At 52.4% G+C, this 115,343-nt stretch carries 109 protein-coding genes and 4 tRNA genes (2 of these 113 running past the window's edge); 85 read left to right on the top strand and 28 right to left on the bottom strand.

Going from position 1 to position 115,343, the window contains the following annotated elements:
- From ACYVHX_RS09055 to rpsG, 30 genes are all read left to right on the top strand, one after another.
- Window positions 1–49, top strand: partial view of a cytochrome c oxidase subunit II gene (locus ACYVHX_RS09055; protein WP_460671298.1) — the final stretch only. 1,082 nt of this gene lie to the left of the window's left edge; 49 of the gene's 1,131 nt are visible here — the last part of the coding sequence; its start codon lies beyond the left edge, outside the window; the stop codon is at window positions 47–49.
- Window positions 50–81: 32 nt separating this feature from the next.
- Entirely contained in the window at window positions 82–1,962 is a 1,881-nt protein-coding gene (locus ACYVHX_RS09050) for a cytochrome c oxidase subunit I (RefSeq protein ID WP_460671297.1), read from the top strand.
- Window positions 1,937–2,959, top strand: coding sequence for a COX15/CtaA family protein (locus ACYVHX_RS09045; RefSeq protein ID WP_460671296.1), 1,023 nt, complete (start codon window positions 1,937–1,939; stop codon window positions 2,957–2,959). Before ACYVHX_RS09050 ends, ACYVHX_RS09045 begins: the two co-directional genes overlap by 26 nt.
- Window position 2,960: 1 nt before the next feature.
- Window positions 2,961–3,848, top strand: coding sequence for a heme o synthase (gene cyoE / locus ACYVHX_RS09040; RefSeq protein WP_460671295.1), 888 nt, complete (start codon window positions 2,961–2,963; stop codon window positions 3,846–3,848).
- Window positions 3,849–3,854: 6 nt separating this feature from the next.
- Window positions 3,855–4,445 carry a cytochrome c oxidase subunit 3 gene (locus tag ACYVHX_RS09035; RefSeq protein ID WP_460671294.1) on the top strand — a complete coding sequence of 197 codons (591 nt, stop codon included), beginning with the start codon at window positions 3,855–3,857 and terminating at the stop codon, window positions 4,443–4,445.
- Between the two features lie 17 nt (window positions 4,446–4,462).
- On the top strand, window positions 4,463–5,239 hold the full coding sequence (locus ACYVHX_RS09030; RefSeq protein WP_460671293.1) for a cytochrome c oxidase subunit 3: 777 nt from the start codon (window positions 4,463–4,465) through the stop codon (window positions 5,237–5,239).
- 18 nt (window positions 5,240–5,257) lie between these two features.
- Window positions 5,258–5,587, top strand: coding sequence for a cytochrome C oxidase subunit IV family protein (locus ACYVHX_RS09025; RefSeq protein WP_460671292.1), 330 nt, complete (start codon window positions 5,258–5,260; stop codon window positions 5,585–5,587).
- 1 nt (window position 5,588) lies between these two features.
- Complete coding sequence (locus ACYVHX_RS09020; RefSeq protein ID WP_460671291.1) at window positions 5,589–6,275, top strand: SCO family protein; 687 nt, start codon at window positions 5,589–5,591, stop codon at window positions 6,273–6,275.
- Window positions 6,276–6,288: 13 nt separating this feature from the next.
- Window positions 6,289–6,831 (top strand): DUF420 domain-containing protein, encoded by a 543-nt coding sequence (locus tag ACYVHX_RS09015; protein ID WP_460671290.1) that lies wholly within the window; start codon window positions 6,289–6,291, stop codon window positions 6,829–6,831.
- Window positions 6,832–6,843: 12 nt separating this feature from the next.
- Window positions 6,844–7,128, top strand: a complete 285-nt coding sequence (locus ACYVHX_RS09010; RefSeq protein ID WP_460671289.1) for a hypothetical protein — start codon at window positions 6,844–6,846, stop codon at window positions 7,126–7,128.
- A 52-nt stretch (window positions 7,129–7,180) separates the two neighbouring features.
- Window positions 7,181–7,462, top strand: coding sequence for a DUF983 domain-containing protein (locus ACYVHX_RS09005; protein ID WP_460671288.1), 282 nt, complete (start codon window positions 7,181–7,183; stop codon window positions 7,460–7,462).
- A 115-nt stretch (window positions 7,463–7,577) separates the two neighbouring features.
- Window positions 7,578–8,165, top strand: coding sequence for an RNA polymerase sigma factor (locus tag ACYVHX_RS09000; RefSeq protein ID WP_460671287.1), 588 nt, complete (start codon window positions 7,578–7,580; stop codon window positions 8,163–8,165).
- Window positions 8,146–8,997 carry a hypothetical protein gene (locus ACYVHX_RS08995; protein ID WP_460671286.1) on the top strand — a complete coding sequence of 284 codons (852 nt, stop codon included), beginning with the start codon at window positions 8,146–8,148 and terminating at the stop codon, window positions 8,995–8,997. Before ACYVHX_RS09000 ends, ACYVHX_RS08995 begins: the two co-directional genes overlap by 20 nt.
- A gap of 4 nt (window positions 8,998–9,001) precedes the next feature.
- Window positions 9,002–10,024, top strand: coding sequence for an outer membrane beta-barrel protein (locus ACYVHX_RS08990; RefSeq protein WP_460671285.1), 1,023 nt, complete (start codon window positions 9,002–9,004; stop codon window positions 10,022–10,024).
- A 187-nt stretch (window positions 10,025–10,211) separates the two neighbouring features.
- Window positions 10,212–10,297, top strand: a tRNA-Tyr gene (locus tag ACYVHX_RS08985).
- Between the two features lie 77 nt (window positions 10,298–10,374).
- Window positions 10,375–10,450, top strand: a tRNA-Gly gene (locus ACYVHX_RS08980).
- Between the two features lie 83 nt (window positions 10,451–10,533).
- A tRNA-Thr gene (locus ACYVHX_RS08975) sits at window positions 10,534–10,605 on the top strand.
- Window positions 10,606–10,664: 59 nt separating this feature from the next.
- Window positions 10,665–11,852: an elongation factor Tu gene (gene tuf / locus ACYVHX_RS08970; protein ID WP_124909848.1), complete on the top strand. Its 1,188-nt coding sequence runs from the start codon at window positions 10,665–10,667 to the stop codon at window positions 11,850–11,852.
- 191 nt (window positions 11,853–12,043) lie between these two features.
- Window positions 12,044–12,117 (top strand) — tRNA-Trp (locus ACYVHX_RS08965).
- A 12-nt stretch (window positions 12,118–12,129) separates the two neighbouring features.
- On the top strand, window positions 12,130–12,321 hold the full coding sequence (secE, locus tag ACYVHX_RS08960; protein ID WP_038119864.1) for a preprotein translocase subunit SecE: 192 nt from the start codon (window positions 12,130–12,132) through the stop codon (window positions 12,319–12,321).
- 72 nt (window positions 12,322–12,393) lie between these two features.
- Window positions 12,394–12,951 carry a transcription termination/antitermination protein NusG gene (gene nusG, locus ACYVHX_RS08955; protein ID WP_460671284.1) on the top strand — a complete coding sequence of 186 codons (558 nt, stop codon included), beginning with the start codon at window positions 12,394–12,396 and terminating at the stop codon, window positions 12,949–12,951.
- Window positions 12,952–13,037: 86 nt separating this feature from the next.
- Window positions 13,038–13,481, top strand: coding sequence for a 50S ribosomal protein L11 (gene rplK, locus ACYVHX_RS08950; protein ID WP_460671283.1), 444 nt, complete (start codon window positions 13,038–13,040; stop codon window positions 13,479–13,481).
- Window positions 13,482–13,508: 27 nt separating this feature from the next.
- Window positions 13,509–14,207, top strand: a complete 699-nt coding sequence (rplA, locus tag ACYVHX_RS08945; protein ID WP_460671282.1) for a 50S ribosomal protein L1 — start codon at window positions 13,509–13,511, stop codon at window positions 14,205–14,207.
- A 1-nt stretch (window position 14,208) separates the two neighbouring features.
- Window positions 14,209–14,745: a 50S ribosomal protein L10 gene (rplJ, locus tag ACYVHX_RS08940; RefSeq protein WP_460671281.1), complete on the top strand. Its 537-nt coding sequence runs from the start codon at window positions 14,209–14,211 to the stop codon at window positions 14,743–14,745.
- Between the two features lie 69 nt (window positions 14,746–14,814).
- Complete coding sequence (gene rplL, locus ACYVHX_RS08935) at window positions 14,815–15,198, top strand: 50S ribosomal protein L7/L12 (RefSeq protein ID WP_154174740.1); 384 nt, start codon at window positions 14,815–14,817, stop codon at window positions 15,196–15,198.
- A gap of 211 nt (window positions 15,199–15,409) precedes the next feature.
- Window positions 15,410–19,273, top strand: coding sequence for a DNA-directed RNA polymerase subunit beta (gene rpoB / locus ACYVHX_RS08930; RefSeq protein ID WP_460671280.1), 3,864 nt, complete (start codon window positions 15,410–15,412; stop codon window positions 19,271–19,273).
- A gap of 87 nt (window positions 19,274–19,360) precedes the next feature.
- Window positions 19,361–23,689: a DNA-directed RNA polymerase subunit beta' gene (gene rpoC, locus ACYVHX_RS08925; RefSeq protein WP_460671279.1), complete on the top strand. Its 4,329-nt coding sequence runs from the start codon at window positions 19,361–19,363 to the stop codon at window positions 23,687–23,689.
- Between the two features lie 132 nt (window positions 23,690–23,821).
- Window positions 23,822–24,142 (top strand): DUF3467 domain-containing protein, encoded by a 321-nt coding sequence (locus ACYVHX_RS08920; protein WP_460671278.1) that lies wholly within the window; start codon window positions 23,822–23,824, stop codon window positions 24,140–24,142.
- A gap of 122 nt (window positions 24,143–24,264) precedes the next feature.
- Complete coding sequence (gene rpsL, locus ACYVHX_RS08915) at window positions 24,265–24,687, top strand: 30S ribosomal protein S12 (RefSeq protein ID WP_379846295.1); 423 nt, start codon at window positions 24,265–24,267, stop codon at window positions 24,685–24,687.
- Between the two features lie 72 nt (window positions 24,688–24,759).
- Window positions 24,760–25,227, top strand: coding sequence for a 30S ribosomal protein S7 (rpsG, locus tag ACYVHX_RS08910; protein ID WP_460671277.1), 468 nt, complete (start codon window positions 24,760–24,762; stop codon window positions 25,225–25,227).
- A gap of 52 nt (window positions 25,228–25,279) precedes the next feature.
- On the opposite strand, the gene ACYVHX_RS08905 is transcribed toward rpsG, so the two are convergent.
- Window positions 25,280–28,000, bottom strand: coding sequence for a triple tyrosine motif-containing protein (locus tag ACYVHX_RS08905; RefSeq protein ID WP_460671276.1), 2,721 nt, complete (start codon window positions 27,998–28,000; stop codon window positions 25,280–25,282).
- Between the two features lie 384 nt (window positions 28,001–28,384).
- Here ACYVHX_RS08905 and ACYVHX_RS08900 point away from each other — a divergent pair, with 384 nt between their 5' ends.
- Together ACYVHX_RS08900 and ACYVHX_RS08895 are read left to right on the top strand one after the other, a co-directional pair.
- On the top strand, window positions 28,385–30,064 hold the full coding sequence (locus ACYVHX_RS08900; RefSeq protein WP_460671275.1) for a glucoamylase family protein: 1,680 nt from the start codon (window positions 28,385–28,387) through the stop codon (window positions 30,062–30,064).
- A 32-nt stretch (window positions 30,065–30,096) separates the two neighbouring features.
- Entirely contained in the window at window positions 30,097–31,689 is a 1,593-nt protein-coding gene (locus ACYVHX_RS08895) for a glucoamylase family protein (RefSeq protein WP_460671274.1), read from the top strand.
- Window positions 31,690–31,787: 98 nt separating this feature from the next.
- Here ACYVHX_RS08895 and ACYVHX_RS08890 read toward each other — a convergent pair whose 3' ends face one another.
- The 9 genes from ACYVHX_RS08890 to ACYVHX_RS08850 form a co-directional block, all read right to left on the bottom strand.
- On the bottom strand, window positions 31,788–31,937 hold the full coding sequence (locus ACYVHX_RS08890; RefSeq protein WP_460671273.1) for a DUF5989 family protein: 150 nt from the start codon (window positions 31,935–31,937) through the stop codon (window positions 31,788–31,790).
- The gene (locus ACYVHX_RS08885; RefSeq protein ID WP_460671272.1) at window positions 31,937–33,844 is read right to left on the bottom strand and encodes an SGNH/GDSL hydrolase family protein; all 1,908 of its coding nucleotides are present in this window, start codon (window positions 33,842–33,844) and stop codon (window positions 31,937–31,939) included. Before ACYVHX_RS08885 ends, ACYVHX_RS08890 begins: the two co-directional genes overlap by 1 nt.
- Before the next feature lie 73 nt (window positions 33,845–33,917).
- The gene (locus tag ACYVHX_RS08880; RefSeq protein ID WP_460671271.1) at window positions 33,918–35,294 is read right to left on the bottom strand and encodes an enolase C-terminal domain-like protein; all 1,377 of its coding nucleotides are present in this window, start codon (window positions 35,292–35,294) and stop codon (window positions 33,918–33,920) included.
- Window positions 35,295–35,371: 77 nt separating this feature from the next.
- Window positions 35,372–37,576: an outer membrane protein assembly factor BamB family protein gene (locus tag ACYVHX_RS08875; protein WP_460671270.1), complete on the bottom strand. Its 2,205-nt coding sequence runs from the start codon at window positions 37,574–37,576 to the stop codon at window positions 35,372–35,374.
- A gap of 23 nt (window positions 37,577–37,599) precedes the next feature.
- The gene (locus ACYVHX_RS08870) at window positions 37,600–38,586 is read right to left on the bottom strand and encodes a hypothetical protein (RefSeq protein ID WP_460671269.1); all 987 of its coding nucleotides are present in this window, start codon (window positions 38,584–38,586) and stop codon (window positions 37,600–37,602) included.
- A 145-nt stretch (window positions 38,587–38,731) separates the two neighbouring features.
- Entirely contained in the window at window positions 38,732–40,465 is a 1,734-nt protein-coding gene (locus ACYVHX_RS08865) for a RagB/SusD family nutrient uptake outer membrane protein (protein ID WP_460671268.1), read from the bottom strand.
- 35 nt (window positions 40,466–40,500) lie between these two features.
- Complete coding sequence (locus ACYVHX_RS08860) at window positions 40,501–43,953, bottom strand: TonB-dependent receptor (protein WP_460671267.1); 3,453 nt, start codon at window positions 43,951–43,953, stop codon at window positions 40,501–40,503.
- A 223-nt stretch (window positions 43,954–44,176) separates the two neighbouring features.
- Window positions 44,177–45,295 (bottom strand): FecR domain-containing protein, encoded by a 1,119-nt coding sequence (locus ACYVHX_RS08855; protein ID WP_460671266.1) that lies wholly within the window; start codon window positions 45,293–45,295, stop codon window positions 44,177–44,179.
- A gap of 94 nt (window positions 45,296–45,389) precedes the next feature.
- On the bottom strand, window positions 45,390–46,001 hold the full coding sequence (locus ACYVHX_RS08850) for an RNA polymerase sigma factor (RefSeq protein WP_460671265.1): 612 nt from the start codon (window positions 45,999–46,001) through the stop codon (window positions 45,390–45,392).
- Between the two features lie 239 nt (window positions 46,002–46,240).
- Here ACYVHX_RS08850 and ACYVHX_RS08845 point away from each other — a divergent pair, with 239 nt between their 5' ends.
- The 36 genes from ACYVHX_RS08845 to ACYVHX_RS08670 all read left to right on the top strand — a co-directional run bounded on the left by ACYVHX_RS08845 (window position 46,241) and on the right by ACYVHX_RS08670 (window position 74,917).
- Window positions 46,241–46,366, top strand: coding sequence for a hypothetical protein (locus ACYVHX_RS08845; protein WP_460671264.1), 126 nt, complete (start codon window positions 46,241–46,243; stop codon window positions 46,364–46,366).
- A 214-nt stretch (window positions 46,367–46,580) separates the two neighbouring features.
- Window positions 46,581–51,590 (top strand): translocation/assembly module TamB domain-containing protein, encoded by a 5,010-nt coding sequence (locus ACYVHX_RS08840; RefSeq protein ID WP_460671263.1) that lies wholly within the window; start codon window positions 46,581–46,583, stop codon window positions 51,588–51,590.
- Complete coding sequence (gene tamL / locus ACYVHX_RS08835) at window positions 51,587–53,917, top strand: translocation and assembly module lipoprotein TamL (protein WP_460671262.1); 2,331 nt, start codon at window positions 51,587–51,589, stop codon at window positions 53,915–53,917. Before ACYVHX_RS08840 ends, tamL begins: the two co-directional genes overlap by 4 nt.
- 182 nt (window positions 53,918–54,099) lie before the next feature.
- The gene (gene fusA / locus ACYVHX_RS08830) at window positions 54,100–56,202 is read left to right on the top strand and encodes an elongation factor G (RefSeq protein WP_460671261.1); all 2,103 of its coding nucleotides are present in this window, start codon (window positions 54,100–54,102) and stop codon (window positions 56,200–56,202) included.
- A gap of 172 nt (window positions 56,203–56,374) precedes the next feature.
- Window positions 56,375–56,680, top strand: a complete 306-nt coding sequence (gene rpsJ, locus ACYVHX_RS08825; protein ID WP_111626176.1) for a 30S ribosomal protein S10 — start codon at window positions 56,375–56,377, stop codon at window positions 56,678–56,680.
- Window positions 56,681–57,019: 339 nt separating this feature from the next.
- The gene (gene rplC, locus ACYVHX_RS08820) at window positions 57,020–57,640 is read left to right on the top strand and encodes a 50S ribosomal protein L3 (protein ID WP_460671260.1); all 621 of its coding nucleotides are present in this window, start codon (window positions 57,020–57,022) and stop codon (window positions 57,638–57,640) included.
- Window positions 57,641–57,643: 3 nt separating this feature from the next.
- Window positions 57,644–58,270: a 50S ribosomal protein L4 gene (rplD, locus tag ACYVHX_RS08815; RefSeq protein ID WP_460671259.1), complete on the top strand. Its 627-nt coding sequence runs from the start codon at window positions 57,644–57,646 to the stop codon at window positions 58,268–58,270.
- 5 nt (window positions 58,271–58,275) lie between these two features.
- Window positions 58,276–58,569, top strand: a complete 294-nt coding sequence (gene rplW / locus ACYVHX_RS08810; RefSeq protein WP_460671258.1) for a 50S ribosomal protein L23 — start codon at window positions 58,276–58,278, stop codon at window positions 58,567–58,569.
- 38 nt (window positions 58,570–58,607) lie between these two features.
- Window positions 58,608–59,432 carry a 50S ribosomal protein L2 gene (rplB, locus tag ACYVHX_RS08805; protein WP_460671257.1) on the top strand — a complete coding sequence of 275 codons (825 nt, stop codon included), beginning with the start codon at window positions 58,608–58,610 and terminating at the stop codon, window positions 59,430–59,432.
- A gap of 7 nt (window positions 59,433–59,439) precedes the next feature.
- Window positions 59,440–59,718, top strand: a complete 279-nt coding sequence (gene rpsS, locus ACYVHX_RS08800) for a 30S ribosomal protein S19 (RefSeq protein ID WP_124878978.1) — start codon at window positions 59,440–59,442, stop codon at window positions 59,716–59,718.
- Between the two features lie 73 nt (window positions 59,719–59,791).
- Complete coding sequence (rplV, locus tag ACYVHX_RS08795; protein ID WP_460671256.1) at window positions 59,792–60,181, top strand: 50S ribosomal protein L22; 390 nt, start codon at window positions 59,792–59,794, stop codon at window positions 60,179–60,181.
- A 12-nt stretch (window positions 60,182–60,193) separates the two neighbouring features.
- The gene (gene rpsC / locus ACYVHX_RS08790) at window positions 60,194–61,087 is read left to right on the top strand and encodes a 30S ribosomal protein S3 (protein ID WP_460671255.1); all 894 of its coding nucleotides are present in this window, start codon (window positions 60,194–60,196) and stop codon (window positions 61,085–61,087) included.
- 43 nt (window positions 61,088–61,130) lie between these two features.
- Window positions 61,131–61,559, top strand: coding sequence for a 50S ribosomal protein L16 (gene rplP / locus ACYVHX_RS08785; protein WP_134032193.1), 429 nt, complete (start codon window positions 61,131–61,133; stop codon window positions 61,557–61,559).
- A gap of 66 nt (window positions 61,560–61,625) precedes the next feature.
- Entirely contained in the window at window positions 61,626–61,820 is a 195-nt protein-coding gene (gene rpmC / locus ACYVHX_RS08780; protein WP_154174769.1) for a 50S ribosomal protein L29, read from the top strand.
- Window positions 61,821–61,837: 17 nt separating this feature from the next.
- The gene (gene rpsQ / locus ACYVHX_RS08775) at window positions 61,838–62,101 is read left to right on the top strand and encodes a 30S ribosomal protein S17 (RefSeq protein WP_038119974.1); all 264 of its coding nucleotides are present in this window, start codon (window positions 61,838–61,840) and stop codon (window positions 62,099–62,101) included.
- Window positions 62,102–62,103: 2 nt separating this feature from the next.
- Window positions 62,104–62,472 (top strand): 50S ribosomal protein L14, encoded by a 369-nt coding sequence (rplN, locus tag ACYVHX_RS08770; protein WP_111626186.1) that lies wholly within the window; start codon window positions 62,104–62,106, stop codon window positions 62,470–62,472.
- Between the two features lie 2 nt (window positions 62,473–62,474).
- The gene (gene rplX / locus ACYVHX_RS08765; protein WP_460671254.1) at window positions 62,475–62,813 is read left to right on the top strand and encodes a 50S ribosomal protein L24; all 339 of its coding nucleotides are present in this window, start codon (window positions 62,475–62,477) and stop codon (window positions 62,811–62,813) included.
- 36 nt (window positions 62,814–62,849) lie between these two features.
- A complete protein-coding gene (gene rplE, locus ACYVHX_RS08760) occupies window positions 62,850–63,404 on the top strand; it encodes a 50S ribosomal protein L5 (RefSeq protein ID WP_460671253.1) in 555 nt (184 codons plus the stop codon).
- A 20-nt stretch (window positions 63,405–63,424) separates the two neighbouring features.
- On the top strand, window positions 63,425–63,694 hold the full coding sequence (gene rpsN, locus ACYVHX_RS08755) for a 30S ribosomal protein S14 (RefSeq protein ID WP_460637821.1): 270 nt from the start codon (window positions 63,425–63,427) through the stop codon (window positions 63,692–63,694).
- Window positions 63,695–63,782: 88 nt separating this feature from the next.
- Window positions 63,783–64,181, top strand: coding sequence for a 30S ribosomal protein S8 (gene rpsH, locus ACYVHX_RS08750; RefSeq protein WP_460671252.1), 399 nt, complete (start codon window positions 63,783–63,785; stop codon window positions 64,179–64,181).
- Window positions 64,182–64,190: 9 nt separating this feature from the next.
- The gene (rplF, locus tag ACYVHX_RS08745; protein WP_460671251.1) at window positions 64,191–64,748 is read left to right on the top strand and encodes a 50S ribosomal protein L6; all 558 of its coding nucleotides are present in this window, start codon (window positions 64,191–64,193) and stop codon (window positions 64,746–64,748) included.
- A gap of 31 nt (window positions 64,749–64,779) precedes the next feature.
- Window positions 64,780–65,136 carry a 50S ribosomal protein L18 gene (gene rplR, locus ACYVHX_RS08740; protein ID WP_460671250.1) on the top strand — a complete coding sequence of 119 codons (357 nt, stop codon included), beginning with the start codon at window positions 64,780–64,782 and terminating at the stop codon, window positions 65,134–65,136.
- A gap of 8 nt (window positions 65,137–65,144) precedes the next feature.
- A complete protein-coding gene (rpsE, locus tag ACYVHX_RS08735) occupies window positions 65,145–65,660 on the top strand; it encodes a 30S ribosomal protein S5 (protein ID WP_038119948.1) in 516 nt (171 codons plus the stop codon).
- Window positions 65,661–65,685: 25 nt separating this feature from the next.
- The gene (gene rpmD / locus ACYVHX_RS08730; RefSeq protein ID WP_134032167.1) at window positions 65,686–65,865 is read left to right on the top strand and encodes a 50S ribosomal protein L30; all 180 of its coding nucleotides are present in this window, start codon (window positions 65,686–65,688) and stop codon (window positions 65,863–65,865) included.
- A 2-nt stretch (window positions 65,866–65,867) separates the two neighbouring features.
- Window positions 65,868–66,314 carry a 50S ribosomal protein L15 gene (gene rplO / locus ACYVHX_RS08725; protein WP_460671249.1) on the top strand — a complete coding sequence of 149 codons (447 nt, stop codon included), beginning with the start codon at window positions 65,868–65,870 and terminating at the stop codon, window positions 66,312–66,314.
- Between the two features lie 85 nt (window positions 66,315–66,399).
- Window positions 66,400–67,713, top strand: a complete 1,314-nt coding sequence (secY, locus tag ACYVHX_RS08720) for a preprotein translocase subunit SecY (RefSeq protein WP_460671248.1) — start codon at window positions 66,400–66,402, stop codon at window positions 67,711–67,713.
- Window positions 67,714–67,718: 5 nt separating this feature from the next.
- Entirely contained in the window at window positions 67,719–68,531 is an 813-nt protein-coding gene (gene map / locus ACYVHX_RS08715) for a type I methionyl aminopeptidase (protein WP_460671247.1), read from the top strand.
- Between the two features lie 3 nt (window positions 68,532–68,534).
- Window positions 68,535–68,753 (top strand): translation initiation factor IF-1, encoded by a 219-nt coding sequence (gene infA / locus ACYVHX_RS08710; protein ID WP_038119936.1) that lies wholly within the window; start codon window positions 68,535–68,537, stop codon window positions 68,751–68,753.
- A gap of 104 nt (window positions 68,754–68,857) precedes the next feature.
- Window positions 68,858–68,974 (top strand): 50S ribosomal protein L36, encoded by a 117-nt coding sequence (gene rpmJ / locus ACYVHX_RS08705; RefSeq protein WP_038119933.1) that lies wholly within the window; start codon window positions 68,858–68,860, stop codon window positions 68,972–68,974.
- A 9-nt stretch (window positions 68,975–68,983) separates the two neighbouring features.
- Entirely contained in the window at window positions 68,984–69,361 is a 378-nt protein-coding gene (gene rpsM, locus ACYVHX_RS08700; RefSeq protein ID WP_460671246.1) for a 30S ribosomal protein S13, read from the top strand.
- Window positions 69,362–69,451: 90 nt separating this feature from the next.
- Window positions 69,452–69,847, top strand: coding sequence for a 30S ribosomal protein S11 (gene rpsK, locus ACYVHX_RS08695; protein ID WP_460671245.1), 396 nt, complete (start codon window positions 69,452–69,454; stop codon window positions 69,845–69,847).
- Window positions 69,848–69,956: 109 nt separating this feature from the next.
- Window positions 69,957–70,562: a 30S ribosomal protein S4 gene (rpsD, locus tag ACYVHX_RS08690; protein WP_460671244.1), complete on the top strand. Its 606-nt coding sequence runs from the start codon at window positions 69,957–69,959 to the stop codon at window positions 70,560–70,562.
- A 105-nt stretch (window positions 70,563–70,667) separates the two neighbouring features.
- Window positions 70,668–71,657 carry a DNA-directed RNA polymerase subunit alpha gene (locus tag ACYVHX_RS08685; protein WP_150877043.1) on the top strand — a complete coding sequence of 330 codons (990 nt, stop codon included), beginning with the start codon at window positions 70,668–70,670 and terminating at the stop codon, window positions 71,655–71,657.
- A 9-nt stretch (window positions 71,658–71,666) separates the two neighbouring features.
- Window positions 71,667–72,287: a 50S ribosomal protein L17 gene (rplQ, locus tag ACYVHX_RS08680; protein ID WP_460671243.1), complete on the top strand. Its 621-nt coding sequence runs from the start codon at window positions 71,667–71,669 to the stop codon at window positions 72,285–72,287.
- Window positions 72,288–72,507: 220 nt separating this feature from the next.
- A complete protein-coding gene (gene carA / locus ACYVHX_RS08675) occupies window positions 72,508–73,623 on the top strand; it encodes a glutamine-hydrolyzing carbamoyl-phosphate synthase small subunit (RefSeq protein ID WP_460671242.1) in 1,116 nt (371 codons plus the stop codon).
- A 97-nt stretch (window positions 73,624–73,720) separates the two neighbouring features.
- Window positions 73,721–74,917, top strand: coding sequence for a DUF1624 domain-containing protein (locus tag ACYVHX_RS08670; RefSeq protein WP_460671241.1), 1,197 nt, complete (start codon window positions 73,721–73,723; stop codon window positions 74,915–74,917).
- Here the strand turns inward: ACYVHX_RS08670 and ACYVHX_RS08665 are convergent.
- Entirely contained in the window at window positions 74,914–75,114 is a 201-nt protein-coding gene (locus ACYVHX_RS08665; protein WP_460671240.1) for a hypothetical protein, read from the bottom strand. The two genes, ACYVHX_RS08670 and ACYVHX_RS08665, sit on opposite strands and share 4 nt — an antisense overlap.
- A 127-nt stretch (window positions 75,115–75,241) precedes the next feature.
- Window positions 75,242–78,166 (bottom strand): ATP-binding protein, encoded by a 2,925-nt coding sequence (locus tag ACYVHX_RS08660; RefSeq protein WP_460671239.1) that lies wholly within the window; start codon window positions 78,164–78,166, stop codon window positions 75,242–75,244.
- A 255-nt stretch (window positions 78,167–78,421) separates the two neighbouring features.
- Between ACYVHX_RS08660 and eno the strand changes: the two genes are divergently transcribed.
- From eno to ACYVHX_RS08625, 7 genes are all read left to right on the top strand, one after another.
- Window positions 78,422–79,699, top strand: coding sequence for a phosphopyruvate hydratase (eno, locus tag ACYVHX_RS08655; protein ID WP_460671238.1), 1,278 nt, complete (start codon window positions 78,422–78,424; stop codon window positions 79,697–79,699).
- A 59-nt stretch (window positions 79,700–79,758) separates the two neighbouring features.
- Window positions 79,759–80,070 (top strand): FtsB family cell division protein, encoded by a 312-nt coding sequence (locus tag ACYVHX_RS08650; RefSeq protein WP_460671237.1) that lies wholly within the window; start codon window positions 79,759–79,761, stop codon window positions 80,068–80,070.
- A 74-nt stretch (window positions 80,071–80,144) separates the two neighbouring features.
- Window positions 80,145–80,672: a low molecular weight protein-tyrosine-phosphatase gene (locus tag ACYVHX_RS08645; protein ID WP_460671236.1), complete on the top strand. Its 528-nt coding sequence runs from the start codon at window positions 80,145–80,147 to the stop codon at window positions 80,670–80,672.
- A 175-nt stretch (window positions 80,673–80,847) separates the two neighbouring features.
- Window positions 80,848–81,798, top strand: coding sequence for a UTP--glucose-1-phosphate uridylyltransferase (locus ACYVHX_RS08640; RefSeq protein WP_460671235.1), 951 nt, complete (start codon window positions 80,848–80,850; stop codon window positions 81,796–81,798).
- Window positions 81,799–81,801: 3 nt separating this feature from the next.
- A complete protein-coding gene (locus ACYVHX_RS08635; protein WP_460671234.1) occupies window positions 81,802–85,137 on the top strand; it encodes a UTP--glucose-1-phosphate uridylyltransferase in 3,336 nt (1,111 codons plus the stop codon).
- A 163-nt stretch (window positions 85,138–85,300) separates the two neighbouring features.
- Window positions 85,301–86,836: a 2,3-bisphosphoglycerate-independent phosphoglycerate mutase gene (gpmI, locus tag ACYVHX_RS08630; protein WP_460671233.1), complete on the top strand. Its 1,536-nt coding sequence runs from the start codon at window positions 85,301–85,303 to the stop codon at window positions 86,834–86,836.
- A 174-nt stretch (window positions 86,837–87,010) separates the two neighbouring features.
- The gene (locus ACYVHX_RS08625) at window positions 87,011–87,562 is read left to right on the top strand and encodes a hypothetical protein (protein WP_460671232.1); all 552 of its coding nucleotides are present in this window, start codon (window positions 87,011–87,013) and stop codon (window positions 87,560–87,562) included.
- A 48-nt stretch (window positions 87,563–87,610) separates the two neighbouring features.
- Here the strand turns inward: ACYVHX_RS08625 and ACYVHX_RS08620 are convergent, their stop codons facing one another.
- From ACYVHX_RS08620 to ACYVHX_RS08610, 3 genes are all read right to left on the bottom strand, one after another.
- Window positions 87,611–88,417: a TPM domain-containing protein gene (locus ACYVHX_RS08620; protein ID WP_460671231.1), complete on the bottom strand. Its 807-nt coding sequence runs from the start codon at window positions 88,415–88,417 to the stop codon at window positions 87,611–87,613.
- Window positions 88,418–88,852 (bottom strand): TPM domain-containing protein, encoded by a 435-nt coding sequence (locus ACYVHX_RS08615; RefSeq protein WP_460671230.1) that lies wholly within the window; start codon window positions 88,850–88,852, stop codon window positions 88,418–88,420. It lies immediately after the preceding gene.
- Between the two features lie 85 nt (window positions 88,853–88,937).
- Window positions 88,938–89,519: a LemA family protein gene (locus tag ACYVHX_RS08610; protein ID WP_460671229.1), complete on the bottom strand. Its 582-nt coding sequence runs from the start codon at window positions 89,517–89,519 to the stop codon at window positions 88,938–88,940.
- Window positions 89,520–89,750: 231 nt separating this feature from the next.
- On the opposite strand from ACYVHX_RS08610, the gene ACYVHX_RS08605 reads away from it, so the two are divergent.
- Window positions 89,751–90,539, top strand: coding sequence for an SDR family oxidoreductase (locus tag ACYVHX_RS08605; RefSeq protein ID WP_460671228.1), 789 nt, complete (start codon window positions 89,751–89,753; stop codon window positions 90,537–90,539).
- 9 nt (window positions 90,540–90,548) lie between these two features.
- Here ACYVHX_RS08605 and ACYVHX_RS08600 read toward each other — a convergent pair whose 3' ends face one another.
- The 3 genes from ACYVHX_RS08600 to ACYVHX_RS08590 all read right to left on the bottom strand — a co-directional run bounded on the left by ACYVHX_RS08600 (window position 90,549) and on the right by ACYVHX_RS08590 (window position 93,186).
- Entirely contained in the window at window positions 90,549–91,298 is a 750-nt protein-coding gene (locus ACYVHX_RS08600; RefSeq protein WP_460671227.1) for a DUF4129 domain-containing protein, read from the bottom strand.
- Window positions 91,282–92,166, bottom strand: a complete 885-nt coding sequence (locus tag ACYVHX_RS08595) for a hypothetical protein (protein WP_460671226.1) — start codon at window positions 92,164–92,166, stop codon at window positions 91,282–91,284. The genes ACYVHX_RS08600 and ACYVHX_RS08595 overlap by 17 nt, the downstream gene beginning before the upstream one ends.
- Before the next feature lie 63 nt (window positions 92,167–92,229).
- Window positions 92,230–93,186, bottom strand: coding sequence for a stage II sporulation protein M (locus tag ACYVHX_RS08590; RefSeq protein ID WP_460671225.1), 957 nt, complete (start codon window positions 93,184–93,186; stop codon window positions 92,230–92,232).
- Window positions 93,187–93,360: 174 nt separating this feature from the next.
- On the opposite strand from ACYVHX_RS08590, the gene ACYVHX_RS08585 reads away from it, so the two are divergent.
- The 6 genes from ACYVHX_RS08585 (at window position 93,361) to ACYVHX_RS08560 (ending at window position 98,704) form a co-directional block, all read left to right on the top strand.
- Complete coding sequence (locus tag ACYVHX_RS08585) at window positions 93,361–94,461, top strand: glycosyltransferase family 4 protein (protein ID WP_460671224.1); 1,101 nt, start codon at window positions 93,361–93,363, stop codon at window positions 94,459–94,461.
- Complete coding sequence (locus tag ACYVHX_RS08580; RefSeq protein WP_460671223.1) at window positions 94,462–95,646, top strand: glycosyltransferase; 1,185 nt, start codon at window positions 94,462–94,464, stop codon at window positions 95,644–95,646. It abuts the gene before it with no gap.
- A 6-nt stretch (window positions 95,647–95,652) separates the two neighbouring features.
- Window positions 95,653–96,351: an RDD family protein gene (locus ACYVHX_RS08575; protein ID WP_460671222.1), complete on the top strand. Its 699-nt coding sequence runs from the start codon at window positions 95,653–95,655 to the stop codon at window positions 96,349–96,351.
- 36 nt (window positions 96,352–96,387) lie between these two features.
- Window positions 96,388–97,587, top strand: a complete 1,200-nt coding sequence (locus tag ACYVHX_RS08570; protein ID WP_460671221.1) for a M20 metallopeptidase family protein — start codon at window positions 96,388–96,390, stop codon at window positions 97,585–97,587.
- A gap of 49 nt (window positions 97,588–97,636) precedes the next feature.
- Window positions 97,637–98,146: a SixA phosphatase family protein gene (locus tag ACYVHX_RS08565; RefSeq protein ID WP_460671220.1), complete on the top strand. Its 510-nt coding sequence runs from the start codon at window positions 97,637–97,639 to the stop codon at window positions 98,144–98,146.
- A 138-nt stretch (window positions 98,147–98,284) separates the two neighbouring features.
- Window positions 98,285–98,704 (top strand): hypothetical protein, encoded by a 420-nt coding sequence (locus tag ACYVHX_RS08560; RefSeq protein ID WP_460671219.1) that lies wholly within the window; start codon window positions 98,285–98,287, stop codon window positions 98,702–98,704.
- A gap of 71 nt (window positions 98,705–98,775) precedes the next feature.
- Here the strand turns inward: ACYVHX_RS08560 and ACYVHX_RS08555 are convergent, their stop codons facing one another.
- From ACYVHX_RS08555 to ACYVHX_RS08545, 3 genes are read right to left on the bottom strand one after another with little or no spacing between them, the layout of a single operon-like run.
- Window positions 98,776–99,921 (bottom strand): TonB family protein, encoded by a 1,146-nt coding sequence (locus tag ACYVHX_RS08555; RefSeq protein WP_460671218.1) that lies wholly within the window; start codon window positions 99,919–99,921, stop codon window positions 98,776–98,778.
- Window positions 99,922–99,928: 7 nt separating this feature from the next.
- Window positions 99,929–101,902 carry a M56 family metallopeptidase gene (locus ACYVHX_RS08550; protein WP_460671217.1) on the bottom strand — a complete coding sequence of 658 codons (1,974 nt, stop codon included), beginning with the start codon at window positions 101,900–101,902 and terminating at the stop codon, window positions 99,929–99,931.
- A complete protein-coding gene (locus tag ACYVHX_RS08545) occupies window positions 101,899–102,270 on the bottom strand; it encodes a BlaI/MecI/CopY family transcriptional regulator (protein ID WP_460671216.1) in 372 nt (123 codons plus the stop codon). Before ACYVHX_RS08545 ends, ACYVHX_RS08550 begins: the two co-directional genes overlap by 4 nt.
- Before the next feature lie 107 nt (window positions 102,271–102,377).
- On the opposite strand from ACYVHX_RS08545, the gene ACYVHX_RS08540 reads away from it, so the two are divergent.
- Window positions 102,378–103,385, top strand: a complete 1,008-nt coding sequence (locus ACYVHX_RS08540) for an FAD:protein FMN transferase (protein ID WP_460671215.1) — start codon at window positions 102,378–102,380, stop codon at window positions 103,383–103,385.
- Window positions 103,386–103,389: 4 nt separating this feature from the next.
- On the opposite strand, the gene ACYVHX_RS08535 is transcribed toward ACYVHX_RS08540, so the two are convergent.
- A complete protein-coding gene (locus ACYVHX_RS08535; RefSeq protein WP_460671214.1) occupies window positions 103,390–104,490 on the bottom strand; it encodes an alpha/beta fold hydrolase in 1,101 nt (366 codons plus the stop codon).
- Between the two features lie 159 nt (window positions 104,491–104,649).
- Between ACYVHX_RS08535 and ACYVHX_RS08530 the strand changes: the two genes are divergently transcribed.
- Complete coding sequence (locus tag ACYVHX_RS08530; RefSeq protein WP_460671213.1) at window positions 104,650–105,660, top strand: LLM class flavin-dependent oxidoreductase; 1,011 nt, start codon at window positions 104,650–104,652, stop codon at window positions 105,658–105,660.
- A gap of 175 nt (window positions 105,661–105,835) precedes the next feature.
- On the opposite strand, the gene ACYVHX_RS08525 is transcribed toward ACYVHX_RS08530, so the two are convergent.
- On the bottom strand, window positions 105,836–107,110 hold the full coding sequence (locus ACYVHX_RS08525) for a PQQ-dependent sugar dehydrogenase (protein ID WP_460671212.1): 1,275 nt from the start codon (window positions 107,108–107,110) through the stop codon (window positions 105,836–105,838).
- 101 nt (window positions 107,111–107,211) lie between these two features.
- Between ACYVHX_RS08525 and ACYVHX_RS08520 the strand changes: the two genes are divergently transcribed.
- Window positions 107,212–108,813, top strand: a complete 1,602-nt coding sequence (locus tag ACYVHX_RS08520; RefSeq protein ID WP_460671211.1) for a serine hydrolase domain-containing protein — start codon at window positions 107,212–107,214, stop codon at window positions 108,811–108,813.
- 70 nt (window positions 108,814–108,883) lie between these two features.
- Here ACYVHX_RS08520 and ACYVHX_RS08515 read toward each other — a convergent pair whose 3' ends face one another.
- From ACYVHX_RS08515 to ACYVHX_RS08495, 5 genes are all read right to left on the bottom strand, one after another.
- Window positions 108,884–109,174 carry a hypothetical protein gene (locus tag ACYVHX_RS08515; protein ID WP_460671346.1) on the bottom strand — a complete coding sequence of 97 codons (291 nt, stop codon included), beginning with the start codon at window positions 109,172–109,174 and terminating at the stop codon, window positions 108,884–108,886.
- A 109-nt stretch (window positions 109,175–109,283) separates the two neighbouring features.
- Window positions 109,284–109,619 carry a hypothetical protein gene (locus ACYVHX_RS08510; RefSeq protein WP_460671210.1) on the bottom strand — a complete coding sequence of 112 codons (336 nt, stop codon included), beginning with the start codon at window positions 109,617–109,619 and terminating at the stop codon, window positions 109,284–109,286.
- Between the two features lie 25 nt (window positions 109,620–109,644).
- On the bottom strand, window positions 109,645–112,476 hold the full coding sequence (locus ACYVHX_RS08505; RefSeq protein WP_460671209.1) for a T9SS type A sorting domain-containing protein: 2,832 nt from the start codon (window positions 112,474–112,476) through the stop codon (window positions 109,645–109,647).
- A 112-nt stretch (window positions 112,477–112,588) separates the two neighbouring features.
- Window positions 112,589–114,049 carry a M20 family peptidase gene (locus tag ACYVHX_RS08500; protein ID WP_460671208.1) on the bottom strand — a complete coding sequence of 487 codons (1,461 nt, stop codon included), beginning with the start codon at window positions 114,047–114,049 and terminating at the stop codon, window positions 112,589–112,591.
- Window positions 114,050–114,052: 3 nt separating this feature from the next.
- On the bottom strand, window positions 114,053–115,343 hold the 3' portion of the coding sequence (locus ACYVHX_RS08495; RefSeq protein WP_460671207.1) for a DUF58 domain-containing protein. 50 nt of this gene lie beyond the right edge of the window; only the last 1,291 of its 1,341 coding nucleotides appear in the window; its start codon lies beyond the right edge, outside the window; the stop codon is at window positions 114,053–114,055.

Raw genomic sequence — 115,343 nt, 5'->3', positions numbered from 1 at the left:
TCCCGCTGAAGAAGGTGCTGGCGCAGCCCCCAGCGCATCATTGCGATAATTCATTAAGAGACATTAAAATATTATCATACTATGGCAACCCTTGAAACAAACGCAGCATCCGCGGCTCATGTTGAAGAGCATGATCACCACGAAGAGCTGAGTTTTATAAGGAAATATGTGTTTTCGGAAGACCATAAGGTCATTGCGAAACAATACATGTTTTCGGGTATTTTCTGGGCGATCATCGGAGCCTCGCTTTCCGTACTGTTCCGTCTGCAGTTAGGTTTCCCGAACATGAAACTGGAGTGGCTCCGGCCCTTGCTGGGCGAGTGGATTGACGAGTCCGGCAAACTGGATACTGAATTCTATCTGGCTCTGGTGACCATGCACGGAACCATCATGGTGTTTTTCGTATTGACGGCCGGGTTGAGCGGTACGTTTAGTAACTTCCTGATCCCGTTGCAGGTAGGTGCCCGCGATATGGCATCCGGTTTTTTGAACATGCTTTCGTACTGGTTCTTCTTTTTGTCCAGTGTGTTGATGTTCACATCGCTCTTCATCGAAACCGGCCCGGCCTCGGGTGGCTGGGTAATTTATCCGCCCCTGAGTGCGTTACCGCAAGCCATGTCAGGTTCCGGTTTAGGGATGACACTCTGGTTAATGAGTATGGCCATCTTCATTGTCTCGCAATTACTGGGTGGTATCAACTATATTACCACCGTTATTAACCTGCGGACGCGTGGGATGTCATTCAGCAAGATGCCGCTGACGATCTGGGCATTCCTGCTGACGGCTATTCTGGGTTTGATCTCATTCCCGGTTTTATTGTCAGCTGCGTTGTTGCTGATTTTCGACCGGAGCATGGGAACCAGCTTCTACCTGTCTGAAATCTACATTGGTGGGGAAGCACTGCCGAACGTAGGCGGTAGCCCGATTCTGTTCCAGCACTTATTCTGGTTCCTGGGTCACCCCGAGGTATACATCGTTCTTTTGCCGGCTTTGGGTATTACGTCCGAAATCATCGCTACAAACTCCCGCAAACCGATTTTCGGGTACCGGGCCATGATTGCTTCCATGATCGGGATTGCCTTCCTGGCTTTTATCGTGTGGGCGCACCATATGTTCGTTACGGGGATGAACCCATTCCTGGGCTCCATCTTTATGTTCCTGACGCTGATCATTGCTGTTCCGTCGGCCGTGAAAGCGTTCAACTACATCACTACCCTGTGGCGCGGTAACATTGTATTTACACCGGCTATGTTGTTCTCAATTGGTCTGGTGTCCTTCTTTATTTCCGGCGGTTTAACGGGGATCATCCTCGGTAACAGTGCACTGGACATTCAGTTACACGATACCTATTTTGTGGTAGCGCACTTTCACCTTGTGATGGGTGCCGCTTCAGCTTTTGGCTTCCTGGCCGGGGTATACCACTGGTTCCCGAAATTTTTCGGCAGGATGATGAACAAGAACCTGGGGTACATCCACTTCTGGTTCACCTTCATCGGTATCTACCTGGTATTTTTCCCGATGCACTACATTGGTATTGCCGGTTTTCCGCGTCGTTATTATTCATTCACTACGTACGAAGCGTTCCGCACGTTTGGGGATTTGAATATGTTCGTCAGCATAGCTGCCATCTTCACCTTTACGGCGCAGCTTATTTTCATCTGGAATTTCTTCTACAGCATTTTCCGCGGTAAAAAAGCACCGTTGAATCCCTGGCGCTCGAACACCTTGGAATGGACGACTCCATTGCATCCGGGACACGGCAACTGGCCGGGCGAAATTCCAGCCGTTTATCGCTGGGCCTATGATTACAGCAAACCGGGAGCAAACGATGATTTTATCCCGCAGAATGTTCCTTATTCTCAAACTCCGGAGTCGAATCTGCCGCATGAGAATGCCCTGATTGCGCTGGAGAAAGAGATTGAGGCACAGAACTACAATGATCAGTTCAAACAGCCTCACTAACAAGCGTGAACACCTGTTCCGGCGCCTGGCACTGCTGACAGTCATCACAATTTACCTCGTCGTTTTAGCGGGTGGGATTGTCAGAAGTACCGGTTCCGGAATGGGTTGTCCTGACTGGCCGAGGTGTTTTGGGCGTTGGGTGCCTCCTACAGAAGCTTCCCAACTTCCTCTTAATTATCAGCAGGTTTATGGAGCCAAGTTAAAAGGCGAGATTGAGTTCAACGCGGTCAAAACCTGGATCGAGTATGTCAACCGGCTTTTGGGTGCCTTCTCCGGTCTGTTGGTTTTTGGATTGCTGATCGTCGCCATTCCGTATTTACAGAAAGACAAACGTGTTTTCTACGGAAGCCTGCTATCTTTTATTTTGCTGGGGTTGAATGGCTGGCTGGGTTCCCGCGTTGTAGCAACCGAATTAGCACCTTATCTGGTGACCTTGCACATGCTTCTGGCGATTCTGGTCGTGTTTGCTCTGTTGTACGTCATGATGGTTTCCTATACCGGTCATCTTTCGGTGGAGATGGTGACGAAAAACAGGTCTACTATCAACCAGGTTTTACTCTGGACCGGCACATTTTCACTGATTCAGGTGTTGGTTGGAACGCAGGTTCGTGAAGCGGTGGATGAGGTAATTCAGCGGATTGGGTACGGCGAGAGGCATCGGTGGATTGATAGTTTGGACTACCGGTTTTATTTCCATCGCTCGTTTTCACTGCTAATTCTGGCTTCTCACCTGGCGGTTATTTACCTGCTACGGAAATACACCAAAAACCGGGGCGTGCTTTATCAATTGACAAAGGCCTTGATGGGTCTGGTGGTCGCTGAAATTATAACGGGTATCGTGTTGGCCTATTTTGGATTTCCGGCGTTAGCCCAACCGATTCATTTAACCCTGGCTATTATTATTTTAGGCTTGCAATTCACCGCGCTGCTGGTGCTCAATGCTGAGCGGTTATTAAGACATCAGGCAGTTCATCTGCCGCATTATTCAAATACGTAGAATGCAACAAACAAAAACCATTGGAATCAATACGTTTGCCTTAAAAAGTAAAGCGTACTTCGATTTACTAAAATTTCGTTTGTCGGCTTTTGTTGCTCTGTCGGGCATGTTTGGTTTCAGTCTGGCCGTCAGCCGAATCGACTGGCTAAAACTGGGCCTGTTATTTGTGGCCTCCCTGGCGATGACTGGTTCAGCCAACATTATAAACCAGATTATTGAAAAGGAGCACGATAAACTGATGAAACGGACGGCGGGTCGGCCTTTACCGACCGGCCGCCTAAATGTTCAGGAGGCTGCGATTTTTGCGTTTATTTTATTTATCGTAGCCTGTTATCTGTTCATCGTTTTTTTCAACCTGCGGGCCTGCGCCTTGTCGGTTCTTTCCCTGCTGCTATACGGATTTGTTTACACACCCCTGAAGCGGGTTGGCCCGATTGCGGTTTTTGTTGGTGCATTGCCCGGCGCATTCCCGCCGATGATTGGCTGGGTTGCGGCAACTAACCACTACGGTCTGGAACCTGGTATTTTATTCGCCATCCAGTTCTTCTGGCAATTTCCGCATTTCTGGGCGATTGCCTGGGTAGCCGATAAAGATTACACGAAAGCCGGTTTTAAATTACTGCCTTCAACCGGCGGGAAGGATGAAAAAACGGCTTTGCAGATTTTCCTGTATACGTTGTTTTTGTTGCCGGTAGGCTGGTTGCCGTATGAACTGGGCATGACGGGCATCAATTCGGCTCTGGTAGCCACGGTTTGTGGAATTCTATTTCTCGCTCAGACGTTCTATTTAATGAGAAAGCAGACGGATAAAGCGGCTTTACAGATTATGTTTGGATCCTTTCTGTACCTGCCTATTGTTCAGATCGCTTTCTTATTGGACAAATTGTAACAAACTATGAGCGAAACAGTTAAAATGATGCCGATGGTGGAGGAGCCGGAAGAAACCTTGTCGATGAACCCCAAAAAGTTCATTCTATGGCTCTTCGTGGTGAGTATAGTGATGTTGTTTGCGGCAATGACGAGCGCGTACCTGGTCCGCCGGGCGGAAGGAAACTGGCTGGAATTTGATATGCCGCCTATTTTCTGGTACAGCACCGTGGTTTTAGTCATCAGCAGTGCATCGATGCATTGGGCCTACCGAGCGGCAAAAAAAGATGATTTTGGGGTACTGAGAACTGCAATTTCTGTTACTTTTGCGTTCGGGTTGGCCTTTTTGGTTATGCAGTTTTTGGGCTGGAAAGACTTGGTTGCTCAAAACGTATTCTTTGTCGGGAACCCATCCGGCTCGTTTATGTACGTTTTCACCGGTCTTCACGCCTTTCACCTGGTCAGCGGTCTCCTTGTCATTCTGTTTGCCTTGAGAGCGGCTTTCCGGTTAAAAATTCACGCTAAGAACCTGACTCAGATTGAAATTTGTGCGACCTACTGGCATTTTTTAGATATCTTGTGGGTCTATCTATTTGGCTTTTTACTGTATTTTAATTGATTCAATTTCTGTAAAGCATGGCAGCTACTGCAACAACCGACGCGCCAGTATTCGATAAGAAAACCTGGATGGGTGGGGTAGAACCGATGAAAGTGAGCTACGGTAAGCTCATGATGTGGTTCTTCCTTATTTCGGATACTTTCACCTTTTCTGCCTTATTGGTAACGTACGGATTGATCCGTTTCAGTTTCCAGGCGTATGATCCGGCTGTTCACGGCGAATATCACTTCTCCAATCTGTACTGGCCGATTCCGGAAAAAGTATACGAAGCCGTTCCCTTTCTGCACGGTGTTGAACTGCCACTGGTATTTGTCGGTATCATGACGTTTATCCTGATCTTCTCATCAGTAACCATGGTATTGGCGGTTGAAGCGGGACACCGGATGGACCGGGCTGCGGTTGAAAAGTACATGCTTTGGACAATCCTGGGCGGTCTAACGTTCCTGGGTAGCCAGGCCTGGGAATGGACGCACTTTATCCACGGAACGGATGAAGGATCTGTCATTCGGGAAATTGTAGACGGCAAATGGGTGGAACGGACTATTTTTGGTGCGAACCTGACCGAAAATCAGTACGGCCCGGCGGCTTTTGCGGATCTGTTCTTCTTCATTACCGGTTTTCACGGAACGCACGTACTCAGCGGAGTGGTCTTGAACATCCTGATTTTCTACCGAACTGCTTTTGGTTTGTACGATCGTCGTGGTCATTACGAAATGGTGGAGAAAGTTGGTTTATACTGGCACTTTGTCGATCTGGTCTGGGTATTTGTCTTTACGTTCTTCTATCTGGTATAAACTTTTTGAGATACGATTATGGCTGATCATCATTCACATCACCACGATACGGAACACGGCGTCATTGCGGAGCCGCAAACCAAAGCCATCTGGAAAACCTTCATTATTCTTTCCGTTCTGACGGCTATTGAATTCCTTATTGCTTTCACGGTGCATGCCGGTTTTTTGAAAACGTCGATCTTCGTACTGATGACGATCGTGAAAGCCTTCTACATCGTGGGCGAATTCATGCACTTGAAACACGAAGTTAAGTCCTTGATTTGGGCGATCATTCTGCCCTGTATATTCGTTGTCTGGTTGTTGCTGGCTTTACTGATGGAGGGAGGCTTCATCTTTTTAGCGAAGTAATATGGCGCGCTTTTTAAAAGCCGGAATCCTCCTGCTCCTATTGGTGGTTCCGGCTTTTATATTTTTATTCCTCAAAGTGTTCGGTGATAACCGGTTTACACTGCAAACATTTTTTCCGGTCATTGATGCCAAAACCGGGAAAATTGAAACCCGTCCCGCCCAGCAGCATTTGTTGGGGGGAGAGACGCAGGACACGGTTTTTTACACCCTGCCTCACATTGCGGGAAAACTACCGGATCAAAAGCTGTTTTCCACCACTGCTCTAAAAGGCAAATTGTATATCGCTTCCTTTTTTGGGCTCAGTTGCGATACGACCTGTGCCAAAGTAGCCGGACAGCTAAACCGGATTCAGGATGTGTTTATTCAAAAACCGGACGTTATGCTGGTATCGTACGTTGACCAGGATTCGGTGACCAGGCAGGTCATGGCATCGTACGAAGTACGCCCGGATAAATGGTTGATCGCTAAGCCAGATACGCTGGAAACGACCTTTATTGCCGAACAATATTACCGGATCAAGCAACGTCCTTTGGTAGGACGAAAGCATGAAACTTTCACGTTATACGAAGGGTTGGTATTGATAGATGAGGAAGGACACATCCGGGGGTTTTACAATGGAACGGATAAAACCGACGTGGATCGTCTGGTTTTGGAAACCCGGGTTTTGTTAGACATCAATTCAAAATAACAGGTCCCCGCGTATGGTAACCTTGCAGATTGAACAAAGTAAGAAATACAATCGGCTGATCAATGTATTAGCGATTGTGATTCCGGTGGTGGTGGCACTGCTTCTCGGAATTCGTCAGAAGATTGATTTAGGAAGCTGGACGACCTACCTGCCGCACCTTAATGCCATCATCAATTCGGCGACCGCTTTGTTGTTACTGATCGGCTTCTATTTCATCAAACAGAAAAATATCAATGCCCACCGCGCAGCGATGCTGAGCGCCTTTACGCTGGGGTTTTTCTTTCTGGTGAGCTACGTTCTGTATCATCTGTCGAATGACTCGACGCCTTTCGGTGGACAGGGTGCGATCCGGCCGGTTTATTATTTCTTGCTGATCAGCCACATTAGTTTGTCGTTGGTGGTGGTCTGGTTTGTGCTCCGGGCGGTTTACTTTGCCTTAAGCGGCCAGATTGCCCGGCACAAGGCGGTGGTCAGATGGGCGTATCCAATCTGGTTGTACGTTAGCATTACGGGCGTTATCGTTTATTTCCTGATTGCGCCCTATTACCAACATTAATTTTTGTTTGAGATGAAAAGCTGGAAAAGTATCCTGTTGATCGGATTGCTGTTCATAGTAAGCATAGCCGATACCGTCGCCCAGTGCGCCATGTGTCGCGGAACGGTCGAAAGTACCATGAGTAACGGCCGTAATCAGGTGGCCGTTGGATTAAATACCGGAATTCTTTACCTGCTGGCGACACCCTATCTACTGGTGGCGGTTGTTATATATTTATGGATACAAACCAGTAGAAAAGAACATGGTAAACGTCTCGAAATCGCAGGCCGTGTCCGCCGGGCTATGTCCCAGATGTAGACAAGGGAAGATTTTTAAATACCCGGTTTATGCTATTCGCCGGTTTGATGAAATGTACGAACACTGTCCGCATTGCGGGCTTCGTTACGAAATCGAACCCGGTTATTTCTGGGGGGCCATGTTTGTCAGCTATGCCTTGTCGGGGGCGGTGGCACTGGTGGCCGGTTTTCTGATCTTCTACGGCATGGGTGATCCGGACGGCTGGACGTACGTCCTGATTATTTGTCCGCTGCTCGTTCTGATTACCCCGATCAACTTCCGGATTTCGCGCATTCTCTGGCTGCATTATGTTTCCGGTATTTATTACGAACCCGATAAACGTACTGAGTTTTAAGGTATTTTAGCCCGATCCTGACTGGTCGGGCTTCTTTTTTGATAAATTTTGAGGAGACGTGCAACCTAAATCAACGCAGTTTGCATCTTGATAGTGAAAACGGTTCTTAACCTGCATGATTCGACGCTTACTCGGCTATTCAACGGAAACGCAACTGATAACTGCACTGCAGCGGGCGGACGGCCGGGCGCAGAAGGCATTATTTGAGCGGTATTCACCGAAAATGCTGAGCATCTGTGTTCGGTACGTGTCGAATCGTTACGAAGCGGAGGAAATTTTGATGGACGGTTTTATGCGGGTTTTCGAAAAAATCGACCAGTATAAAAACGAGGGCAGTTTTGAAGGATGGATCCGGCGCATCATGGTGAATGAGTCGCTGATGTACCTGCGCCGGAACAAACAATGGCGGGCCGAGATTGCGCTGGACGATGCGCTGCCGGAAGCCGACCCGGTTTTTGCCGATCAGGATTTAGTCGCCGAAGATCTGCTGAACCTGCTCGAACAATTACCCGCCGGTTATAAAACGGTATTTAACCTGTACGCCATCGAAGGCTACAATCACGCCGAAATCGCCGACTTATTAGGAATAACGGAAAGTACATCCAAATCTCAACTGCACCGCGCCCGCGCTTTGTTGCAACGGTTACTGGCGCAGCTGGACGTAAAAAAAAAATCGGTAAGTTATGAGCAAGCATCCTATTGATGATCTGTTTACCAGCCAGTTAAGCAATCATGGCGTAAAACCGGAACGGGCTTCGTGGGACGAACTCCAGCGCCGAATGAACGCCAAGGAAGCGCGTAAAACACCGTTTCTCCGGTGGTATTCGGCCGCAGCCAGTGTTGCAGTCGTTCTGTTGGGGTCGTGGTGGCTCTGGTCAGGAGAGGGACTCCACGAAACCGCTTCGGGTACGAATCAGGTCGCGCAGCAAACACCGAAAAAGCTGGTGCCATCAACTCCTGCCAAAACCGTACCTCCAGAGACGGATGAGGCAAAACCGCTTGCAGAGCCCCTTGTAGCCGACCAGAAAACCGTAGTTAGTCGGGAGGAAAACCGGTTAGTCAAGCACCGTCCATCCGGATCGACAAAACCGGCGGAAAATAGGGCAAGCCCACCGGTTACACCGTCAGAAACGCCGGTTTTGGCCGAAGCATCCCCAAAAGAAAAGTCCGTAAAACCGGATGCACGGATGGAGGAAGTTGCTCCGAAACAATCGGAAAGAACGTTGGTCGTGCAAATCGCAGCCGCCGAAATTAAGTCTTCCGAAGCGGTTGCATCGGCTGAATCAGGATCATCCGAACGGTTTGAAGCCGATGAAGAGCAGCCCCGGAAAAAGCGGTTTCGACTCGGGCGCGTCCTGCGGCAGATCAACAAACTGAAAGCGGGCGAGCGGGTCGAATGGGAAGAAATAGGCGTTCAGCCGGGCACACTGATGGCGCGGGCGTCCGAAAAAGTGCAGGAAGGCAAAGAAAAAATTAGCGATTCTTACGAGAACCTGCGGTACAACACATTCCGAAAAAACTCAAACAACAAATAGAACCATGAAATCCATACTGACCACCGTACTGATGCTGTTCGCAAGCCTGGCCTGGGCTGCTCCCGAACGTCCAAAAGCCGATTCGCTAGTCATTTTATTCGGAAACAAAACCCGCCTGGTGATTCACTCCAACGACAAAGCAGGAATTCGGCAACTGTCCAATTACGATATCAATAAAATAATCCGGGACATGGGCCTGAAACTCGATTCGGCCCGGGCGGGTGAAACCTTCATTGTCATCGACGAAAATAAAGTTCAGCGGTATTTACAGGATACGGTTTTGGTGGTAACGCAACGGGACGGCGAAGTGCGGGTTACGATCAAAGAGTCGGAGGGGAGAGATTACAATCGTTCCGGCAATGATAGCGATTCTGACTGGAACTCCCGAAACCGCAACCGGCGCCGGAAAAAAGACAATTGGGAGATTGGTGCGGAAGGGGGAGGAATTGGCTTAAATACGCTGATTGAGAAAAATCCCACGGCCAACTACCCCTCGGAATCGTACCAGCTGCGACCCTTAGGCTCCCGGTATATCAGCCTCGCCATCAGTCAGGCACCCACCATTGCCCGGAGCCAGCACGTTTCCTTCAAACTTTTTTACGGTTTGGAAGTATCGTGGAATAATTACATGTTCGAAAGCGATATCATTGCGCAAAAGGGGCCAAATGGGGTTGTGTTTGCGGATGCCGGACGGGATTTAAGAAAAAGCAAATTGACGGTTTGTTCGGTTAATTTACCGGTTGTGCCACGGCTCAGTTTTTATAACAGCAGCGGTCGGAAAATGGGGCACCTTGGTTTCGGTGGATATGCCGGTTACCGGGTTGATAGCTATACGAAAATAAAAGAGCAGGATGGGAACAAAGAGCGTCAGCACTCCAATTTTCACCTGAATGATTTCCGCTACGGCCTAATTGCCCACATCGGTATTGCCCGTACTAATTTCTTTGTGAAATATGATCTGAATTCCATGTTTCAGGAAGGAAAGGGCCCCGATGTTCGAACGTTAAGTTTTGGAATTGGTTTATAAGCCATTATTCTTCCTCAAAACCGCCATCTGAGTCCATGAGATGGCGGTTTTTATTTTTGGCAGAGCAGAGCGTTCCAAATTAATTTTAAATGAATAGTTGACTTAGCGAAAAAAGGATGTAATTTTGCAACTCCGTTGGCAGAAAAGCCGATCGCGGATTAGTAAAAAGTACTTTTTTAGGCTGAAAGGGGAGTTTCCAGAGTGGCCAAATGGATCAGACTGTAAATCTGCTGGCGTACGCCTTCGGAGGTTCGAATCCTCCACTCCCCACCAGTAGATGTTTGAAGTTGACCGTTTAAGGCACAGAGGAAAAGTTTCAAACCTCAACCGAAGACGTTAAACGAGAATAAGCGGGAGTAGCTCATTTGGTAGAGCGGTAGCCTTCCAAGCTTCAGGTGGCCGGTTCGAGCCCGGTCTCCCGCTCCAGAAAATGAATAGTGTATGATGGATATGACGAGTCAATCATTTTCATTTTACATTGTTCATTTTTGCAGTAGTCAGTACAAAAAGCCGTTGTAGCTCAGGGGTAGAGCACTTCCTTGGTAAGGAAGAGGTCAGGGGTTCAAATCCCCTCAACGGCTCTGAAACGGCTAAATTTTAATCAATAATAATAACCAGTTCAATTTAAGCTTTTCCAACAATGGCTAAAGAAAATTTTGACCGTTCCAAGCCGCACGTCAATATTGGTACGATTGGTCACGTTGACCACGGTAAAACGACCCTGACCGCTGCCATCACGAAAGTTTTGTCAGAAAAAGGTCTGGCTGAAAAACGTGACTTCTCGTCAATTGACAACGCACCGGAAGAAAGAGAGCGTGGTATTACGATCAATACCTCGCACGTAGAATATCAGACGGTAAACCGTCACTACGCACACGTTGACTGCCCGGGCCACGCTGACTATGTGAAGAACATGGTTACGGGTGCCGCTCAGATGGACGGTGCAATCCTGGTTGTGGCTGCTACTGACGGCCCAATGCCCCAGACGCGTGAGCACATCCTGCTGGCTCGTCAGGTAGGTGTACCTCAGCTGGTTGTTTTCATGAACAAAGTGGATATGGTCGACGATCCGGAACTTCTGGAACTCGTTGAAATGGAAATCCGCGAACTGCTGAGCTTCTACGAATACGATGGCGACAACATCCCGGTTATTCAGGGTTCTGCTCTGGGTGGTCTGAATGGCGACGCTAAATGGGTAGCTACGATCGAAGACCTGATGGCCAACGTTGATAGCTACATCCCGCTGCCTCCTCGTCAGACGGAATTGCCGTTCCTGATGCCGGTGGAAGACGTATTCTCGATCACGGGTCGGGGTACGGTTGCTACGGGTCGTATTGAGCGGGGTATCATCAACTCAGGTGAGCAGGTTGAAATCCTGGGTATGGGTGCTGAAAACCTGAAATCAGTTGTAACGGGTGTTGAAATGTTCCGGAAAATTCTGGACCGTGGCGAAGCCGGTGACAACGTAGGTCTGTTGCTCCGTGGTATTGAGAAAACCGATATCCGTCGCGGTATGGTTATCTGTAAGCCCGGTTCGGTAAAACCGCACGCTAAATTCAAAGCGGAAGTTTACGTTCTGTCGAAAGAAGAAGGTGGCCGTCACACGCCGTTCTTTAATAAATACCGCCCTCAGTTCTACTTCCGGACCACGGACGTAACGGGTGAAATCTCCCTACCGGCCAACGTTGAGATGGTTATGCCAGGTGATAACATCACGATTGAGGTACAACTGATCAACAAGATCGCCATGGAAAAAGGTCTGCGTTTCGCAATCCGCGAAGGTGGCCGGACGGTTGGTGCTGGTCAGGTAACGGAAATCCTCGACTAATTCGGGAATACCATTAGCAAGTGCATTTCTTTCGGGGAATGCACTTGTTTTTTATGAATATTTAGTAACTTTGCAGTCCGTTTCGGCGGAAAAGGAAACGAAGAGAAAGGAGATAAGGTAAAAGGTTGAGTTTCAAATCCTTTACTTGCGTCTGCATCACTAGTCCGATTTTCTCTTTCTTCTAACTAAACACGGGTGTAGTTCAAGGGTAGAATAGCGGTCTCCAAAACCGTTGATGGGAGTTCGAATCTCTCCACCCGTGCCAATCACATCACAGATGGACAAGGTTACCTCATTTCTGAAAGACTCCTGGGAGGAGGTTCAGCATAATGTTACATGGCCGAAGTTTAGCGACTTGCAAGCCAGCTCGACGCTGGTTTTGATAGCTTCGCTAATTTTTGCACTACTGGTAGGTGGCATCGATTTTTTGTTTGAGAACGCGCTGAATTTGTTTTATCAGTCGTTCTGATGCCGGGTCAAGATTGTCTCTGTGTGAGATTCAAGTCATGCAGTAACAATTACAAATCGTAACGAAATCACGATGGAAAGCGGAATTAAATGGTATGTCGTCCGGGCCATTTCTGGTCAGGAGAAGAAAGTCAAGTCTTATCTGGAAAACGAAATTACCAGACAGAACTTGGGTGACCTTGTTCCACAGATTCTGATTCCTTCTGAAAAAGTATACGAAATGCGGAACGGAAAGAAGCGGGTTCGTGAGAAGACGTTCTTTCCGGGTTATATTTTAATTTCTGCTGATCTCTCCAACGGCGAAGTGATGCACTTAATTACCAGTATGCCCGGTGTTTTGGGCTTTCTGGGTAATTCGAGCGGGCCGACCAAAATACCGGTCCCGTTGCGTCAGGCCGAAGTGAACCGGATTCTGGGTAAAGTTGATGAAGTGACTCAGGAAGTGGTGACACCTACGGTTTCATTCATCAAAGGAGAATCAGTTAAAGTGGTTGATGGCCCGTTCAGCGGTTTTATCGGAACTGTCGAAGAAGTGTTCGACGAACGGAAAAAGCTGAATGTTGTCGTCAAAATTTTCGGTAGAAATACCCCTGTAGAGCTGAGTTACGCACAAGTAGAAAAGGAAAATTAAACTGGCTATGCCCGAGACAATGCCGTCGTATGCTTCCCACTGGACGGATAGTCATTCGCAGGGCTTAGCGTAACAAACCAGAAGCAATGGCAAAAGAAGTAGCTGGCTACGTGAAATTGCAGGTGAAGGGTGGACAAGCCAATCCCTCTCCTCCAATTGGACCGGCGCTGGGTTCCAAGGGTTTGAATATCATGGAATTCTGCAAGCAGTTCAATGGACGGACTCAGGATAAAATGGGCACGGTTCTCCCCGTACTGATCACGTACTACAAAGACAAATCGTTTGAATTTGTCATCAAAACACCGCCTGCACCCATCCTGTTGATGGAGGCCGCCAAAGTGAAAACCGCTTCGGCTCAACCGAACCGAAACAAAGTTGGCTCAGTATCCTGGGATCAAGTGAAGCAAATTGCTGAAACGAAAATGCCGGATCTGAATGCTTTCACCGTCGAGTCTGCAATGAAGATGATTGCCGGTACCGCCCGGAGTATGGGGATCACGGTATCGGGGAAAGCTCCCTGGGAAAATTAATTTCAGCAATCGAATTCAGAGAAGAGCATGGGAAAACTGACTAAAAAACAAAAAGAGGCTCAGGGCAAATACGAAGTTGCGAAAGAGTACTCATTGGCGCAGGCAGCCGAGATTTTAAAGACAATCTCTTATACGAAGTTTGATGCGTCTGTCGATATCGATGTTCGTTTGGGCGTCGATCCGCGGAAAGCTGATCAAATGGTACGGGGTGTTGCTACTTTGCCACACGGTACGGGTAAAACCGTTCGGGTGCTGGTATTGTGCACGCCGGATAAAGAAGCCGAAGCAAAAGAAGCAGGTGCTGATTATGTTGGACTGGACGAATACATTACCAAAATCGAGCAAGGCTGGACGGATATTGATGTGATCATCACAATGCCGAACGTCATGGCTAAAGTTGGTAAGCTGGGCCGGGTGCTGGGGCCGCGCGGTTTGATGCCAAACCCAAAATCAGGGACGGTAACGCCGGAAGTGGGCAAAGCGGTTCGGGAAGTGAAAGCCGGTAAAATCGACTTCAAAGTTGATAAATTTGGTATCATTCACACCAGCATTGGTAAAGTATCGTTCGCACCGGATAAGCTGGCCGAAAACGCGCAGGAGATCATTGCGACCCTACTGCGTCTGAAGCCTTCGTCTTCAAAAGGTACGTATGTAAGGACGATTCATTTGTCAAGCACGATGAGTCCGAGTGTAGTAATTGATAAAACGACGGTAACCGGACTGTAAGATGACACGGGAAGAAAAAGGAGCGATTATTGAGGAATTGAGCGAAAAGTTCAAGTCAGTTCCCTACTTCTATATCACCGATGCCAGTGGTATGTCGGTTGCCGAAGTAAACAAACTGCGTCGGATGTGTTTCGACCAGGGCATCGAATATGTAGTGGTGAAAAACACCTTGATCCGGAAAGCACTCGAAACGCTGGACACGGATTATGCCTCATTCGATGATACCGTATTGAAAGGGTTCTCCGGCGTGATGTTCCACGCAGAATCGGGCAAAGTTCCGGCCAAGCTGATCAAACAGTATCGCAAAGAAGCCGGTAATGATAAGCTGAAGCTGAAAGGTGCTTCGGTTGACTACAGCCTGTTCATCGGAGCTGATCAACTGGAAACCCTGTTGACGCTGAAAAGCAAACAAGAACTTATTGGCGACGTCATTGCGTTGTTGCAATCACCTGCCAAGAATGTTATCTCTGGTTTGCAAAGTGGCGGAAACAAGTTGGCCGGTATCCTCAAGACACTGTCGGAGCGCGAAGCGGCATAAAAACCGTATCCCGACTTGCAGTAGCATTTTTAAAATCAATTTTGTAACAATCTAATCAAGAATACGAAAATGGCAGATTTGAAAGCGTTCGCGGAGCAGCTTGTCAACCTGACGGTAAAAGAAGTTAACGAATTAGCTGCTATTCTGAAAGACGAATACGGCATCGAACCAGCAGCAGCAGCACCGGTAATGGTAGCTGGTGGTGGTGGCGGTGGCGAAGAAGCCGCTGCTGCACCTGAGAAAACGTCCTTCGACGTGATCCTGAAAGCCGCTGGTGCCAGCAAACTGGCCGTTGTGAAATTGGTGAAAGACCTGACGGGTCTGGGCCTGAAAGAAGCCAAAGAATTGGTTGATACAGCTCCCAAACCGGTAAAAGAAGGTGTTGCTAAAGACGAAGCTGAAGCGCTGCGCAAGCAATTGGAAGAAGCCGGAGCAGAAGTTGAAGTAAAATAACCCTGCTTAGGGATTTACTCTCTCCCCCGGGAATAGGCCTGGCATCTGTCAGGTCTTTTCCTGTTTGGGGAGTTTTGCGCTGTACAAACGGGCGGAACTAAACTATTTCCCCGTATATTACGTTGTCCGATTATGCCCTATTGTATACTTCTGGTATATAAATAATGCGGACGAATTATTGTCGATCACTATAACTAAACGCAACGAGGTCTTGGCTACGAAAACAACCACGCGTATAAGTTTTGCGAAAATCAAACCAGTGATCGAATATCCGGATTTTTTGGATGTTCAGATACAATCTTTCCAAGATTTTTTTCAGTTAGACACCCCTTCTGATAATCGTTCGAAAGAAGGTTTGTTTAAAGTTTTTCAAGAAAATTTTCCGATCTCGGACTCCCGCGAAAACTTCGTGCTGGAGTTTATTGACTATTCGGTGGATCCCCCAAAATACTCGGTTGACGAATGCATCGACCGGGGTCTGACGTACTCCGTACCGCTGAAAGCTAAATTACGGCTTTCGTGCAACGATGCCGATAACGAAGACTTCGAGACCATTGAGCAAGAGGTATTTCTGGGGAACATTCCGTATATGACAGCGAAAGGTTCGTTCGTCATTAACGGAGCGGAGCGGGTGATTGTTTCACAATTGCACCGTTCACCGGGCGTGTTTTTCTCCATGAGCAAGCACACCAACGGAACAAAATTGTATTCAGCACGGATTATTCCGTTCAAAGGATCGTGGATTGAGTTCTCGACGGATGTCAATAACGTGATGTATGCGTACATCGACCGGAAAAAGAAATTTCCGGTGACGACGCTGCTGCGTGCCATTGGTTTTGGCTCGGATAAAGAGATTCTGGACCTGTTCGGATTATCCGAAGAAATACCGGCAACCCCGGCCAACCTTAAGAAAGTAGTCGGCCGTCGGCTGGCGGCTCGGGTGCTGCGGACGTGGACGGAAGATTTTGTCGACGAGGATACCGGCGAGGTTGTTTCGATCAACCGGAACGAAGTATTGATGGAGCGGGATTCAGTTGTCACCGCTGATCACATCGATACGATTACGGATTCTGGTCAGAAGTCGATCATCCTGCACAAAGAAGATATGAACGTAGCGGATTATAACATCATTTATAATACGCTGCAAAAAGATAGCTCGAACTCGGAAAAAGAAGCCGTTGAGCAAATCTACCGCCAGCTCCGGAATACGGAAGCGCCGGACGAACAAACCGCTCGGGAAATTATCCAGAGCCTGTTCTTCTCGGATAAACGGTATGACCTGGGTGATGTTGGCCGGTACCGGATCAACAAAAAACTGGGTCTAGATGTAGCGGCCGATACGAAAGTACTCACGACGGAAGATATTGTTTCCATTGTGAAGTATCTGATTGGTTTGATTAACTCAAAAGCCGTTGTCGATGACATTGACCACCTGAGCAACCGGCGGGTCCGGACGGTGGGCGAGCAGTTGTACGCGCAATTCGGTGTCGGTCTGGCACGGATGGCGCGGACGATCAAGGAACGGATGAACGTTCGTGATAACGAAGATTTCAAACCGGTTGATTTGATCAACGCCCGGACGCTTTCTTCAGTAATTAACTCGTTCTTCGGCACCAACCAGTTGTCGCAGTTCATGGATCAGACGAACCCGCTGGCCGAAGTGACGCATAAGCGTCGGATGTCGGCACTCGGGCCCGGTGGTTTGTCGCGCGAGCGGGCCGGTTTTGAGGTACGTGACGTTCACTATACGCACTACGGTCGTTTGTGTACGATCGAAACGCCGGAAGGTCCGAACATCGGGTTGATCTCGTCGCTTTGTGTTTACGCCAAAGTGAACAGCATGGGCTTCATTGAAACACCGTACCGGATTATCGAAAGCGGGCAGGTAGTTCCTGATCAACCCGTGAAGTACCTGACGGCTGAAGAGGAGGATACGCATTACATTGCTCAGGCAAATACGACTGTTAACACGCAGGGCACGCTGACGGGCGACCGGATTAAGTCTCGTTTTGAAGGTGACTTCCCTATGTCGGAGCCGACCAGCGTAACCTATATGGATATTGCGCCGAACCAGATTGTTTCGGTGGCCGCTTCGATGATTCCGTTCCTGGAGCACGATGATGCCAACCGGGCTTTGATGGGCTCGAACATGCAACGGCAGGCGGTTCCGTTATTGCGGCCGCAGGCACCGATTGTTGGAACCGGTCTGGAAGGACGGATTGCAATTGACTCGCGGGCTTTGGTCATTGCCGAAGAAAACGGGATAATCGATTTCGTTGATTCAACCAAAATCGTGGTTCGCTACGATCTGGCCGATGACCAGCGACTGGTAAGCTTCGACGACGATCTGAAGACGTATGATCTGATCAAATTCCGCCGGACGAACCAGGATACCTGTATTAACCTGAAGCCGATGGTGCTGAAAGGTCAGAAGGTGAAGAAAGGCGAACCGCTTTGCGAAGGCTATGCCACGGAAGGTGGGGAGCTGGCGCTGGGGCGAAACATGAAAGTGGCTTTCATGCCCTGGCAGGGATATAACTTCGAGGATGCGATTGTGATCTCGGAGCGGGTGGTGCGCGAAGATATCTTTACGTCCATTCACATCGAAGAGTTCGAACTCGAAGTCCGCGATACCAAACGCGGAGAAGAGGAACTGACGGCGGAAATTCCGAACGTTTCGGAAGAAACCGTGAAGAACCTCGACGAGAACGGTATTGTCCGGGTCGGTACGGAAGTGAAGGAGGGCGATATCCTGATTGGTAAGATTACGCCGAAAGGAGAAAGCGATCCGACGCCGGAAGAAAAACTGCTCCGCGCCATTTTTGGTGACAAAGCCGGTGATGTGAAGGATGCTTCTAAAAAAGCACCGCCGTCGCTGAAGGGGGTGGTAATCGATACCAAATTGTTCTCGCGTCCGAACAAAGACGAACGTTCGAAGCACAAGGATGAAATCAAGGCGTTGATGAAGCGCTACAGCCGGGAGTTGGTCGGTGTTCGCGAGAAGATGATCAACAAGATGTCGACGTTGCTGGAAGGCAAAACGTCACAGGGCATCAACCACAAATTCGGTGATAACATCACGAGCAAGGGCGTTAAGTTTACCCGGAAAAACATCACGGATAACCTGTTCCCGGATAAAAACCCGTATCGTGACGAAAGTAGTTATTCCGTAGCGGAAGAAGTGAACCTGTTGGGCGACCTGTTGATCGAAGGATGGACAGACGAATCGCATACCAACAAGTTGCTGACGCAGATGGTCAAGAACTACAACAACCGTCGGAACGAAATCACCGGTCGTTTCAAACGCGAACGGTTTACGCTCGAAGTGGGTGATGAACTACCGGCGGGTATCGTGAAACTGGCGAAAGTCTATGTGGCCAAGAAGCGCAAGCTGAAAGTAGGTGACAAGATGGCCGGTCGTCACGGAAACAAAGGGGTCGTTGCCCGGATCGTTCGGGACGAGGATATGCCGTTCCTGGCGGACGGAACACCGGTGGACATTGTCTTGAATCCGCTTGGCGTACCTTCCCGGATGAACCTCGGTCAGATTTACGAAACCGTACTGGGTTGGGCCGGTCTGAAACTGGGTCGTAAGTACGCGACACCGATTTTCGACGGCGCTACCGAAGATCAGGTGGTTTCGGAACTGAACGAAGCCGGTTTGCCATCGTTTGGCCGGACGTATCTGCACGATGGTTTATCGGGCGAACGATTCGACCAGCCGGTTACTGTCGGAGTCATCTACATGCTGAAACTTGGTCACTTGGTTGACGATAAAATGCACGCCCGTTCAATCGGACCGTACTCCCTCATTACCCAGCAACCGCTGGGTGGTAAGGCGCAGTTTGGTGGTCAGCGGTTTGGTGAAATGGAAGTTTGGGCGCTCGAAGCTTTCGGGGCATCGCACATTCTCCAGGAGATCCTGACCGTGAAATCCGATGACGTGGTGGGCCGGGCAAAAGCCTACGAAGCCATCGTAAAAGGCGAAAATCTGCCGAAACCCAACATTCCGGAATCGTTCAACGTGTTGGTACACGAATTGCGCGGTCTGGCCCTTGAGGTTACGATGGACTGAAACAGCTCGATATTTCACCCGTTGGCAAGCTTGTCAGCGGGTGAAAATCGGCTATAAGAATATTTTCACCCAATAAAACTCCATCCAATGTCATTCAAAAAGAATAAGAAGCTCAACAGCGACTTTTCCAGAGTGCTGATCAGCCTGGCCTCGCCCGAGTCCATTCTGGAGAGTTCGTATGGTGAAGTGACGCAACCGGAGACGATCAATTACCGGACGTACAAGCCTGAAATGGGCGGTTTGTTCTGTGAGCGGATCTTCGGTCCAGTCAAAGATTGGGAGTGCCATTGCGGTAAATACAAACGTATTCGCTACAAAGGCATTATCTGCGATCGCTGTGGGGTAGAAGTGACGGAGAAGAAAGTGCGTCGGGAACGGATGGGTCACATTGAACTGGTTGTTCCAGTAGCACACATCTGGTATTTCCGGAGCCTTCCCAATAAAATTGGATACCTGCTCGGCCTTTCCACGAAAAAGCTCGACCAGATTATCTATTACGAACGGTATGTGGTTGTTCAACCGGGTATCAAAGGCGAAGACGGTATTCAGGATCTGGACTTTCTGACGGAAGACGAATACCTAGATATTGTTGATAAACTGCCCAGCGGTAACCAACTCCTGCCGGATTCCGATCCGCAGAAATTCATTGCCAAAATGGGTGCGGAAGCGCTCGAACTGTTGCTGTCGCGGGTGAAGCTGGACGAATTATCGTACAACCTGCGCCATGCTGCAGCAACCGATACATCGCAGCAACGGAAAGCCGAAGCGCTGAAGCGTCTGAAAGTGGTTGAAGCATTCCGGGATGCCAACACCCGCGTCGAAAACCGGCCGGAATGGATGGTAATTCGGATGGTGCCGGTGATTCCGCCGGAACTGCGCCCGCTTGTCCCCTTGGATGGTGGTCGTTTTGCCACCTCCGACTTGAACGACCTGTACCGCCGGGTGATCATCCGGAATAACCGTCTGAAGCGTTTGATCGAAATCAAGGCGCCAGAGGTGATTCTGCGGAATGAAAAACGGATGTTGCAGGAAGCCGTCGATTCGTTGTTTGACAACTCACGGAAAGTAAACGCCGTTCGTTCGGAAGGAAACCGGGCCTTGAAATCACTTTCGGATATGTTGAAAGGGAAACAGGGACGGTTCCGTCAGAACCTGCTCGGTAAACGGGTTGACTACTCCGGTCGTTCGGTTATCGTTGTGGGTCCGGAATTGAAACTGCACGAATGCGGTTTGCCGAAAGACATGGCGGCTGAATTATTCAAACCGTTCATTATTCGAAAACTGATCGAACGCGGTATTGTCAAAACCGTGAAATCAGCGAAGAAAATCGTTGACCGGAAAGACCCGATTATCTGGGACATTCTGGAAAACGTACTGAAAGGACACCCGGTTTTATTAAACCGTGCTCCAACGCTGCACCGCTTGGGTATTCAGGCATTCCAGCCAAAACTGATCGAAGGAAAAGCAATTCAGTTGCACCCACTCGTTTGTACGGCTTTCAACGCTGACTTTGACGGTGACCAGATGGCCGTTCACGTTCCGCTGGGACAGGAAGCCATTCTGGAAGCGTCGATGTTGATGCTGGCGTCGCACAATATTTTGAACCCGGCCAACGGAGCACCGATTACGGTACCGTCGCAGGACATGGTATTGGGGCTGTACTACGTAACGAAAGGTCGCCGGAGCACACCGGAATATCCGATTGTGGGCGAAGGCATGACGTTCTACGGAGCGGATGAAGTGATCATTGCCATTAATGAGAAGAAAGTTTCGAAGCACGCCAATATCAAAGTCCGGACGAAAGTTCGGAACGAGAAAGGTGAGCTGGAGACGAAAATCATCGAAACCGTGGCTGGTCGCGTTCTGTTCAACCAGTCGGTACCGGAAGAAGTTGGTTACATCAATGAGCTGCTGACGAAGAAAAAACTTCAGCAGATCATCTCGTATATCTTCAAGATCTCGGGTGGCTCAAAAACCGCTCAGTTCCTGGACGATATCAAGGAACTCGGTTTCCAGATGGCTTTCAAAGGCGGTTTGTCAATCGGCTTGAGTGATGTAAAAGTGCCGGATGCCAAAGAGCAACTGATTGGCGAAGCCAAGCAGGAAGTGGAAGGAGTCTGGAACAACTACCTGATGGGTCTGATCACGGAAAACGAGCGTTACAACCAGGTGATTGATATCTGGACGCGCGTAAACAGCCGGATTACCGAAACCCTGATGAAGCAGTTGGAAGCCGATCAGCAAGGCTTTAACTCGATCTTCATGATGATGCACTCCGGTGCACGTGGATCGCGCGAGCAGATCCGTCAGTTGGGTGGAATGCGGGGTTTGATGGCCAAACCGCAGAAGAACCTGCAGGGTTCGGTTGGTGAGATCATCGAAAACCCGATTCTGTCAAACTTCAAAGAAGGTCTGGACGTACTGGAGTACTTTATCTCGACGCACGGTGCACGGAAAGGTCTGGCGGATACGGCTTTGAAAACGGCCGATGCCGGTTACCTGACCCGTCGTCTGCACGACGTTGCGCAGGATGTAATCATTACTGAAGACGATTGTGGAACGCTTCGCGGTCTGCAAATCTCGGCACTGAAAGACAACGAAGATATCGTAGAACCGCTGTCAGAGCGGATTCTGGGCCGGGTAACGGTGCACGATATTTACAACCCGTTGACGAAAGAGCTGATTGTTGCCGGTGGTAGCGAAATCAACGAAGAGATCGCGGCTGCGATTGACGAAACCAGTATCGAAACTGTCGAGATTCGTTCCGTACTGACGTGCGAAGCCAAAAAAGGGGTTTGTGCGAAATGCTACGGGCGGAACCTGGCAACGGGTCGGATGGTCGACATCGGTGAAGCGGTGGGTGTAATTGCTTCACAGTCCATCGGTGAGCCGGGAACTCAGTTGACGCTGCGTACTTTCCACGTAGGGGGTACGGCTTCCAACATTGCGGTTGATGCCTCGATCCGGGCGAAATTCGACGGTCAGGTGCAGTTCGAAGAAATGCGGACGGTTGAATCGGTCGATAACGAAGGCAATCCCATCACGGTTGTGATGGGTCGTTCGGGTGAAGTCAAGATCGTTGATCCGGCCAACCCGAATCTGGTGTTGATTAGCAATAACGTGCCTTACGGTGCTTTCCTGCGGGTGAAAGAAAATACCCTGGTGAAGAAAGGGGATGAGCTTTGCGCCTGGGATCCGTACAACGCCGTTATCTTGTCGGAACTGACGGGTAAAGTAGAATTTGAAGCAATCGAAGAAGCGATTACCTACCGCGAAGAGTTTGACGAACAAACGGGCTTCCAGGAAATGGTGATCATCGAAAGCCGCGATAAAACCAAAAACCCGGCAATCGTTGTGAAAGGAACCAGCACTTTGCTGGAAGACACAACCGAAAAAGGATACAACTTGCCGGTGAGCGCGCGTCTGGTCGTGAAAAACGGTCAGGATATTAAAGCCGGTCAGCCGGTTGCCAAGATTCCGCGTAACGTTGGTAAAACCCGCGATATTACGGGTGGTCTGCCGCGTGTGACCGAACTGTTCGAAGCCCGTAACCCGTCGAACCCGGCGGTTGTGAGCGAAATCGATGGTGTGGTTACGTACGGCACGATCAAACGGGGTAACCGCGAGATCTTTATCGAATCGAAAGACGGCACGAAGAAAAAATACCTGGTACCTCTGTCGAAACACATTCTGGTGCAGGATAATGACTTCGTGCGGGCGGGTGATCCGCTGTCCGATGGGGCCATTACGCCATCCGATATTCTGTCTATCAAAGGCCCAACGGCTGTGCAGGAATACCTGGTGAACGAAATTCAGGAAGTATACCGTCTGCAGGGGGTGAAAATCAACGATAAGCATATCGAAGCGATTGTTCGCCAGATGATGCAGAAAGTTGAAATCATGGACGCCGGGGATACGATCTTCCTGGATATGCAATCGGTGGATAAATGGTCGTTCCGGAATGAAAACGACAAAATCATGAACATGAAAGTCGTGATGGATCCGGGCGATTCAGAAACCCTGAAAGCAGGTCAGATCATTTCTGTCCGTCGTCTGCGCGATGAAAACTCGAGCCTGAAACGCCGGGATATGAAATTGGTTGATGTGCGGGATGCCATGCCGGCGGTTTCACAACCGACGTTACAGGGAATCACGCAGGCTTCTCTGGGTACCGAAAGCTTCCTGTCGGCGGCTTCGTTCCAGGAAACAACCAAAGTTCTGAGTGAAGCTTCGATCCGTGGTAAAGCCGATTACCTCGAAGGACTGAAAGAAAATGTGTTGGTGGGCCACCTTATCCCGGCTGGTACGGGTACGCGTCGCTACAACAACATCATCGTCAGCTCGAAAGAGGAATACGAATCGTTTGTGGAAACGCGCGAGAAATTCACGCGGACCAAAAGACGTGAAACGGTTTAAACACCCGTGATGAATACAAGGCAGGGTCAGACCGCAAGGTTTGACCCTGTTTTTGTCTTGCAATAGTCAAGGCAGAACGGAACTACGGTTTCTCGTTGCGAGTTATTTTTTTTGATCCTTACCTATAAAAAGATGGAAAACCAGTCACCGGAGCAGGACGGCCAGATCAACGTCGAATTAACGGAAGATATTGCCGAAGGGATTTACGCCAATCTGGCGATGATCGCCCATTCCAACAGCGAATTCATTATTGACTTTATCCGCCTGATGCCCGGCGTTCCGAAGGCTAAAGTGAAATCCCGCATCATTCTGACACCGGAGCACGCGAAACGTTTGCTCTCGGCACTGAAAGATAACATCCGTAAGTTCGAGGACGCGTACGGCGATATTAACGGGGCCGATGAAGCCTTCCGCTTTCCAACACAGTTCGGCGGGCCGATTGGTGAAGCCTAAAACCGTTAAGGACAGCGCGATAGTAGAAATTAATTCCATCAGCATTTTGGTTTTCCATCTGATTTAGCTAATTTTGCACCTCTAATTTTCCAGAGGACTGTAGTAATACCCATTCTGATACAATGCCTACGATACAACAATTAGTACGCAAGGGCCGCGAAAAGTTGACTTTCAAATCAAAGTCACCGGCACTGGACTCTTGCCCACAACGCCGTGGCGTGTGTACGCGTGTGTACACCACCACCCCCAAAAAGCCCAACTCGGCTTTGCGTAAAGTAGCCCGTGTGCGTCTGTCGCACGGCAAAGAAGTCAACGCCTACATTCCGGGCGAAGGCCACAACCTGCAGGAACACTCGATCGTACTCGTTCGTGGTGGTCGGGTGAAAGACCTTCCGGGTGTACGTTATCACATCGTTCGGGGAGCCCTCGATACCGCCGGTGTAAACGGTCGGAAACAGGCTCGTTCGAAATACGGCGCAAAACGTCCGAAACCGGGTCAGGTAGCGGCACCAACCAAAGGAGCACCCGCTAAAAAGAAAAAATAATTGCTCCTGAATAGGAACTGAGCGTTGCTAATGATGCACAGCGCTTAGAGTAAGATTTATCATCTGAAGATCATGAGAAAGGCAAAACCAAAGAAAAGATACGTTTTACCCGATCCTAAGTTTAAGGAGACGCTGGTAACGAAATTTGTAAATAACCTCATGTACGAAGGCAAAAAGAGCCTCTCGTACTCCATCTTCTATGACGCCCTGGCACTGGTTGAGAAAAAAACCAGCGACAACGGCCTGGAAGTTTGGAAAAAGGCGTTGAACAACGTAATGCCTTCAGTAGAGGTAAAAAGCCGCCGGGTAGGTGGTGCAACATTCCAGGTTCCAACGGAAGTGCGTCCTGATCGTAAAGTATCAGTAGGCATGAAATGGCTGATCAAGTATGCCCGTTCGCGTGGTGAAAAAACCATGGTGGATCGTTTGGCAGCGGAAATCATAGCCGCAGCAAAAGGTGAAGGCGCTGCCGTTAAGAAGAAGGATGACACCCACCGCATGGCCGAAGCCAACAAGGCATTCTCGCACTTCCGGTTCTAAGCCGTACGATGCAAATGCATTGAAAAAACCGCCCATTCGGGCGGTTTTTTTGTTAAAAGGCCATCATGAACTCCGTCAGGTTGGTTTCGGGTTCCAGACTTAACCGCTTCCGCAGCCGGTATCGTTTCAGTTCCACACCGCGTACCGTAATGTTGAGGAGTTTGGCCACTTCCTTGCTCGACAGGTTCATGCGCAGATAGGCCGCCAATCGTAAATCATCGGGCGTTAAACCGTCGTATTGACTGAGCAGCCGTTTGAAAAACTGTTCATGAACCTTATTAAAGTTCTTCTCAAAAACCTTCCAGTCCTGCCGGCTCGAAATATTGGAATCGATTAGCTTCACCAGCTGGTTGATATGGCCGGTAGCCTGATCAATGGGTTGCCGTTGCCGAACTTCGTCTTTTAGCTTTTCCACTTCGTCTTTCAGCTTAAGCAACAGATCATTTTTATGGATCAGGTTCATGGTGGTGTTGGCTAACTCTTCCGATTTTCCGATGACATCCTGCTCAAGTTTCTCTTTTTGAACCTGAATAAGTTGCTGGCGGTGCCGCTCCTGCTCACGCACCAGTTTTTCTTCCATTTGCTGCCTTACTTTCACCTGATGAGCCCGAACCTGCCGCCGGTGAACGTAAAAACTGAGCCCAACTAGCCCGCAAGTCGCCAGCAAATAAGCCAGGTAGGCCCCGGTTCGCTGGTACCAGGGTGGCAGGATCTCAAAATGAAGCGAAGCAACCGAGCCATCGGTCGTAGATCGGACTTGAAACTGGTAGCTTCCCGGCATCAGGCTGGTGTATTCTTTCTCCGCAGTTTTACTGAAATCCGACCAGTGCTCGTCCAGACCAACCAGACGGTAGCTAAATAGAGGTTCCTGAATAGCCCCCGGCAGGCCAAATTGGAAAAGAAGGTGATTCTGTTTCGCCGTCAGGACGGGTAAAAAAGCGGTTACCGCCGACGCCGAACGAAATGAATGAGTGTGAGCATCCGTTCCAGCACCAACCGTCAATTGCCGGATCAGCGGTTTGCTCGTCGATTGCCGCTTACTAACAGCCAGAAGCTCATGCCGGGGTAAAAGGGCGTACCCTTTTTCAAAACAGAGCAGGTAGTAAGCAGAATCCAGCGGAACAATATTTTCGTAATCGTCCATCCAGACCGAATTGCTGATGGCAAATTCGGCTTTCAAACCGCCCGGTTTTACAACGAGCAAGCTGCCGTCCTGCCGAAGAAAAAGTTGCTCATCATTCCAGCCAGAAAAGACCCGACGAACCGCACCCGGAACCTGATACCGACGCTTCAAATCCTCTTCCTGGGAATAGACCGACGCCCATTTAAGTTGGCCGAGCTTTCGTAAATCGGTTGATAAGGTGATCGCGTAAACACCATTGTGAGCGTGTCGAAGCCAGATTTGTCCGTTTTGATCTTCCCAAATTTCCCGAATGGGTTCGTTGAAACCTTCAATGCGATGACTGAACTTCCACTGACCAGCCGCAGTACGCTGATAAACGCACAAACCGGTATACGTTCCCTGAAGGGCAAAACCGGGTCGCGAAGCCAACGCTTCTAAATTCCAGCCGCCCACCTGTGTAAAAAGCGATTGCCAGCCACCATCCGGCGTTATCCGGAAAGTACCCGCGTTATGACTGCACAGCAACTGACCATCAAGCACCGTTAGGTCCCAGACCTGACCCTGAGAACCCTCAATCAAGTGATAAACCGGCAGGCCGGAGGCCGGAAAATCACACCAGTAAACGCCGTGGTTGGTCCCCAGATAAAGTTTTCTGTTGAATAAAACCGCATCGTAAGGAGTCCCTAACTGCCCGTTTGGGTCCATAAAGTATTTCAACGGATAGCTAAAGGCAACAGCATCAATGCCATCGTCCAGACCTGCCCACATATCACCCTGAGCATCCAGGGTCAACGAAAGGATGGTATTGTTCTGAAGCCCAGCGCGCTGATTAAGCGTGTAAAGAATCGCTCCGGTCGGATCCGTTATGACAATGCCGTTCAGAATGGTCCCAAACGCATAACGGTTTTCCGGTAAAGCGAGCCCTTTATTACACTGGTATCGCTGGAGGAATTGGCTGGCTGCGTGCGTCAGGCGAGAAAGACGGCCCGTTTCATACGTGAACAGCCCCTGATCGCGCGTGCCAATCAGCAGTCCCTTCTCGCCATAGGGAAGAATCGTGTGAACAACGGTTGGCGCTAAAGCGTCCGTGTTGGGTAGGCTCACAAACTTCCCGTTGATGAGTTCAAAAAGGCCTTTTCCAATCGCTTGAAGATAATAGCGATTATGAACGGCGTACAGAAAGAGAATATTGCCCGGTAGATGCAGCTCCCGGATTCGCCCGTTCTGGTACAGAAAACCGGTTGAAAACGATTGAAAAAATACGAAATCTGCACCGGCGACAATGTTCCAGACTTCTTCTTTGGGGAAGCGTTTACCGGGTACCAGGTTCGTAAGCGAATGATAATGAAGCTTTCCAACCGAATCGGGTTGCCAGTAGCCAATTTCGCCCAGACCACCGGTAAAAATGCGACCTTTCTGGTCAAGGGCTACGGCCCGGACAAGTTGCCGTTTGGGCAGCCGATACGTCTGCCACCGCGCACCATCAAACTCCAGCAAACCCTTGGAATTACCGGCGTACAGAAAACCGGTTGCTTTATCCTGACATAACGACCAATTTTGATTGTAGGCCTGATAATCCTGTTTGGCAAAGCTTCGGATGTATGGAGCAAAAAACAAATCCCGGCTGTCAGGACTTGCGGTTGCCGCCAAAAAAAGAAAGGAAAAAAGGACAGTAGATAGGTACTTCCCAATCTGATAAGCACTGATCATGATGGGTATAAAAAATCATGCGTAAAAGTCACCCAGTGTACAACAAATTCATTATTAGGACTTAAAGCGTACTTCGCAAGTCACAAACAAATGAATAACTATCGTTTTAGTTAAAATGATGTAGTAGTGATGTATCCTATACTAAACGCAATATGGTTAGGGTTCGTTTATCTTTGAGCTGGAAATAATTGAACATTTTATCGAAAAATTAGGATAAACTGATTGGGTTGATGGGTATTGAATCAATGGACGAGAACCACCAATAAATAGTGCCAGGGGGAACACCGATACATGAAATCCCGGCCGCTTAACTAAATCCACATCATGAACGCTACTAACTTACTCTTGCTGATCTTGCTTCTGATGGTTGGTGGCTGTCGTGCCAAACCGGAAGAACAACAACCCAAACCGGAGCCACCGGCGGAGTCATTTTTCTTTCAATCCTTACTGGTCGATGATCAACCATCACAGACGCTTATTTACCGGGAGATTAGCAAAAAACCGACGTTGAAAATCCGGTTTTCGGTGCCGGTGGATCGGACATCGGCCACCCAGGCCATTACGCTGGCGGAAACAAATGGCAATCGTGCTGTGGCACTTGCGTATGACTTTACCGATAACGATGCCGCTATAACGATTACCCCCCAAACCAATCTGGCGGCTTTGGCGACGTATCGGCTCACGGTGCCTGCTTCGTTGCTTTCAAAACAAAAAACCGCATTGAGTGCCGCCATTACGGCCGATTTGACCACATCAATCGATACAACGGATAAATTCCCCCGCATCAGCGATTCGCTTTTGCTGGATCTGGTACAGAAACAGACATTCCGGTATTTCTGGGATTTTGGGCATCCGGTTTCGGGTCTGGCCCGGGAGCGAAATTCATCCGGCGATGTGGTAACGTCGGGCGGTTCGGGGTTTGGCATCATGGCCATTCTGGTGGCTATCGAACGCAAATTTATTCCCCGTCAGGAAGGGTTGGCGCGGCTGCTGAAAATGACCGATTTTCTGAAAAATAAAACCAAAACGCACCACGGCGCTTTTCCGCACTGGCTCAACGGCGCTACCGGCGAAACCATTGCGTTCAGTCAGAAAGACAACGGAGCCGATCTGGTCGAAACTTCGTATCTGATGCAGGGACTGCTGACGGCCCGGCAGTATTTCAACGGGGCGCAGGCCGACGAAGTTGCGCTGCGAAAAACCGTCAATGAGCTCTGGAACGCGGTCGAATGGAACTGGTTTACCAAAAATGGGGCCGAGACGAACCTCTACTGGCACTGGTCGCCCACCTACAATTGGGACATGAACATGCCGATTCGGGGCTGGAATGAAGCCCTGGTTACTTACGTGCTGGCGGCTTCGTCGAACCAATCGCCCATCTCAAAAACCGTGTACGATAATGCCTGGGCCCGGAACGGGCAGATGAAAAATGGCAACAGCTATTACGGTTTTAAACTGCCCCTGGGCCCGGCAAACGGCGGCCCCTTGTTTTTTGCGCATTACTCTTTTCTGGGCATTGATCCGCGCGGACTGAGCGATGCGTACGCCAACTACTGGGAGCAGAATACCGCCCATTCGCTCATCAATTATACCTACTGCAAAACCAATCCGAAAGACTTTAGCGGCTACGGCGAGACTTGCTGGGGCTTAACGGCCAGCGATGAGCAGAATGGCTATTCGGCGCACGAACCGAACAATGATAACGGCACCATCAGCCCCACGGCGGCTCTGTCGTCGTTGCCCTACACGCCGGACGAATCGATGCGGGCGCTGCGGTTTTTCTATTACAAGCTGGGCGATCAAATCTGGAAAGAATACGGTTTTGTCGATGCCTTCAACCTGACCAATCACTGGTTTGCGGATTCGTTTCTGGCCATCGATCAGGGACCGATTATCGTGATGGTGGAAAACCACCGATCGCAGTTGCTCTGGAAGTTGTTCATGAGCGCTCCGGAAGTAAAAACCGGGATGAAAAAACTGGGTTTTCAGAGCCCTAATTTATGAGCTAAACCGACTTTTTTTGACTCGATCTGCGTATGAAATTCCTCTCCAGCCTGCTCGTTTTTGCTGTACTGAGCGTGACGGTTCCCTGTACGGCGCAACCGAATCCGCCAATCGCCAATGAATACAGCGAATACCTCGAAACCGTTCAGAAGGCGACGTTTCGGTATTTCTGGGATTTTGCGCACCCGGTTTCCGGGCTGGCTCCCGAGCGAACCGCCACGCCCAACATCGTAACGACGGGCGGAACCGGATTTGGCATCATGGCCATCGTTGTTGCCGCCGACCGCCGTTGGGTAACCCGCGCCGAAGCCGTGCAGCAGCTGCAAAAAATAGTCGGTTTTCTGGAAAAATCCGACCGGTTTCACGGCGCCTGGCCGCACTGGCTGGATGGCAATACGGGTAAAGTAGTGCCTTTTTCGGAGCACGACAACGGCGGAGATCTGGTCGAGACAGCTTTTCTGGTTAACGGTTTACTGAGCGCCCGGGCGTATTTCGATGGCTCCGGGGCCCCGGAGAAAGCGCTTCGCCAACGCATCGATAAAATCTGGCGGGAGGTCGAATGGGACTGGTACGTGCGCGACGGGAAATTGTTCTGGCACTGGTCACCAAACCACGGCTGGAAAATGAACCACGCCATTCGCGGACACGACGAAACGTTCATCACCTACGTGCTGGCGCTGGGTTCGCCGACGCACGCGATTAAACCGGAGGTGTATCAGAACACCTACAAACAAAGCGATCATTATATCAATAACCAGACGTATTTCGGGTACAAACTACCGCTCGGTTTTCCGATGGGCGGGCCGCTATTCTTCACCCATTATTCGTACCTGAGCCTGGATCCGCGCCTGATGCAGGACGAGCAGACCAACTACTGGCAGCAGAACCTGAACCACACGCTCATCAACCGGGCGCATTGCCTGCAACCACGGCAGGCCATGTTTGGCTACGGGCCGGGCAACTGGGGCTTAACCGCCAGCGACGATTACAATTTCTACGACGCCCATTCGCCAACGAACGACAACGGCACCATCAGCCCCACGGCGGCTTTGTCGGCCTTTCCCTACACGCCCTATTATTCAATGCAGGTGCTGCGAAATCTGTATCTGCGGGAAGGCAACCGGTTTTTCGGACCTTACGGTTTTTACGATGCGTATAACAAAGGTTTGAACTGGTACTCCAATCAGTATCTGGCGATTGACCAGGGGCCGATTGTGGTCATGATGGAGAATTACCGCTCGGGCTTGCTGTGGAAACTGGGGGAAAAAACGCCGGAACTCTGGACCGGCCTGACCAAAATGGGCATTGCAAAGCCGGTTTATCCGACCGGTTTTTATTCCTACGCTCCGGATTTCCGGACCGGCTACATCGACCTCTGGAAACACCCCGACCGGGGCGCTTACGTGCTGGATTTTGCCGTGAAAGGCACCCAGGCCGTCTCCCTGACGGTTCGCGACGAAGCGGGGCGGGAGGTGCAGAAACTGATCGACAACAAACCGTATTCCGAAGGAACGCACCAGCTCACATTTGATCTGCCGTCGACGAAATACGAATTTGAGTGGGTTCAGGGAGCTGAAAAACAGCGTGTTAAGGTTTCACTTCATCAGGGCGTTGATAATCAGTAGGGGGATAAAATGTTTGCTTTGCTTTATGGGCTGGCGCTGGGCGCGGTGCGCTGGCTTTGCGGGCGTTGAGATTAAAAAGCCGGTTTTGAGTTGGTGCGCTAGAAAAGCGAATAAATAAAGGGCGCAAGGGCCGAACCGGTTGTTAAAACCGTTAACGCGCTGAGGAACAGGAGCAAAAGCAGCAGCGGATACAGCCAATACCGCTTGCGGGTTCGCATAAAAAGCCAGAAGTCCTTTAAAAAATCCATCAGTGGGGGGCGGTTTTAAGCGTCTGAAGCTGAGCCCGCAAGTGCAGGGCTGTGGCATTGCGCGGATCGATCCGGAGCGATTGGGCAACGTATTTGGCCGCACCGTCCGCATTCGCAAACCTCAGATAACCGGCGGCCAGCTGATTGCTCAGGTTGACATTGGTTGTATCGGCCAGGTACTGTTTTTTGGTGGCAACCAACTGCTCCACAAACGCTTGTAACTCAGTCAGGCTGAACGTTGTTTCGTTGTGGGCCGCTGCGTAGCGGAGATACGGCAAGGCTTCGTCCGGGCGGTCGAGTTTCAGGAGTGTAATGAACAGATTCTGAGCGGTCGTAAACGATTCCTGCCGTTGAAAGGCTTGTTTTAAACACCAGACCGCGCGCTCAGGCTGGTTCAGGCTCTGGTAGATTTTACCGGCTTGTCCGTAGAAAACCGGGTCGTCCGGATGCTCCAGCATCAGCGCTTCGGTGACCTGCAACGCGCCCCGCTGATTGTTCGCTTTCTGGTAATGGGCCAGGAGTTGCTGCATCGCGTCGGACCAGGAAATCTGCTTCACAACCAGCGCCCCGGCCAGTTGTTCCTCAACGGTTTTCGGGCGCTTTTCTTCCGGCGGCATCGGTTCGTTGAACGGCCAGCCTTCCTTTAAAATCAGCACTTCAAACACGCCTTTCAGCGAATCGACCGGTGTAAGAGGCATTTGCTGCCGCAGTTGCGCCAGTGAGATTTCATCGTTTTCGGCGGGAACCAGGAGTCGTTTCTTTTTCAAGGCTTCATAAAATGCATCGGAAAGCAGCGCGTAACCGTACAGATTTGGATGAACGTGTTCCAGCAGGGTTTCGTTGCCCAGAATACCGTGGGGGGAATGGGTTTCAAAAACCGCCTTCGTGTCCACGGTCGTAACCTCCGGATACCGGTTTTCCAGTTCCCGAATCACCTGGTTGAGGGCTTCCGGGGCCCGAAACCGCAGCAAATCCAGTTCCTTCGCTTGCGTGAACTTCAGTTTGGCTTCCCGGAAGTTGCCTTGTTCATACGCCTGTTTCGCTACCTGAAATTGCTGATCGGCCGACCCGGCGCCCGGCGCACTGACAAGCGGTTTTAAGCCTTTCTCGTTGCTGACCAGCGTACTGATAAAAACTGGGATTTTCTTTTCAGAAAACACCTGGCAAATCCCGTCCAGATTCGTGCGAAACTGCTCGATCCCTCGCTGGTACTGGTCCGATCCGAGTGGAATCTGCTGGTCGGCGGCCATGCGTTTCATCAGGTTTTCGCGCAGATTCACCGTCTCGCCCGATACGGTTTTGCGAATCCCGGCCAGCGCCCGGGTCAACGCCTGCATCACCCGAAATTCGCGGAGTTTCAGCACCAGCCGCACCAGCGCCGGATGCCCGCCCAGCGAACTCGTCGAGCCGACGCCCATGGCGCCGTAGTATTCGTTGTGACCGGTGTAAATCAAAACCGCATCCGGTTCATAGTCCGGCAGTTGCTGCGCAAATCCAAAAACCGTGTAGGAGTTCACCGCCGTCAGCGACAGGTTAATCACCTCAAAGTGGCGGTCTGGAAAAGTGTGCATCAGCCGGTAGTGCAGCCAGCGGTGGAACGAGCCGTTGTGGAAGTAGGGGTAGCCAATCGTCGTTGATTCACCCAGCACAAAAATCCGGAAAGTGCCCTCGGTTTTGCGTTGCCGAAACGGTTCAAAATTGCCGACGGTGGCGTTATCAGTTTCCGTAAAATACCGTTCCGATGCGTGCGGATTCATGATCCAGTAGCCCGTGCGCTGCGGATCTTCCACGAACAGTCCGTAATCATGGCCGTAACCGACCAGCCGGAGCAGGCCTTCAATCAGTACAAGCACCAGCAGCGGCAACAGCAACGCAATCCCTTTGAACAGCCACAACCGCTTCTTCATGAGCAAAACCGGTGAGCCCTTCTAAATCTCCGGTGAGGCTTTAGAAGGGCCATTTTGGAACAGGAATACTTTTTTAAGGACGGATAATGGTTCCGTCGGCTTTCCGGACCTGCCAGTTTGATTTGGTCGTGATCGGGTATTTGGCGGCTTCCTTTTCGTTGATGTCCACGCCCAGTCCCGGCGCTTCGTTGACCGACATATAGCCTTTGTTCATCGTCGGACAACCGCTGAAAACCTCATTCATCTTGTCGGAAAACTGCACGGCTTCCTGAATACCGAAGTTCCAGACCGCCAGATCAATGTGGGCGTGGGCTGAGTGGCCCACCGGCGAAACATCCCCCGGACCGTGCCAGGCCGTGCGGATGTTGAACCACTCGCCCAGCCGCGCCACTTTCATGGCGGGCGTAATGCCGCCAATCTGCGAAACGTGAATCCGGATGAAATCGAACCACTGGTTCACCATCGGCTCCTTGAATTCATTGATGTTGTTGAACAACTCGCCCATCGCAATCGGCACGGAAGTGGCCTGCCGAAGCTGCGCGAACCACTTCATGTTTTCGGGCGAGAAAGGATCTTCGATAAAGAACGGGCGGTATTCTTCCACCTGCTTGATCATGTTGATGGCGTCGATGGGCTGCACCCGCTCGTGAATATCGTGCAGCAGTTCGATCTCGTCGCCACATTCCTTGCGCACCACTTCAAACATTTTCGGAACCGACTTGAGGTACAGCCGTTCGTTCATGTAATTGTCGGTGGTGCCCCCAAAACTGGCGGCTTTGAAGTCGGGCTGGCTGTTCGCGGCATTGGCGCCCACGGCGCCGTACCCACCCTGCTGAATCCGGATGTACTTATAGCCCTGCTCCATGAATTTCTTCACGCTTTCGGCAGCCGCTTCGGGCGTGTTGCCGCCCGCGTGGGTGTAACAGGGAATCGCAAAACGGGCTTTCCCGCCGAGTAGCTGATACACCGGCATGTTGGCGCGTTTGCCTTTAATGTCCCACAACGCCTGATCAAGTCCGGACAGCGCATTGTTCAAAACCGGGCCGTTGCGCCAGTAGGAACTGACGTAAGCCGCCTGCCACATGTCTTCGATGTTGTCCACATCCTTACCGACGCAAAACTCATTGAGGTAGGTGTTGATGGCCACGATGACCACGGCGGCCCGTTGCGTAAAGGTCGCGCAACCCAGCCCGTATAAACCGGGTTCGGTGGTTTCGACCTTGACGACGATGAGGTTGGAGCCCTGCGGAGCGGTGGCAATCGCTTTGACGGACTTGATTTTGACGGGGGCAGCGGCTTTGGCGTAGGAGGGGGTTCCCCGGCGCTCGCGGGCTTCGGCGGTGGACATGCCACCGAACAGACCCAGCAAACCGACTCCGGAACCAAACCCTATTTTTTTCAGTGTCTCCCGGCGGCTGTTGAACTCGGCAGGATTTTCGTGTTCTTTCATGGGTAATCAGGTAAAGGTTTAGATGCAAACGATATCAGGAGAAAGCATTTATTCGCTTTTCGTTACTGTCTTATTCGTTAGGGTAACGCAAATGCAATGTACGACCCACCCGGTTTGTGGCCATTTTTGACCCCGCCGGCGGCAATCACAACGTATTGTTTTTCACCCACCCTATACGTAATGGGGGTGGCAAAACCGCCCGCCGGAAGCTGGTATTCCCAGACCACTCTCCCGGTTTTTTTGTCGAAGGCGCGGATGCGTTCGTCCTTCGTACCGGCAATAAAGATCAGGCCGCCCGCCGTGACGATGGGACCGCCGTAGTTTTCGGTGCCGGTAATTGGAACGCCTTTTTGGGTCAGTTCCGGAAATTCACCCAGCGGAACCCGCCACAGGTATTCGCCGGTGTTCAGGTCGATGGCGTTCAGCGTGCCCCAGGGCGGTTTTACGGCCGGATACCCGTCGGGGTCGAAAAACCGGGTGTAGCCGTTGTTAATGTAAGGCGGAATGTACGGAAATTCGGTTTTTTGATCGGTTTGGGTCAGCGTCGGCGCGTTGTGCTGATCCTGCGTTTCGGCGGGTTTGGGTTCCGGGGCTTTGGTGTCGGCGTTGAGCAGATACCGCACGAGCGTGAACCGATCCTGATCGGAAAGATGCTGGAACGACGGCATCCGGCCCCGCCCGGACCGCAGAACCCCATTAATGTCCTGCGCGGAAAGCCGTTTGCCAATATCGACCAGACTGGGGTATTCCTGGCCGCTGCCCTTGCGGTCGGGACCGTGGCAGGCGATGCAATTGGCCTGATAAAGCGTTTTGCCTTTCGAGGCTATTTCGGCGTTTCGGGCCGCCAGATCCGACATCTTCAAATCCCAGACCATTTCGTTCGAGTTCTGGTACAAAATGCCCTGCGGATCGCTGGCGTTGCCACCCCATTCCGCTCCCCCGCCGATGCCGAAAAATAAGGTGCCTTCGAGGCTCGGCGGCATAAATTTGTCGCCGGAGCGGGTTTTCAAAAACCGTTCCTTCACAAATTGATGCGCCTGGGGCGTTCGGTCGGTAATGTCCGCTTCGGTAAACACCTGCCGGGCAAAAGGCGCGGGTTTGAGCGGGAATTTCTGCGTCGGCCACGGCACCTCGCCGGGCAGGGCGGGCGAGGTCGGCACGTTGCGCTCCTCCACCGGGAACAGGGACTCGCCGGTATCGCGGTTCAGGACGTACACCAGACCGTCTTTCGTCGTCTGCGCCACCGCATCGACGGTTTTTCCGTTGTGTTTCACCGTCACCAGATTGGGCGGACACGGCAGGTCGCGGTCCCAGAGATCGTGGTGAATCGTCTGGTAAAACCACTTCATTTTGCCGGTTTCCACATCCAGTGCCAGAATGCAGTCCGAATACAGATTTTGGCCGGCCCGGATGCCGCCGTAAAAATCAACGGAAGGCGAGCCGGTTCCGAAATAGACGGTTTTTCGTTTTTCGTCGAGTACCATGCCCGCCCAGTTGTTGGCGCCACCGATGCGTCTGTAGGCTTCTTTGGGCCAGGTTTCGTAGCCCGGTTCGCCTGGTTGCGGAATGGTGTGGAAAACCCAGAGCACCTTGCCGGTGCGAATATCGAAACCGCGGACGTGGCCCGGAGCCGCATCGCCCTGCTCCGAAACCGCCGAGCCCAACACCAGAATATCCTTGTAAATGACGCCCGGCGTGGTCGATGTCACCGAAACTTTGCTCAGATCCCGTTTCGATTCATCGTCCAGACCCTGTTTCAGATCCACCTCGCCGTTCCGGCCAAAACCGGCTACCGGTTCGCCCGTCAGCGCATTGAGCGCGTAGAGGGTCGAGCCCGCCGAATACAGAATGCGTTGGTCGGTTCCGCTTGCCCAGTACATGACGCCCCGGCTCTGGTTGAAGCGCGGGGATTTGGTTTTGAATGGATCGAACAGCCAGCGTTGTTGCCCGGTTCCGGCATCGAGCGCAAACACCTTCAACATCGGCGTGGTGCCGTAGAGCAGGCCGTTGATGACAATGGGCTGGCATTGAATCTCGAGCGGTCGTCCGGCGGTTCCATCGGCCCCGGCGGCATTATAGGACCAGGCCACTTTCAGGTTTTTGACGTTCTGGAGGTTGATCTGATTGAGGGGTGAATACCGGGTGCCGGCCGGGTTGCCACCGTAGGCCGGCCAGTCGCGCCCGCCCGGCGGATCAATGCCGGTTTGATCGGTTTGCGGAGCAGGGGCGGAAATGCCCAAAATCAGGAGCCACAATCCGATTAGTAGTGATGCATAGTTCATAATCGTACGCTGAATGGCAATGCTTATCGGACGGATGCGGTTTTCGGGAGGGTGTAAAATTCGTACGAAATCGTCCACCGGGCTGTCTGGCCCGGTTCGGCTTTCACCTGAATGTATGGTTCGGGGCAAACCGTCGTGGGAATCGACCAGAACGCCAGTTGCACAATCGGTTGATCGCCCACCACGCGGACCCCCGAGCCGCTCTGGCGGTTTTCGATCCGGAAATCGTAGTCGCTGGCGGAGGTGCCAAAACCGCTCAGGTAGCAGTGGGTGCTTTCGCCTTTGGGCAATTCTTTGAGGTAGACAAACCGGTTCTCCCGAACGTCGGCCAGCGTGCCGATGCCGCGCGTGGGTTTGACCTGCAACTGGAACGGAAACGTCACCGAAACGTCCGGGCCGGTCGGCTGCTGGTCCATCACAAAAAAGTTGTGATCATAAACCGTCGTTTCAATGGCTTTCGGGCCGGTATTTTTCAGGCTGTGTTCGAGAAGCAACACCGGTTTTCCCTTCAGGAGCTTCACGGATTTCTGGTAGTGATAGGAATAGCCAGCCGCGTCGGTCAGGTCGTGGGTGAAGGCCACGGCGTCGCGCCCGGTTTTTACGCGCCATTTGCCGGGGTTGACGATGGCGTATGGCGTCGCAAAACGGTACGGCGCGTCTTTGGCTTTGCGCAGCGCACCGATGCCAATTTTCAGGAAATCGTCACCCGGTTTGGCGGTTTCGTAGCCGATGGGGGTGAATTCTTCGACCGGGCCGCTGATGGCGTCGTGCAGCTTCGGATCGTATTTTTCAAACCACTGACCGAAATACGAATGACCCTTGTAATCGAGGCTGGCAATAACCCCCGACCAGTCGAACCGCACGCCCTGGTAGTATCCGTTGACCGAGTCGGGCAGGTACAATTTCGCCCGAATCAGGCCGTTGGTGATTTCCGCTTCCGGAAACGGGGGCAGAAACCGGGCGCTGGCGAAAAGCAGGAGAAAGCCGACAAAAACGACGATTTTTTTCATTACAGAACGTTGCTTACAAGCTCCAGAACGGAGTTAATCACCTCTGGTGAAACCTGCCCCGGAGGGGTAAACGGGAAATAGTGCGGTACCATTTGATCGTTTCCCCTTCCGGGACAGGTTTTCCATTCCTATTGTTCTTAGCGGATCAATACCCCGGATTCTGCTTCATCTTCACGTTCGAGTTGATCTCGTCGATGGGGATGGGCTGGGCGTAGTCGGTGGCTTCCCACTGGATGGTGCCGCCCCGAACCCGCTGGTAATAGGCGGCTTCCTGCGGCCCGATCTGCCAGCGTCGGACGTCGATCCACCAGTGGCCCTCGCCGAACAACTCCGCCCAGCGTTCGTACTTGAGCGGGTCGTTTTTCAAAACCGGGTCGGGCGCTTTCGTGGCATCGGTCAGGCTTTTGTAATCAACCGGCGAAACCGCATTGACCGGATACCCGTAGGCCCGTCGTTTCACTTTGTTGATGTACTCCAGCGCCGTGGCATTGTCGCCGGTTTTGGTGAGCGTTTCGGCGTAAAGCAGGTACACATCGGCCAGTCGCAGCAGCAGGAAGTTGTTGCCGTTGGCCATGTTGACTTCGGTTTCCGTGGCGTCGATGGTCAGGTACTTCCGGAAACTCCAGGCTTCCATGTCCATCTCGCTGATGTCCAGAAAGTGCGACAGCGGGCGTTTGCGGGTGTTGACGATCATGCTGTCCACGTACGGCTGCCAGCAGGCAACCCACAGACGCGGATCAACGGTTTTGGCCTGACGCGCCTGCACCGAGCGGGTGACGTAGGCCGGATCGACGTTGGTGGCCAGCGGTTGCGTCGTACCGGCTTTGAAATAATGGCCTTCGTTGAAACCGAACCGGGCGATGTTTTTGGCGTGCGGAAACACGTTCGACCAGGCCGAAGCCGCCGGCAGGTTATTATCGCCCACGTAGGTGGGGGCCAGCACCATGCCGATGCTGCTTCCCATCGAGGTTTCGGTGTTGCCGCGGGCGGTCAAATCCACGTTCATGTTCATTTCCAGCAGCGATTCGGAGTTGAATTCGTTCTTGCCGTTAAACATGGTCTTATACACATCGAACGAAACGAGCGATTTGCCGCTGTTGTTGATCACCTCGGTCAGCGACGTTTTCGCGTTGTTCCAGTCCTGCGTGTAGACGTACGCTTTGCCCAGAGCCGCTTTCACCGCCCAGCCGCTGATCTTGTGTTTGTCGTTGGCGCCCGTCCAGTTTTTTCCGGCCAGCAGCGTTTCGGCCGCTTTCAGGTCGCTGATGATAAAATCCCAGACCTGCTTGACCGTCGCCCGTTCCACCTGCGTCTGATCAAGGCTGGTCGATGCTTCCGTGATGATTGGAACGCCCATTTTTTCGCCCCCCTGACCGTTGATGATGAACGATTCGCCCCAGATGGTGATCAGGTACTGGTAGAACCAGGCGCGCAGAAAGAAGGCCTGTCCTTTCATCAGGTTAACGGCGGCCTTGTCGGTTTCCGTAGTCGCTTTAGGCTGATACTTTTCAATATTGACCAGCAGCGTGTTGGCCCGTTGAATGCCTTTCCAGGCATCCCGCCAGGTTTCCGATAAAAAACCGTCGTTGGGCTGTGAATTGTTCTGCGCCAACTGAATCCAGGTGGTGGTCCCCTGCCAGCTCAGATCGGCGGTGTGATCCCACATGTAATACGCTTTGCCGTAAATATTGTGCCCAAACAGGCCCGGTGTGTGCTGCGTGCCGTACACCCCGGTCAGCAATTGCTCCAGATCCGTCAATGAATTGGGGTAATTGTTCGTCGACAACGCCCCGGGATTGGTCACGTCGATAAAATCTTCTTTACAGCCCGCTAAACTGATCAGCGTGATAAAGAGGGTTATTTTCAGAAATGGCTTCATCTAAATATCGTTTTCAACTTATAAGGTCGGGTGAATTAGAAACTGGCGTCGATGCCCAGCGAGAGGAGCGTGGTGCGCGGGTACGAATAGATCGCGTCGATCCCCCGGCCGGTGGTTCCGTTACGCCCGAGCACTTCCGGGTCCAGACCGGAGTATTTCGTCAGCGTCATCAGATTCTGCCCCTGCACGTAGACACGAACGCTGCTCATTTTGATCTTGTTGATCACCGCCGTCGGAATGGTGTAGCCCACCTGCAGATTGCGCAGTTTCAGATACGCCCCGTTTTCCACGTAGTAATCCGAAATCCGGGTATAGTTGGAGTTGGGGTCGCGGATGTAGTTGCCGGACGCATCCTTGTAGCCCACGCGGGGCCGGTCGGTCAGGCCACCGCCGTTGAAAAACGACGTCTGGAAAATGTCGCCGGTGGTGTTGTAATCGCCCACGAAAAACTGCGTGTAGTAACGGTTGGCGTTGTAAATATCCAGCCCCTGCACTCCCTGAAACAGGGCCGACACATCAAAGCCTTTCCAGCCCAGATTCAGCGTCAGGCCGTAGGTCATTTTTGGCCAGGGCGTGCCAACGTAGGTTTTATCGTCAATCGTAATGCGCCCGTCGCCGTTCACATCCCGGAAACGCAGGTCACCCGCGCCGGTTCCGGCTGCCTGATAAAAAACGCCCGTGGTTGGCCGTCCGGCGGCTGCGGCTTTTTCCTGCGCCTGCTGGTTCAGAGTTGCCACTTCAGCATCGGTCTGGAAAATACCCTCCGTAATGTACCCGAAATACTGGCTCATCGGATAACCGGCCTGCGTCCGGGCAATGGTACTTTCCAGGTAGTCACCGCCCACACCGTCGTTGATCGGGTTGTTGTTCGTGCCGCTGAGTTGCTTGACCAGGTTTCGGTTAAAGGCGGCATTGGCGGCAATGCTGTACGTAAAACCGCCTTTTTTACCCCGGTAATCGACGGCAATTTCAAGCCCCTTGTTGCTCATCTGTCCAATGTTGGTGTACACCGTCGAAGCCGCAAACCCCGCCGAGCGCGGTACCGGCACCTGATAAATCATGTCCTCGGTCTGGCGGCTGTACCAGTCGATCACCACGTTCAACTGGTTGTTGAACAGGCCGATGTCCGCGCCAATATCGGTTTGCTTCACTTCTTCCCATTTGATGTTTTCGTTGGGGAGCTGGGCCGTCAGCGCGTAGCCTTTGGCGCGGCTGCCGTCCGGCAAACCGTGAATGTTGGTACCGCCCGAGCCGCCGTACGAAGCCTGGTAGGTGAACTGCGGAATGTTGCTGGTGCTCCCGAGTTTTCCGTAACTCGCCCGTAGTTTAAGAGTGGAGAGAACCGGAATGTCGCGCATGAAAGCTTCATCCGTGACGCGCCAGCCGACCGAAAACGAGGGGAACACCCCCCAGCGGTTGGCAGGCCCAAACCGGTCGGAACCATCCCGGCGGACGTTGGCCGTCAGCAGGTATTTCCCGGCGTAGGTGTAGTTGATCCGGCCAAACTGCGACAAAAGCCGGGTTTGGGGGTATTCGCCCCCGCTGGCCCGGTAGGTACTCGGATCGGTACTCAGACCCAGGTTGTAGGTAACAATCTGGAAGCCCTGTCCTTCGGCGGTTAGGTTGCTCAGGTCCTGTTGGTAGGCTTCGTACCCCGCCATTGCTTTGAACTCGTGCTGACCGATTGCTTTGTCGTAGGTCAAAACGAAGTTGGCCGTGAGGTTGCGCTGGTTGGTTTGTTCGCGACTCAAATAGGCGATGGTGTTTTTAACGACGCCAAAGTCGTGGGCTTCCCGGAACGTGTAATTCCGGCCGCTGTAGATCGACGCGCCGAAGGTCGAGCGCAGGTTCAACCCCTTGATGATTTCCCAATCGGCATAAATATTCCCTTCCAGCGCGTACTGGTCATTCAGCCGGTGGTGAATGTTTTCCCAACCCACCAGGTTAGGGCCCGTGAAAAACGACCCGGTTTTGGCCCAGCCGCCAAACGAATTCGTAGGGTCCAAAACCGCCACCAGTGGGGCGGAACGGAACGGATACGTTGCGCTTTGCACCGGATTGGTACTGGTTTTCCAGGCAAACAGGGTTTCCCCGATCTTAAACCGCTTGTTGATTTTGAAATCCGCATTCGACCGGATGCCGTAGCGTTCGAAGGCGTTGTCGATAATGGTACCGTCTTCGCGCTGGTAGTTAGCCGAGAGGTAATAGTTGGCTTTGGCCGATGCGCCCGCCAGCGAAAGCGAGTAGCTCTGCTCTTTGCCGTTGCGGAAAATTTCGTCGACCCAATCCGTATTGGGCAAGGTCGCCGGGTCGCCATACCCGCTCGTGTTGACACCGAAAGCCTGTTTGGCTTTGATGTAATCGGCCGTATTGAGCATCTGATACAGGTTCCGGGGTTGCCGAACGCCGTAATAGGCATTAAAGTTGATGCTCATTTTGTCCAGTTGGGTGCCGCGCTTCGTGGTCACCAGCACCACGCCCCCGGCAGCCTGCGCTCCGTAGATGGCCGCTGCGCTCGCATCTTTCAGCACCTCGATGGATTCGACATCCTGCAGGTTGAAGTTGTTGCCCGCGCCCATCCGGATACCGTCTACAATGTACAGCGGGGCCATTCCGCCGATGGAGCCAATGCCGCGGATCACAATGTCGGAGCTGCCGCCCGGGGTTCCGTCCGGACGGGTGACCTGCACCCCGGCGGCCCGGCCCTGCAAGGCTTCGTTGACGCTGCGAACGGGAAGGTTTTTAATTTCTCCGGCTTTTACGGAAGAAACCGAGCCGGTCAGATCCGAACGTTTCTGCGTCCCGTAACCAACCACCACCACTTCGCTGAGGTTTTTGGTGTCGGTCAGTAAACTGATGTTGATTTCCGTCCGGTTGTCAACGGCCACTTCCTGCGGAGTGTAGCCCACAAAACTAAACACCAGAATGGCGTCGCCGGTGAGCAGGTTCAGCCTGTACTGACCATTGCCGTCGGTGGTGGTACCGCGCGTCGTGCCTTTTACCACCACACTCACCCCCGGCAGCCGGACGCCGGCTTCGTCGGAAACCGTTCCGGTGATCGTCTGATCGACGGCTGCCGCATCGCTCTGGTGGCGCAGAAGTTCTTCGGGCGACGGCAGGGGCGCCGGTTCCAGGTTCAGGATAACCTGGCGGCCTTTGAGGTAGTACGTCAGATCCAGCGGTTTCAATAATTTGCTCAGAACCTCGCTCAACGATTGATTCGTTGCGGTGAAAGTCACCCGCTGGTTCAGCTGAACCAGCGCCGAGCGGTAGGCAAAACGAACGTCGGCCTGTTTACCCAACTGGTTCAGGACGGTTCTCACCGGCAGGTTGTTGACCTGAATCGAGACGCGCTGATCCATGGTTCGCTGCGCTTCGACCGGGCGGGCCAGCGCCAGTCCGGTGAAGATCGCGGCCAGCAGTAACTGGTAGAAAGTCAATTTCATAAAGCTACGCAACAGGCTAAGCGGTTGTCGAAGTTTTTTCATACTTTTGCTTGTTTTTTGGCTGTTTGGGGTTTCAAATGGACAAAAAATTCCCTTCTTCATCCCGGATAAGGTTGACTAGTAAAGGGGCTTTACGGGTCAATGATGCTGGTACCATCATTGGCCTTTTTTGTGAGCAGGAGTGATTAACGCATAGGCAAGTGGAAGTTAGGCATTGAGATGGTTTAGGAAATGATGTGTTTGGGTTTAGAGATAATTCAGCGCGTTATTGGCATCCTTTGCTGGTGATTACGATTTGTCCGTCCAAGACTTCATACGACGCCCCGATGGTCTGGCAGATGACCTCCAGCCGTTCCATCAGATTCTCTTCATTGAAGGTGACATTGACCAGACAGGCCGCCATCGCTTCTTCGTCGAAGAGCAGCTTCACGCCGTAGGTTCGTTCCAGACTCGAAAAAACCTTGGCCACCGGAGCGTCTTCAAACTCCTGCTCGCGACTGGGCCGGTTAACGATCAGAGCCGCCGGTTTTTCCACGACCGCTTTCACCAGCCGGTGTTCCTGCAAATTGTACGTCATCTGTTGATTGGGCGTCAGCACCACTCCTTCGATGCGCCGTAGACCGGTTTGCTGCGCTTTCTCGTAATCGTTCTGGGAATACACCGACACCCGACCGGTTTTTACCATCACCGTCACGTCTTTTTCCTTGCAGTAGGCCCGAACCAGAAAGCTGGTGCCCAGCACTTTCGTGACCGTGCGGTTGGCATAAATCAGAAACGGTTTCGCCGGGTTCTTCACCACGTCGAAGAACGCTTCCCCGCTGAGGTACACCGTGCGGGTATGGGTTGTGAACGGGTGTGGATAGCTGAGCCGACTGTTCGGATTCAGGGTCACCACGCTGCCGTCGCCCAGCAGAATATTCATGGCCTTGTTGCCGGTATTTACTTTTTCGGTCAACGGCAGGGTGGCCGTTGTTTTCGTCAGGTACTCGTACGAGCCCGGAACGACCGTTGGTTGACGGTTTTGATAGAACCAGGTGCTGATACCCAGCAGCAGAACGGATGCCGCCACGGTCCAGCGCCACCAGCCCCGCTGCCCAAGCGGAACAACCGGCGTTTCCGAATCGGTCTCCCGGCGTTCGGCCGCCGTACTCACCAGTCGCGATACCTCCTGCGCCAATCGGCTTTCGGTGGCATCGTCCGCGTAATGATCCGTCAGGGTCCGAACCAATTCCTGCGCCTGCCGGACCACTTCGGCGCGGTCCGGGTTCTCGGTCAGCCATTGTGCCCAGAAACGGGTGGCGTCTGGAACGTTCTCCGTCGTCCACTGGCGAAACGATTCATCGAACAGGAAGTCTTCGGCTTCGTACGTTCTATAATTAATCATCGAACAAATTGCATTCTATGGCTTCTAGTTCCATAGTGTACCATTCGCCGGGGCAATACTCAAAAAAAAGAAAGTATTTTTTGCGGAACGTCGGCTAGGCATCCAGCCGGATCAGGGCCAGCACCAGGATCAGCAGCGTGGACGACCATTGGCTGCGGAGTTCTTTGAAGGTTCGGTGGAGCAGATTGGCCACGCTCTGGCGCTCCAGACCCATGATCTGGGCAATTTCGTGGTTCTCTAGATTCTGGTAAAACCGCAGGTACAAGACTTCCTGCTGGCGATTGGAGAGCGACGCCATGAGCTGGTGGAGCAGCCGGGTTTGTTCGGTTTCGCTTTCGGCAGCAATGATTTGCTGCTCAATGGAATCGGCAAACGGGAGCTGGGAAGGGGACGACTCGTCCAGGGGAACCGCCGGTTGTTGCGGACGGATTTTCAGCAGTTTATACCGCAGCGCTTTCAACAGGTACGTTTTGACAAAAACCGCATCACCGATGGTGGCCCGGTGATCCCACAATTCCAGCAGGAGATCCTGAATCGTGTCCCAAACCAGCTCCGAATCCGCCGTTAGCCGCAGCCCGTAGTTATAAAGGCCCCGGTAATGGAGCTTCGCCAGTTCGCCGAAAGCCAGCTCATCACCGCCTTTGAAGCGTTGCCAGAGTTCCTGCGGGGTCAGGGTTTTGTAATCAGCGGCTGTAAAACGTTCCAATCGATCCGATCGTCATGTACTCGTTACAGAAGCCAAATGTACGGTTATTTTACTGTCAGGATGGTATTTTGTTCATTAATTGTATAATTAAAAGAATTTAAAAATAGGGCGTTTTGTTACCAGATCGGCAAAATCGGGGAGACGGTTTTCATTCACCGGTCCGTTGGCTACCTTTGATCCATCATCGCATTCCGAAACGAATCCGTCCGCAACCGTATTGTAGAACAGAACTGCCCCCCATGAACAACCGGTTTAAAACATGGCTCAAGCGCGTTGGTTGGCTGGGCTTTCTTTTCTTTCTCATCAAAGGCCTGCTCTGGCTGCTCATTCCCTACCTCATCGCCAAAGGGGTATTCTCGAAGTAACATCGGTTCTGGAATGAACTTACGATAACATAATCACCTCCTGTACGGTTTATTGGGTAGATCAAAATACCGGCGAATTTAGGGCCGGATACTACTTTTTTAAGCCAAAACTGATCCGGTATTCAACATTCGGCGCGTAAACTTCGTATTGGTATAAGTAAAAACGATACCGGAACGAAGCGACGACCCCGATCCGGAGACTGATAAAAGGAACGTGAAAAAATTTCTGACGGTTTTTTTTCTGGCCCTACTGGGGCTGGTTTTTCTGGTACTCGGTTTTTTATGGGTCGTGGCGACAACGACCTGGGGACAGGATTTTGTGACCCGTCAGGTGAACAGCTACCTGGCCGGAAAAATCAAAAGCCCCTTCCGGATCGGCCGGATCACCTACGACATTCCGGATTACATCGGGCTGGAAGATGTCTTGTTCATCACCCCCAAAGGCGACACGCTGCTGGCGGGCCAGAAACTCCGGGTTGATCTCGATATGATGGGACTGCTCAAAAACCGGGTGGCACTCAATCAGATCGAACTCGAAAAAGTCCGGGTCAACCTGACCCGCACCCTGCCCGATACCACCTTCAATTTTCAATACATCATTGATGCCTTCGACACGGGCGGACCACCGCAGCCGGTCGATACCACGGCGGCTCCGCTGGACATAAGCCTGGCTGCGGTGACGCTAAAGGATGTCAGGATTCGCTACAAGGACGATGTGGTCGGGGCCGATGTCGGCGCGTATCTTGACAGCCTGCGGGCTAATTTTGACGAAACTGACGTTGCCCAGTCGCAGTATCACCTGCGGACGGTGAATGTGGATGGGTTGGTGGCAACCACCCGGCTTTACAAAGGCATCGACACGCCGGTAACGCCTTCCGCATCCTCGGGCGATACGCTGGATTTGAAATTAGGCACCTGGCAGGTAAACCGGGCGCGTTGGGATGTCAATGTGGAAGAAGCTGATTTTCAGACGCGGGGCGCGATTGGGCGGTTGGCGATGGAAGCCGATTACCTGTATCTGGACGGCCAGCGCGTCGGTATCAAATCCATCGAACTCGAAAACGCGGACATTGCCGCCATTCTGACCAAAGCGACGAAAAAGACGAGTGCGCCGGTTTCGGCCACAGCGGCTACAACCGACGATTCCGGCGGCTGGCGGGCCAGCATCGGGCGGGTGGCACTGGCGAAAAACCGCATCCGGTTTGAAGACCAGAATCAGCCCCGGCAGAAAACCGGCCTCGACTACGGCCACCTCGATCTGCAGAATTTTTCGCTGAACGCTCAGACGCTGCTCTACAGTCCGCAGTTGATCTCCGGTAAGTTTCGCGGGGGGCAGTTCCGCGATCAGAGCGGTTTTACGCTGCAACGACTCGATGCCGACGTGGTGTACAGCGATACGCTGACCTCGGTAAACCGGCTTTACGTACAGACGCCCCAGACGCTGCTCCGCGATCAACTGATTCTGCGCTACGATTCCATTGGGCAACTCAGCCGACCACGCGAAGCCGGGCGCGTGGGCGTTCGCGTCAATCTGAAGCAAAGCCGGCTGGCGGTTGCCGATATGCTGTATCTGGCGCCGTTTCTGGCCAGCACCTCGCCTTTTTTTACCAATCGGCAGGCCGTAATTCGGATCAATACGCTGATGCGGGGCACCCTGGCGAATCTGAGCATTCCAACCTTTGAACTGGATATGCTGGCCGGAACCCGGCTGCGGGCCAGCGGGCGCCTGCGCAACGTGACGGATGTAGACCGGCTGGCGATGGACATTAACCTGACCGAAGGCTCGACGCGCCTGAGCGATATCCGGCAGTTGGTGCCCAAAGGAACGCTGCCCGATTCGTTCAACATTCCGCCCAAACTCCGGCTGACCGGGCGGTTTCTGGGCGAACTGGATAACCTGAACCTCAATGCTGCCTTGCAGACCGATTGGGGCGATGTCGACTTCGACGGGAACGTCCGCGGTTTTGTCGCCGGGAAAAATCAGGCTTATAAAGGCGATTTATCGCTGGCGCGGCTGGAGGCCGGGCGCTGGCTGGGGCAGCAGGGAACGATTGGCAGTATTACGGCCAACGCGACCGTCGACGGCCGGGGCATTGACGTCAAAACCATGCAGACCGCTTTTCGGCTGAACGTCCGGCAGGCCGAACTGATGGGTTATAATTACCAGAATTTTGACGCCGAAGGCCGCCTGGAGCGGGGTACGCTCACCATGGAAAGCACGCTGGATGATCCGAACGCCAAACTGGCGCTGAACACGCAGGTGGGGCTGCTCCAGGATTTCCCCAGCGTACGGGGCGGGCTGGCGATTCAGAAACTGGACGTAACGCAACTGAAACTCTATAAAGAACCGCTCAGTGTGGAAGGCAGGCTCCGGTTTGATTTTGCGTCCACTGATCCGGCCAAACCGGTGGGCATTCTGGTCGCCCGCGAAACCGTGGTGCGCTACAATGGCAGCACCTATCCGCTGGATTCGTTCTACGTAAAAACCGATGTCGATGGGGTCCGGAAGATCGTCGAGGCCCAGTTGCCGTTTGCGAGCATGAAACTGGATGGTCAGTTTGATTACACGCGCCTGTACGACATTGCCGTGAGTGAATTCAGCAAATACATCCAACTGCCCGATCTGGCCTACAAGCCGGTCAATCCGCCGTATAGCTTTAACGTCGATATGACGGTCAATCACCACCCGCTGCTGATGGCTTTCGTGCCCGCCCTGACCCGCATGGACCCGGTTACGTTCCGGGCCTATGTCGATAACGTTCGGGATACCACCTTTGCCGCTCTGCTGAAAACCGGCTTGATCGAATACGATACGAACCAGATTCAGGGCATTACCATGCGTATGGCGGGCGTTAATGAACGGCTGGGCATTACGGGGCAGATCAACGCGGCCAACGCCAGCGGCATCAAGCTGAACGTGACCAAGTTAAACGCGGAAGCGATCAAAAACCGCCTTTGGTTCGAGATCGAATCCGACGATTCGACGGGCCGGGCGTGGTACGGTCTGTCCGGGAACCTGGCCATTGCCGACCGGGCCTATCAGTTCCGGTTCAATCCCGACGGTTTACTGACCAACTACCAGCGCTGGACGGGCGACACCACCGGGTACATTCAGTACAGCAGCGAAGGAATCCTGGCCGACCGGTTTTTACTCCAGACCGGCGAACAGAAGATTCTGGTCAACAGCATCGTGCCGCAGACGAATGCGCCCCTGGAGGTAAAAGTGGAAAACATCGACCTGGCCAACATGATGAAACTGGCCAATCAGGACACCACGATGGTCGGCGGTTTGCTGAACGGGGACGTGGTACTGCGGAATGTGCTGACCAACCTTTCCTTTACCGGCAACGTGAACGTCGATAGCCTGAATGTGATGGCGAAACCCATCGGTAATCTGACGGCGAAATTTGAAAACACAACGGAGCAACGAATTTCGACGGACATTGCGCTGGTGGGATCGGGAAACGGGGCGCGGGTAACGGGTTTCTACAAAGCGTCTGATCCGGCCAATGCGCTGGATTTTAAAATCAATCTGGACGAACTCAGTGCCCAGACCATCGAAGCGTTCAGTTTTGGACAGTTGCGCGAAACCAGCGGCCGGTTGCTGGGCCAGGTTGATGTGACGGGTTCCGTCGATCAGCCCCGGCTGAACGGTTCCATGTCGTTCGATTCGCTGGCGTTCAACGTAGCCTATCTGAATGCTTCGTACCGAATTGATGAGGAAACCATCCGGTTCAACGAAAAAACCGTTACGTTCCAGGATTTCAGCGTTCGCGACGCCTTGAACCGCAGCTTGACCACCAACGGAACCATTACCATCCGGGAATTGCCCGACGTAGCCTACAACCTGAATGTGAAGGCCGATCAGTTTCAGGTGCTGAATGCCACCCGAAAAGACAATGATCTGACCTACGGAAATGCCGCCATTACGGCAAATCTGAACATTCGCGGCAGCGGAACCAGCCCCACCATCAACGGGTCAATCCGGCTGGAAGACGACAGTAAGATCACGCTGGTGCTGCCCGACCAAAGCTCTTCGGTCAACGAGGCCCGGGAGATCGTCACGTTTATCGATCACAAAGATTCGCTGGCGTTGCGGAAATACCTGGTGCTGGCCAAACCGGATACGGCATCCCGCAAACTGGAGTTTCAAAATCTGAACAATGCCCAGATCGACCTGAGTCTGGAAGCCAACGAAAAATCCGAAATTACGGTGGTGATCGACGAACTGAACGGCGATAACCTGCGCATCAAAGGCAACGCCCGGCTAAACGTCGGCATCAGCCAGAGCGGAGCCATCTCGCTGCTGGGTCGGTATGATGTAACCGAAGGGGAATATTCGCTGACGTACGAAGTGCTGAAACGCAAATTTTCGATTCAGAAAGGCAGCTACATTACCTGGACCGGCGATCCGCTTCGGGCGCAACTGGACATTACGGCTCTCTACCAGACCACGGCGACCCCCGCGAACCTGATTGCAAACGAAACCAGCGAACAGCTCCGGACGGCGGCCAAACAGAAAATTCCGTTCAATGTTTTGCTGAAAATGAAAGGCCAGTTGTCGGCGCCGGACATCAGCTTTGACATTGCGATGCCGGAAGAGGATTTCCTGGCGTCCCGAACCATTATTGATGCCGTTAATTCCAAGTTGACGCAGCTGCGGCAGGACCCTTCGCAGTTGAACAAGCAGGTGTTTGGCCTGATGGTGCTGGGCAGTTTCATTGCTGAAAACACCGCTAGTTCGACGGGCGGGGGCGGAATCAACACCGAGGAAATTGCCCGCAGCAGCGTGAGTAAGATTCTGTCGGATCAGTTGGAGAAATTCGCGTCCAGCCTGCTGAAAGGCTTTGATGTCAATTTTGATCTGCTTTCATCGACTCAGTCGGCCGGTGCTAATAACTCGGTGGGCTCCCGCACGGACCTGAATGTGGGCGTTTCCCGCAGTTTTTTACAGGGACGGCTGACGGTATCGGTGGGTCGCAATTTTGTCCTGGAAAACAATACCGGCATCAACCGCAATCCCAACGAGGTGTTTGACAACCTGTCGTTGAACTACAACCTGACCCGCGATGGCCGGTACATGCTGCGCGGTTATCGCAAAAGTGACTACCAGGCGGTTTTGGAAGGGTACGTGATTGAAACCGGCGTTGGGTTTGTCATCACGGTTGATTACAACCTGCTGAGTGAAGTGTTTCGTAAATCGGCAGAAAAGCAAAATCAATGAAAAACGGTTTAATCTATTTACTGGCTTTTTTCGCGTTGACCGGCTGTCATGTGGCCCGACACATTCCGCCCGGTGAGAAATTATACATGGGTGCTGAAATCAATGTAGCGGTTGATTCAACGGTTTCTAAAGGTGAAAAAGAACAGATTGAGGAGCAACTGACTGGATTGGCCCGTCCAAAACCCAATAAGAAACTGTTCGGCTATCCGTACAAAGTGGGTTTGTATTACCTGATGGGTGAGCCGAAAAAAGAAAAAGGATTTCGGGCGTGGTTCCGGCGGAAATTTGGTGAAGAGCCGGTTTTTGCGAGCGCCAAGGCCCTTACGTCCAACGCGGCCATCTGGATGGCTTTTCTGGAAAATGAGGGCTATTTCCGTTCGACGGTTTCCGGTAGCTTGCGCGACAATCCCGACAGTTCGAAGAGTTACCAGACCACGGCCGTCTATCAGGTGCAGGTACAACCCCGCTATCTCATTGATTCGGTCGCCTTCCTGATGGATTCGACCACGCTGCGGCAACCGATGATTGAAATTCAGAAGCGGACATTGCTGAAGAAAGAGAATCCATACCGGCTGGAGATCATCAAGCTGGAACGGGAGCGAATCAATCAGTATTTACAGCGGCAGGGCTTTTTTTACTTTCAGCCGGATTTCATTGCGGTACTGGCCGACAGTGCTCAGGGCAATCACCGAACCCGCCTGTATCTGGCCATCAAGCCCGAAACACCTCGCGCGGCCTTGCTGCCCTACTCGGTCCGGGATATTTACGTGTATCCGAATTACAGCCTTTCGTCCAATTCTACTCAGGTGGATACGCTGGCCAGCCGGGCGGTTCAGTTTGGGGCCTATAAAATTGTCGATCCCGAAGGGACTTACAATCCCAAGCTTTTTCGGGACATCATTGCTTTGCGGCCCGGACGACGTTACAACAGCCGGGCGCAGGAGCAGACCTTGTCCCGGTTTATTAACGTGGGTTCGTTCAAGTTTGTCCGCAACCGGTTTGAACCCACGCAGCAGGGCGATTCGACGGTGATGGATGTGCATTATTACCTGACGCCGTATCCGAAGAAATCCGCCCGATTGGAGATTGCCGGAACGAGCCGTTCCAACAACCTGGTCGGTTCGCAGCTGACTTTAAGCTGGCGAAACCGGAATGTCCTGGGCCGTTCGGAGTTGTTTACCGTCAACGCCAATGCCGGGGTCGAATTTCAGATTGGTGCACGCGGCAGCGGGATCACGAACTATCGCTACGGAATTCAAACGAGTCTGACATTTCCCCGGCTGGTTTCGCCTATTCCAATCAAACATTACGAACGCGGGCAGAACTTGCCGCAGACCACCGTTTCACTCGGATACGACCTGATTGTTCGGAGTGAATATTACCATTTGAACTCGTTTCTGACAACGTTTGGCTACGCCTGGCGGAGCAACCCGCAAACGGAGCATATTTTTCAGCCGATCAGTATCAACTACGTACTGCCCTCTAATTTTACCGATAAGTTTTTTGCGCTGGAGGATGACCCTACCACCCGGCAGCAATACGCCACAATCATTCGATCCGATCAATTGATTTTGAGTAGTTTATATACCTATAACTTAAGTTCGTCACCCCGAACCGCTTCTGCGTACACCTACCGTCTAAGCGTGAATGTCGAACCCGCCGGTAATTTAGGTTCACTGTTGAGCAATAAGAAAAATGAGGCAGGGGAAGAGGTGATCTTCGGTGTGCGGTATTCCCAGTTTTTCCGAATGGATGTTGACAGCCGGCATTTTATCAAGCTTTCACCGAGTATGGTCTGGGCGAGCCGGTTTTTCGGTGGACTGGGTGTTCCCTACGGCAACTCCGATCAGCTACCGTTTGTGAAACAGTATTTTGTGGGGGGGGCCAACAGCATACGGGCCTTCCGTCCCCGGGCCATTGGCCCCGGCGTTTACACCCGCAACCTCGTTGGAACCGTGGCGCTTCAGGATGGCGGGGGTGACATTAAGCTGGAATTCAGCACCGAGCTTCGGCCCAAATTCAACAAGTATTTCCAGGGTGCTTTGTTTCTGGACGCTGGTAATGTCTGGATGTATTCCGACGAGACTTTCTACGGGGCCAATACCCAGTTCAGGAAAGATTTCTATAAGCAGCTGGCGGTGGGTACGGGCCTCGGTTTGCGGCTTGATGTGTCTTATTTTGTGTTGCGCTTTGATTTAGCCTTTCCCCTGCGAAAACCGTGGTTGCCGGAAGGCCAGCAGTGGGTTTTCGACGAAATTGACCCCACCAGCCGCAGCTGGCGCCGGGATAACCTGATTTTAAACGTGGCCGTCGGCTATCCTTTTTAAAACCGGTATTGCTTTCATTTCCTGCCTATTAACTTTTGCAACAGACTTTGCAATAGGTTTGTTTTTGCCGCCCGGATTGCCTATCTTTGCGCTCTGATTCGCGAAAAGTGCCTTTTTGGATTTGTATTCGGCTTTTTTCGCGCACGGCAATTGTATATTAACTACTGAAATAATACTTCATTATGGCAACTGATCTTCGATACCTGCGAAACATTGGTATCGCTGCCCACATCGACGCCGGTAAAACGACTACCACCGAGCGGATTCTTTATTACTCCGGGGTGAGCCACAAAATCGGCGAAGTACACGAAGGGGCTGCTACCATGGACTGGATGGAGCAGGAACAGGAACGGGGGATCACCATTACATCCGCGGCTACCACCGTTAACTGGAAATACCGGGACGAGAACTACCATGTGAACATCATCGACACTCCGGGTCACGTTGACTTTACGGTGGAGGTAAACCGTTCACTGCGCGTTCTTGATGGTCTGGTGTTTTTGTTCAGTGCAGTAGACGGAGTTGAGCCGCAGTCGGAAACCAACTGGCGGCTGGCCAACAACTACAACGTCGCCCGTCTGGGTTTCGTAAACAAAATGGACCGCGCCGGTGCTGACTTCCTGAACGTTGTCAATCAGGTGAAAGAAATGCTCGGCAGCAATGCGGTGCCGCTGCAATTGCCGATCGGGGCCGAAGATAATTTCAAAGGCGTGGTCGATCTGGTCAACTTCCGCGGTATCCAGTGGAACGAGCACGACAAAGGCATGACCTTCCAGGAAGTGCCCATTCCGGACGATATGCTGGAAGAAGCGCGCGAATGGCGGGGTAAACTGCTCGAAGCTGTTGCGGATTATGACGAGTCGCTGATGGAGAAATACTTCGAAGACGAAAACTCGATCACCGAAGACGAAATTCTGACGGCTCTGCGCAAAGCAACCATCGAGATGAAAATCGTTCCGATGTTGTGCGGTTCTTCGTTCAAGAATAAAGGGGTGCAGACGATGCTTGACTACGTGATGTCGCTGCTGCCTTCTCCGCTCGACAAACCGGAAATCAAAGGAACAAACCCGAACACCGATCAGGAAGTCGTTCGTCACCCGACGGAAAGCGACCCGTTCACGGCGCTGGGCTTTAAAATTGCCACGGACCCCTATGTTGGTCGTCTGTGTTTTGTGCGGGTTTACTCGGGTGCGCTGGATTCGGGTTCGTACGTTCTGAACACCCGTTCGGGGAACAAGGAGCGGATTTCGCGGATTTTCCAAATGCACGCCAACAAGCAAAACCAGATCGACAAACTGCGGGCTGGCGATATTGGTGCGGTCGTCGGTTTTAAAGACATCAAAACGGGTGATACCCTTTGCGATGAGAAAAACCCGATCATTCTGGAATCCATGGTTTTCCCGGATCCGGTTATTGGTTACGCCATCGAGCCGAAGAAAACCGCCGACCAGGACAACTTCTCAAAAGCCATCGGTAAACTGATCGAAGAAGATCCGACCCTGAAAGTGGAAACGGATGAAGAAACCGGTCAGACAATCATCCGTGGTATGGGTGAGCTTCACCTTGAAATCATCATCGACCGGATGCGTCGGGAGTTTAAGGTGGAAGTAAACCAGGGTGCTCCGCAGGTAGCTTACAAAGAAACGCTGACGAAAAACTTCGAACACCGCGAGTTGTACAAAAAGCAAACGGGTGGTCGTGGTAAATTCGCCGACATCGTGTTCGAGATCATGCCGGGCGAAGAAGGCAAAACCGGTCTGGAGTTCGTCAACGGTATTGTCGGTGGGGTTATTCCGCGCGAATTTATCCCGTCGGTTGAAAAAGGTTTCCGCGAGGCCATGTCAACGGGGCCGCTGGCGGGTTATCCGCTCGACTCGATGAAAGTGCGGTTGTTCCACGGTTCTTTCCACGACGTTGACTCCGATTCACTGTCGTTCGAATTGGCCGCTCGTCTGGGCTTCCGTGAAGCGGCCAAACAAGCCGGTCCGAAACTGCTCGAGCCGATCATGGCGGTTGAAGTACTGACGCCGGAAGAATACACCGGTCCGATCACGGGTGACCTGAACCGCCGTCGTGGAATCATGAAGGGTATGGATACCCGGGCTGGTTCGCAGGTGATCAAGGCGGATGTTCCGCTATCGGAACTGTTCGGTTATGTAACGGATCTGCGGACGATGTCATCCGGTCGGGCAACGGCCAACCTGACATTCTCACACTACGAGCAAGTCCCGACCAACCTGGCGGAAGGCATCGTAGCGAAAGCCAAAGGAACTGTTAGAGCTTAATTTAATAAGAACAATGAACCGTTAAAAAGAAATCAAGGGTAAGAGACCTGAAGTGTTCATTTTTAACGGTTCATTATTCATTAAATAGAACCCCGCTGTTGGAGTAAATGGTTCTTTCAACCGCGGACGGCCGGTTTTCAATCGGCTCATTCAATTAGAACCACAACGAGTCATGAATCAAAAAATTCGGATTAAACTGAAGTCCTTCGACCACATGCTGGTCGACAAATCAGCTGAGAAAATTGTCAAGGCGGTAAAATCAACGGGTGCTATTGTAAGCGGCCCGATTCCCCTGCCGACCGAGAAAGAAAAATTCACGGTACTGCGTTCTCCGCACGTCAACAAAAAATCACGGGAGCAATTCCAATTGTGCACGTATAAGCGGTTGGTTGACATTTATTCAACCAGCGCAAAAACCGTTGATGCTTTGATGAAACTGGAACTGCCGAGCGGGGTGGATGTTGAAATCAAAGTATAACTGAAATTCTCCTGAAAATTTTACTTTTAAAATTTTCAGGAGAAAAAAGAAACGCTTACCTTTGCAATCCGAATTAGAAGTAAAGGCAACGACATAAATCGGGTGAAGGTCCCACAAGGAAACCGCATCTGACTATTTTAGTCCGGTAATCTGTGCTTGTCATGGATCAACCGACAGAAGGTCAGGTGGAACACGCCTGGCCTTTTTTGTTTTGCGCTGATCCGGAAATAGTTGAGAATAAATAAACTACGGTTTGGATTGAAAGGAAGTAATTCCTACCTTTGCACTCCGATTTTTTCGGGTTCAAAACTATAAATTCCTGCTTTACAACCACTTATTATGTCTGGTTTAATTGGAAAAAAGATTGGGATGACCAGTCTGTACAATGCTGACGGGCAGGCTCTGGCATGTACAGTCATTGAAGCTGGTCCCTGTGTTGTTACGCAAGTTAAGACACAGGAGTCGGATGGGTATCAGGCCATCCAGCTGGGTTACGGTGAAAAAAAAGAAAAACGTACCAACAAGCCACTGCTTGGGCACTTCAAAAAGGCCGGTACGACACCGAAACGAAAATTAGTCGAGTTTAAAACATTCGAAAAAGAGCTGAGCCTGGGCCAGACCCTGCAAGCTGCGGATGTTTTCGTTGAAGGCGACTTCGTTGATGTCGTTGGAACGGTGAAAGGGCGCGGTTTTCAGGGCGTTGTAAAACGTCACGGTTTTGGTGGTGTCGGTGGACAAACCCACGGTCAGCACAACCGCCAGCGTCACCCGGGTTCTATCGGTGCCTGTTCTTTCCCTTCGCGGGTGTTCAAAGGTATCCGGATGGCCGGTCGGATGGGCGGTAACCGCGTGAAAGTTCAGAACCTGCGTGTTCTGAAAGTGCTGTCAGAGCAAAATCTGATCGTTGTGAGCGGCTCGGTTCCGGGCGCTAAAAATTCGTTCCTCATTTTAGATAAGTAAATCATGGAGGCAGCAGTTTATAACTCGAAAGGAGAGGATACGGGCAAGAAGATTAGCTTGTCTGATGCTATCTTCGGAATTGAGCCGAACGAGCACGCGATCTACTTAGACGTGAAACAATACCTGGCGAACCAACGGCAGGGAACGCACAAGGCCAAAGAACGTGCCGAGAATGCTCACTCGACTCGTAAAATCAAGAAGCAGAAAGGTACGGGTGGCGCCCGCGCCGGTTCGATCAAATCACCGGTTTTTGTGGGTGGTGGAACCATCTTTGGTCCTCGTCCGCGTGACTACTCGTTCAAACTGAACAAGAAAGTAAAGCAACTGGCTCGTAAATCAGCACTGGCTGCGAAAGCGCAGGGAAACAGTGTATCGATCCTGGAAAACTTTACGCTGGAAGCAGCCCGTACGAAGTCATACATTGATTTCCTGAACGGTTTTCAGGCATTGAATACGAAAACATTGTTGATTCTACCCGAAGTAGATACGAACGTTGTCCTGTCGAGCCGGAACTTGCAGAAAGCAAAAGTAACGACGGTTGACAATGTCAACACCTACGATTTAATGCACGCTGATCGTCTGCTGATTGCGGAAGGAGCTTTGTCGAAATTAGAATCTCTTCTCCAGTAATTGATATGGAAAACGTACTGAAAAGACCGATCATTACCGAAAAGGTAACGGCCCAGAATAAGAAGGGACAATACGGATTTGAGGTGTCGATGAATGCCAACAAAATCGAGATCAAAAAGGCGGTCGAGAAATTGTATGGGGTTACCGTAACCGAGGTGAACACGATGCGGTGCATTGGGCACATGAAATCGAAAAGCACGAAAAAAGGTGCTGTAACGGCGGGTCGCACGTCAACCTGGAAAAAGGCAATCGTTACGGTTGCCGACGGAGAGATCATCGATATTTACGCTGAAGCATAAGCGCAACCACGAACGACCAAACGAAGTAGTTAGGAATCATGGGAGTTAAGAAACTGAAACCAACAACCCCGAGTCAGCGTTTTCGCGTGGCCCCGGATTTTGCCGAGATCACGACGGACAAACCGGAACGGAGTCTGCTGGTATCGATAAAGAGATCAGGTGGCCGGAACAATCAGGGACACCGTTCAATGCGCTACATCGGTGGCGGTCACAAGAAACAATACCGGATTATCGACTTCAAACGCGATAAAACAGACGTACCGGCGACGGTCAAGACGATCGAATACGATCCGAACCGTTCAGCCCGGATTGCCTTGTTGTTCTACGCTGATGGTGAAAAACGGTATATCCTGGCTCCGCAGGGAATCACCGTTGGGCAGCAAGTAATTTCAGGTGCTGCAGTGGCACCGGAAGTTGGAAACGCCCTGCCGCTGTCGGCCATGCCAATCGGTACAATTGTTCACAACGTCGAGCTGAAACCGGGTAAAGGTGGCGCTATGGTTCGGAGTGCCGGAACATACGCTCAACTGGTAGCCCGCGAAGACAAGTACGCAATCCTGCGGATGCCATCAGGCGAACAACGGATGGTACTGGGAACTTGCATCGCCACCGTTGGGTCGGTATCCAACCAGGATCACATGAACGTCAGCATCGGTAAAGCCGGCCGGACGCGCTGGTTGGGTCGCCGTCCCCGCGTTCGTGGGGTTGCCATGAACCCGGTCGATCACCCGATGGGTGGTGGCGAGGGCCGGGCTTCCGGTGGACATCCGCGTTCCCGTACGGGTCTCTACGCGAAAGGCAAGAAAACCCGCCCGGTCAACAAGTATTCAGATCGTCTGATCATTAGTAAACGGAAAAAATAAGAAGTAGATGGCACGCTCACTTAAAAAGGGTCCCTACATAGATTTTCGTCTGGAAAAAAAGGTGGATACCATGAATGATTCGGGTCGCAAATCCGTCATCAAAACCTGGTCCCGCCGTTCAATGATCTCTCCGGATTTCGTTGGCCATACGTTCGCTGTTCACAATGGCAACAAGTTCATCCCGGTTTATGTCACCGAGAACATGGTTGGCCATAAGTTAGGCGAATTTTCACCCACCCGGAACTTCCGGGGTCACGTTGCGAAGAAAGACAAAGGCAAACGGTAGAATTGTTTAACGTTTAAAGTCTAAGGTTTAAGGTGTCGTTGAACGTTAAACTTTAAACCTGAAACCACAAAAAATGGAAGCAATAGCAAAGCTAAAAAATGTGCCTTCGTCTCCTCGCAAAATGCGGCTGGTAGCCGACATGATCCGGGGGCAGAAGGTTAGCAAAGCATTGGGTGTTCTGCGGTATCAACCCCAGGCTGGTGCTGCGTTGCTGGAAAAGCTGCTGCTCTCGGCGGTTGCTAACTGGCAACAAAAAAATGGAGATGAACGGGCTGAAGATGCTGACCTGTACGTAAAGACGATTTTCGTCGACGGTGGTCGTATGCTGAAACGGCTGCGTCCTGCACCACAAGGTCGTGGTCACCGGATTCGCAAACGCTCAAACCACGTAACCATCGTGGTTGAAAGTGCCGCCAACTCGCTGACGCTTGCACCCGTAGTATCAACAGAAAACGCAGAATAACAAGACAATAAAATGGGACAAAAAGTAAACCCCGTTGGTTTTCGGCTTGGTATCGTCAAAGGATGGGATTCTAGCTGGTATGGCGGCAAGGAGTTTCCGGATAAGCTGGTTGAAGACGAAAGAATTAGAAAATATATCCAGGCTCGTATTCCAAAAGGTTCGATCGCCCGGGTTGTTATCGAGCGTACCCTGAAACGCATCACGTTGACTATTCATACGGCTCGCCCGGGTATTGTCATCGGTAAAGGGGGCGGTGAGGTCGATAAGATCAAGGAAGAGCTGAAAAAAATTACGGGTAAAGACGTTCAGATTAACATTTTTGAAATCAAACGTCCGGAAATCGACGCCAAACTGATTGGTGAAACGATTGCCCAACAGCTTCAGGCTCGGATTTCTTACCGTCGTGCCATGAAACAAGCTATCAGCTCGGCTATTCGGGTAGGTGCTCAGGGAATCAAGGTTCGCGTATCGGGTCGTTTGGGCGGTGCTGAAATGGCCCGTACGGAAGAATACAAAGAAGGACGCGTTCCATTGCATACTCTGCGTGCTGATATAGATTACGCTATTTCGGAAGCTCAGACGATTTACGGAAAGATCGGAATCAAAGTTTGGGTTTTCAAAGGCGAACTGTACGGCAAACGGGATCTGTCGCCGGCCGCTCAAATCACGGCCGCTCAAGCGGATCGCGGTGGCGACCGGAACGAGCGTCGCGGTGATCGTGGCGACCGTCGCGGAGAACGCGGTGGCGAAGGCGATCGCAACGATCGTCGTCGGGGCCGGAACGATCAAAACCGTGGTGGTGGCGGAAATCAACGTGGTGGACAAGGCGGTGGCGGTCAGCGTGGCGGCCAGGGCGGAGGACAACGCGGTGGCGGAGGTCAAGGCGGAGGCCCGCGCAAAAGATAGTAAGAACATCGGACGTCAGCACGTCCTTTAGATACGACTAAAGATGTTACAACCAAAAAGAACCAAGTTTCGTAAGCAGCAGAAAGGCCGTGTCAAAGGCATTGCCGGACGGGGTCACCAAATCGCTTTCGGATCGTTTGCCATCAAGTCTCTGGAACCCGGTTGGATTACCGCCCGCCAGATTGAAGCGGCTCGTATCTCTGTAACGCGGGCCATGAAACGGGAAGGACAAGTTTGGATTCGCATTTTCCCAGACAAAGTCATCACGAAAAAACCGGCCGAAGTACGGATGGGTAAAGGAAAAGGAGCTCCGGAATATTGGGTTGCTCCCGTAAAACCGGGTACCATTTTGTTCGAAGCCACGGGTGTGCCGCTGGACGTTGCCAATGAAGCCCTGCGTCTGGCCGCTCAAAAGTTACCGATCAAAACAAGATTCGTTGTTCGTCGGGATTATCAGGAAACAGAAGACTAACTCGGGAATCAGTTGTCAGATAAGGTTTTAAAACCGTAAACGGGCAACGACCAACAACATTCAGTCATGAAAAAGAACGAGATCAAGTCGCTGACGGTTGAACAATTGAATGAGCAGGTAGCGGCTGAGAAAGATCGCTTGCAAAAGTTAAAGTTTGCGCACGCCATTTCGCCCATCGAAAACCCGATGCGAATTCGCACCACGCGTAAATTGATTGCTCAATTACTGACCGAGCTGACTGTTAAACAAAACGCCAGCTAATAAAACGGTATCGACTCATGGAGCAGCAAGAAAGAAATCTAAGAAAAGAAAGAATTGGTAAGGTAGTAAGTAACAAGATGGAAAAATCCATCACCGTTGCTGTCGATCGGAAAGTGCAGCACCCCATCTACGGGAAATTCATGCACCGGACGAAGAAGTTCATGGCCCACGACGAGAAAAATGAATGCGGTATTGGTGATACCGTCCGCATCATGGAAACCCGTCCGCTGAGCAAGAACAAATGTTGGCGATTAGTCGAAATCATTGAAAAGGCGAAGTAATCATGATCCAGCAAGAATCACGTTTGGGCGTAGCCGATAACAGCGGTGCCAAAGAAGTACTTTGCATTCGGGTGCTGGGTGGAACCGGTAAGCGGTTCGCTACAGTTGGCGATAAAATTGTGGTAACGGTAAAACAGGCGCTTTCTTCGAGCAATATGAAGAAAGGAACTGTTTCCAAGGCAGTAGTCGTTCGGACGAAAAAAGAAATCCGCCGGAAAGACGGTTCTTACATCCGGTTTGAAGACAATGCTGCCGTACTGCTGAACAACAACGATGAGCCACGCGGTACCCGGATTTTCGGGCCCGTTGCCCGCGAGTTGCGCGAAAAGCAGTTTATGAAAATCGTTTCGTTAGCTCCAGAAGTATTGTAACTATGAAGAATGTAGCAGACAAGCCTGCGAAGTTACACATCAGAAAAGGAGATACTGTCAAAGTTATTTCCGGTAACTCGAAAGGCCAAACCGGTACGATACTGCGTGTTTTGGTCGATAAGCAACGCGCCGTGGTTGAAGGGATAAACATGATAACCAAGCATGTGAAACCATCAGCCGCTAACCCTCAGGGAAGTTTGGAAAAACGCGAAGGAACCGTTCACATCAGCAACTTAATGGTCGTTGATACGAAAACGAACGAGCCTTCACGGACTGGCCGCAAACTGAATGACAAAGGTAAATTGCAGCGGTTTTCTAAAAAATCGGGCAACTTTATCTAATTGATAGGAATCAGGAACGTATAAACGAATACGAAAGTGGCAACTCCGAGACTGAAAGAAAAATATACGAGTGAGATTGTGGCTCAATTGAAAGATAAGTTTCAGTACAAAAGCATCATGCAGGTACCGAAACTGGCTAAGATTGTGGTAAACAAAGGGATTGGTGCCGCCGTCGCTGACAAGAAATTAGTTGATGTCGGTGTGGACGAACTGACCATGATTACGGGCCAGAAAGCTATTCCCACAATTGCGAAAAAAGCCGTCTCTAACTTTAAGCTGCGCGAAGGAATGCCGATCGGAGCGAAAGTGACCCTGCGCGGAGAAAAAATGTACGAATTTCTGGATCGTTTGACCGCCGTTGCATTGCCGCGCGTTCGTGACTTCAAAGGAATTAGTGACAAAGGCTTTGACGGCCGTGGTAACTACACGTTCGGCGTCCAGGAGCAAATCATTTTTCCGGAAATCACGATTGATAAAGTGAGTCGGATCTCTGGAATGGACATTACGTTCGTTACGACAGCGAACACGGATGAAGAAAGCTTTGCATTGCTGAAAGCGCTGGGTATGCCCTTCGCTATCAGTAAAAAATAACGCATAACGCGAATAAAAACATGGCAAAAGAATCCATCAAAGCAAGAGAGCGTAAGCGGATTGCCTTAGTTGCAAAGTACGCTACCAAGCGTGCGGCACTGAAAGCAGCTGGTGATTACGTCGGATTAGACAAACTGCCGAAGAATGCTTCCCCAGTACGTCTGCATAATCGGTGTAAGCTAACGGGCCGCCCTCGCGGATACATGCGGAAATTTGGTATCTCCCGCGTAACATTCCGTGAAATGGCCTCGGCCGGTAAAATTCCGGGTGTAACCAAGTCAAGCTGGTAACTTTCACGCCATCTTAGCGATTTTCGAAACAATTCCCTAATTTTGCAGGCTCATTTGAAAAAAGCTTGCAGTTACTAATCAGGAGGAAATGAATACTGATCCCATAGCAGATTATCTGACTCGCATCAGAAATGCGATCCGCGCCAAGCACCGGGTCGTGGAAATTCCTGCTTCCAACATAAAGAAGGAGATCACCAAGGTACTCTTTGATAAAGGCTTTATCCAGAACTACAAGTTCGATGAGACGGGCCCGCAAGGAAGTATTAAAATTGCACTGAAGTATAATCCGGTTACAAAACAACCTGCGATCGTCGATTTGCAGCGCGTTAGCCGCCCGGGTCTGCGTCAGTACAAAGGGTCTACGGAAATACCGCGTATTTTCAATGGCCTGGGTGTCGCGATCGTCTCGACCTCGAAAGGTGTGATGACCGACAAGGAAGCCCGGACGCTGAACGTCGGTGGTGAGGTGTTGTGTTACGTATATTAATCAGAAACTATGTCACGCGTAGGTAATAAAATCATTGCACTGCCCGAGAAAGTGTCAGTTTCGGTCGAGAACGGTAACACCGTTACGGTGAAAGGTCCGAAAGGGTCGCTATCGCAGAGCATTAATTCGGATATTCAGATCGAAATCGCTGATGGAGAGCTGAAAGTGGTTCGTCCGAACGACCAGAAACGTTTCAAAGCCCTGCACGGCTTGTACCGCGCTCTGGTGAATAACATGGTAACGGGTGTCAGTACGGGCTACCGCATTGAACTCGAAATCGTCGGGGTTGGTTACAAAGCTGTAGCCTCGAACAATGTCTTGCAATTGACGCTGGGTTATTCACACGATATTTATGTGGCTATCCCGACTGAATTGAATGTAACGGCGGTAACAGAAAAAGGGCAGAACCCGAAAGTTATTCTGGAAGGCATCGACAAACAACTGATCGGCGATGTAGCGGCAAAAATCCGATCATTGCGGAAGGTAGAACCGTATAAAGGAAAAGGTATCCGGTTTGTTGGCGAGAAAATCCGTCGGAAAGCTGGTAAGTCTGCTTCTAAGAAGTAATTGGTGAACCATATAATAAGCACAGGCGAAAATGGCTGTCACAAAAGAAAGCAGGAGACTGCGTATTAAAAAACACATTCGGAACAAAGTTTCCGGAACGGCTGAACAGCCGCGACTATCCGTATTTCGGTCAAATACCCGGATTTACGCCCAGATTATCGATGATGAAAAAGGCAATACGCTGGTCAGTGCCTCATCGATCGATATTGCTGGTAAAGATAAAAAAGGCGTTAACGTTGAGCTGGCTAAGCAAGTTGGACAGGCTTTGGCGGAAAAAGCAACAACCAATGGGATTACCAAGGTTGTTTTCGATCGGAATGGTTATTTGTATCATGGTAAGGTAAAAGCCCTGGCCGACGGTGCCCGGGAAGGGGGCCTTCAATTCTAAGCAAAACAATGGTAGCAAATACAAGACCTGCTAAAGTTAACGAGTCTGAACTGAAAGAACGCGTTGTTGCTATTAACCGCGTTGCCAAGGTAGTAAAAGGTGGTCGGCGTTTTAGCTTTGCCGCAATCGTTGTCGTTGGTGACAGCAACGGAGTAGTTGGATATGGCCTGGGCAAAGCAAATGAAGTAACCGATGCCATTGCCAAAGGAATTGAAGATGCCAAGAAAAACCTTGTGCAGATTCCATTGCTAAAGCACACGGTTCCTCACGAGATGGAGGGTAAATTCAGTGGCGGTTTTGTTCTGCTGAAACCGGCATCCGCTGGTACAGGAGTAATCGCTGGTGGTGCTATGCGTGCGGTATTGGAAAGTGCCGGTATCCGCGACGTATTGGCAAAATCGAAAGGTTCTTCAAACCCACACAACGTGGTAAAAGCAACCATCGACGCACTGCTGAAAATGCGGGCTCCGCACCAGGTAGCGTTTCAGCGCGGTGTGAAGTTGAGCAAAGTTTTTAACGGATAAGCATCCTTAACAACGGCATACAGAAATGGCACGGGTTAAAATCACTCAGGTACGCAGCATTATCAAGCGGCCAAAAACGCAGAAACTGGCGATTCAATCGCTGGGTCTGGGCAAAATTAACCGGAGCGTTTCATTGGAATACAATGACGCAGTCGGTGGAATTATCCGTAAAGTTCAACACTTAGTTAAAGTAGAAGAAATTTAATCATGAATCTGAATACACTTAAACCTGCGCAAGGATCCGTCCGGGAGCGCAAGCGAGTAGGTCGAGGTACGGGTTCTGGTATGGGTGGAACATCAACCCGTGGCCATAAAGGTGCCCAGTCTCGTTCCGGTTACAGCGCTAAGAAAAACTTCGAAGGTGGGCAGATGCCGCTGCAGCGCCGGGTACCGAAATTTGGTTTTAAAAACATCAATCGGGTTGAATATAAGCCGATTAACCTCGATACATTGCAGCAGCTGGTCGAAAAAGCGGGCGTTACAGCGGTTGACATCGATGTACTGCTGCAGAACGGTCTGGCGGGCAAATCTGATAAAATTAAAATTCTGAGCCGGGGTGAATTAACTTCAGCCGTAGAAGTGAAAGCGCATGGTTTTTCACAAAAAGCGATTGAAGCCATTGAGAAAGCAGGCGGTAAAGCAATCAAGCTCTAATCGGCTCGCTCGTTCTTCGATGGGAATTTGCCATTTTTTTTCGTAAATTTGGTGACTTTTTTTGGACGAGCAGCTTGATAAACCAATGAAACGATTCATCACGACCCTTCAGAATATTTTTTCGATCGAAGAACTGAGGACCCGCATTCTGAACACATTGTTGTTTGTGACGGTTTTCAGATTGGGGTCTCAAATTGTATTGCCGGGTATCGATCCGACGAAGCTGAACCTGAATCCACAAGGGTTACTTGGATTGCTGGAAACGTTTTCGGGAGGAGCCTTTAGTAAAGCGTCCATTTTTGCATTGGGCATTATGCCGTATATATCGGCATCAATCGCCATCCAATTACTAACGCTGGCTTTACCCTACTTCCAGAAAATGCAGAAGGAAGGTGAATCCGGTCGTAAGCGGTTAAATCAGATCACCCGGATTCTAACTATTTTTGTTACTGCTGCTCAAGCAATTACGTATCTGACTACCACAATTCCGAACGAAGCGATTATTATTAATAAAGCAACGTTCAACATTGTATCGGTTGTTGTCCTAACCGCCGGTACTATCTTCTGTATGTGGCTGGGCGAGCGGATTACGGATAAAGGAATTGGTAACGGAATTTCAATGCTGATCATGATCGGTATTGTATCACGTTTCCCCGGTGCTGTATACGGCGAGGCTTTATCTCGAGGATCTGGAGGAGCTCTATTGTTCGTGCTGGAGATCGTAGCGTTGTTTTTTGTAGTAATGGGCGCCGTGGTATTGACGCAGGCGGTGCGTCGGATTCCCATTCAATACGCTAAGCAGGTCGTTGGCAACAAAGTGGTTGGCGGTCAGCGCCAGTATTTGCCTTTGAAGTTGAATGCTGCCGGTGTAATGCCGATTATTTTTGCGCAAGCGCTGATGTTTGTTCCGACCCTCGTCGCTGGCCTGTTTGCTGAAAAAAGTGATTTTGCTGGAACCGTGCAGACGGCCTTCGCTGATTACACATCGTGGCAATACAACCTGTTGTTTGCGTTTTTGATCATCGTCTTTACTTTTTTCTATACGGCGATTTCAGTCAATCCAAATCAGATTGCAGACGATATGAAGCGAAGTGGAGGTTTTATCCCTGGTGTGAAACCCGGTTTTATGACCTCTGAATACATTGGCCAGGTTCTGGACCGCATTACCTTGCCGGGCGCTCTTATGTTGGCAATTGTGGCTATTTTACCCGCTATTGCTTCTTTGCTTGGAATGACCCGGAACTTCTCGCAGTTTTTTGGTGGCACATCGCTGTTGATCATGGTTGGTGTGGTGCTGGACACTCTGCAGCAAGTTGAAAGTTATCTTCTGATGCGTCGTTACGAAGGACTGATGAAATCAGGTCGGGTAACGGGCCGTACGGAGAGCGTAACTGCTTAATAGAAATGATTTACCTGAAATCAGACGCCGAAATTGAACTGATGAAAATCAGTGGGCAGGTCCTCGGTAAAGCGCATGCTGAAGTTGCGAAACGGATTCGGCCGGGCGTAACGACGAAGGAACTGGATCGCGTGGCTGAGGAGTATATTCGTGACAATGGAGGAATACCATCGTTCAAAGGATTCAATAATTTCCCGGCGGCTTTGTGTATTTCGGTCAATGAGACAGTAGTACACGGTTTCCCGAGTAAGTACGAACTGAGAGAAGGCGATATCATTTCAATCGATTGTGGTGTCAAGCTAAACGGTTACCACAGCGATAGTGCGTACACTTATCCAATTGGCGAAATCGGTCCGGAAGTTCGCGATTTGCTGATTCGTACCAAGCAATCTTTGTATTGCGGCATTGAAAAAGCCACTGAAGGAAATCGGATTGGTGATATCGGAAATGCCGTACAAAGTCACGTTGAAAAGTACGGTTATTCGGTGGTTCGGGAATTGGTGGGTCATGGCCTCGGTAAGAGCCTCCACGAAAGTCCTGAGGTTCCTAATTATGGAAAACGTGGCCAGGGTATCAAGCTGAAAGAGGGGATGGTACTGGCCATTGAACCGATGGTGAATCTTGGCAAGAAAAATATTGTTCAGGAAAGAGATGGCTGGACGATCCGCACGGTTGACCGGAAACCCTCGGCTCATTACGAACATTCCGTAGCGATCCGGAAGGGACAAGCCGAAATCCTGACAACGTTTCAGTATATCGAAGAAGTAACGGCAAATACCAGCTTAATGATCGAGGTCAGCGAAGTGACCATAGCGTAACGAATGGCAAAACAGACATCCATCGAACAAGACGGAACCATTGTAGAAGCACTCTCCAATGCCATGTTTCGGGTACAGCTCGAAAATAAGCACGAGGTGATTGCGCATATTTCCGGGAAAATGCGGATGAATTACATCAAGATTTTGCCGGGCGACCGGGTTAAATTAGAGATGTCTCCGTATGACCTGACAAAAGCAAGAATTGTTTATCGGTATAAATAAGGGTTGAAAGTTCACGGTTTGGAATTTACGGTTAGCTGAAGCTTGGCAAGGATTGACCGAAAACTGAAAACCAAAAACTGAAAACCGTAAACGGAGTAGAACTCATGAAAGTCAAGGCGTCTATTAAAAAGCGCAGCGCTGAATGTAAAGTGATTCGCCGGAAAGGCAAGCTTTACGTTATCAACAAAAAGAATCCAAGGTATAAACAAAGACAAGGTTAATCACTGAATATGGCACGTATTGCAGGGGTTGATATTCCCGACCGGAAACGCGGTGAAATTGCGTTGACCTACATTTTTGGCATTGGCCGTAGCTCAGCCCAACGAATTCTTACAAAAGCAGGAGTTTCTGTTGATAAAAAGGTAAACGAGTGGAACGACGATGAGTCGAATGCCATCCGGACTATCATCAGCGGAGAATTCAAGGTAGAGGGCGCGCTGAAATCGGAAGTTCAACTGAACATCAAACGTTTGATGGACATCGGTTGCTACCGGGGATTGCGTCACCGGAAAGGTTTGCCGGTTCGTGGGCAGCACACCAAAAACAACTCCCGTACGCGGAAAGGTAAGCGTAAGACGGTAGCGAATAAGAAGAAAGCAACTAAATAATAAAGTTTAAGGTTTGAGGTTTAACGTTTAAAGAAAGTCGATTAGACGTTTTTAAACCTTAGACTTCAAACCTTGGACGATTAATAGAAAATGGCTCAGGCAAAACGCAAAGATAAAGCGAAGAAGCGGGTAGTAGTGGTTGAACCTGTCGGACAGGTACACATCCGGGCTTCCTTTAACAACATTATTATCTCCATTACCAACAGCACCGGGCAGGTAATCTCGTGGGCATCGGCTGGTAAAATGGGCTTTAAAGGCTCGAAGAAAAACACGCCCTACGCTGCACAAACTGCCGCCCAGAACTGTGCGACGGTTGCGCATGATTTAGGTATGCGTAAAGCTGAAGTATTTGTGAAAGGCCCGGGATCTGGTCGTGAGTCTGCAATCCGGACGATTCAGAACTCCGGTATCGAAGTGATGTCGATCAAAGACATTACTCCGCTGCCCCACAACGGCTGCCGCCCTCCAAAACGCCGTCGCGTTTAATCGACTTATCTCAGTTATGCGGTTCACTGTAAGAAACCGCTTCATCCGATGAATAGGGACAGGCGACATTTAGTTGTGTTTGTTCATTGTTTATTCATTCTTCGTTAAAATGGCAAGATATACCGGCCCCAAGGCCAAAATCTCCCGCAAGTTTGGCGAGCCGATTCTCGGCCCCAGCAAAGCACTGCAAAAGAAAGCTTACGCTCCCGGACAACATGGACGTGGTCGCAAACGGAAACAGTCCGAATACGCTGTTCAGTTGCAGGAAAAACAAAAAGTAAAATATATCTATGGTATTCTGGAACGCCAGTTCCGGGGATTGTTCCACCGGGCTGTAGTGAAGCAGGGCATCACAGGTGAGAACCTATTGAAACTTTGCGAAGCTCGTCTGGATAATACGGTTTATCGGTTGGGCATTGCTCCAACCCGCCGGGCCGCCCGTCAGTTAGTCTCCCACAAACACATTGCCGTTGATGGCGAAGTGGTCAATATAGCTTCGTACTCACTGAAACCCGGTCAGCTGATCAGCGTTCGTGAGAAATCGAAGTCACTGGAAGCCGTTACAACCAGTTTGGTAACCCGCAATGCGAAGCGTTACAATTGGTTGGAATGGGATCAGCAACAACTGCAAGGGGTGTTTACAAACTACCCGGAGCGTGATCAGATTCCTGAGAACGTCAACGAGCAGTTGGTTGTCGAATTATATTCTAAATAATAGTGCGGTTTTCGGTTTACTGGTTGCGGTTTTCAGTAGATAACGAAGCAGTAGATTGCCGAAAACCGTAACTTCTATTTTTTGAACTGTTAACAACAAAATCGTATGTCAATATTAGCGTTCCAAATGCCCGATAAAGTTGTCATGGAGCGAGCTGACGACTTTCACGGGTTGTTTGAGTTCAAGCCACTCGAAAAGGGCTATGGCGTGACCATCGGGAATGCGTTGCGGAGAATTCTGCTGTCATCGCTGGAAGGCTATGCCATCGCCAGCGTACGGTTCCCCGGCGTACTGCATGAATTCTCGTCCATTGAAGGCGTCGTTGAAGACGTGACTGAAATTATCCTGAACCTGAAAATGGTTCGGTTTAAGAAAGTTTCGGACATGGTCGACAACAAAATTACCGTTACGATTAAGAATCAATCGGTTTTAAAAGCCGGTGATATATCAAAATTTACCGCATCGTTTGAAGTGCTAAATCCTGAACTGGAAATCTGTCACATCGATGATACGCGTGAATTGGAAATGGAAATTCACGTTGAAAAAGGTCGGGGCTATGTTCCGGCTGATGAACCCCGTGCCAACGAACTGCCTTTCGGGCATATTCCGATCGATGCCATTTACACACCGATCAAAAATGTTCGTTACAGCGTTGAAAATACGCGAGTTGAGCAAAAAACCGACTACGAACGGTTGTTGCTCGACATCGAAACCGACGGTTCCATTCACCCGGAAGAAGCACTGAAAGGTGCAGCTACTATTCTGATTCAGCACTTTATGCTGTTCTCCGATCAAACGATGACGTTTGAAACCGCGAAAGCAGAAGAAGACAACGTCGTTGACGAAGAAATGCTGCACATGCGGAAGTTGCTGAAAACGCCGTTGGCGGATCTGGATCTGTCGGTGCGCGCTTACAACTGCTTGAAATCGGCAGATGTGAAATCCCTCGGCGACCTGGTGAAGCTGGAGATTTCGGATATGATGAAATTTAGAAACTTCGGGAAGAAGTCGCTGACTGAATTGGAACAGTTGGTGGCCGAAAAGAACCTGACGTTTGGCATGGACATTACCAAATACAGATTAGACGAGGACTAATACAAGACCATGAGACACGGTAAAAAACATAATCACCTCGGCAGGACCCATTCACACCGGACGGCAATGCTGTCGAACATGGCCTCCTCGCTGATTCTGAGCAAGCGCATCGAAACAACGGTTGCGAAAGCGAAGGAATTGCGGAAATACGTTGAACCGCTGCTGACGCGTGCCAAAGATGACACGTATCAGAACCGCCGGGTTCTTTTCTCTTACTTCCAGAACAAGGAAACGATGAAAGAACTTTTCAACGTAGTATCTGACAAAATTTCGAACCGGCCCGGTGGCTATACCCGGATTATCAAATTAGGTAATCGCCTGGGTGATAACGCCGAAACCTGTATCATCGAACTGGTTGACTTCAACGAAACCTTGTTGAACGCGGCAACCGAAGAGCAGAAAGCAACGCGGACCCGTCGTGGCCGTCGGGGAGCTACACGTAAGGCTGATGAAACAACACCATCCGCCGAAGTTGTAGAAACCAAAGCAGCAAACGCCCCGGCAGTTGAAGCTACGCCGGAAAACGAAACGACGGCGGAAGCTGCTCCTGCGGCTGAACCAACGGCGGAAAAAGCAGATGATGCTCCGGAAGCTAAAGCGGAGTCGGCCGACGACGAAACCAAGGCGTAAGCCATCGCGGCTGGAAAACGCGTCAGGTTATTGTCTGGTATGACGAAAGGTTACGATCGGATTTTCCATTTATGACAGTCATTTGATAAGTTGAAAGCATACGAACTAAAAGGTAGTCGAGTCGGTTTTACTAGTGTGAAAAACAAAATCACATACAAAATAGAGGGTTAGCCGTCACGGGTTAACCCTTTTTTTTAACTCAGAAACTCCAAAGTAATTCATGAAACAGGTTCAGCAACCAGATGCTTTACTGGTTTTGAAAGATGGTTCCGTGTTCAAAGGAACGGCCCTCGGGAAAATTGGAACGGCAGGTGGTGAAATATGCTTCAACACGGGCATGACCGGCTATCAGGAGATCTACACGGACCCGTCGTACTATGGTCAGGTAATAGTTAACACGACTTCGCACATTGGTAACTATGGAGTGCAGTTCCGGGAGGAAGAAGAGTCGGGTAGCGTCAAAATCAGGGGGATGGTCTGTAACTTCTTTTCGCAGATTCACTCGCGGAATACCGCTGATACCTCTTTGCAAGAATACTTTGAGCAAGCCAACATCGTTGGGATTAGCGGAATTGATACCCGGCAGGTGGTTCGTCACATTCGGGATAAAGGCGTAATGAATTGCATCATTTCCTCCGAAATTCTGGACCCGGTGGTTCTGCTCAATAGGCTTCACGAAATTCCGGATATGGAAGGTCTGGAACTTTCGTCGGAAGTAAGTACCCAAAAGATTTATGAAGTGGGCGACCCCAACCGCTCTGATTTTAAAGTTGCCGTCCTGGATTTAGGCATCAAAAAGAGTATCCTGAACAATCTGGCGGGTCGGGGTGCACACTGCCGGGTTTTTCCGGCCAAAACGCCCTTTGAAGAAATCAATGCCTGGGGTGCCGACGGTTATTTTATCTCGAATGGGCCGGGGGATCCGGCAGCCATGCCCTACGCGGTTGAAACCGTGAAGCAGGCCCTCGATACGGAAAAACCGCTGTTTGGCATTTGCCTGGGACACCAGATTCTATCGCTCGCCAGCGGCATTACGACTTATAAAATGCACAACGGACACCGGGGCCTGAACCATCCGGTGAAAAACCTGATAACCGGTCGGTGCGAAGTAACCTCGCAGAACCACGGGTTTGCGGTGAAAGCCGATGAAGTGATGGAAAACCGGGATATTGAACTGACGCACGTCAACCTGAATGATAAAACGATCGAAGGCATCCGGCGGAAGGATCGTCCGGCCTTTTCGGTGCAGTATCACCCTGAAGCTTCACCGGGTCCGCACGATTCCCGGTATTTGTTCGATGACTTTGTCAAGCTAATCGAAGTAGAAGTCAAGTAACGTAAAAACCGGCCAACTGGCCGGTTTTTTTATGTCCACTGTAGCGTAACGTCTTCATTTTAAAGCTAAATTGGTACAGAAATGAAGCCTTACCCTGATGTCTGCAACGGCCACTCTTCCGCTGAATCGCGTAGCAACTCGTATCCTGAGTATTGATGTGGTGCGGGGCATCGTCATGGTCATTATGGCCTTGGATCACACGCGGGAGTTTATTCACCTGAACGGTTTTTTTTATAACGCGACCGATTTAAACACGGCAACACCCGGCATCTTTCTGACGCGCTGGATCACTCATTTCTGTGCGCCAACCTTTGTTTTTCTGGCCGGAACATCGGCGTATTTGATGGGTCGCAAAAAGACAAAACCGCAACTGAGTCTTTTCCTGCTGACGCGCGGATTGTGGCTTATATTGCTGGAAATTTTTGTGGTGAATCTAATCATGTGGTTTGATGTAAGCTTTTCAACCACAGCATTGGAAGTGATCTGGGCCACCGGCGTCGGTATGATTGTCCTGAGCGGTTTGCTGTTTTTGCCACAACGCATCCTGCTGCTGATGGGTTTGCTCATCGTGTTTGGCCATAATGCCCTGGATCCGATCTCTTTCCCGCAGGGAAGCGTACAGGATGTGCTGTGGTCGATGCTGCACAAACCGAACGTTGTTCAGGTTTCACCCGGCTGGCGGCTGCTTATTCTGTATCCGGTGCTGGCCTGGATCGGGATTATGATTCTGGGGTATTGCCTGGGTGAACTCTTTCGCAGCGATTTTAATCCGGAACAGCGCCGGAAATGGCTTCAACGCATCGGGATCGGGGCCATCGGCGTTTTTGTCCTGATTCGGCTGTTGCATGGATATGGTGATCCGGTGCCGTGGCAGGTTCAGAAAACACCCTTATACACGGTTTTTTCCTTTATTAATGTTACCAAATATCCGCCATCATTGCTTTTTACCTTGCTTACGCTGGGGCCAGCCATCTGGTTATTGAGTGCTTTGGAAGGCAGGAAAGGCAACTGGATGCAGTTTTTTATCGTCTACGGGCGTGTTCCGCTCTTTTACTTCGTTATTCACTTTCTGCTGATTCATACAGTATCGATTCTGTTGCTGCTGTCAGACGGAATTTTGTGGACGGAAATTAACTTTCAGAATGGCACGGGCGGAGTAATGCCCAACCACGGCCTGCCCTTAGGCCTGGTCTATTTTGTGTGGATGCTGATCGTTCTGGGGATGTACCCACTTTGCAAAGGGTATGGCCGGATCAAAAGCCGGAGCAACCATCCGATCTGGAGTTACCTTTAGGCTACCGCAATGTCCGTGGTAAACCACTGAATCTTGGCGGTCCTTTGGGTTGACAACCGGGTCAAGAAGTGCTGGTATTCGAGCTTCTGGTAATGCCAGCCGATTAAATAATGCTGATAATTCTTCTCAGATGGGATAGAAAGGGGCGAATTACTGGATAGACACCAGTAATCGGGTTCATCGAATGACGGTTTCATACGTGTGATTAATAAGCATGAGCAAGCAAATCGCTTGCTCATAAATTTATAGATAGACAGAGAAAAATAGTGGTGTAATATTCCGGAATTTGACTCAGACGCACTCGCAGTTTTCGGACAAAAACACTCAATTTTCAGACACAACGCTTCGAATGTAATCAGAGGGCGATAAGGTGAATAATTCTTTAAAACATTGCCCGAAATAGGAAGGGCTCTCAAACCCAACCATGTAGGCCGTTTCGGCAACGGGATGTCCGGCTCTTAACAAAGTGGCCGCTTTTCGAAGCCGATAGGTGCGAATAAATTCACTTACGGTCATTCCCAGCAGGCTTGACAGCTTACGGTTAAGCGTACGGGAGCTCATCGCCAGGCCAACCGCCAGATCTTCAACCGACAGTTTGGCATCGTCCAGGTGCTTTTCCATTGTCTGATAAAGCTGGCTGAGGAATGGATTTTCGGAAACGGGCAGTTGTAAATTCTCAGCATGGTCAAGCTGGCGTTTGTGATATTGGCGCAGGCTTTCCTGGTAGCGCAGCAGATTGGCAACCCGAAGTTGTAGTTCCTGCTGATCGAACGGTTTGGTCAGATAATCATTCGCACCGGTAGCCAGCCCTTTGAGTCGGCTTTCCGTAATGGTTTTGGCGGTCAATAAAATAACGGCAATGTGATTGGTCTGGGCGGTTTCTTTGATGAGTCCGCAAAGCTGATACCCGTCCAGCACCGGCATCATCACGTCGCTGAGCACAAGATCGGGAAGTTCAGCCTGACAGATTTCCCAACCCTCCCGGCCGTCCGCAGCCGTAAGCACCCGGTGCGTATCCGAAAGACTGTCCGCGATCAACTGGCGCAATTCCTGATGATCTTCCACCACCAGCACCAGCGGCTGATGGTTCTGGGAAAGAAGTTTGTCGTTATTTACGAGTTGCCGGGGTGGTGTCATTGATTCGGGGCAGAGCGACTCTGTTACCGGCGAAGCGGAGCGCAGGGAATGCCCGGCACAGGGCCGCCGAACCGGACACTCAACGGTAATGGTCGTGCCTTGCCCCACCTGACTTTCCGCCGTTACCTGCCCCTGCAATAAATCCGTCAGTTCCTTAACCAGTGCCAGGCCAATACCGGTTCCTTCAAAGGAGCGTGTCCGGGAGTTATCGACCTGATAAAAGCGGTTAAAGACGTGCGGAAGCTTATCGGGTGGAATGCCAATTCCGGTATCCGAAACCGTCAAGCGCAGCCTTTCAGCGCCGTTGGATGGAACCCGGCTGGCCGAAAGGCTGATGACAACCGTGCCACCGGCATCCGTATATTTCAGCGCATTGGCAAGCAGATTATAGCCGATCTTGCCCCATTTATCGTCATCGAACAGGAGTTGCTGCGGTATTGTTTCCGGTTGATATACTAATTTAATGCCTTTGGATTTGGCCGTAATGCGGAACGAATCAACCAACTCCTCCATAAAGATTGACACGTTGCCCTGCGTTTCGCGGACAGGCAGGCTTCCGGATTCCAGCCTGGAGAGATCAAGCAACTGATTGATGAGCTGATGCAATTGCCGGGCGTTTCGATGGATGGTGGTGAGCGACTGGTGTAAAACGGAATTGTCCGGGACCGAACCATTTCCTTTGGTGAACAGCCGCAGCAGGTTTTCGATGGGCGTAATGATGAGGGTTAAAGGCGTCCGGAATTCGTGCGTGATGTTTGAGAAAAACCGGGTTTTCACTTCTTCCAGCGCCTTGCTTTGTTCGGCTTCCTGCCGTTTCAAGGCCATTTGTTCAAGGGCCTGGTTGGTCTGTTGCAATTGCGCGGTAAGCGCTTCTGTTCGGGCAAAAGCCGTCGAGAACCGGATGGCCAGCAGCAACGACTGGCACAACGTGAAAAAGACGATGGAACTGGAAAGCAGAAAATACGTATGAATAATTCCGAGTTGGTTAAACGTGTCGTTGATGACACAAAGCGTCAGCAGGATCATATCGCAGAAAAGGATAAAACTGCCGTCTTTTCTAAACCGGGATGCGCGGATGGAAATGGATAGAAAATAACCGCATTCAAGAATCGCCAGGGGGCTGATCAACGTACCGATGGCCGTATACGTTGTGGCCGGAGTCAGCAGAATTAGCGCCAGAAAAGCCAGATTGATGGCAATAATGATCCGTTTGATCAGGGGCGATATCAGGCTGGGAAACAGGCTTTGCAGATACAGAATCATGCTGATAATACTGATAGGGAAAGCGGCATACAAAGCCTTAACCGCCAGAATCCAGTCTGCTCCAGTGTTTGCCAGGAAAAAAATACTTTCAGCATTGAAGAGTTCCCGAAAGGCCGCTGCCAGGCAGAGAATACCGAAAAACAGGGGCGCCGAATCTTTTCGGCGGAGGACGAAAAGAACAAAGTGGTACAGCCCGATGATGAGGAGCGCGCCAATGATGAGGGAGGAAATCAACAGGCTTGTTTCCCGGCCCTTTGTCACCGTCGCCGGATTACCAAATTGTAAATCTTTCCAGATGCCACCGTAGGCATAATAATAGTTGGAGACCTGAAGGAGCAGAAACACTTCTTTACCCGGCACCAGAAAGGAAATAACCTTCGAATCGATTCCCGGTTTCATGGCCAGGCCGGTTGCCAGTTCGCCGGTTTGCGCCAGCAACTGCCCGTTGATGTACAGTTTGTACGCGGTCCGGATGGGCGGAATTCGCAACGACCAGATTTTACCAACTTCCGGAAGCTGGATGCGTAAACCGTAAGTGCAATGCCCCTGATCCTGAGGCAACAAGGTATGGCTTCCGGTATAGGCGCGCCAGGTTCCGGGCACCGTGAGGTAGTGCTGGCTGTTGACGAGGCTGGTTGAGTCGGCAAAGCGATTCCATTGGAAAAACCAGTCACCCGTCAGCGGTACGGTTTCCGGCGAATGGTAATCGTAGGCTGATAGATTGATCACCCCGTTGCTGGCCACGGGAAAACTGGTTTTTTGACCCAGGCAACGAAAGGTCGACACGCTGAAAAAAACCGCAATCAGGAGATAAAAAGCGTTTCGTTGAGAAGGCGTAACAATCAGCATAACCTATTTTCCGCTAAGACTCCCCTACGCAGGGGGCCAGATGGTCAAATCACTGCTGGTATTAATTGCGTAACAGCGAACGGCTTAATTCGTCGGGCACTCCCTACAAACCGAAAAAATCGCTTACTTTGTAGGGCAAAAATCATGCTATAACGAATTTTTGAATGAATGCGAGGAAGGTCAGGAATTGCCGGAAAGCAAATGGCCTTTCACTCCTCTAGTTTACACAAAATTAACCAACTTTTTTCAGACACAATGAGTATTATTCAGTCTATTCATGCCAGACAGATTCTGGATTCGAGAGGCAACCCAACTGTGGAGGTAGATGTTCGGACCGAAAACGGTTTTCTGGGCCGGGCGGCCGTTCCGTCGGGCGCATCGACCGGTTCACACGAAGCCGTCGAATTGCGCGACGATGATCCGAAACGCTACGTTGGTAAAGGCGTGTTGAGAGCGGTTCAGAACGTCAATGAATTGATCTTTCCGGAATTGGTCGGTTTGTCGGTTTTTGATCAGAATATGATCGACCAGGCTATGATTGAACTGGATGGTACTGCCAATAAAGGTCGTCTGGGAGCCAACGCCATTCTGGGGGTTTCGCTCGCACTGGCCAAGGCGGCTGCGCAGGAAGCCGGTTTGCCGCTGTACCGGTACATTGGTGGCGTCAACGCCAATACCTTGCCGGTTCCGATGATGAACATCCTGAACGGCGGGAGCCACGCTGATAATTCGATTGACTTCCAGGAATTCATGGTGATGCCGGTGGGCGCACCAACCTTTTCCGAAGCCCTGCGTTGGGGAACGGAAGTTTTCCACTCCCTGAAGAAAGTCTTGAAAAGCAAGGGGATGTCCACCAACGTGGGTGACGAAGGCGGTTTTGCGCCGAACATTCCGTCGAACGAAGAAGCCATTCAGATCATTCTGCAGGCCATCGACAAAGCCGGCTACCGGGCGGGTCAGGATATTTATATCGCCATGGATGCCGCTGCGTCTGAATTTTACGATGCGGAAGCGGGCGTATACCACTTCAAAAAATCGACCGGCGACAAACTCAGCTCGTCCGAAATGGCCAATTACTGGAAAGAATGGGTGGATAAATACCCGATTATTTCCATCGAAGACGGCATGGCCGAAGACGACTGGAGCGGTTGGAAAGAACAAACCGACCTGATCGGCAAGAAAACTCAACTGGTGGGTGACGACCTGTTCGTGACAAACGTAACGCGTCTGCAACAAGGCATCGATCAGGGAATTGCCAATGCCGTGCTGGTGAAAGTAAACCAGATCGGTTCGCTGACGGAAACCATTAATACAGTTAACCTGGCGAAACGCAATTCGTACAAAAACATCATGTCGCACCGTTCGGGCGAAACCGAAGACGCCACGATTGCCGACCTGGCCGTGGCCCTGAATACCGGTCAGATCAAAACCGGTTCGGCGTCACGCTCCGACCGGATGGCAAAATACAACCAGCTGCTCCGCATCGAGGAGGAACTGGGCGAAACGGCCTACTTCCCCGGTATCAAAATGTAAGTTCAGTGCCCCCAACCGGCTGCGGTTGGGGGCTTTCTGGTTTTAAGCCTTTACCATCGATGGTCCACAAAATTCTCCGCATCGCCAAAAACTTCTACGTAGCCACCGGCGTAGGCCTGTTCGTCTGGATGGCTTTTTTTGATACCAACGACATCATTTCGCAGTTCAAAAACAGCATGAAACTGCGTGATCTGGAAACGGATCTGGTGTATTACGATGAGAAAATCAAGGAAGTGGAAGAGCAACAGAAGGCGCTGCTGGGGAGTGCCCGCTTGCAGGAGAAATACGCCCGCGAAAACTATTTCATGAAAAAGCCCGGCGAAGATGTGTACGTGCTGGTTGATGAAAACAACGAACTGATCGAAAAATAAGGACGAATCCTGGTTTCATTCTTTTCGCACGGCCCGGTCATCATTCATCATGGACCGTTCCTTTTCTTTCCCTTATGATCAACGTTTTGTTCATTTGCCTCGGTAATATCTGTCGATCGCCAGTGGCCGAAGGCGTGTTTCGGCAGTTGGTCAACGAGCGCGGACTGGAAGCATCGTTTCGGTGCGACTCGGCCGGCACCTCGTCCTACCATATCGGGGATCTTCCCGACCGGCGAACCCGCGAAAATGCCCTCGAACACGGGTTGACACTAACCCACCGCGCCCGGAAACTATCGGGTGAAGATCTGTCCCAATTCGACTACCTGGTGGCGATGGACGAATCAAATTACGAAGCCATTCAGTATTTCAGTCACCGCAGCACGGGCCTTTACAGCGAAGAAAACACGGTTTTACTGCGCGAGTTCGACCCCAGGCCGGATTCGGGGCCGGGCGGATTGGGCGTGCCTGATCCGTACTACGAGGATGCTGCGGTTTTTGAACAGGTTTACCAGATCGTCTACCGTTCCTGTGAAAATTTTCTGAATTATCTCATCGAACAACATAAGGTTCAACCGCAGTCAGCGCGCCAAACGGGAGAGTAGTTTCGGCTTTAGCACCACTATTTAGGTATTTCTCCATCAATAAAGCACTGTTTTTAGAATATCTGAAAAAGACTTCGGGAGTTTAATTTAGTCTGATAATTTTAAGTAGATTAGCCCAGGGAGAGAGATAAGGTAGAAAACTTCAACGTTTACGATTTACAACTATTCTGATTACATGATGCGAATTAAAAAAGCCGTTATTACGGCGGCCGCCCGTGGTGAACGGCTGTATCCGGTTGCCGATACGATTCAGAAAGCCATGCTGCCGGTTATTGATACCGACGGTTTGCACAAGCCCGTCATCCAGATTATTGCCGAAGAAGCTTTCGCCAGTGGCATTGAAGAACTGTGCGTGGTGTGTGCGCCCGGCGATGGTGATCGGTACTTAAAAGCGTTTGCGTCGCTGCGGGATAATCTTTTTCATTCCTTCAAAGGAGTTGACTGGGCCAGGAAAGAAGCCGAAAAAATTGACAGCCTGATTAGCCGAATCCAGTTTGCCGAACAGCAGGAGCCGCTGGGGTATGGTCACGCGGTTTATTGCGCCCGTGACTTTGTTGATAATGAGCCTTTTTTGCTGCTTTTGGGCGATTATCTGTATGTTTCCAACCTTCGCCAGACGAGCTGCGTTGCCCAATTGATTGAACTGGCTTCGCAGGAAAACAGCTCGGTTTCGGCGGTAAACCCCACCATCGAACACCAGATTGGGCGGTATGGCACCCTGACCGGCAAGCAGGTGGCGAATCGTTCGGGCGTTTACCAGATTGAAAAAATGATCGAAAAACCGTCCCTGAGCGTGGCCGAACTGGAACTCCAGACGCCCGGATTACGGGCCGGTTATTACCTCTGCTTCTTCGGGATGCACGTTTTTACGCCCGCCGTTTTTACCATTCTGGAAAAGTACATCGCGCAAAACAGCAGCAACGTTTTACTGACGCCCGCGCTGCAGGAACTGGCCGAAACCGAAAACTACCTGGCGCTCGAAGTGAAAGGAAACCGGTACGATTTAAGCCGCAAACACGGGTTGCTGCGGGCTCAGATTGCGCTGGGATTAGCCGGTGAAGCCCAGAGTGAAATCCTGTCGACCATCGTAGAATTATTGGCCGAAGCCAACAGCCGAACTGTCTGATATATGAATATTTTTATCGAAACAATTATCTCGACAGATTCGGTCAGACGCAACCGTTCTTTTTACGAAATCAGCCAACAGGTATCGAAAAAAGAATTGCTGGTACTGCTGCGGGAGCTGGACGATTTTCGGAAGACGACCCCCAATTTGTACGATAAAGTTCGGGCCATTCTTTTCCTGTATGCGGGCTTCCGGTTTTTTCTGATGGAAACCGCCGAAACGCCCACCACCGGAAAAATTCCATATGCCGGTTTTGAAGATTTACTGGCTCGCCGGTTCGAACAGGCCATTGCCACCATCTGGCAGGACCTGGAGAAACAGGGCCCAAACGCGGCTTTGTTCAGTGCCCTGGCCGAAAGTTATCACCACCTGTCGTTTCAGATTCTGGCCGATCAGGTGCGGAAAAGTGTGCGCTCCAGCAAAGGGAATCAGTGGATGTTTCGGGTCGGACACCGCGAAGAACACCCGATTCGCATTCATCCGGCTTTGCTGAAACGCCCCGACGGATCCCTTTTTTATCCAGTTCTGCACGAGCAGACGTCGGTGCGGATGGATCTGACCCACAGCGGCTGGTCGGATATTTTCTTTCTCGGAATGGACTATCCCGAAGGGGCGCGGGTCATCAACATTTCGATCGATCTGGGCGTTTTTGGCCGCGATGCCGACATTCGTCCGCCCTTGAACTGCTACGTGCGGGTCATTCCGGAGCCGGTTTTGCGCCTGACGAGCATCGACCTGAATACGACGAAAGACATTTCCGAATTGTCGGATTTGTTCAATTTCGGAAACGATTACCTGAGTCTGGTAAAAGCCGGGGTGATTGCGTCCGGGTTAATTCCGCCCTCGTTTGAAGGAACCAACCAGTCGTTGCCGGATATTTTGTCGCGCATGGTGGCGCCGGGCATGGGCATCGAACTGGTCACGAAAGTCAACGACATTCCGAAAGGCTCGCGGTTTGCGGTTTCGACCAACCTGCTGGGTTCCATCATCAGCCTGCTCATGCGGGCCACCGGCCAGACGCAGAAGCTGGAAGGCGGTTTGCAGGAAAGCGAACGGCGGCTGGTGGCGTCACGCGCCATTCTGGGCGAATGGATTGGCGGTTCGGGGGGCGGCTGGCAGGATTCGGGTGGTGTTTGGCCCGGCATCAAAGCCATCCAGGGAACTTTTGCGCAGGAAGGTGATCCCGAATCCGGCATCAGCCGGGGTACCTTGTTGCCCCGTCACCGCGTTTTGCAGGGCGAGGCTATTCACCCGGAAATGGGCGAAAAAATCATGAATTCGCTGGTGTTGATGCACGGCGGCATGGCGTCCAACGTGGGCCCGATTCTGGAAATGGTGACCGAAAAGTACCTGCTCCGGGGCGAAAAAGAGTGGAACGCCCGGCAGCAGACCAACCAGATTTTCGATAACATTCTGGCTGCCATCAAAGAAGGTGATATTCAGAAGCTCGGTGCCAACACGGCCCGCAACTGGGAAGGTCCGATCAAAACCATCATTCCCTGGGCGTCAACTTATTTTACCGAACAGATCATTGCCAAGGCAAAAACCGCCTTTGGCGATGATTACTACGGTTTTTTGATGCTGGGCGGAATGTCCGGGGGCGGCATGGGGATGTTTGTCAATCCGGCGGGCTACGAAGACTACAAAATGAAGGTGCTCGACATCCTGCGGAAAACGAAGACCGAGTTATCGGCCGCGCTACCGTTTGCGATGGAACCGGTGGTTTATAACTGGAGCATCAATTACAAAGGCACCTGGGCCAGCCTGCGCGAAGGTACCGACGCGCTGATGCCGGAACAGTATTACGGCATTCATGTGTCGGAACTGGTTCGGAAAGACCCGGCTTCCATTTCGTACATCCGCCGGGCCGAAATGGACGTGTTCACGACCTATTGCGAGAAAAATAACCTGGCGTATCCGCTGCTGCGAACGATCATCAGCAATCTGTTCAAGGTGTCGGACCCGACTTCGCAGAGCAACCGGAGCGTCGAAAACGAGAAGGCCGACCGCATCAAGAAGGAAAACGGATTTGATTATATCCAGCACGAAGAGATCCGGGAAGACCTCCAGAAAGGACGCATTGGTTTGTCGCGCAACCGCTTACCGGCCGAAACCAGCATCGACGATGTGCAACCCGGCGATCTGGTGCAACTCGAAGCACTAAGCGCGGTGGTCAAAACCGGCGAAGCCGCCATTCAGGCCGGAAAAGTAGCGGTTTTAAGTTTGGCCGCCGGTGTCGGAAGCCGCTGGACGAAAGGCGCCGGGGTGATCAAAGCCCTGAATCCGTTTGTGGAAATTGACGGCAAACACCGGAGTTTCCTGGAAATTCACCTGGCCAAAACCCGGAAAGTATCCGAAACGTACGGCGGTTCGATTCCGCATCTGGTGGCAACGAGTTACCTGACGCACGAACCGATCCGGCGGACGCTGGAAGAAACCGGCAACTTCGGCTATTCGGGACCTACCTACCTCTCGCCGGGCCGTTCGATTGGGCAACGGTATGTACCGATGGAGCGCGATCTGCGGTTTATGTGGGAAGAAATGCCGCAGGAAACGCTGGACGAAAACAAGCAAAAAGTGCGTGATGCCGTCCGGCAGACGATGATTGGCTGGGCAAAGTCGAAGGGGGAAGGGTCGGACTACGTCGATAACATTGCGGCTCAGCGGTTTTCGCCCCTGGGCCATTGGTACGAAGTTTCGAATTTGCTCCGTAATGGGGTTCTGGCGCAACTGCTGGCCGAGCATCCGCAGGTCGAAACGCTGGTGTTGCATAACATCGATACGCTGGGCATGAATGTGGACCCGGCGGTGGTGGGGCATCACCTGGAATCGGGCAATATGCTGACGTTTGAAGTGGTGCCGCGCCGGATCGAAGACCGCGGGGGAGGGTTAACCCGGGTCAATGGCCATCTCCGGTTGCTGGAAGGGCTGGCGCAACCCCGCGAAGAGGATGAACTGAATTTGAGTTACTACAACTCCAACACGACCTGGATTCAGGTTGATCCCTTGCTGGCGCTGTTCGGCCTGACGCGGCAGGATTTGCAGGAAGGCGACGAAGCCCGGCTGGCCAAAGCCGTCCGGAGTGTGGCCCACCGCATCCCGACCTACGTGACCATCAAAGACGTAAAATACCGCTGGGGACACGGTCAGGAAGATATTTATCCGGTGGCCCAGATCGAAAAGCTGTGGAGCGATATGTCGGCCCTGACCGACGTTCCGTGCGGCTATATTGCGGTTCCGCGAATGCGCGGGCAACAGCTCAAAGACCCGGCGCAGCTTGATGCCTGGGTAACGGACGGGAGCAAGGAATACATTGCCGGTTTGGGCACGTTTGAATGATTTTGGTGGGAACCCGGAGTGAACCGATAGGGCAAATTCGGACGGATTATTGGTCTGATAAAACCTGTTTGACCGGTTCAATTCGCCTTCCTGTCAAAACCATTTAACCATTCTTTAACGATTCAATAGCGTCTTTTGCCGCTAATGTTGTTAATTTCGAAGCATGAATAAGAAAGTCATATTGATGATTCTGGACGGCTGGGGAATTGCCCGAAAGATCGATGTTTCGGCGATTGATGCCGCCAATACGCCCTTTGTGGATTCGTTGTACACGAAATATGCCCACAGCCAGCTGGAAGCCTCGGGGCTGGCCGTTGGTCTACCGGTGGGGCAGATGGGGAATTCCGAAGTAGGACACATGAACCTCGGCGCGGGGCGAATTGTGTATCAAGATTTGGTCAAGATTAATAAAGCCGTTGAAGAACATACCCTGGACACCGAGCCGGTTTTGCTGGATGCGCTGCACTACGCGAAAACCAACGGGAAAAAGGTGCATTTTATCGGGCTGGTTTCCGATGGCGGAGTGCACGCGCACACCGAACACCTGAAAGGACTTTGCTCCATTGCGCATGAGCAGGGGCTGACGGATGTGTTTATTCACGCCTTTACCGACGGACGCGATACGGATCCGAAAAGTGGATACGGTTTTATCGCCGATCTGGAAAACCACCTGAAAACCGCCACAGGCCGCATCGCTACGATTACGGGTCGGTATTACGCGATGGATCGCGACAACCGCTGGGAGCGCGTCAGGCTGGCGTATGATGCGCTGGTGAAAGGCATCGGCCACGACACCTGCCCGCCGGGCGGTGAGCTGTCGGCCATTCATAACTCGTACGAGGAAGGCGTAACCGACGAGTTTATCAAACCAATCATCGTTACCAACCCCGACGGCAGCCCGCTGGCAACCATTCAGGACGGCGACGTGGTGATTTGCTTCAATTTCCGCACCGACCGGGGCCGCGAAATCACCCTGGCCCTCAGCCAGCGCGATTACCCGGAGCAGGACATGAAGAAGCTGAACCTGTATTACGTCACTCTGACGAATTACGACAATGACTTTGCGGGCGTGAAGGTGATTTACGACAAGGATAACCTGAATAATACGCTCGGCGAAGTGGTGTCGAAAGCCGGCCGGAAACAGATTCGGATTGCCGAAACCGAGAAATACCCGCACGTAACGTTTTTCTTTTCGGGCGGTCGCGAAGACGTGTTCGAGGGCGAAAGCCGCCTGCTGTGTCCGTCCCCGAAAGTCGCCACCTACGACCTGAAACCGGAAATGAGCGCGTTCGACATTCGCGATGCCATCATTCCGGAGCTGAAGCGCGGGGCGGTTGATTTCGTCTGCCTCAATTTTGCCAACACCGATATGGTGGGGCATACGGGCGTTTTTTCGGCGGTTGTCAAAGCCGCCGAAACCGTGGATCAATGCGCGCAGGCAGTGATCACGACGGCCCTGGCCCACGGGTATTCAACCATCGTCATTGCCGACCACGGGAACGCCGATTTTATGATCAACGACGATGGCACGCCCAATACCGCCCACACGACGAATCCGGTTCCGTGCATTCTGGTTGATAACGATTTTCATCCGAAGCTGAACAACGGGGTGCTGGCCGATATCGCGCCGACCATTCTGCACCTGATGGGCATCGAACAGCCGGCCGTCATGACCGGTCACAGTTTGATTGCGGAATAAAGCGAATAAATAAACAGGAGAACAAAGACCCTCTTTACCGAATTGCAGTAGCCGATTCTTCCCGGTCTTCCCGCTCTTGTTTTACACGACAAACTTTTCCGCGGGGGTTGGTGTTCGCCAACTAACATACTCCTTTACTCCCCCTGATTGAAAAGTCAGGGGGTATTTTTTGTCATGATGAAATATTGTTACGCCTTTTTCGTGCTGCTGGGGCTGGCCGCCTGTAGCAATCCCGCCAAAGAAGCCCCCGCCGGAACGTACTACGACCTGAAAACGTACCTGGAACAGCAAATCAGTGCGTTGCAAAAACAGCAGCCGACCGTGGCCAAACAGACCGGTTTTGGGAAGGAGAGGGAGCCGCAAACGACCCGAGACATCGACTGGAGCCGCGAACTGGATTTATTCGTACAGGCCGATATTAACAAACAGGCGTACCAGTCCAGTTACCAGAAAAACCGCCCGGATTCGCTGACGTACGAGTACATTCTGAAAACCGGCGAAAACCTGCCGGTACAAGTTCTCCGGATTGAACTGGATTCGGCCACCCGCCAGCCCCGACGGGTCAAAGCCACCATGCGCACCAAAAATTCGCTCTACGAATCGGAGCGGAACGTCTGGCTGGAAAGCGAACAAGGCGCGATCAAACGCTACCACATCGACGGTTTTCAGCAACTGGCCTGGCTGGACGAAAAGCGGTTTTTGATCGAGGGAAGGATAAAAGAATGACGAGTTAAGCGGGCGTGCTCTTAACTCATCATTCTCAATTCATCGTTTCTAATAGTCTCCGCCCGCGCCACCTCCGCCGAAGCTGCCGCCACCGAAACCGCCGAAGCTGCTGCCTCCGCCACCACCACCACCCCAGTTGCCGGACGAGCTGCCCCAGCCGGAGAAGGTTGAGGTGGGGAAAGGAACCGGGAAGAAACCGCCACCCCGGTTTCGGTTACTGCCACCGCCCCGGTTGCGGCTGATCCAGATGATGACGATAATCACGACGAAGATGATGAGGAAAAAGATGATGCCGTCGCCCACATCCCCATCGCCGGAGGCTTCGGCCTGGTATTCGCCACTCGCCCGCCGGATGATTTCGGTGGTCGCTTCGTCCAAACCGGCGAACCATTGTTCATTTTTGAAACGCGGCACAATAATCTGGCTGACGATTCGCTTGCTGATGGCGTCCGGAATAGCACCTTCCAGACCGTAACCGGTGGCAATAAACACTTTTCGGGTGGAAGGAACCCAGGTGAGCACCAGCCCGTTGTTTTTCCCTTCCTGACCCACGCCCCATTTGCGACCCACTTGGAAACTGAAGTCGCCAATCGGATACGGATCGGTCGATTTAACAATCAGAACAACGATTTGCGTGGAGGTCGAGTCGTTATAAACCCGGAGTTTTTCTTCCAGTCGGGCCCGCTCGTCGGCCTTCAAAATGCCCACATAGTCGTTCACCAGCCGCGGTGGGTTAGGCCGGGCCGGAATCACATCGTCCTGTCCGTAGGTCCGGAACGACGCGACGATCAGCAGCAGAATCGCGAGAAACCGGATCGGCAGGACAAAACGATATGAAACAAAGCAATCATTCATTTAGTGTGAAATTTCGTCGGAAAGCTCGTTGGAATCATTTTCCAAGCGGGGAAAATACTGGCGCAACTGCTGCCCGGCCCGTTCGATTCCCAGACGAAAACCGTCCGTAAACCGGCCCTGGCGAAACTTGTCGCGCATGATGTTTTTGGTGGTTTCCCAGAAATCCTTCGGAACCACCCGGTCGATGCCCTCGTCACCCAGCACCGCAAACTTGTGGTCGTCGGTCGCCAGGTAGAACAGCACGCCGTTTCGCTGGGCGGTTTTTTCCATATTCAATTGCCGGAAAACCTGCACCGCCCGGTCCAGCACCTCGGGGGTTGGGCAGAGCAGCTCGACATGCACCCGGATTTCGCCCGAGGTTTCCAGCTCGGCCGACCGAATTGCCTGGATAATCTGCTGCTGTTCCTCAGCCGTGAAAAGAGTAATGGCGGACATGGTTTGTGAATTATGAGTTATGAGTGATAAACGATGAATTAATGGTGTGTCAACCAATTCATCGTTCATCACTCATAACTCATCATTAGAACTGGACCGTTGGGGCGTTTTGGGCGGCCTGCGAGGCTTCGAAGAAACCTTTGGGCGAGAAACCGAAAATGCCCGCGAAAATGTTGGCCGGGAACGTCCGGACGGAAACGTTATAGTCTTTGACTGCCGCGTTAAAGTCGTTCCGGGAAACGCTGATGCGGTTTTCCGTGCCTTCCAGTTGCGACTGCAGTTCCGAGAAGTTCTGCGTGGCTCTCAACTGTGGGTAATTTTCGGAAACCGCCAGCAGACGCGACAACGTGCCGCTCAGCTGATCCTGAGCCGCCTGGAATTTCTGCACGTTTTCGGGTGTCAGCTGGTCCGCATTCAGTTGAACGCTGGTGGCCTTTGAGCGCGCTTCCATAACGGCCGTCAGGGTGCTTTTTTCAAAATTAGCCGCTCCTTTTACGGTGTTGACCAGGTTCGGAACCAGATCCGCCCGGCGTTGGTACTGGGTTTGAACCTGCGCCCACTTTTCGCCAACATTGGCGTCTTTGCCGACAATTCCATTATACGTACTGCATCCGAAGAATCCAAAAATCAGAACCAGAACGATGACAATAATAAGCCCTTTTGACATGGTAGTTATTCGATTAATTTGTGAACAAAGTTCGTTAAAACCGCATTCTTAGCGTAATAATTTACAGGATCGGATACTTTTGTCCGTGATCATACTCCAGACCTGATGACCGGAAACCGGGATTTCTCATCAACGATACGTCGGGGGAATAACCGATTTTGGGCACCAATTGATTGAAAATTAAGAAAAATTCGGTCGGAAAGCCGGTCTTTCAATTTAAATCGTTTTGTTATGAATCTTTCGTTGATCGGAAAAACCGCCCTGGTCTGTGGCAGCACGCAGGGCATCGGATACGCTTCGGCGGTTGAACTGGCACTGCTGGGCGCTAATGTGACGCTGCTGACCCGGAATGAAGAAAAACTAAAAAGAGCCGCAGCAAGCCTGGACACGCAGCAGGGCCAGAAGCATCAGTACCGGGTGGCTGATTTTGCCAATCCGGATACCGTAAAAACCGTCATTGACGCCTACCTGGCCGAGTTTCCGGACGTTCACATCTTGGTGAACAATACCGGTGGGCCGGCGGGTGGACCCCTCATCGACGCCCGGCTGGACGAGTTTACCCAGGCGTTTGCCGCCCATTTGCTCAACAACCAGCTTCTGGCGCAGGCCGTTGTTCCGGCCATGAAACGCCTGGGTTACGGCCGGATGGTCAACATCATTTCCACGTCGGTGAAACAGCCCATTGTGGGGCTGGGCGTTTCCAACACCATTCGCGGGGCGGTGGCGCAGTGGGCCAAAACCCTGTCGCTGGAACTGGCGCAGTTTGGCATTACGGTCAACAATGTGTTGCCGGGCTACACAAAAACCGCCCGGCTGGACGCGATGCTGGACAAACGGGCGAACGAGCAGGGCAAATCGCGGGAAGAAGTGGAAGCGCAGATGCAGGCCGAAATACCGGGCAAGCGGTTTGTGGAGCCGGAAGAAGTCGGGGCCGCCGTGGCGTTTCTCTGCACGCCCGCAGCGGCTTCCATCAACGGCATCAACGTGCCGGTGGATGGCGGAAAAACCGGCGGTTTGTAGTTGCCGGAATTACCGGATAAAGCGCAGAAACGATTCCTGCAGGGGTTTAAACCGCTCTTCCGTGATCGGAAAGTCGCCGTACCAGATGTACTCAAACTGCGTGGTCAGGCTTTCAAACTCCGGTTTCAGGGGCGACTGCGCCAGTTCGTAGACGTAGCTGCGGTTGGTTTTGTTGGGTCTCCAGTCAATCAGGCTGCGGTTGCTGAGGTGTTTCAAGGTTTGGAGATAGAGCAGCCGCACGGCGAGTCGGTAATTCCGTTGCTCAATCGCAGCGTCGATCTGTTGGTCGAAGTTGATTTCGTGGATGTTCTCGGTCAGGGTTTCGTAGGGTAACGCAACGCTCTGCGCTTTTTTGCTGAAAATGAACCCCAACACCTCGGCTTTCACCAGCAGCCAGATCGCCACGCCCGCAGCCACCGCCAGAAAAACATACTGCCAGAAATTCTGGTAGGAATTGCTGCGAAAAAAAAGGCCGACTTTTTGCCAGAACCAGCTCCAGAACTTCGACCACAGGGTGTTGGCCGGTTTAAGATCCTGGCCGTACTGATAGTCGCGGTTGCTGCGGTAGGCCTTGATCCGGTCGGGGGCGGGCCGTCGGACCTGCACCGAACTCCGGTCGTCGGGGGCGGGCTGGGCGCGGGCCGTATCCTTTGCCGGTGGTGCCGGAAACTGGGCCGTGGCCGAAAAACCGCTGACCGCTAAAAGCAGCCACCAGCCCAAAAACCGGGTTTTGAAACGGCGGTCAATAATCACCTTCATCGCTGGAACGGGGAATCGGCGGGGGCAGGTGCGTGCCAATGCTGTCGATGGCCGACAGAATGCTGTGGCCTTCCCGCAACTCGATCAGGTTAAAATATTGAAAGGCAATGCCGAGGGCAATGAGCGCCGAAACCAGCACCCCGCCCACCGTGCTCAGAATGCTGGTCAGAATAGAGACATAAACCGGTAAATCCGGCATCACTCTCATGGAAACCATCAGGCTCACGGCGGCCGCCGGAACGTTGAACGCAAAGCTCAGGATGTAGGCAATCAGGCTGACGACGACGATCAGGCCGAACGTCGACCACCATTTATCCCGAATCAACTCGAAACACCGGCTCATGAACGTGCTGGCCGAACCGTCTTCAAAAACCACCGTGGTGAGCGCGAGCGAAAAGACAACGCCGAGGTAAATTCCCGGAACGAGAAAGAACAGGGTGCCGACAATCACGAGGATTCCGACAACGAGCCAGGTAATCAGGGCGCGTCCGAAAGCCGCCTGCACTTCGGCCCACACCGCTTCGACCGTCACCGGCTCGCCTTGGGTCCGGTTATACACTTTCAGGTGCGCGTAAACCGTCAGATTGACCAGCAGCGGGATGAACAGCGCTAAGACTACCGCTGCGATGTAATACGGGCTCGATACCTGCTGCGCCAGCCAAACCCCCATATCGTACCTGCCGGACGACCCGATTGGCTGGGTGGACAGCATCGACGCCGACGCCACCCCCGACGCAATGCCGGCAAGCAGGGCCGGAGCCCCGGCAATGTACAGCAAAGCCGCCCCGAGACTGCGGATCTGTTTGACAAAATACTGGATCGTGGCATTGATCTTCTCGCCAAAATCCCGCCGTTGATAGAGGTTCATGCTTTTTTGAGTTGTTTAGGTTCAACGGCTGCCGGGTCCCGAGCCGCCGAAAACAGTATGCCGTTAGTGAAGCTTTCGTTCCAACTGAATCGGATAGACCACAAAATACCAGATGATGAACGCGGCCGAGGTCAGGATAATCGCCGAGCTGGCCACCGGATGCAACGGCAGGCGCGTGACGAAACTCTCCAGAAAACCGGCCATGATGAAAACCGGCACCAGCCCGATCACGATTTTCAGACCCTGCCGCGCTCCGCGTTTAAATGACTCCAGCCGCGACAACGTCCCCGGAAACAACAGGCTGTTGCCGAGCGTCAGCCCGGCGCAGCCCGCGATGACGATGGCCGAAATTTCGAGCGTTCCGTGAATCCAGATCGTTAAAACCGACGGCAAGAGCAACCCGCGTTCGTAGAAAAAATACTGAAACGCGCCCAGCATCACGCCATTCTGGAACATCACGGCAATCGTTCCGAACGACGCAAACAGGCCCAGAATGAACGCAATAAACGAAACCCGGATGTTGTTGACCGTAATGGCCATGAACATATCGGCTTGCCCGCTGCTTTTATAAACCGCCAGCGGATCGCCTTTCCGGATGTTTTCGAGCGTCATGTTCACGTAGTCGTCGCCCAGAATCAGCCGGACAAACGTCTCGTCGTTAGCCGCCGACACCCCGCCCAGCGCAGCCGCCACCAGAAACACCACGAACGAAACGAGCAGGAGCCGGTGCGATTGCCGGAACAGCAGCGGCAATTCAACTGTCCAGAACTGCACAAACCGGCTGCGTTCCTCGCGTTTGTTGTGCATCAGCCGCCGGTGCATCGCGGCCGCCAGGCCGTTCAGGTAGCGGGTGACGGGTGAAGTCGGGTAGAACGTCCGGGCGTACGACAGATCGTCGGTCAGTTCGATGAAATGGTCGGTCAGCACGTCGGGGTCGGCGCGGTCGGATGCATGAACCGGCTCACCCTCGATTTCTTTCCATTTCTCCGTATTCTTTTTGATGAAAGCAGCCTCACGCATGAAAAAACCGGGTTATAGGCCGAAGCCCCTTGGGTTGGATAAGTTGCAAAGCAAATGGCACATTTCAAAACCGCCGGTCCAACCCGCGACCTGACCGTCGATTTCGAAAACAAATAGCCGTTGTCCAAGGGTTTCTCCGTAAGTTTGCAGCTTTCGTTTGCATTGGAATCCACGATGAAGATATTGTTTGATCATCAGGCGTTTACGGGAGTCCGCTACGGTGGGGTTTCCCGGTATTTCTACGACCTGATGGTAACGTTGCGCAAAAAAGACGTCGAAACGCAGCTTTCGATTTTGTTTTCCAACAATGCCTATTTGCTGGAAAGCGACGCTTTTCGGGTGCAGTCGTTTGCCTACTTTCTGGGGTTTATGCCCACCAACATGCTCTTTTCGCAAATTAACCGGGCGTGGAGCATCGCCCGGTTGCGGCAAAACCGGTACGACGTTTTTCATCCGACGTTTTTCCACCCCTACTTTCTGAAGCATACGAAAAAACCGGTCGTGCTGACCTACCACGACGCCATTAAAGACAAGTTTAGCGACCGGTTCGGGCACATCGACAATGCCTCGAAGGATTTGAAACAGCAACTCTTCGACCGGGCTGCTCAGGTCATTGCGGTATCGGAAAATACCAAAAACGATCTGGTCGGGCTTTTTCAGATCAAACCGGAGAAAATCACCGTCGTGCACCATGCCACGGCTTTTCAGACGCTGAACGTGCCCGAAACCTTTCAGATTCAGGTACCCGGTGCGTATTTGCTGTACGTCGGCGCCCGCAACGATTACAAGAATTTTATTCCGTTTCTAAAGGCTCTATCGCCTACGTTCCGGAAACACGGCCACGTCCACCTGATTTGCGCCGGGGGCGGTCCGTTCAGCCCGGAGGAGATGGCGGCCATGCAGCAACTGGGCCTGCGCGATCGGATCAGCCAGCGCCCGATCGACGATTTGATTTTGTACCGGCTGTATCAGCACGCGCTGGCGTTTGTGTATCCGTCACTTTACGAAGGGTTCGGCATTCCGATTCTGGAAGCGTTTGCGGCCGGCTGTCCGGTAATTTTGAGTCGGGCGTCCTGTTTTCCGGAGGTGGCGCAGGAGGCCGCTTTGTATTTTGATCCGCAGTCGGAGTCGGAAATGCAGCAGCAGATCGAGAAAGTCATTCTGGACGCGTCGTTGCGCCATGCGCTGATTCGGAAGGGGCAGGAGCGGGGCCGGGATTTCTCGCTGGAAAAAATGGCCCGCCAAACACTTCAGGTTTATCAACAGGTAGTATAAGTGAACAGAGCGAAGAAAATCCTGCTTTTTGACACGATCATCGACGGCCACCACGCTGATTATCTGGCCCATTTGATTAAGTACTGGGTGCAAAACCAGCTCCCCGGCGAGCTCACCGTCGTTACGCAAGGCGCGTTTCAGGCGTGTTTTGACGACCTGACCCACCAAAAACCGGGTGCCGAAAACGTCCGGTTTGTGCCGATTCCCCCCTCGGAAATCGAAGCCGTGCACGGCGCGTCGATGCTGACCCGCTCGTTTAAAGAATGGAACCTGTTGCTGACTTACCTGCACGCGCACCGGCCCGAGCACGCGCTGCTGATGTACTTCGATATTTTTCAACTGGCAACCTGGCTGGGCCGGTCAGCGCCCTGTTCGGTGTCCGGTATATACTTCCGGCCGGATTTTCACTACAAACCGAATCCCGGTTTTAAAGCCCGGTTGAACGGTTTTCGGAAGAAAGTTACCCTGGAAGGCGTATTGCGGCAGCGCAGCCTGGCCAATGTTTTTTGCCTGGATCATTCGGCGGTGGAAGGGCTGCGAAAGCTGAGTCCGCGCGTCAACATCTGGCCGCTGGCCGATCCCGTTGAATCCTACGCCATTGCGCCCGCCGAAATCGGCCAGTTGCGCGCTCAGTTGCAGATCGAACCAGACCGTCAGATCTTTCTGCTGTTCGGGTATCTGGACGATCGGAAAGGGATCGAGCCGCTGCTGGAAGCCCTCAAAGACCTGCCGACCGACCAGCAGAGGGCCGTTTGCCTGGTGCTGGCGGGCCCAATCCAGCCCGATTTTCAGCAAAAAGTTGAGGGAAAGATCGCTGAGGTCGGAAAGGATGTGCAGGTTATTCCGGTTTTCAGGGAAATAAAAGGACGACAGATTCAGGTGTTCTTCGAGCTATCGGACTGCGTTTTGGCGTTATACCAGAAACACGTCGGCATGGCGTCGGTGGTGGTACGGGGCGCGGTTTCCCGAAAACCGGTGCTGGCGTCGGAATACGGTTATCTGGGTCATCTGGTGCAGACCGAGCAACTAGGCGTGGTGGCCGACACCACCTCCCCGGCGGCCATTCGGGCGATGGTGCAGCGGGTGCTGACCGCGAAAATACCGTATTCGGAAACGAATCTGCAAAAGTTGGCGGCCCGAAATTCGGACGTTTATTTTGCGGAAACTATTTTTAAGCATTTGTAAGCAGCTATGGCGGTTTCGATTCAGACATCCCAAAATGTGACGCTGGACTACGAGCCCGCCAACGTGGGTGACCGGATTCTGGCGTTGCTGCTCGATTACCTGGTTTTTCTGGGCTGGCTGATTTTCTATTTTGCCCTGCGCAGACTCGCGCCCGGCGTTTTCGAAAACCGGTTCTGGAGCATGGTTCTGCTGGTTCTGCCGTTTATGCTCTACGATTTGCTGTGCGAGCTGTTTCTGAACGGGCAAAGTCTGGGAAAAATCGCGCTGAAAATCCGGGTGGTCATGCTGGATGGCTCCCCGCCCACTTTAGGGGCGTATCTGCTGCGGTGGTTACTGCGGCTGATTGAATCGCCCCTGTTTCTGGCGGGTCTGGTTCCGCTGATTACCGTAGCGATCAACGGAAAAGGCCAGCGAATTGGCGACATTGCCGCCGGAACGACGGTGGTGAAACTGACGCAGCCGGTCACGCTCGAGTACGTGACCTACCGGGCGCTGCCCGTTGATTATCAAGTCCGTTTTCCGGAAGTTACCCGGCTTTCGGACCGCGATCTGAGCATTATTCGGGAAGCGCTGCGGCTGAACAATCCCGAAGTGAGCGGTTTGGCCGCCCAAAAAGTAAAACAGGTCATTGGGGTTCGCTCCGAGCTGGACGACGCCACGTTCCTGCGGACCCTGATCAGTGATTATCAGTTTTTAGCCACGTAGTGCCCGCGGATTTTAGCCGGTGGGTACGTTTAAGCGATGAAAGAACAAATTAAAACCCTGGCCCGGCAGTACGCTGCCGATATCGTTGCCAACCGGCGTCATCTGCACGCCAATCCGGAACTGTCGTTCAATGAATACAATACGGCAAAATTTGTGGCCGACCAACTCAAAGCCATCGGGCTGACGCCCCAGGAAGGCGTTGCCAACACCGGTTTGGTAGCCCTGATTGAAGGGCAGGGCGGGGCTGCGTCGGAAAACCGGGTGGTCGGTCTGCGGGCCGACATGGATGCGCTGCCGATCCACGAAGCGAACAATGTGCCGTACAAATCGACGGTCGAGGGCGTGATGCATGCCTGCGGGCACGACGTTCACACGTCTTCGCTGCTGGGCACGGCGCGCATTCTCCAGGACCTTCGCGATCAGTTCGAAGGAACGGTCAAACTGGTTTTTCAGCCCGCCGAAGAAAAAGCGCCGGGCGGGGCTTCGCTGATGATTAAAGACGGGGTGCTGGAAAATCCGGCCCCGGCCAGCATGATCGGTCAGCACGTCGCACCGAATGTTCCGGTCGGCAAAATCGGGTTTCGCGAAGGCATGTACATGGCCAGCACCGACGAACTCTACCTGACCGTGATCGGAAAAGGGGGCCACGGGGCCATGCCCGACCAGCTCATCGACCCGGTTTTGATTGCTTCGCACATCATCGTAGCCCTGCAGCAGATCATCAGCCGAAACCGCAAACCGGCCAATCCGTCGGTCTTGTCGTTCGGGCGGTTTATTGCCGACGGCGTGACGAACGTCATTCCCAACGAAGTAACCATTGAAGGGACCTTTCGCTGCATGGACGAAGAATGGCGGGAAGACGGGCTGCACCGGATGAAAAAAATGGCCGAAGGCATGGCCGAAGCGATGGGCGCGCGCTGCGAGTTCACGGTCGTGCGCGGGTATCCGTTCCTGAAAAACCACCCCGAACTGACCCGGCGGATGCGCTCGGCGGCCACGGAATACATGGGCGCGGAGAACATCGTCAACCTGGATTTGTGGATGGCGGGCGAAGATTTCGCGTTTTACTCGCAGGTGGTCGATTCGTGTTTCTACCGGCTCGGAACGCGCAACGAAGAACGCGGCATCATTTCCGGCGTACACACGCCCACCTTCGACATCGACGAATCGGCCCTGGAAATCGGCGCGGGACTGATGAGCTGGCTGGCGGTGGAAGAATTGAGGGTAACGAAGTAGAACTTAAGAATATATATTTTCGGGAGCTTCAGGGTAAGTTCTGAGTGAGATGAATTATAAATCTTGGTTGGCTTTAGGACTTTTGGTGGGGCTGACGGCCTGTTCGACCTCGACGGTTTTCATTGTCCGGCACGCGGAGAAAGTGAGCGAAGCCGACACCAGCAGCCTGACTGCCCTGGGTTTTGAACGGGCGCAGGACCTGGCCGAGCGGCTGGAAGACGAGCGCATCAGCCTGATTCTGACCACGCCGTATCGCCGGACGCAGCAAACCGCCAGGCCCCTGGCGCAGCACCTCAACCTGCCCATCGAATCCTACCCGGCCAAACCGGTCAGCGCGGTGGTGGAACGGGTGCGGCAGGTGAAAGGCCGAAACGTGCTGGTCGTCGGCCACAGCAACACCATTCTGGATATTGCGAAGGGCCTGGGCACCACACCGGGCAAGAAGGAAATTGCCGCCGGCGATCACGATAATTTGTTGATTGTGACGCTGCAAAAAGGCTTGTTCGGAAAATCGGTGCGGCTGCGGGAAGAAACCTACGGAAAACCGACGGCGCCCTAAAACCGTCGCTTCGCAACGGAAGGACGAAAAACGGGCAATTTTTTCGGATTTCATCAGTTAAGAAAGAGAGTGTTAACCCAAATTCAAATCGGTTTAATGAGTCCCCGTCTTGTTCGAGTGTTCTTTGTTTTTTGCCTGATGAGCCTGGTTTTGGTGAAAACCGTGCAGGGCCAGCAACCCGAGCCAACCGGTTCGACCTTTCCCAACCGGTTTACGGGCCGTCAGATCGTGGTGGCGCTGGGCAGCGAAGACGACCGGCCCGAATACCGCCTGTTAGACAATGGCTTGCTGTATTACCGGGCCGGGTCGGAAGGGCCGTTTACGCAACTGGGCCAGCAGAAGAAAGACAGCACCCAGAAAACATTTGCCCGGCTGGAGCAGGAATGCAAAATTAAAACCACAAAGCTCGAAAAGCCCGAAAAACCGGACGTAACGATCACCTGGAAACGCGCCAAAACCGAGTTTGCCGTCGGCTGGGAAAAACGAAAAGGCCCCGAAGTGTACGAAGATTTTTACGAGAAATTCATGGCGATGTTTCCCAAAAACCGCCGGAAATAACGGAAGAACCCCGCTACGATCCGTAGCGGGGTTCTTTATTTTTAACCTCATCTGAAAACCGGTGCGTTGCTTTACGGATTCACCGGCATTTTGACCGAAATGGTTACGGTTTTGTTCTTTAGGTCGAAACCGCCTTCGTAAGCGTACCGATCCAGCTTGACGTACTCGTCAAAACTGACGCTCTTGCCGTTGACCAGGAACCGGTTGTAATCCCGGCGAACTTCCGCGTAAAATTTAGGGTCCATTGCGCCATCGTCTTCCGCGGCCGAAGCCGTGGTTTTGGGCGTTGCCTTGCTCGCCAGGTCAAAATTCATGGGCAGGTTGTAGCGCACCCGCACCGGTTTTCCGCCCTGCATACCCGGTTTCCAGCGCGGCATGGCTTTGACCACCCGAAGGGCTTCTTCGTCGGCCCCAAAACCGATGCCTCTCAGGATTTGTACATCCTGAATACTACCGTCTACATTGACGACAAAGTTAACGAAAACCCGCCCGCTGACCAGCGCCCGTTTGGCCGCTTCCGGGTAGCGGATGTTGTCCGTTATGAACCGGCCGAGCGCCGGCATGCCACCCGGAAATTCCGGATTTTGCTCCACGACGGTGAAGACATCGCCCTTTTTGTCAGGCTGGTACAACGGTTGCGAAAGGTGACTTTTAGGCTGTTTCAATCTTTTGGACGGGCCCGTCCAGTAAATGGATTTTGTACCGTCGTTGGGTTCCGCCAGCCGAACGTAAAGTGCGTCCCGGCCATTGACCGGCACTTCGATACTCTCGTGGCCGATAAACGAAATGACCAGCGTTCCGTTGGCAGGCACTTCGCTGAGTAGGTACTCTCCGTTTGCATCGGTGGTGGTTCCCCGGGCCGATCCTTTCAAGACAACGCTGGCGCTCGGAATAGCGACTCCCTCACTGCCCAGAATCTGCCCCGAAACTGTGATCGGTCCCTGGCTAACCACATCTTTTTTCGACTGATCTTCGCAGGCGGCCACGAAGAGAAAAAGGCTGGAAATCATCAGGATGGCAAAACCGTATTTGGCCATTGCCCAGCGGCTGGTTTCGGATTTCTGTAACATCAGAATGCGTTGTTTTAAGGTTGAAGGCTGGAAGAAAGGCGTGACAAAAGCCGCGGGTTTAGGGCCGAAGGTGTAGGCAATCAGCCGGTTGTCGAGCCGCCGTTGGCAGAACCGCAGCCGGGCGGGAAAGGGTTTAGGAGGTTTCATGGCGACCTTAGTTTTTGGTTGTGGCCTTGATGGTATACGCTGATTTGGTGTGATCGACCTCGACCCGTTCGATCGCCTTGGGGTCCAGTTTCTGAAATTCTTCCCGCGTAATGGTTTTGTCGTCCAGCATGTACACGGCCGGTTTTCCGTCGTAATCCACGCGGCCCGCCCGCTGGATTTTGTCACCCATGGCCTGCTGCCGGGTCGTGATCTGAACGACGCCGTATTTCCCTTCGTCGCCGTAAATACTGGTCGCCGAAGCCTCCTTCAGGACATTAATTGACTCGATGTCATGCGGTTGTACGGCCGCATTCAGGGTAGTCGATTTTATTTTTTTCCCGTCGACCAGAAACAGCGGTTGCGTGGCCGGATCGACGCCGGCCGTAATGTTGACGGTCTGATGGGTTTTCTCAGCGTCATCCATGAGCTGACCGGTTCGTTTATCCGGCTTGCCTTCGAGCATGAACTGAATGGGCAACACATACTGGACCGCCACCGGCTGACCGTTTTGCGTACCCGGTTTCCAGGCGGGCATTTTTCCGACAATCCGCACCGCTTCTTCGTCGCAGCCATCGCCAACCCCTTTTTTCACCCGGATGTTGTAGATCGAGCCGTTTGTTCCGATCGTAAACTGGACCAGCACCGTTCCGTCCGTGTTGTTGCGTTGAGCATCCGCCGGATACCGTAAATTCTGGCTTAGATACGCACCCAGCGCCGACCGCCCGCCCGGAAATTCCGGCATTTCCTCCACCACCGTAAAACCGTCTTTGGGCGCGTTCTTTGCCGCCGGGGGCGTTGTCGGAGCCGGAGCCGTTGCCGAGCGGGGCAAGGTCGCGTACCCCACCACCACCACGCGGTCGAGCGAAGAAACTTTAACGGCCAGGGTGAAATCCAGCGTCTTTTTGCCGGAAACCGCCTTTTCCTGGCTTTCAAAACCCACGTGGCTGGCCACAATCTGGGCATCGGACGGTACATCTTTCAATTCGTAGTGCCCCTCCGCATTGGTTTGGGCGCCACGGGTTGTGTTGCGAATGATGAGGGTGGCGTTGGCCAGCGGTTTTCCGTCGGAATCGGTCACGTTGCCCGAAACCGTTCCTTTTTCGTCGGCAACCGGCTGGATGACCAGGTTGGTGATTTCCTCCCGGGCGGTTGTCATCGCCAGCAGACTGAGCAACAGCGGCAGCACCAGCATGTATTTCCCCAGCGCCCAGCGGCTGGTGGTCCGGCGGTGCAGCATTTTGATGCGTTCTTTCAGCAGCGAAGGTTTGAAAAAACCATTTGTTACCGTATTCGGCTGAACGCCAAAGGCATAATTGACCAGAAACGTAGCGTACTGGTGTTTATCATCGGCCTGGGCGTCGGCCAGAAATTCGTGAACCTGCTGAATCGACTGTTTATACAACAGCAAAACCGGGTTGATCCAGAAGAAAAGCTGGACTACTTCGAGCAACAGCACATCCAGACTGTGCCACTGCCGGATGTGAATCAGTTCGTGGGCCACGATGGGGGTGTTGGTCGTTTGCGCATCCCGGCGGCACAGCACCAGATACCGGAAGAACGAAAAGGTCGGCACGCGCTCGTCGGACGGCAGCACCAGCGTATAATCGTCCACCTCGTGTTGTTCCGAACGCCGGATCAACCGCCCGATTCCCGTCACCTGAATCAGCAGCCGGAGCAGCAAAACCGTCGCTACCAGTCCATAGAATCCGTAACCAATCAGTTCCCAGTCCGGGCCGGTGGCTTCAACCGGGGCGGGAACGGCGACGGGCAGGCTAAAGACGACGGTCGGCACCGGAATGGTTTCGACGGTTTCGGTGGGCAGTTCAATAAACGGCAACACCAGCGAGAGCAAAATCGAGGCCAGCAGGTACGACCGGTTGAGCCGAAAAAAAGTATGTTTCCGGAGCCACAGCCAGTAGCAGCCGTAGAACAGCACCAGAAAAAGGTTTGCTTTCAGGAAATAGTCGAGCACCGGGTTCATGATTCTTTTTTACGGTTTAGGAGTTCGATGATTTCGTCGGTTTCTTTCAGGCTCAGGTTGCGGTCTTTGACGAAAAACGATACCAGCTTTTTCAGCGAGTTGTCAAAATAACCGGACATGAGCTGCTCCATTTCGAAGCGTTTGTATTCTTCCTCCGTGATCAGCGGATAGTATTCGTGCGTTTTGCCGTAGGCGCGGTAGCCCACGAGCCCTTTCTTTTCGAGAATGCGGATAATCGTCGAAACGGTATTGTAGGCGGGTTTGGGTTCGGGGAGTTCGGCCAGGACATCCTTGACAAATCCTTTCTCCAGTTTCCACAACACTTTCATGATTTCCTCCTCGGCATTGGTTAATTCGCGAACTTGCATAGAAACAGAATGATAAATAGCTGAATTGACTGAATCAAATGTATGACTAATGGTTTAGTTCTACAACTAATGTATTAGTTTTTTTGTTCAAAAAGTTTTCACTACGCATGAACGTTTCGATTTTCCTGGTTGCGCTGGCGTTATTCGGGTTTAATCGGCTTGGAAAGGCCGCTGATCCGGATTACCACACGGAACTCCCGATGGTTAGTCTGGAAGGCGAAACGCAGGGCACAACCTACCGGATCAGATACCGGGATGCGCAACAGCGGAACTTCAAAACGCAGATCGATTCAATTCTGACCTCGTTTGATCGCTGTTTGTCCACTTACCGGGTCGATTCGGAGATTTCCCGGTTTAACCGGACGGATGCCCACCGGTTTGAACGGCCTTATTTTTATCCGGTTCTGAAAAAATCCGCCGAGGTGCATCTGGCCACCCGGGGCGCTTTCGACCCCACCGTCAAACCGCTGGTAGAAGCCTACGAGCTGGGTAAAAAATCGCGCGAACCGTGGCTGCCGAATGTTGACTCATTGCTGCAATACGTTGGTTTCCAGTACATATCCTTTGATTCGGTATCGGTGCGGAAGCTGAAAAAAAACGTCCGGCTGGATTTCAATGCTCTCGCGCAGGGCTACACCGTCGATGTGCTGACGGCTTTTCTGGCATCCCGGGGAATTGATCGGTGCCTGGTGGAAGTGGGCGGAGAAGTTCGCTGCCGGGGCGAACGAAGCGAAGGCGAATGGTGGAAAGTCGGAATCGAGAGTCCGGTTCGGCCCGGCGGTTTTCAGACGACGGTTCGGATGGCGAACCGGGCGATGGCCACCTCGGGCACTTACCGCAATTATTACCGGCAAAACGGCGAAACGTTTGGGCATATCATCAACCCGAAAACCGGTTTTTCCCGGCCCGCTGCCCTGTTGAGTGCCACGGTTTTTGCCGCCGACGCCATGACCGCCGATGCCTTCGCCACGGCCTTTCTGGTGATGGGCCTGGAAGAAACCCGGCGTTTTCTGGCCCGGCACAAGGAGCTGGATGCTTACCTGATTTACAAAGACGAGAAGGGCGAGCTGAAAACCGTTGCGACCGCGGGCATCCAGGCTTTCATCGGTTCGTAGCGCGTCATTTTACTTCACCTGCCCCCGGCCGCTGCCCGGTTTTGGCCCACTGCCGCAGTTGATCAAAAACCGCTTCGGTTTGTTGGGGGGTGAAACGGCAGTGCCCCTGGCCGTCGGTAAATTTCATGACAAACAACTGATCGTTACCGGCCTGGCGGGCAATGGCGTCGTAGGCCGTGCCGTGTTCGGGCGGAATCAATTCGTCGTAGGTGGTGTGGACGAGCAAAACCGGGTCGCTGATTTTACCGCTAAACGTGGTGTAAGGACCCAGAAACGAGCGGGCCTTGGGCTGCGCCGTCAGCCGGATCGTCTTGCGGTTGACCAGGGCGTCGTCCGGAAAACCGCCGTAGAGCGTATTGGTATTGTCGAACGGATTGCCACCCGCTTGCTGGCTGATGTCGCGGTAGATTTCCTGAAAAAACCACAGAACACCGGGTAAGTCTTTGTATTTCACCGCAAACCGGCGGGCAAACTGCTGACCAGTCAGCGAATCCGCCCGTAGTTTTTGCTCAATCACGTCCGGTGCAACGGGCGGCCCGGCACCCGTTGCCAGCTTGTTCAGATTCAGCGTATTCGGAAAAAGACCGTCGAATGTCACCAGCAGCGCGAACAAATGAGTCTGGAGCGACTGGTATAAATGGCCCGAAATGGGACAGAAGGGCAGCGCGCCCTGGTAATGCTGCGGGTATTTTTCAATGGTCGCCAGCGTAATCATGCCACCCATGGAATGGCCGGTAATCAACGTGCTGTCGGGCTGACCGTATTTTTTTACAAAATACTGACGAAGCGCTTCCGTGTCGTCTACGCCCTCTGCCACGGCCCAGCCCTGCCGCCGGTAAGCCGATTGCGCCACCACGTATCCTTTTTTCAGAAAGGGAGCCATCCAGCCGCCACTCAGTTTCCCCGGTTTGTTGCTGATTACCTCGTACCCGTGCGCGTACAGAAGCAATCGTTTGGGCGCGCCGGCCTGATTCCAGTTGGCCGGAAAGTCAATCCGGTAGCGGGCTCCGCCGATGACGCCGGTATCGACGCGGGCCACCGATGCGGTTTGGCCTGCCGCCGTTACCGCCAGGCCAAGCAGGAAAGGAATGAAAATCAGTTTCATGGAAAGAGGTCGTTCGGAATACCAGACCGAGTTAACAGAACGGTTTGAGAAAAGCAAGGCGGTTTTCGGAAAACAAATGTTTGCGGCTCATCCGGCACCTTTTTTCACAGGATGGTTGTTCTGAACCAAGAGAACTTGCCGTTGATAACACGAACCATAATGAAGTTAAGCGTTTTAGATCAGTCACCAATTCGCAAAGGCAGCGATGCCCGCGAAGCCCTGCAGGAAACCGTGGCGCTGGCCAAACTGACGGAGGAACTGGGCTACACCCGGTTTTGGGTCTCCGAACACCATAATGTGACGTCCCTGGCCGGAACAACGCCGGAGATTTTGATTGCCCACCTGGCCGGCCAAACCCAATCGATCCGCGTGGGGTCGGGCGGGGTAATGTTGCCACACTACAGCGCCCTGAAAGTGGCCGAAAACTTCCGGATGCTGGAAGCGCTCTTTCCCGGCCGCATTGACCTCGGCATGGGCCGCGCGCCCGGTGGCGACCGCGTCACGGCCAGCCTGCTCAATCCGAACAATACGTTCAGCGAGCAGGATATGGTGCAGCAATTGTTTGATTTACAGAATTATCTGAACGACCGCTATGCGCCGGGTACGGTTCAGGCCAAGGTGCGGGCCATGCCGATTCCGCCTTCGGTGCCGGAGCAGTGGATGTTGAGTTCGACGGGCCATAGCGGGGTGCTGGCGGCTCATTTCGGCATGGGTTTTTCGTTCGCCCATTTCATCAATCCGCACGGCGGTCCGGAAGCCGTGGCGACGTACCGGGCCCGGTTTCAGCCGTCCGAAAACCTGGAAGAACCCCAGGCCAACGTGGCGGTTTTTGTTTTCTGTTCCAACGACCCCGACACGGTTCACCGGCAACAGGCCATGATCGACTACCGGTTTTTGCAGTACGAAACCCGTGGGCGCGTCGATGCGTTCAGTTACGACGACATTAGAAGCGTAGATTATTCACCCGCCGAAGAAGCCCGGATTCAGCACAACCGGCAACGGATGATCATGGGCAATGCGGAGGAGGTAAAAACCCAGTTGCTGAACTACGCCGACCGGTACGAAGTCGATGAACTGATGCTCGTCAATGTAGCCTCGGAGTTGGAAGAACGGCTGGAATCCTACCGTCTGCTGGCCGAGGTGTTTGAATTGAAAAGCGCGGTGGTTTGAGGGGTAGACGGTTTTCGGTTTTCAGTATACGGTTTTCGCCGGGCGCTGATCGGGACCGGGCGGCCGGCGCCGTTGTAATTACGATCCACTGCTTTACGGTGGGCTGACGCGTCCTTGTTACAGCTTGCGTCAGCCCACCGAAACGTCGGCCCGGCGAAAACCGCATACCGAAAACCTATTTCTTCTTGTACGCAATCCGGAAAATGCTGCCGCCCAGATCGTCGGAAACGTAGAGCGAGCCATCCGTTCCCTGAGCCAGGCCACAGGGGCGGTGCTGCACGGGACCGGTGGGCTTGGCCAGATCGATCCCGGCAAAATTATCGGCAAACACTTCCCACGGACCCGACGGTTTTCCGTTTTTGAACGGCACGAAAGCGACTAAATACCCTTTCTTCAACTCCGCCGACTGGCTGTGGAAGGCAATAAATGCCCCGTTCCGGTATTTCTCGGGAAACATCGTTCCAGTGTAAAACAGCAGGCCGTTCGGTCCTAAATGGGCCGGGAAAGCCGCCACCGGATTCATGGTTTTTTCGCCCCCGGTTTTTTTGCCGTCGCCCCCGTATTCGGGAGCCACTATTTTCTTCTTCTGAATGTGGTCGTAATAAATGTACGGCCAGCCCGCGTCTCCGCCTTTCTTCAGTTCGTACATCGTTTCGGCCGGTAATTCGTTGCTTTGCTGGGCGGTGTAATATTGCGGATAGAAATCGTGGAACTTGCCCCGGCCGTGCTGCATGACGAACAGCGAGTTGGTTTTCGTGTTCCAGTCCAGACCGACGACGTTTTTCAACCCCGTCGCAAACCGCACACCGTCGGTATACGACTGGTTGAGCCGGTTGGTTTTAAACTGCCAGATTCCGGCGGCTGAGTCCAGCAAGGGGCACGGCATCAGGCCTTTACCCGTTCCGGCTTCGCGGCAGGCATCGTTGTCCGACGCGATGTTGACGTAAATCATCGACTGGTTGTCCACCGCAATCGACTTGGATTGATCGCGCTCTTTCACCCGCAGGCCGGAGACGATTTTTTCCGGTTGTTCGGGCTGGATCACCTCGCCTTTGTCGTTCAACTCATACCGATACACGTCGCTGTTGGACGAGGCATACAGGTAGTTGTCCTTGATAAAAATGCCGGTACCGGGGTAGTCGCCAAAACCGGTTGTTTCGTCGATTTTGCCGTCTTGGTTCGTATCCCGAAGCCGGTAAATGCCCTTGCCGTCTTTCAGTTTGGCTAATTTGACGTAGAGATCGCCGTTTTTGCTCACGGCCATGTGCCGGGCTGCGCTCAGTTCGCTGGCCAGAATGGTGGCCGAAAAACCGGCGGGAAGCTTAATGGCCGTCGCATCGACGGTTTTTGGTTTTTTGTCGGAAAGGGGTGCCGGGTCAGTTGCCCAAACGGCGTTGAAGCCCGCTAGTGCACCAGTCAGGCAGATGGCCCGAAGAAATGTTCTTTTCATCGAAGGGTTTAGTGAGTAAATAGGGAACCGGAACCTAAAGATTGCTATTTTCTCCGTATTTTGGCAGACTCGCTCGATAAAATCATACTATTCCTACGATCATGACCGTAAACCGCCGAAATTTTCTTCACCAACTGGGTTTTGGCCTGGCTGGCTTCAGCCTGCTTTCTTCGCTGCCGACGGCGCTGGAGGCCCACCCGCTCCGGACGTTTCAACTGCCCCGCAGCCTGCCGGAAACCCAGGGTGTTTCGTCGGCCGGTTTGCTGGATTTTATCAACGCCGTGGAAGCGGGCAAACTGAACCTGCACAGCCTGATGGTGGTTCGGCACGGTAAAGTCGTGGCCGAAGGCTGGTGGGCACCCTACGCGCCCGCCCTCAAACATACGCTGTATTCGCTCAGCAAAAGCTTTACCTCCTCGGCCATCGGTCTGGCGGTTGCCGAAAAAAAGCTGACGGTGGAGGACAAAGTCGTGTCGTTTTTTCCAAACGAGGTGCCGGCCACGGTCAGCCCCAATCTGGCGGCCATGCGCGTGAAGGATTTGCTATCGATGGCCACCGGCCACGACAAGGATTCAACGGGTTCGCTCCGTTCTGACCCGGACAAAAACTGGGTGAAAGCGTTTCTGGCCTTGCCGGTCGAGCACGAACCCGGAACCTTCTTCGTCTACAACAGCGGGGCCACGTACATGCTGTCGGCCATTATTCAGAAAGTAACCGGCCAGAAGCTGGTGGATTACCTAAAACCCCGGCTCTTCGATCCGCTGGGCATCGAAGGCGCCGACTGGGAAACCGACCCGAACGGCATTGCCACCGGCGGCTGGGGCCTGCGCGTGCGGACGGAAGATATCGCGAAATTCGGGCAGTTATACCTGCAGAAAGGCCTGTGGAACGGCAAACAACTGCTGCCCGCAACTTGGATCGCGGACGCGACCAAGTTTCAGATTCAGTCGAAAGGCGGCTCGCGCCCGAAGGAAGAAAACGACTGGCTGCAGGGCTACGGATACCAATTCTGGCGGTGTCGGAACGGAGCGTACCGGGGCGATGGGGCCTACGGACAGTATTGCATCGTGCTGCCGAAAGAAGATGCGGTTATTGCCATTACCAGCGAAACCAGCAACATGCAGGGCATTCTGGATGAGGTCTGGAAGCACATTCTCCCGGCCATGCAGCAAACCCCGGTGGCCGCTAAACCGTCGCCCCTGAAGCAAAAACTGGCGTCGCTGGCGTTGCCGCTGCCCACCGGACAGGTGACCTCGCCGACCGCTGCCCGCGTAAGCGGAAAACCGTATCAGATTGCCGACAACAGCCTGAACATCACCCGGGTTTCGCTGGCGTTCCAGAACGGTTCCGGCGTCTGTACGTTGCAGGACGATAAGGGTGAACACCGGGTCGTTTGCGGTTTGGGCAGCTGGAAAGAGGGCGATACGGATTTATCGACGGTGCCGCTTAAACTGGTGCCGACCTCGGTTCCGAAAGAAACCAAAACGAAAATTGCCGCCAGCGGAGCCTGGAGCGACGAAAACACCTTTACAATGACGTGGCGGTTTATCGAAACCGCGCATTACGAGAACGTCGTCTGCCGGTTTTCGGGCGACGACCTGCAACTCGAATTCCAGAAGAGCCTGGCGGTCCTGACCAACAGCAAAGACAACCGCCCGGCGCTGAACGGGAAGTTGGTGGCCGCCGTCTCGCAGGGGAAATAGCGGTTTTTAGTAGGCCACCAGCAGCTTCACCACTTGCGACTTTACGAATAAATCTTTGCTTTTAACTCTTTTACAGAATCGTGATTTTGAGACTTGTGTATTTTTGAAGCTGTTTGAAATCGGCCTTGTTGAAGGTGTAAAGCTCTTCGCAATACGTCTCCGCAATGGCGGTATGCAGACAATCATTCAGATGTTGGAAGCCGATTTTTGTGGCCAATTCTTTGCCTCGTAGGAACTGCTCAGCCCCGTAATTAACGCGCGTTTGTAGCAAGAGGTCGCCAATCATGGGATTGATTCTGGCGTGGTCAACCTTCAATTTTGCAAGCACGAACGCTACTTCCTGAAGGCATAGGAAAGAGATGAAAACTGGTCGTTTTCGGATGCTTCCTGATAAATCCGAATGGACTGCTGGTGTTTTGAGGGATCTTGCTCAATGAGATAATGAATCAAAACATCCGTATCGAAGTAAATCATAGCGGAGTGTCATTCACTTCGTTCGCCAAAGCAGATAAGTCGAGGTTAGGATCAACTTGGACGGTGCTGAGTTTTTTACGGTGTTCTTCCATTCTTTTGAAAATTTCTTTTTGACTAACGGCCTGGAAAGGTTCGGAGTCTTCGATGATAATTTTCACGTTACGGTTGCCAAACTTCGTTTTGGCTGCGGTAAGCATATGTTCAATAAATTGGGCGGTAATCTTGCCCGCATTGATTTCAAAAGTCTGTTGCATGGCCATTCTCAATTTTTCAAAGATACCTATTCCTGTCAATACGTCAAACCACTCCAGCGACTGTAAACCGGGCTGCAACGCCCTGCTGGCGGTTTACGGATAGCTAATTACTCACCAGCAGCTTCACCACTTGCGACTGCCCGGCGGTGGAAAACCGCAGCAGGTACAAACCAGGGGCGGTTTTCAGGCTGATCGGCACGGGTCCCGACGGCGGACGGGCGTAGAATTGGCTGAACATGGTGCGACCCAGATTGTCCAGAATGTCGAGTCGCCCCGAGCGGAAACCGGCGGGCCATTCCACCCAAAAAGTTTCTTTTCCGGGGTTGGGATACACAGTTAAGAATCTCAAAACGGGCTCGACGGCCGTGAGCATCATCGGGTCCGACTCGTTGTAGCACCCCTGGTCCGTTACGCGGACTAGATAGGTTCCGGCGCCCGGATTGCGCAGAAACGGACGGGTCGAATCCGGCAGGAGTTTGCCGTCGCGAAACCACTGGTTATTGACCGGGCTGCTCGACCGAAAACCGTCGCTTTCGAGCGTCACGGTCGGTTTGGGCGGTTTGGGTTTGAACGCCATCGTCACATAATCGGACGTTGGGCCTTCCAGGTTTCCGCGTTTGGGCCGCACGGCTACCGAAGCACTTTGCTTGACAATCCGCGTGGCGCTGGTGGTCACCACGGCCGGACCCTCTTTCACCAGCCAGGTGTAGGAACTGAAATTTTCGGGCGCTTTCAGGATCACACTGTCGCCCGTACAAAGCACAGCGGGTCCGGTGACGGATAAGACCGGCTGCTCGATCCGGATCGAAACCGGCCTGGACAAAACCGAGCACCCCTCTTTGGCAACTTTGACGGTATAGTCGCCCAGAATAAAGGCCGTGACGGTATCCTGCGTCGTTTCCCGCCAGCGTTCGCCGTTGATGTACCAGTTAAAAACCGGTGTGAAGGCCCCCGCGGGCGTGACCCGCAGCCGGTAGCGGTCCGGGAACGTCTCAACGGTAACAACCGGGGTTTCGGGACCCGGTTTTTCCGTAATGGTTAAACGGTCGCTGCTGACTTCCTGCCCGCACATTTTGGCCTTTGCCGTATAAAAACCGCCCTGCGTGACCACCAGCCGGTTTTGCCCGGCGGCACTGATTTCCTGATCGTTGCGGAACCAGCGGTAATCGCTGAAATGGGGTGAGAGGTTCAGCGTAACCGTATCGCCGGGACAAAGCGCAACCTGACCCACGGCCTCAATCACCAGCGGTTCCGGGTTTGTACAGGGCGGGTCGAGCAGCAGCAACGGGTCGCCCAACGGATACTGAACCGTGTTGAAGGAATAGCCGGAGCGGTAGGCATCGCTGACGTAAGCGCCTTTCACCAACGCCTGGAAGGCGCCGTTTTCCCTGAATCGGTCCAGAAGCGGAGACTGATCGTCGTAGACGACGCTGCCAATCGGGGTCGAATACGAATTGACAAAGAGCGTGTTGCCTTTGTCGAGGTAAACACCGGCCAGATAATCCTGAAAATCAACGTTTCCGACCGAACAGGCCGTAAAATCAAAGAGCAGCGTGTTGAGCTTTCCGAGCTGATGGATTTCCGTCGGCGTAATCCCGTAGTAGTGCCGGGTCGGTTCGCCGTGCCCGTTGTAGTAGGCGATTTCGTACGAATTGCTGCCTAATTTGCTGAGGTAATCCGCCTGCCAGATCGGGTCCGTTCCGTGGTAGTTGGCGCCGTATTTCCGGGGCACATTGATCGTATCGTTTTGGGTCCAGCGGCCGCTCAACTGCTCGATCTGGTGCGGATAGGTGCCGTCGTTGTAGAACGTATCGGCCAGCAACACCTTCCGGTCGAATTTGATTTTGCCGGTTTTAAACTGATGCAGCTTTTCAAAATACCGCAAAATATACGCCCTGCCTTCTTCCGGACGGGTGGGCACCACCGCGCCGTACGAAATATCGGACAGGCTTGACTGAAAAATAACGGGTGTTCGGTCATTCGGGATGGGCGCGCTGCCGACCCGCTGGCAGTCGTATCGGCGGTTAATGAACGTATTTTCCTGCGTGTCGAACGGGAAATCCTGCGTCAGAATTTTGGTGTAGACCCCCAAACTGGAAAACCAGTTCTGCATGCCCGGAAGTGGCTGGTTGGTCTGGGGGTCCAGAACGTCGGAGCGGGTGGTGGCGCTGGGAATGCGCCCGATAAAAAACAAATACTGCAGGGGCGCTTCGGCGTCGTAATACCTGGCCTTGATTTTCTCGTAAAGCTGCCCTTTCTCGGCGGGATTGGCCGAAAGGTAGGTCTGCTCAAACACAAGCGCAGGGTCGGCGCGGATTGCGTCGGTTTTGTAGACCGTTAACGCCTGCTGAACCTGCGCATCGTTTTCGTAGGCCTGATCCAGCACCAGCAGCACTTTTTTGGATTTTTGGGGCGCCGTTCCGGTTTTGTAATGCACCTGCGCCGTTTCGTCCCCACCGCAGCCGCTGAAATGATAGAGGGTGAAATAATAGTCGGTTTTTTCTTTCAGGCCCCCGACCGGTACCTGCATCGTTCGGGTTGCCTTGTTGATGGCTTTGTAGGAAATGAAGATGCTTTCGCTGGGAGCCCGAAATTCGGGGGACGTTTTGATGATCAGTACCAACGAACTGATGCTGTCCAGATTCAGATCGGCCCCGAACGAAACCGACAGCGTCACGGCGTTGGTGGGGCGTCGGGCATCGTCCGCAATGGAGACAACGGCGCTTTGAGCCTTACGGCTGGCCGAAAACCGGGGCGGGGCGGTTGGCCGGATCTGGTAAAAACCGCTTTTGTCCAGATGCAGCGAAACGCTCTGGCCGAAAAGGCTGGGCGCACCGGTCAGCAGGAAACAGAAACACAGCAAGCCGCTCGCAAACCCGCTGCGGATTCCGGGAAAACGAAATTGCCCGCGTCGGTTCGATAGAAATTCTGCCATACCTACAGGACACCGATTGCGGGTTTAGGGTTGGATCAACAGGGGATAAAATTACAATTTTAGCTCCTTATAATCCAACGGATGCAAATGCGAACAGAAACCGCAATGGCGTTCATTGCTGACTGTTTTTAATCAGCGTCGCGTAAAACCGAATCATGTTCTGGTAGTCCCGGATGCGGATGCGCTCGTTGGTGCCGTGGATGCGCTGCGTGTCTTCGTCGTCCATGGGTGTGGGCGAAAACCGGAAAATCTGCGGACAAACGCGGGCGAAAAACCGGGAATCGGTGCCGCTCAAGGTCAGGTACGGGGTGACGATGGTTTCGGGAAACACGCCCTTGATCGTCTGGTGAATCCGTTCAAAACCGGGCGCGTTCGGGTCGGAAACCGGCGAGGGCTGGCTGATGAATTTTTCCAGAACCTTGACCTGAATCCGCTCATCGTCAATGACTTCCTCAACGTGCTGTTTGACCGTTTCCACAGTTTCGCCGGGCAAAATCCGGAAGTTGATGGTTGCGGTGGCGTCAATCGGCAGCACGTTGTCTTTCACCCCGGCCTGAAAAATCGTGGGCGCGGTCGTCGTTCGCAGGGTGGCATTGCCGGAATTGGATTGCGACATGATGCGGGTAATCAGGGGCGCGAACAGCCACTGGTTGGCAAACACAATCCGCTGGCCGAACGGCATTTCGGGGCCGATGTAGGTAAACATCTGGTCCAGGCCGGCATCCAGCCGCGCCGGAAACGGATTTTTTTCCAGCTTGCTGACCGCTTCGGCCACCAGACCGATGCTGGTTTGTTTGGGCGGCATCGACGAATGACCGCCTTTGCTGACGGTCGTTATTTCGATGCTGGCGTAGCCTTTTTCGCCGATTCCGATGAGGGCAACCGGTTTGCTCAGGCCGGGAATTCCGTCGGTTTTGAGCACTCCCCCTTCGTCCAGCACGTATTCGAGCGTGATTTTCCGCCGTTCCAGTTCGGCCGCCATCGTCTGGGCGCCCCGAAAACCGGTCACCTCTTCGTCCTGACCATACGCCAGCATCATCGTCCGCTCGGGCTGAAAACCGGTGCTCAACAGCCATTCAACGGCTTCGAGCTGGGCCAAAACGCTGCTTTTGTCGTCCAGTGTCCCCCGCCCGTACAGAAAACCGTCTTCGATCAATCCGGCAAACGGCGGCCGTTTCCACATCGTTTGCGTTCCCTGAATCACCGGAACCACATCGTAATGGCCCATTAGCAAAACCGGTTTCAGCGCCGGATTGCGGCCTTTCCATTCGTACAGCAAACCGTAGCGGTTAAACGTCTCGCGTTTGAGCTGGCGGTGAATCCGGGGAAACGAGAGTTGCAGCAGGCTCAGAAATTTCTCGAACTGCGTGGTGTCGGTCAGCGCGTAATCGGTAAACGAAACCGTGCGTAATTGCAGGGCTTTCACCAGGCGACCAACGGCCGAATCACCGGCCGAAACGGCGGGCGCAGGCGCTACGCCCGTCAGTTGCTTCGACGAAAACCGGAGCGTGTTGATGAGCAAAATAACCAGCAGGACCAGCAGTCCGAGCACTACCCAGCGGAGTCGTTTCATGGTTCAGATCATTCCCCGGGCTTTCAGTTCGAGGTATTTATTGACGGTGTCGGCGGTCAGGTTCTGCGGGTCGGTGAGAATGGCCTGAATACCGTATTTTTGTAACTCTTTGACAATCTGTTTCTTTTCGTAATAAAACTTCTCGGCGATGGTTTTCTGGTAAATCTCCTCGGTCGTGTTCGCCGGGTCGGTGAGCAAACTTTTCAACTCGGTATTCTCAAAAAAGACCACGATCAGGAGGTGATCCTTCGCCAGCCGGCGCAGGTACGGCATTTGCCGCAGCAGCGCGTTTACGGTTTCAAAATTAGTGAAAAGGAGCAGCAAACTCCGCTGGCGAATGTGTTGCCGGATGCTGGTGTACAGGGCTTCGTAGTCCGACTCCAGAAACCGGGTTTTCTGCCGGTAGAGCACCTCCAGAATTTTCTGCATATGCCCCGGACGACGCTCGGCGGCCACCAGTTGCCCGACCCGGTCCGCGAACGTCAGCAGCCCGGCGCGGTCCTGTTTGAGCAGGGCAATGTTGCTCAGTACGAGCGACGCGTTGATGGCATAATCCAGCAGACTCAAGCCGGCAAACGGCGATTTCATGACGCGCCCCTTGTCGATCAGGCAGTAAATGGCCTGCGAGCGTTCATCCCGGAAGGCGTTCACCATCAGGTCGCTCCGGCGGGCGGTGGCTTTCCAGTTGATCGTCCGCACGTCGTCGCCCCGGCTGTAAGTCCGCACCTGCTCGAACTCCATGCTGTGCCCCAGCCGCCGGACTTTTTTGATGCCAATTTCGGACAGCCGGTTCGAAATCGCCAGCAGCTCGTACTGGCGCATTTGCAGGAACGACGGAAAAACCGCTACGGTTTTGTCCTGCGAAAAATGGTACCGCCGTTTCAGCAGCCGCAGGGGCGTCATGGCGTACACGTTCACGGCGCCGAAGCTGTATTCTCCGCGTTTGGTGGGCCGCAGTTCGTAGCGCAGCGCCTGGGTTTCGTTGGGTTGCAGCGTGGCCGTAAACAACACGTCGCGTTTCTGAAACTGGAACGGAATTTCGTCGATGATTTCGACCTGCGCCGGAAACGGATAGCGGTTTTCGAGGTAGATTGTCACCGGATTTTCGTCGCCGTTCGACAGCCGCTCGGGCAGTTCGCGCCGGGCAAAAAAAGCCGCCCGTTTGCTCCGGTTTCGGAACAGCAAAACGGCATCCAGCAGACACAAGGCCACAAAAACCGCCAGCGCCAGCCGGGCCAGCGGGAAAAGCACCGGAAACACGTAGGCCGTGATGAACAGCACCACGAAGCCGATC

The sequence above is a fragment of the Larkinella ripae genome (assembly GCF_054780775.1).
This window is presented reverse-complemented; position numbering and strand designations above follow the sequence as displayed.

Bases quoted from the DNA above. Each gene is read 5' to 3' on its own strand.
- ACYVHX_RS09050 (WP_460671297.1), top strand. From the start codon at position 82: ATGGCAACCCTTGAAACAAACGCAGCATCCGCGGCTCATGTTGAAGAG.
- ACYVHX_RS09045 (WP_460671296.1), top strand. From the start codon at position 1,937: ATGATCAGTTCAAACAGCCTCACTAACAAGCGTGAACACCTGTTCCGG.
- cyoE (WP_460671295.1), top strand. From the start codon at position 2,961: ATGCAACAAACAAAAACCATTGGAATCAATACGTTTGCCTTAAAAAGT.
- ACYVHX_RS09035 (WP_460671294.1), top strand. From the start codon at position 3,855: ATGAGCGAAACAGTTAAAATGATGCCGATGGTGGAGGAGCCGGAAGAA.
- ACYVHX_RS09030 (WP_460671293.1), top strand. From the start codon at position 4,463: ATGGCAGCTACTGCAACAACCGACGCGCCAGTATTCGATAAGAAAACC.
- ACYVHX_RS09025 (WP_460671292.1), top strand. From the start codon at position 5,258: ATGGCTGATCATCATTCACATCACCACGATACGGAACACGGCGTCATT.
- ACYVHX_RS09020 (WP_460671291.1), top strand. From the start codon at position 5,589: ATGGCGCGCTTTTTAAAAGCCGGAATCCTCCTGCTCCTATTGGTGGTT.
- ACYVHX_RS09015 (WP_460671290.1), top strand. From the start codon at position 6,289: ATGGTAACCTTGCAGATTGAACAAAGTAAGAAATACAATCGGCTGATC.
- ACYVHX_RS09010 (WP_460671289.1), top strand. From the start codon at position 6,844: ATGAAAAGCTGGAAAAGTATCCTGTTGATCGGATTGCTGTTCATAGTA.
- ACYVHX_RS09005 (WP_460671288.1), top strand. From the start codon at position 7,181: ATGTACGAACACTGTCCGCATTGCGGGCTTCGTTACGAAATCGAACCC.
- ACYVHX_RS09000 (WP_460671287.1), top strand. From the start codon at position 7,578: ATGATTCGACGCTTACTCGGCTATTCAACGGAAACGCAACTGATAACT.
- ACYVHX_RS08995 (WP_460671286.1), top strand. From the start codon at position 8,146: ATGAGCAAGCATCCTATTGATGATCTGTTTACCAGCCAGTTAAGCAAT.
- ACYVHX_RS08990 (WP_460671285.1), top strand. From the start codon at position 9,002: ATGAAATCCATACTGACCACCGTACTGATGCTGTTCGCAAGCCTGGCC.
- tuf (WP_124909848.1), top strand. From the start codon at position 10,665: ATGGCTAAAGAAAATTTTGACCGTTCCAAGCCGCACGTCAATATTGGT.
- secE (WP_038119864.1), top strand. From the start codon at position 12,130: ATGGACAAGGTTACCTCATTTCTGAAAGACTCCTGGGAGGAGGTTCAG.
- nusG (WP_460671284.1), top strand. From the start codon at position 12,394: ATGGAAAGCGGAATTAAATGGTATGTCGTCCGGGCCATTTCTGGTCAG.
- rplK (WP_460671283.1), top strand. From the start codon at position 13,038: ATGGCAAAAGAAGTAGCTGGCTACGTGAAATTGCAGGTGAAGGGTGGA.
- rplA (WP_460671282.1), top strand. From the start codon at position 13,509: ATGGGAAAACTGACTAAAAAACAAAAAGAGGCTCAGGGCAAATACGAA.
- rplJ (WP_460671281.1), top strand. From the start codon at position 14,209: ATGACACGGGAAGAAAAAGGAGCGATTATTGAGGAATTGAGCGAAAAG.
- rplL (WP_154174740.1), top strand. From the start codon at position 14,815: ATGGCAGATTTGAAAGCGTTCGCGGAGCAGCTTGTCAACCTGACGGTA.
- rpoC (WP_460671279.1), top strand. From the start codon at position 19,361: ATGTCATTCAAAAAGAATAAGAAGCTCAACAGCGACTTTTCCAGAGTG.
- ACYVHX_RS08920 (WP_460671278.1), top strand. From the start codon at position 23,822: ATGGAAAACCAGTCACCGGAGCAGGACGGCCAGATCAACGTCGAATTA.
- rpsL (WP_379846295.1), top strand. From the start codon at position 24,265: ATGCCTACGATACAACAATTAGTACGCAAGGGCCGCGAAAAGTTGACT.
- rpsG (WP_460671277.1), top strand. From the start codon at position 24,760: ATGAGAAAGGCAAAACCAAAGAAAAGATACGTTTTACCCGATCCTAAG.
- ACYVHX_RS08900 (WP_460671275.1), top strand. From the start codon at position 28,385: ATGAACGCTACTAACTTACTCTTGCTGATCTTGCTTCTGATGGTTGGT.
- ACYVHX_RS08895 (WP_460671274.1), top strand. From the start codon at position 30,097: ATGAAATTCCTCTCCAGCCTGCTCGTTTTTGCTGTACTGAGCGTGACG.
- ACYVHX_RS08890 (WP_460671273.1), bottom strand. From the start codon at position 31,937: ATGGATTTTTTAAAGGACTTCTGGCTTTTTATGCGAACCCGCAAGCGG.
- ACYVHX_RS08885 (WP_460671272.1), bottom strand. From the start codon at position 33,844: ATGAAGAAGCGGTTGTGGCTGTTCAAAGGGATTGCGTTGCTGTTGCCG.
- ACYVHX_RS08880 (WP_460671271.1), bottom strand. From the start codon at position 35,294: ATGAAAGAACACGAAAATCCTGCCGAGTTCAACAGCCGCCGGGAGACA.
- ACYVHX_RS08875 (WP_460671270.1), bottom strand. From the start codon at position 37,576: ATGAACTATGCATCACTACTAATCGGATTGTGGCTCCTGATTTTGGGC.
- ACYVHX_RS08870 (WP_460671269.1), bottom strand. From the start codon at position 38,586: ATGAAAAAAATCGTCGTTTTTGTCGGCTTTCTCCTGCTTTTCGCCAGC.
- ACYVHX_RS08865 (WP_460671268.1), bottom strand. From the start codon at position 40,465: ATGAAGCCATTTCTGAAAATAACCCTCTTTATCACGCTGATCAGTTTA.
- ACYVHX_RS08860 (WP_460671267.1), bottom strand. From the start codon at position 43,953: ATGAAAAAACTTCGACAACCGCTTAGCCTGTTGCGTAGCTTTATGAAA.
- ACYVHX_RS08855 (WP_460671266.1), bottom strand. From the start codon at position 45,295: ATGATTAATTATAGAACGTACGAAGCCGAAGACTTCCTGTTCGATGAA.
- ACYVHX_RS08845 (WP_460671264.1), top strand. From the start codon at position 46,241: ATGAACAACCGGTTTAAAACATGGCTCAAGCGCGTTGGTTGGCTGGGC.
- tamL (WP_460671262.1), top strand. From the start codon at position 51,587: ATGAAAAACGGTTTAATCTATTTACTGGCTTTTTTCGCGTTGACCGGC.
- fusA (WP_460671261.1), top strand. From the start codon at position 54,100: ATGGCAACTGATCTTCGATACCTGCGAAACATTGGTATCGCTGCCCAC.
- rpsJ (WP_111626176.1), top strand. From the start codon at position 56,375: ATGAATCAAAAAATTCGGATTAAACTGAAGTCCTTCGACCACATGCTG.
- rplC (WP_460671260.1), top strand. From the start codon at position 57,020: ATGTCTGGTTTAATTGGAAAAAAGATTGGGATGACCAGTCTGTACAAT.
- rplD (WP_460671259.1), top strand. From the start codon at position 57,644: ATGGAGGCAGCAGTTTATAACTCGAAAGGAGAGGATACGGGCAAGAAG.
- rplW (WP_460671258.1), top strand. From the start codon at position 58,276: ATGGAAAACGTACTGAAAAGACCGATCATTACCGAAAAGGTAACGGCC.
- rplB (WP_460671257.1), top strand. From the start codon at position 58,608: ATGGGAGTTAAGAAACTGAAACCAACAACCCCGAGTCAGCGTTTTCGC.
- rpsS (WP_124878978.1), top strand. From the start codon at position 59,440: ATGGCACGCTCACTTAAAAAGGGTCCCTACATAGATTTTCGTCTGGAA.
- rplV (WP_460671256.1), top strand. From the start codon at position 59,792: ATGGAAGCAATAGCAAAGCTAAAAAATGTGCCTTCGTCTCCTCGCAAA.
- rpsC (WP_460671255.1), top strand. From the start codon at position 60,194: ATGGGACAAAAAGTAAACCCCGTTGGTTTTCGGCTTGGTATCGTCAAA.
- rplP (WP_134032193.1), top strand. From the start codon at position 61,131: ATGTTACAACCAAAAAGAACCAAGTTTCGTAAGCAGCAGAAAGGCCGT.
- rpmC (WP_154174769.1), top strand. From the start codon at position 61,626: ATGAAAAAGAACGAGATCAAGTCGCTGACGGTTGAACAATTGAATGAG.
- rpsQ (WP_038119974.1), top strand. From the start codon at position 61,838: ATGGAGCAGCAAGAAAGAAATCTAAGAAAAGAAAGAATTGGTAAGGTA.
- rplN (WP_111626186.1), top strand. From the start codon at position 62,104: ATGATCCAGCAAGAATCACGTTTGGGCGTAGCCGATAACAGCGGTGCC.
- rplX (WP_460671254.1), top strand. From the start codon at position 62,475: ATGAAGAATGTAGCAGACAAGCCTGCGAAGTTACACATCAGAAAAGGA.
- rpsN (WP_460637821.1), top strand. From the start codon at position 63,425: ATGGCAAAAGAATCCATCAAAGCAAGAGAGCGTAAGCGGATTGCCTTA.
- rpsH (WP_460671252.1), top strand. From the start codon at position 63,783: ATGAATACTGATCCCATAGCAGATTATCTGACTCGCATCAGAAATGCG.
- rplF (WP_460671251.1), top strand. From the start codon at position 64,191: ATGTCACGCGTAGGTAATAAAATCATTGCACTGCCCGAGAAAGTGTCA.
- rplR (WP_460671250.1), top strand. From the start codon at position 64,780: ATGGCTGTCACAAAAGAAAGCAGGAGACTGCGTATTAAAAAACACATT.
- rpsE (WP_038119948.1), top strand. From the start codon at position 65,145: ATGGTAGCAAATACAAGACCTGCTAAAGTTAACGAGTCTGAACTGAAA.
- rpmD (WP_134032167.1), top strand. From the start codon at position 65,686: ATGGCACGGGTTAAAATCACTCAGGTACGCAGCATTATCAAGCGGCCA.
- rplO (WP_460671249.1), top strand. From the start codon at position 65,868: ATGAATCTGAATACACTTAAACCTGCGCAAGGATCCGTCCGGGAGCGC.
- secY (WP_460671248.1), top strand. From the start codon at position 66,400: ATGAAACGATTCATCACGACCCTTCAGAATATTTTTTCGATCGAAGAA.
- map (WP_460671247.1), top strand. From the start codon at position 67,719: ATGATTTACCTGAAATCAGACGCCGAAATTGAACTGATGAAAATCAGT.
- infA (WP_038119936.1), top strand. From the start codon at position 68,535: ATGGCAAAACAGACATCCATCGAACAAGACGGAACCATTGTAGAAGCA.
- rpmJ (WP_038119933.1), top strand. From the start codon at position 68,858: ATGAAAGTCAAGGCGTCTATTAAAAAGCGCAGCGCTGAATGTAAAGTG.
- rpsM (WP_460671246.1), top strand. From the start codon at position 68,984: ATGGCACGTATTGCAGGGGTTGATATTCCCGACCGGAAACGCGGTGAA.
- rpsK (WP_460671245.1), top strand. From the start codon at position 69,452: ATGGCTCAGGCAAAACGCAAAGATAAAGCGAAGAAGCGGGTAGTAGTG.
- rpsD (WP_460671244.1), top strand. From the start codon at position 69,957: ATGGCAAGATATACCGGCCCCAAGGCCAAAATCTCCCGCAAGTTTGGC.
- ACYVHX_RS08685 (WP_150877043.1), top strand. From the start codon at position 70,668: ATGTCAATATTAGCGTTCCAAATGCCCGATAAAGTTGTCATGGAGCGA.
- rplQ (WP_460671243.1), top strand. From the start codon at position 71,667: ATGAGACACGGTAAAAAACATAATCACCTCGGCAGGACCCATTCACAC.
- carA (WP_460671242.1), top strand. From the start codon at position 72,508: ATGAAACAGGTTCAGCAACCAGATGCTTTACTGGTTTTGAAAGATGGT.
- ACYVHX_RS08670 (WP_460671241.1), top strand. From the start codon at position 73,721: ATGTCTGCAACGGCCACTCTTCCGCTGAATCGCGTAGCAACTCGTATC.
- ACYVHX_RS08665 (WP_460671240.1), bottom strand. From the start codon at position 75,114: ATGAAACCGTCATTCGATGAACCCGATTACTGGTGTCTATCCAGTAAT.
- ACYVHX_RS08660 (WP_460671239.1), bottom strand. From the start codon at position 78,166: ATGCTGATTGTTACGCCTTCTCAACGAAACGCTTTTTATCTCCTGATT.
- eno (WP_460671238.1), top strand. From the start codon at position 78,422: ATGAGTATTATTCAGTCTATTCATGCCAGACAGATTCTGGATTCGAGA.
- ACYVHX_RS08650 (WP_460671237.1), top strand. From the start codon at position 79,759: ATGGTCCACAAAATTCTCCGCATCGCCAAAAACTTCTACGTAGCCACC.
- ACYVHX_RS08645 (WP_460671236.1), top strand. From the start codon at position 80,145: ATGATCAACGTTTTGTTCATTTGCCTCGGTAATATCTGTCGATCGCCA.
- ACYVHX_RS08640 (WP_460671235.1), top strand. From the start codon at position 80,848: ATGATGCGAATTAAAAAAGCCGTTATTACGGCGGCCGCCCGTGGTGAA.
- ACYVHX_RS08635 (WP_460671234.1), top strand. From the start codon at position 81,802: ATGAATATTTTTATCGAAACAATTATCTCGACAGATTCGGTCAGACGC.
- gpmI (WP_460671233.1), top strand. From the start codon at position 85,301: ATGAATAAGAAAGTCATATTGATGATTCTGGACGGCTGGGGAATTGCC.
- ACYVHX_RS08625 (WP_460671232.1), top strand. From the start codon at position 87,011: ATGATGAAATATTGTTACGCCTTTTTCGTGCTGCTGGGGCTGGCCGCC.
- ACYVHX_RS08620 (WP_460671231.1), bottom strand. From the start codon at position 88,417: ATGAATGATTGCTTTGTTTCATATCGTTTTGTCCTGCCGATCCGGTTT.
- ACYVHX_RS08615 (WP_460671230.1), bottom strand. From the start codon at position 88,852: ATGTCCGCCATTACTCTTTTCACGGCTGAGGAACAGCAGCAGATTATC.
- ACYVHX_RS08610 (WP_460671229.1), bottom strand. From the start codon at position 89,519: ATGTCAAAAGGGCTTATTATTGTCATCGTTCTGGTTCTGATTTTTGGA.
- ACYVHX_RS08605 (WP_460671228.1), top strand. From the start codon at position 89,751: ATGAATCTTTCGTTGATCGGAAAAACCGCCCTGGTCTGTGGCAGCACG.
- ACYVHX_RS08600 (WP_460671227.1), bottom strand. From the start codon at position 91,298: ATGAAGGTGATTATTGACCGCCGTTTCAAAACCCGGTTTTTGGGCTGG.
- ACYVHX_RS08595 (WP_460671226.1), bottom strand. From the start codon at position 92,166: ATGAACCTCTATCAACGGCGGGATTTTGGCGAGAAGATCAATGCCACG.
- ACYVHX_RS08590 (WP_460671225.1), bottom strand. From the start codon at position 93,186: ATGCGTGAGGCTGCTTTCATCAAAAAGAATACGGAGAAATGGAAAGAA.
- ACYVHX_RS08585 (WP_460671224.1), top strand. From the start codon at position 93,361: ATGAAGATATTGTTTGATCATCAGGCGTTTACGGGAGTCCGCTACGGT.
- ACYVHX_RS08575 (WP_460671222.1), top strand. From the start codon at position 95,653: ATGGCGGTTTCGATTCAGACATCCCAAAATGTGACGCTGGACTACGAG.
- ACYVHX_RS08570 (WP_460671221.1), top strand. From the start codon at position 96,388: ATGAAAGAACAAATTAAAACCCTGGCCCGGCAGTACGCTGCCGATATC.
- ACYVHX_RS08565 (WP_460671220.1), top strand. From the start codon at position 97,637: ATGAATTATAAATCTTGGTTGGCTTTAGGACTTTTGGTGGGGCTGACG.
- ACYVHX_RS08560 (WP_460671219.1), top strand. From the start codon at position 98,285: ATGAGCCTGGTTTTGGTGAAAACCGTGCAGGGCCAGCAACCCGAGCCA.
- ACYVHX_RS08555 (WP_460671218.1), bottom strand. From the start codon at position 99,921: ATGAAACCTCCTAAACCCTTTCCCGCCCGGCTGCGGTTCTGCCAACGG.
- ACYVHX_RS08550 (WP_460671217.1), bottom strand. From the start codon at position 101,902: ATGAACCCGGTGCTCGACTATTTCCTGAAAGCAAACCTTTTTCTGGTG.
- ACYVHX_RS08545 (WP_460671216.1), bottom strand. From the start codon at position 102,270: ATGCAAGTTCGCGAATTAACCAATGCCGAGGAGGAAATCATGAAAGTG.
- ACYVHX_RS08540 (WP_460671215.1), top strand. From the start codon at position 102,378: ATGAACGTTTCGATTTTCCTGGTTGCGCTGGCGTTATTCGGGTTTAAT.
- ACYVHX_RS08535 (WP_460671214.1), bottom strand. From the start codon at position 104,490: ATGAAACTGATTTTCATTCCTTTCCTGCTTGGCCTGGCGGTAACGGCG.
- ACYVHX_RS08530 (WP_460671213.1), top strand. From the start codon at position 104,650: ATGAAGTTAAGCGTTTTAGATCAGTCACCAATTCGCAAAGGCAGCGAT.
- ACYVHX_RS08525 (WP_460671212.1), bottom strand. From the start codon at position 107,110: ATGAAAAGAACATTTCTTCGGGCCATCTGCCTGACTGGTGCACTAGCG.
- ACYVHX_RS08520 (WP_460671211.1), top strand. From the start codon at position 107,212: ATGACCGTAAACCGCCGAAATTTTCTTCACCAACTGGGTTTTGGCCTG.
- ACYVHX_RS08505 (WP_460671209.1), bottom strand. From the start codon at position 112,476: ATGGCAGAATTTCTATCGAACCGACGCGGGCAATTTCGTTTTCCCGGA.
- ACYVHX_RS08500 (WP_460671208.1), bottom strand. From the start codon at position 114,049: ATGAAACGACTCCGCTGGGTAGTGCTCGGACTGCTGGTCCTGCTGGTT.